Genomic DNA, 112351 nt, shown 5'->3' with positions numbered 1-112351 from the left:
GGACGTCGGCGACCGGCGCGTACCGGTCCGCGTACTCCGCCGCCTGTTCCCGCGCGGCGGTCAGCCGCGAGTGGTTGTCATAGGCGATCCCGCCGAACACGGCGGTGCCCGCCAGCCCGACGACCGCCGCCGCGACCGCGGCGATCGCCCAGCGCGGGGCGCGACGCCGGTCCTTGACGCGCTCCCCCGCGCCGAACCGCGTCATCGGCGGCTGCTGCCTGGTCGCCATCGCCTCGGCGAGCACCCGGCGTTTGAGTTCGGGCGGCGGGTCCTCGGCCAGCGCGGCGCCGAGCCGGGTCGCGGTCATCTGCAGTTCGAGGACCTCCTGCGCGCACGACGCGCATTCGGCGAGGTGCCGCTGGAACTGGGCACGCTCCACATCGGACAGCGCGTCGACGGCGTAGGCGCCGGTGAGCGTGTGCATCTCGGGCATGGTCATGCCGTCACCCCCATACAGTCCCGGAGCCTGATCAGGCCGTCCCGGAGCCGGGTCTTGATGGTCCCGTGCGGGGTCTGCAGCACCTCGGAGACCTCGCGATAGGTGTAGCCCTGGTAGTAGGCGAGCAGCACGGATTCCCGTTGCAGCTCGGTGAGCGTGGTCAGGCAGCGGCGCACCTGCGAACGTTCCCAGCGGGCCGCGACGGCCTCGGCCACCTCGTCGAACGGCCGCGCGCGGGCGGCCTCGAAGGTCGCCTTGACCTCGCGATCCGAGCTGGCGCGCGCCGAGCGGACGCGGTCGACGGCGCGGCGGTGCGCGAGCGTCATGGCCCAGTTCAGCGCGCTCCCCCGCTCCGGGGAGTAGCGCGTGGCCGTGCGCCACAGCTCCACCATGACCTCCTGGGTGACCTCTTCGGACTGCGCGGCGTCACGGAGGATCCGGCGCACGAGGCCGAGGACCGGGCCGGCGAGCCGGTCGTACAGGGCGTCGAAGGCGCGCTCGTCGCCCTTCGCGACCCGGACGAGCAGATCCTCGGCCGTCGGCGCGGCCGGTTCGCCGTCGCCGGGAACGGGCGCCATCCGGCGCGGGCGTGCCGATTCATCCATCAAGCGTGCCTCCGGCCGTCCGCGGCGTCCGCTGGGTGATCGGCGCCTTCTTCAACCACAGTTTGACGCCATGCCGCCGGATCAGCGCGGAGACCCGATACGGCATGAGCGGGCGGGTGATCAGCAGGTGCGCCAGCCACCCGGCGGTGGCCGGCCGCCGCACGCCGCGCAGTGACGCGGTCAGCGGCGTCCGCCCGTCATGACGGAGGGCGATCTCGACCGAGAGCAGCGACCCGGGCCTCGGCACCTCCATCCGGTACCCGCCGTCCATCGACTGGAACGGCGAGACGTAGAACTCCTTGTCCGCGAAGGCGTTCCCGTCGGCGTCGGGCCGCAGGAGGTACGCGTGCCTGCCGCCGTAGGTGTTGTGGACCTCGGCGACGACGCATTCGAGTTCCCCGCCGGGCCGGTGGCACCAGTACAGGGTGATCGGGTTGAAGTTGTGCCCGAGCATCCGCGCCCCGGCCAGCATCAGCACCCGGCCGCCGCGGAGGTCGACGTCGCGCGCGGCGAGCCAGCGGTCCAATTTGGACCTGATACTGGAGGTGTCCTCGGGCGCGAAGTGGTCTCGCGAATCGAAGCGGGCGAAGGGGCGCAGCCACCACGGCAGCTTCGGCGGCACGTCGAGGTCGACGAACCACAGGTAGATCCGGTGGGCGAACGAGATCGGCGGATCGGCGCGCCGGACATGCGCCACCGTGGAGTCGTAGAGCACGGCCATGACGGTCACCAGCGCACCCCGAAGTTCTCGGCCGCGCGCACGCCGGACGCGCAACCGTCCTCGTGGAACCCCCAGCCGTGGTACGCGCCGGCGAAGGCGACCGTGTCGTCGTTCAGCTCGCCCAGCCGGCGCTGGGCGGCCACGGATTCCGGGGTGTAGACGGGATGCTCGTAGGTCATCCTGGCCAGCACCGAACCGGCGTCGGGCGCGGTGCCCGGGTTGAGCGTGACGACGTAGCCGGTCGGTTCGTCGAGCCGCATCAGGCGGTTCATGTCGTAGGACACCTGGACCGCGCCGTGCCCGGCACCGCAGAACGGGGTGGCGTAGTTCCAGCCCGCCCGCGCCGAATCCGCCGTCGGGAGCACGCCGGTGTCGGTGTGCAGCCACGCCTCGTTGCTGGAGTACCGGAACGCGCCGAGGACCTCGCGCTCTGCCTCGGTCGGCGAGGAGAGCAGCTTCAGTGCCTGGTCCGCGTGCGTGGCCAGGACGACCTTGTCGAGCCGGTGCCGCGTGTCGGCGTCGTCGCGGACCTCGATGCCCCGGGCGGTGCGCTTCACCGAACGGACCGGCGTCGACAGGTGTACGGCCGTCAGCTGCTTGGCGGCCAGTTGGACGTACTCGCGCGAGCCACCGACGACGGTGCGCCACCTCGGTGACCCGCCGACCGACAGCATGCCGTGGTTGCGCAGGAACTCGAACAGGTACCGGGCGGGGTACCTCAGCGTGTCGGTGCGGTCGGCGGACCAGACGGTCGAGACGACCGGGAGCATGAAGTGGTCGACGAAGTACTTCGTGTACCCGCCGATCGCGAGGAACGCGCCGAGGGTGACGTCTCCGGCCTCGGGCGCGTCGAGGACGCGCTTCGCGTGCCGGTGGAAGCGTTTGACGTCGGCGAGCATCCGCAGATACCTGCCCCGTGCGACGTTGCGCGGCTGGGCGAACAGGCCTGTCAGTCCCTTGGCGCCGGCGTACTGGAGCCCGCAGCCGTCGCAGCGGATGCTCATCGACATCTCGGTGTCGCGGGTGGTGACGCCCAGTTCGGCGAAGAGGCGGAGCAGGTTCGGGTAGGTACGCTCGTTGTGCACGATGAACCCCGAGTCGACGCCGACGGTGCCGCCGTGCGCGCTCGGGACGTCGTGGGTGTGGGCGTGGCCGCCCAGCCTGTCGTCGGCTTCGAACAGCAGAACCTCGTAGCGGCGTTGCAGCAGGTACGCGGCCGTGAGACCGGCCACGCCGCTGCCGATGACGCCGATGCGTCGACCTTTGGTGTGCACATGAGGCATTCGGAGCCGGGGCGGGCGAGGATTGGATCTCGTGAACCGGCGCGGCATCCGACCCATCCCTTTCCGGTCCGGGAGCGAATGACGACTATGCCGAACAGTCCCGCGTCCCGCCTAGCCCCGTTCGCCGAGCGGCTCCTCGGCGGCTCCCTCCCGGTCGGCCTGCGTACCTGGGATGGCGTACGCGCCGGTCCGCCGGATGCCCCGACCGTGGTCCTCCGCAACCGGCGTGCGCTGCGCCGTCTCCTCTACTCCCCCGGCGAATTGGGTCTGGCCAGGGCGTACGTCTCAGGTGATCTCGACGTCGAAGGCGACCTCGCCGACGGATTCCGCCGGATCTGGGCGTTGACCCGATCGGGTGCCGTGCGTGGCGCGAAGCTCGGCCCCCGCGAATGGGCCGAGGCGCTGCGGCTCGCGGTGGGCCTCGGCGTCGTCGGGCCGCCGCCCAAACCGCCCGCCGAGGAGGCCCGGCTGTCCGGGAAGCTGCACACCCTGCGCCGGGACAAGTCGGCGATCGCGCACCACTACGACCTCGGCAACGCCTTCTACCAGCTGTTGCTCGACGAATCGATGGCCTACTCGACCGGGTACTGGACCTCCGACGAGGACGGGTACGGCGTCGAGCAGGCCCAGTGGGACAAACTCGAGCTGATCTGCCGGAAGCTCGGCCTGCGGCCCGGGATGCGGCTGCTCGACGTCGGCTGCGGCTGGGGCTCGCTCCTGGTGCACGCCGCGAAGCACCACGGCGTCCAGGCCGTCGGGATCACGCTGTCGGCGGAGCAACGGCAGCACGTCCGCGCCCGCCTCGCCCAGCACGATCTGGAGGAACGGGTCGAGGTCCGGCGGCAGGACTATCGCGAGCTCGCCGACGAGCCCTTCGACGTGGTCGCGTCCATCGAGATGGGTGAGCACGTCGGCGAGGAGAACTACCCCGAGTACACGCGGACGCTGTACCGGATGCTCAAGCCCACCGGACGGCTGGTCCTGCAGCAGATGTCCCGCGGCGCGGTGGCCCCCGGCGGCGGCGCGTTCATCGAGCGCTACATCGCCCCCGACATGACGATGCGGCCGCTGAGCCGCACGCTCGGGCACCTGGAGACCGCCGGCTTCGAGATCCGCGACGTCCACGCGCTGCGCGAGCACTACGTGCGGACGGTCCGGGCCTGGGAGAAGACGCTCGAAAGCAACTGGGACGACGTCGTCGCGCTGATCGGTGAATCCGGCGCACGGGTCTGGCGGCTGTACCTGGTCGGCGGGGCGCTCGCGTTCGAAGAGAACCGGATGGGCGTGGACCAGATCCTCGCCGTCCGTACCTCCCACGAGGGGCTGAGCGCGCTGCCCGCCACCCGGGAGTGGTCCTGATGCCGCTCGGCGGGACCCTCGCGATCACGGCGGGCGCGACGCTGCTGGCCTTCGTCGTCACCTTCGGCATCGCGCGATGGCGGAAGCGATACGACACCGTCGACACGCTGTGGGGGCCGGGCTTCGCGCTCGTCGCGCTGGTCGCGGCTCCGCTCGGGGACGGTTCGGTCGCGCTGAGGGTGGTCGCCGCGCTGCTGACCGCGGTGTGGGGCGTGCGCCTCGGCGTCCACCTCCACCTGCGCAACCACAAGCTGCCCGAGGACCCGCGCTACGTGCGGATGGCGGAGAACGCCGGGGAGAACCCGGCGCTCAAGCTGTTCATCCGCGTGTACCTGGTCCAGGCCGTGGTGCTCTGGTTCGTCTCGCTGCCGGTCCAGTTCGCGATGTACGGCGACGCCTTCGGGGTGACCGCGTGGCTCGGTGTCGCGGTGTGGCTGGTCGGCTTCGGGTTCGAGGCGATCGGCGACGAGCAGCTGCGGCGCTTCAAGGCCGACCCGGACAACAAGGGGAAGGTGCTCGACAGCGGGCTGTGGCGCTACACCCGGCATCCGAACTACTTCGGCGACGCGTGCGTGTGGTGGGGCCTGTATCTGCTCGCGTGTTCGAGCTGGGTGGGGGCGGCGACGATCCTGTCGCCGATCGCGATGACGTACACGTTGGCCAAGGGGACCGGAAAACCTTTGCTGGAGAGGGGCTTGCGGCGTTCCCGGCCGGGATACGCGGCGTACGTCGAGCGGACCAGCGGATTCTTCCCGCTGCCCCCGCGCCGCGTCACTCCCCGGTGAGACCGTCGGTCAGCTCGCGCAGCAGGTCGAGGTGGCCGGCGTGCCTGCCGGTCTCCTCGATCATGTGCGCGACCACGAACCGGACGTTGACCTTGCGATCGCCGCGGAAGGGGACCTCGTCGTCGAGCCCCATCGCGGCGACGATCTTGCGGCTCCGCTCGCACTCGGCCTCGTAGGCGGCGATCAGCTGCTCGATCGGGGTCTGCATGGCGACCCGGAACTCGGCGTCCGGGTCGGCCTCCAGCGCCTCCTTCCAGACGTCCTCCTGACCGTTGAGCACCACGTTGAACCAGTACTGCTCGACGAGGGTCAGATGCCCGAGCAGACCGGCGACGGTGGTCAGTTCGCTGGGGACGAGAGGCCGCCGGGCCTGCTCGTCGGTGAGGCCGGAACACTTCCACACGACCGTGGCGCGGAGGAAGTCGAGGAAGCCGTTCAGCTGCGTGCGCTCGTCGCCGGTGAGGGGCGGTTCGGGGCGCTTCGGTTCGTCGGTCATGGTGGTGCAGTCTGCCGGTTTCCCCGGATGATCCGCTAACGAGTTACCCGGCGACGCACTGTCCACCATCTGTCGCAGAGCCGTGGTCCATGTCCGAACGCGATCCCATCGTTCGAGTGAAACCGGCGGTAGTTAGCGCCGAGGAAACATGACGACCACCCGCCCGTCATGTCAGGCTGGTGCAGTTGTGCCCATCGCCGCCGGAGTACCGAGAAAGGTCACTGATGTCAGGCCTGCAGCTGAGCGCACTCGATGTCGCTTTCCTTTGCCTGGAAAGCGAAACGACGCCCATGCACATGGGGGCGGTGGTCACCTTCCGCCCGCACGGGCAGGTGCACGCGCGCGAGCTGACCACGCTGCTCGCCGAACGGGCGGCCAGGCTCCCCAAGCTTCGTCAGCGCCCCCGCACCGCGCTGTTCCCGCCCGGCGCCGCGATCTGGGCCGAGGACCCGGATTTCGTTGCCAGTGAACATATTTCACATCATCACCTGAGCTCCCTGTACGAACCGGACCCGCTCTCCGCCTACGCCTCGCGCTGGATGGGACGGCCGCTCGACACCGGAAAACCCTTGTGGGACTTGCATCTCGTCACCGGCCTGCCGGACGGGGAGTTCGCGTTGCTGCTGAAACTGCACCACGCCCTCACCGACGGGGCGGGTGCCTACGCGGTCGCCGTCGGCCTGCTCGACGAACTCCCCCGCGCGCCGCGGCGTCCGCACAGCGGCACCGGTCCGCCCGCGCCTCGCTCCCCTGTGGACGCTGTCAAGGAGGCCGTCGGCTCGACGCTGGCCCAGGCCGGCATCGCCTCTTCGGTCGTCCGCGCGACCCGTTCGCCGCTGTCGCCGATCAGCGCGCCGCCGTCGACCGAACGACGGCTCGGTCTCGTCCGGCTGGACACCGCCGAGATCCGGCGGATCCGCCGGGCCCACGGCGGGACCGCCAACGACGTCGTGCTGGCGATCCTCAGCGGCGCGCTGCGCGACTGGATGATCAACCGCGGCCAGCGTGCCGACGACCGGACGCTGCGGGCGCTCATCCCGGTCAGCGTGCGCGGGCGTTCCGCCGAGCAGCTCGGCGGGAACAAGCTGTCCGGCTATCTCTGCGAGCTGCCGGTCGGCCTCGACGACCCGGTGGAGCGGCTGCTGGCCGTCCAGCGGGAAATGAGCCGGAACAAGGCGGCGGGCCCGGCCCGGGGCCCTGGCGCGTTCCCGCTGCTCGCCGACCGGATGCCGCCGATGCTGCACCGGCTCGGCTCGAAGGCGGCCGGGCTGGCCGCGCCGCTGCTGTTCGACCTCGTGATCACCACGGTGCCGGTGCCGCCCAACCGGCTCACCCTGGACGGGACGAAGGTCTCCGGTGTGTACCCGTTCGTGCCGCTGGCGCCGCGGCAGGCGATCGGGATCGCGGTGGCGACCTATCGCGACTCGGTCCACATCGGACTTCAGGCGAACGGGGCGGCGGTCTCGGACGTGGGTTCGCTGCGGGACGGCGTGCTCAAGTCGGCTGCGCGCCTGCTGGACACTGCTCACTGAAGCGCGTGAAGGCCCCCTTCCCTCGGCTCAGCCGAGGGAAGGGGGCCTTCACGCGCTTGTCGTGGGACCGGTCAGCCGCGCAGCATCTCCGCGACCAGGAACGCCAGCTCCAGCGACTGCTGCGTGTTCAGACGCGGGTCGCAAGCGGTCTCGTACCGGCCCGAAAGGTCCAGATCCGAGATCTCCTGCGCGCCGCCGAGGCATTCGGTGACGTCCTCGCCGGTCAGCTCGACGTGGATGCCGCCCGGGTAAGTGCCGAGCTTGCGGTGCACCTCGAAGAAGCCCTGCACCTCGTCGACGATCCGGTCGAAGTGCCGGGTCTTGTAGCCCGTCGAAGACTCGTGGGTGTTGCCGTGCATCGGGTCGCACTGCCAGATGACCTTGTGCCCGGACGCCTCGACCTTCTCGACGATCGCGGGCAGCACCTCGCGGACCTTGCCGTTGCCCATCCGGGCGATCAGCGTCAGGCGGCCGGGCTCGTTGCGCGGGTCGAGGCGGCGGACGTACTCGACGGCCTGCTCGGGCGTGGTCGTCGGGCCGATCTTGAGGCCGATCGGGTTGGCCAGCAGTTCGGCGAAGGCGATGTGCGCGCCGTCGAGCTGCCTGGTCCGCTCGCCCACCCAGAGGAAATGCGACGACAGGTTGTACAGCTTGGGGTTCGCCGCGTCCGCGCGGTCCATCCGCAGCATGGAGCGCTCGTAGTCCAGCAGCAGCGCTTCGTGGCTGGCGAAGATCTCGGTGGACTGGAGCGAGGTGTCGGTGACGCCGCACGCCGACATGAACCGCAGTCCGCGGTCGATCTCCGAGGCCAGCGCCTCGTAGCGCTCGCTGGCGGGCGAGGACTTCACGAAGTCCTTGTTCCAGTCGTGCACCTGGTGCAGGTCCGCCATGCCGGCGCCGGTGAGCGCGCGGACGAGGTTCATCGCGGCGCCCGCGTTCGCGTAGGCGCGGATCATCCGGCCGGGGTCGGGCACGCGGAGCTCGGGCTTGGCGACGAGCGAGTTGATGATGTCGCCGCGGTACACCGGCAGGCCGAGCGCGTCGGTGGAGGCCGAACGCGGCTTCGCGTACTGGCCGGCGATCCGGCCGACCTTCACCACCGGCAGGCTCGCGCCGTAGGTGAGGACGACGGCCATCTGCAGCAGGGTGCGCAGGTTGGCGCGGATATGCGGCTCGGTGTTCGACTCGAACGTCTCCGCGCAGTCACCGCCCTGGAGCAGGAACGCCTCGCCGCGGGCGACCATGGCGAGCCGGTCGGAGAGGCGGTCGATCTCGGCGGGGACGGTGATCGGCGGCACGCTCTCCAGCACGCCGCGCACGCGCTTCGTCAGCTCGGCGTCCGGCCACTCGGGCTGCTGCGCCGCGGGCCGGGAAAGCGCGTCGTCGAGCCGGTCACGCAGCTCGGGAGGCAGAGGAGGCAGTTCGGGGAGCGTGTCGACGGGAACGTCCACTGTCCAGTTCACCGGACCAGGATATGCCGCGCCGAAAGCCGCCCGCCCACCGGGACGAAAGTCCCAAAACGTGGACGGGCGGCGGGCTGATCAGGCGGCCTGTGCCTTGTTGTAGAGGTTCTGCGCGTCCGTGCCGAAGTACGGGCCGAACATGTAACCGGGCAGGAAGGTGTAGCCGAAGCTGTTCACCGAGGCCTGGACGCCCGCGCCGGTCGCCTCGCTGAAGTTGAGGAACCACGGGCCGCCGCTCGAACCGCCGGTCATGTCGCAGCTCATCCCGTGGTCCTTGGTGAGCAGGAAGTCGGTGAACGTGCTCCCGCTGCAGTAGATCAGCTTCGAGCCGTCGTACGGCGCCGCCGCCGGGTACCCGAACGTGTACATCGACTGGTTGCGCGCCTGGTTGAACGCGATCCCCTGCGCGCCGACGACGTCGGTCAGCTTCTGCCCGTTGAGCGGGCCGACCACGGCCGCGCCGATGTCGTAGTTCATATCCTCGCTCGCTTCCCACTGCGGAGTGGTCAGCGTGCTCTTCGCGGCCCAGGTGCCGTAGGGCGTGTTGCCGTTGTTGTAGCCGGGCGCGAAGGTCCAGTTCGTGTGCCAGGCGCCCTGGTACTTCACGCAGTGCCCGGCGGTGATCACGACGCTGCCGTTCGCGCTGGTGACCGCGTCACCGGAGCACGACGCGTTCCGCCCGCCCATGGTGAAGAACACCCGGCCCGCGGTCTGGACGACCTTGCCTGCCCCGGTCCATGCGCCCCCACCGTTGGGGATGCTCTGGATGATCGTGCTCTTGCCCTTCGCGACGTCCTTCGGGGTGAAGGCGGGCGCCTGGACCAGCTGTTCGATCGGCACCGCCGACCGCATCCGCTCGGGCGTCCAGTAGGCCGCCACCGCCTGCGCGCCGGTCGCTGCCTGATGCTGGACCGGTCCGGCGTGCGCGGGACTCGCGACGGCGGTCAGCCCCGTCACCGCCAGCCCGACGAGCGCCGCCAGGATCCCCGTCCGGGAAGCCGTCCTCTTCATGGCGTACCACCTTTCGCCACCGGTGAATTGCCGTATGACTTGCACGACATTTCGAAAGTATTTGTCCTGCTACCGGGCGTACAAGCGGCCGTTCGGCCGCATCCGGGGTGGCGTATGGGCCGTTCGGTCTAGCGGCAGTGCGCGTCGGCCACCGGGAGGGCGCCGTCCCGCAAGTACCGGAGCACGAAGTCGTCGCCGCAGGCGTTCCCCATGGTGAAGACGCCGTGCCCGCCCGCGTCCACGGTGACGAACTTCGCCCGCGCGCCCAGCGCCGACCGCATCTCGCGGGCGCCGACGAGCGGCGTCGCCGGATCGCGCAGGTTCTGCACCAGCAGGATGTTCGACGGTCCGCGGTCGTGGATCCGCACCGGCGGCTCGCGGCGTTCGGCAGGCCAGAACGCGCAAGGCGTGATGTTGGCGGCGGCGGGGCCGAACATCGGATGCGTCACGCGGGCTCGTTCGACCGCCTTTTGGTAGTAGCGCACGCTTTCCGGCCAGTCGGAGTCGTTGCAGAGCACCTGGAGCTGGAGCGCGGCGTGGTTGTCGGTGTCTAGCGGACCGCCCTGTGCCTTCGCGGACGGAGCGGTCCACTGCTCGGCGAGACGTGGGAAGTTCGCGTCGTCGTACAGCGCTCCCCAGGTGTCGCTTCGGATGCCCGGGCGCTTTTCGGCCAGCTCGAAGAACTTCGCCGTCACCTCGGCCTGCGTCCGCCCGAGGTGGTAGACGTCGTCCCGCGCCGCCGCCCAGGCCGTGAAGTCGCCGAAACGATCGTCGAAGCCGTCGGCGAAACGCTGATGTGCCTGTACGTCCACTCCGCCGGGGCCGACGAGGCTGTCCAGCACGATCCGATCCGTGCGCGCGGGGAACATCGACGCGTAGGCGGCGCCGAGGTAGCTCCCGTACGAGACGCCGTAGTACGAGATCTTCCGCTCCCTTAACGCCTCGCGGATCCGGTCCATATCGCGCGCGGTGTTGGCGGTGGTCATCTGCGGCAGTAGTTCCGCCGTCTTCGACTCGGCGCACTGCTTCGCCACCACACGCGACTTTGCCGCCTTCTCGGCGACGTCGCGCGGGCCCTCCGCGTACGGGCCGACGAGGATGAACTTCTGCTCCTCGGTGAGGTCGCAGGTCACCGGCGTGCTGTAGGTGGTTCCGCGCGGATCGAATCCGATGATGTCGTAACTGTCGAGCAGCCCGGACTGTCCCTGTCGCTCCGCGAGCTGCGCGGGCATGGCCAGGCCGGGGCTGCCGGGGCCGCCAGGATTCATCAGCAGCACGCCGCGCCGTTTCGGCGACTTACTCGCCTTACGGGAGACGGTGAGTTCGATGGTCCGCCCGCCGGGATCGGCGTAGTCCAGCGGCACCTTGAGCTTCGCGCATTCGAGACCGGCCGTCGGTGAGGGTGTCACGCCGTAGTCCGGGCACGGCGACGTCCAGCGCAGCGCCGGAGCCGCTTCGGCGGTGGCCGGGATGGCCATGGTCAGTGGCAGGAAAGCCAGTAACGCCAACGTTTTTCTCATGCGGAGAGCTTGACGTGGCCGACGGCCCTACCGCGTCGGCCCGGAGCCTGACCCGGGACCTCCACCTTCGGTGGGAGCGGGACGTGACGTTGGTCTTAGTCCTCGTGAGCGGTTCGTTCGCGTGACCAGACGGACGACTCGCGGCAGGCCCCGGCCGCCAGTCGTGTCGTCCCTCTGATCACGCGAAACCGCACTACCGGAAGTCCGTGCGGGCCTCCACCGGCCCGCCCATGTCGCGAAAGCCACTTTCGGGACATCAGGTGTCCCGAAAGTGGCTTTCGCGACGCTCTGCCGGTCGCGTCGCCCCCGGAGTGTCAGACCACCGCGAGCGGCAGCGCCGTCGGATGCACCGGTGCGGGCAGGTCCGAAGCACCGGTCAGGTAGGCGTCCACCGCGCTCGCCACCGAGCGCCCCTCGGCGATCGCCCACACCACCAGAGAGGCACCGCGGTGCGCGTCGCCGCAGACGAACACGCCGGGTGAGGACGTCTGCCAGTCCGCGCCGCACGAGAGCGTGCCGCGTTTGGTCAGCGAAAGGCCGAGACCGTCCAGCAGCGGCATGTGCTCGACACCCTCGAACCCGATCGCGAGCAGCACGAGGTCGGCGGGCAGTTCCTCGACCTCGTCGTTGACCGGGGTCACCATGCGCTTGCCGGTCTCCGGGTCCTTGACCACGCGGACCTGCCGGAGTTCGACGGCACGCACGTTGCCTTCGTCGTCACCGATGAACCGGGTGACCGCGACGGCGAACTTGCGCTCGCCCGCCTCTTCGTGCGCGGGGTAGGTGCGCAGAATGTACGGCCAGGTCGGCCACGGCGACCGCTCGTCGTCCCTTGTGGACGGTGGCGTCGGGTACTGGTCCAGCTGGGTCACCGAAAGCGCGCCCTGGCGGGTCGCGGTGCCGTACGAGTCGGCCCCGGTGTCACCGCCGCCGATGATGACCACGTGCTTGCCCGCCGCGTCCACCGCCGACGGGCCGTCGCCCTCGACGTACTTGTTGGCCGGGACCAGGTGCTCCATCGCCAGGTGGATCCCGGCCAGCTCGCGACCAGGTGTCGTCGTGTCGTCGCGGCCGCGCAGCGCGCCCACGGCGAGGACCACCGCGTCGTAACCGGCCCGCAGTTCCTCGACGGTCAGGTCGACGCCGACCTCGCAGCCGGTGACGAACTTCGTGCCCTCCTTGCGGAGCTGCGCGAGCCGCCGGTCGAGGACCTTCTTCTCCATCTTGAACTCGGGGATGCCGTACCGCAGCAGGCCGCCGAGCCGGTCGTCCCGTTCGTAGACGGTCACTTCGTGGCCGGCGCGGGTCAGCTGCTGCGCGGCCGCGAGCCCGGCGGGGCCGGAGCCGACGACCGCGACCCGCTGCCCCGACGACACGGCCGAAATCTGCGGCTGCACGTAGCCCGCTTCCCACGACTGGTCCGCGATGGTCTGCTCGACCCGCTTGATCGCCACCGGGCCACCGGACAGCGGCGAGACCGACAGGACGCAGCCCGCCTCGCACGGCGCGGGGCACAGCTTCCCGGTGAACTCGGGGAAGTTGTTGGTGGCGTGGAGCCGGTCGCTCGCCGCGGCCCAGTCGCCGCGGCGCACGAGGTCGTTCCACTCCGGGATCAGGTTGCCCAGCGGACAGCCGGAACCACTGGAATGGCAGAACGGGATGCCGCAGTCCATGCACCGCGAAGCCTGCTTGCGCACCTGTTCGTTGCGCTCGGCCGGCTCCACGTCGGCGTACACCTCGCCCCAGGTGGCGAGACGCTCTTCTTTGGACTTCTTCTTCGGCTCTTCGCGTTCGTACTTCAGGAAACCCGTCGGATCAGCCACGAGCGGCCTCCATGATCGCTTCGTCGACGTCGCGGCCCGCGGCACGCGCCGCCTTCGCCGCGTCAAGGACACGCTGGTAGTCGCGGGGCATCACCTTGGTGAACGCCGCCGAGCGACGCGGCCAGTCGCCGAGCAGCGACGCGGCCACGGCCGAACGTGTGAGGTCGTAGTGCTTCTGCACGGTCTTCTTGAGCCAGGCGAGATCCTCCGAGGACGGGGTCAGCAAGTTGACCATCTCCTCGTTGACCTTGCCGCGGTCCAGGTCGAGCACATAGGCCTCGCCGCCGGACATCCCCGCCGCGAGGTTGCGCCCGGTCGGGCCGAGCACCACGGCCTGCCCGCCGGTCATGTACTCGAAGGCGTGGTCGCCGACGCCCTCGGCGACGACCACGGCGCCGGAGTTGCGCACGCAGAACCGTTCGCCGACTTGGCCGCGCAGGAACATCTCGCCGCCGGTGGCGCCGTAAGCGAGCGTGTTCCCGGCGATGGTCTGGCCTTCCGCCGCGAACTTCGCGTCCGGATGCGGGCGCACGATGATCCGCCCGCCCGACAGGCCCTTACCGACGTAGTCGTTCGCGTCGCCGACCATGTCGAGCGTGATGCCGCGCGGCAGGAACGCGCCGAGCGACTGCCCGGCGGAACCGGTCAGCAGCACGTGGATCGTGTCCTCGGGCAGGCCCTCGCCGCCATAGCGGCGGGTGATCTCGGAGCCGAGCAGCGTGCCGACTGTCCGGTTCACGTTCCGCACCGGCAGCTCCAGCCGCACCGGGTGCGCGTCCTCCAGCGCCGCCTCGGCGAGCTGGATCAGCGTCCGGTCGAGCGCGTGCTCCAGGCCGTGGTCCTGCGTGCGCGTGCGCCGCTTCGCCCCGCCGTACGGGGTCTCCGTCGGCATCTCGAAGATCGGCGCGAGGTCGAGACCGGAGGCCTTCCAGTGCTCGACCGCCTCGTCGGTGTTCAGCATCTCGGCGTGCCCGATGGCCTCGTCGAGGGTGCGGAAACCGAGCGCCGCCAACGTTTCCCGGACCTCTTCGGCGACGAACCGGAAGTAGTTCACGACGTGGTCGGCCTGGCCGGTGTACCGCTTGCGCAGATCCGGGCTCTGGGTCGCGACACCGACCGGGCAGGTGTCGAGGTGACAGACGCGCATCATGACGCAGCCCTCGACGATCAGCGGCGCGGTCGCGAAGCCGTACTCCTCCGCGCCGAGCAGCGCGGCGATGACGACGTCCTTGCCGGTCTTCATCGCGCCGTCGACCTGCACGGTGATCCGGTCGCGCAAACCGTTGAGCAGCAACGTCTGCTGCGTCTCGGCGAGGCCGATCTCCCACGGGGTGCCCGCGTGCTTGAGCGAGTTCATCGGGGAGGCGCCGGTGCCGCCGTCGTGGCCGGAGATCAGCACGACGTCGGCGTGCGCCTTGGACACGCCCGCCGCGACCGTGCCGACGCCGAGCGAGGACACCAGCTTCACGTGGATGCGGGCGTTCTCGTTGGCGTTCTTGAGGTCGTGGATCAGCTGGGCCAGATCCTCGATCGAGTAGATGTCGTGGTGCGGCGGCGGCGAGATCAGCCCGACGCCCGGCGTCGAGTGCCGCGTGCGCGCGATCCACGGGTACACCTTGTTCGGCGGCAGCTGCCCGCCTTCGCCCGGCTTCGCGCCCTGCGCCATCTTGATCTGGATGTCGTCGGCGTTGACCAGGTACTCGCTCGTGACGCCGAACCGGCCGCTCGCGACCTGCTTAATCGCGCTGCGGCGCGCCGGGTCGTAGAGCCGCTCGGGGTCTTCCCCGCCCTCACCGGTGTTCGACCGGCCGCCGATGCGGTTCATCGCGATGGCGAGCGTTTCGTGCGCCTCGGCCGAAATCGAGCCGTAGGACATCGCGCCGGTGTTGAAGCGTTTGAAGATCGCCTCGACGGGCTCGACCTCGTCCAGCGGGACGGGCTCGCGCGCGCCCTCGCGGAAGGAGAACAGCCCGCGCAGCGCGCCACCCTGCCGGTACAGGCGGTGCACCTCGTCGGAGTACTTCTTGTACACCTCTTCCCGGCCGGTCTTCGTCGCGTGCTGCAACAGGAAGACGGTCTCCGGGGTGAACAGGTGCAGTTCGCCCTCGCGGCGGTACGCGTACTCACCGCCGGTCTCGAGTCCACGGTGGACCCGATCGGTCGGGTTGTCCGGGTACGCCCGGCGGTGGCGCGTGGCGACCTCTTCGGCGAGCACGCTCAGCCCGACGCCGCCGAGCTTCGACGACGTCCCGGTGAAGTACTCGTCGAGCAGATCCTGGCTCAACCCGAAGGATTCGAAGACCTGCGCCGCGGTGTACGCGCCGACGGTCGAGATGCCCATCTTCGACATGATCTTCAGGACGCCCTTCACGAGCGCCTTGACGTAGTTGCGGATCGCGGTGGCGGGCTCGATCCCGGTGATGCCGCCGGTCGAGATCATGTCTTCGATGGTCTCGAAGGCCAGGTACGGGTTCACCGCCGCGGCGCCGTAGCCGAGCAGCAGCGCGATGTGGTGGACCTCGCGGGCGTCGCCGGTCTCGACGACGAGCGCGACCCGCAGCCTTTCCTTGGTGCGCACCAGATGGTGGTGCACCGCGGAGACGAGCAGCAGAGACGGGATCGGCGCCATCCGGTGGTCGGAGTCGCGATCGGACAGGACCAGCGTGCGCGCGCCCGCCTCGATCGCTTCGGAGGCCTCGCGCCGGACCCGCTCGATCGCGGACGCCAGCGCGTCGGCACCACCGTCCACTTCGTACAGTCCGGAAAGGACACTGCACGCGAAGCCGGGAAGGTCGCCGTCGTCGTTGATGTGGATCAGCTTGGCGAGTTCGTCGTTGTCGATCACCGGATACGGCAGCTGCACGTGACGGCAGGAGGCCGGGCCGGGGGCGAGCAGGTTCCGCTCGGGCCCCATGATCCGGCTCATCGAGGTGACGAGCTCTTCGCGGATCGCGTCCAGCGGCGGGTTGGTGACCTGCGCGAAGTTCTGCTTGAAGTAGTCGTAGAGCAGCCGGGAACGCTGCGACAGCACCGCGGGCGGGGTGTCGGAACCCATCGAGCCGATCGGCTCGGCGGCCTTGAGCGCCATCGGCGCGAGGAGGATCTTCAGCTCTTCTTCGGTGTAGCCGAAGGAAAGCTGGCGCCGCAGCACGGAATCGTGGCTCTGCACGATGTGATCGCGGTCCGGGAGGTCGGCGATCTGCAGGAGACCGGCGTGCAGCCAGCCCTCGTACGGGAGTTCCTTGGCCAGCTCCGACTTGACCTCTTCGTCGTCGACGATCCGGCCCGCTTCGGTGTCCACCAGGAACATGCGGCCGGGTTTGAGGCGGCCCTTGGCCACGACGTCCGCGGGGGCGACGTCGAGCACGCCCGCCTCACTGGCCAGGACGACACGGTCGTCCGCCGTCCGCCACCAGCGGGCGGGGCGCAGGCCGTTGCGGTCGAGGACGGCGCCGACGAGGGTGCCGTCGGTGAAGGTGACGCAGGCCGGGCCGTCCCACGGCTCCATGAGGCTGGCGTGGAACTGGTAGAACGCACGGCGCTGGGCGTTCATCCCGGTGTGGTTCTCCCACGCTTCGGGGATCATCATCAGCACCGCGTGCGGCAGCGACCGGCCGCCGAGGTGCAGCAGCTCCAGCACCTCGTCGAAGGAGGCGGAGTCCGACGCGTCGGCCGAGCAGATCGGGTACAGGCGGGTCAGGTCGCCGGGGATGAGATCCGATTCGAGCAGCGCCTCACGGGCGCGCATGCGGTTGCGGTTGCCCCGGATGGTGTTGATCTCTCCGTTGTGCGCGACGAACCGGAACGGGTGCGCCAGCGGCCACGACGGGAAGGTGTTGGTGGAGAACCGGGAGTGCACGAGCGCGATGGCGCTGGCGAGCCGGGTGTCGGTCAGGTCGGCGAAGAAGAGCGGGAGCTGCTCGGGGGTCAGCATTCCCTTGTAGACGATGGTGCGCGAGGACAGCGACGGGAAATAGGTGCCGCAGCCGGCGGTCACGCTCTCGTTCTCGACGCGCTTGCGGAGGCAGAAGGCCAGGCGGTCCAGTTCGAGCCCGGAGGGACATCGCCCGTCGGCCTCGGCGCCCGCGACGAACAGCATCGCGAAATGCGGCATCACCGAACGTGCCGTCGGGCCGATGTCGGCGCGATCGGCGTCGACCGGGACCTCACGCCAGCCGAGGACGTCGAGGCCCTCTTCGCCGGCGATCCGCTCGATCAGGGCGATGGCCTTGTTCCGCTCCTCGATGTCCGAGGGCAGGAAACCGATCCCGGTCGCGTAGGTCTGGTGACCGTCGGCGTCCGCCTGGGGCAGCGTGAAGTCCACTTCGGCCCGCAGCAGCTCGTCCGGGAGCTGCAGCAGAATGCCCGCGCCGTCACCGCTGGTCGGCTCGGCGCCGGCGGCACCGCGGTGGTCGAGGTTCGTCAGCGCGGACAGGCCGTCGGTGACGATTCCGTGCGAACGGCGCCCGCGGACGTCGGCCACCATGGCCACACCGCAGGAGTCCTGTTCGGATTCGGGATCGTAGAGACCCTGTTTGCCTGGAATGGCGGAGAAGATCATGAAGGGACCTCCTTCGTCGTCTGTGCTCAGCGGCCGGGCGGGGCCGGCCGGGGGAATGCGCACGGGACGACGATGGCCCGTTCGTTAGCGCGACTTTAACACCTGTGAAACACGTCGGCATCAGTTCGGCGGACGCGAAAGCCCGCGGATGGGTAACGATCTGGACGCCCGGAACGACACAGTTCCTGATGAGGTCACAGTAGTTCGTTCCGCTAAGTATATGTCCCGTTCCGGGATGTCACGAGACGCGGTGAGGCGACCCTAGTCACTCCCGGCCCCTCGCGCGAGCCCGGGACACCGGAAATAGAACGTGTTACAGTTTCGCGTATGATCCTGGACCGTTTCCGGCTCACCGACCAGGTCGCCGTGGTCACCGGCGCCGGACGCGGGATCGGCGCGGCGACGGCCGTGGCGCTCGCCGAGGCCGGTGCCGACGTGGTGATCTCGTCCCGCACCGAAACCCAGCTCGACGAAGTGGCGGCCCTGGTCGCCGCCACCGGCCGACGAGCGCACGTGGTGCCCGCCGACCTGAGCGACCCGGCCGCCGCGGGCGAGCTGGCGCGGGTCGCGACGGCGGAGTTCGGACGGCTGGACCTGGTGGTCAACAACGTCGGCGGCACCTATCCCCGGCCGCTGCTGGAAACCACCGCCGATTTCCTCGAAGAAGCCTTTCGTTTCAACGTCTCCACCGCGCACGCGCTGACCGTCGCGGCGGCCCCGTCGTTGCTGGCGACGGGCGGATCGGTCGTCAACATCTCGTCGGTCATGGGCCGCGTGACCGGCCGGGGCTTCGCCGCGTACGGGACGGCGAAGGCCGCGCTGGCGCATTACACCCGGCTCGCGGCGGCCGATCTCGCGCCGAAGGTGCGGGTGAACGCGATCTCGGTCGGCTCGGTGGCGACCTCCGCGCTCGAAGTGGTGGTGGGCAACGACGAACTGCGCGGCCGGATGGAGGCCGCCACTCCCCTGCGCCGGATCGGCGAGGCCGAGGACATCGCGGCCACCGTCGTGTTCCTGGCGTCGGGCGCCGGCCGGTACGTCACCGGCAAGATCATCGAAGTCGACGGTGGCTTGCAGGCTCCGAACCTGGAACTTGGTCTGCCCGATCTGTAGGAGGCGAACGCAGTGCGCGTGGTCCAGTGGAGTACCGGGAACGTCGGCCGCCACGCGCTGGCCGGGATCGACGCCCGCCCCGATCTCGAACTCGCCGGGGTCTGGGTTTCGAGCGAGGCCAAGGCGGGTGTGGACGCCGGGGAACTGGCCGGGCTCGGGCGGCCGTTAGGCGTCGCCGCGACGACCGACGCGGACGCGCTCATCGCGCTGAAGCCGGATTGCGTGCTCTACACGGCGATGGCCGACGACCGGCTGCCCGAGGCGGTCGAAGACCTGAAACGCTTCCTGCGCGCGGGGATCAACGTGGTCTCCAGCAGCCCCGTGTTCCTCCAGTACCCCGAAGGTGTCGTCCCGCCAGAGATGATCGAGCCGATCCGGGAGGCCGCCCGCGAAGGCGGCGCTTCGCTGTGGGTCAACGGTGTCGACCCCGGTTTCGCCAACGACTGGCTGCCGCTGGTGCTCACCGGTGTGTGCGAACGGATCGACGAGGTGCGCTGCCTGGAGATCCTCGACTATTCGACGTACGACAACGGCAAGGTCCTGTTCGACATCATGGGCTTCGGCCGGGAGATGGACGATCTGCCGCTGTTGCTGCAGCCCGGCGTGCTGTCGCTGGCCTGGGGCAGCGTCGTGCGGCAGCTCGCGGCCGGGCTGGACGTCGAACTCGACGCCGTCGAGGAGGTCTACGAACGGCTGCCGGCCCCCGAGACGTTCGAGATCGCTTCGGGAACGATCAAAGAGGGCACGGCGGCGGCGCTGCGGTTCGAGGTGCGCGGCATGCGCGGCGGGCGGGCGGTGTGCGTGCTGGAGCACATCACGCGCCTGCGCGGCGACCTCGGGCCGGACTGGCCGCAGCCGACCGGGCAGGGCTGCTACCGCGTCCAGGTGACCGGGGAACCTCGGTATGAACTGGACCTGCGCCTGGTCGGCACCGACGGCGACCACAACACGGCCGGCCTGAAGGCGACCGCGATGCGGCTGGTGAACGCGATCCCGGCGGTGGTGGCGGCTCCGCCCGGGCTGCTGACCGCGCTGGACCTGCCTTTGGTGACTGGCCGGGGCCTGGTCTCGCCCTGACCGCGCCTTCCCGTGACGGCATGGACGACACGCGTGATCAGACGGACGACACGGGCCGCGGCCAGGTCCTCTCGCGTGCCGTCCACCTGATCACGCGTGTCGTCCGTCTGGACACATGTGTCGTCCGTCTGGACACGCGACTCACCGCGGCGGGTCCCGGATGCCGGAAGTACGTGAAGGCCCCCTTCATTGCGTCTAGCGCAATGAAGGGGGCCTTCACGTACTGAAGAGCGTTACTTCTCCGCCTCGGGCTTCGGGTCCTCGGTCGCCTTGTCCGCGGCCGAGTCCCGGACGGTGTCCGGAGCCGCCGCCACGTCCGCGTGCGTCTCATCGGCGGGCTCGGCGGAGTCGCCGGAGTCCTCCCGCGGCACGTCCTTGCTCCACAAGGTTTCCGGCGCTTCCCGCGGCCCACGCTTGGCGGCGAGGACGAAATACACGATCGCCGCGACGAACAGCAGGATCGAGGTCCACACGTTGACCCGCAGGCCGAGGATGTGGTTCGCGGTGTCGGTCCGCATCATCTCGATCCAGAACCGGCCCGCGGTGTACCCGGCGACGTACAGCGCGAACACGCGGCCGTGGCCGAGGCGGAACTTCTTGTCCGCCCAGATGATCAGCAGCGCGACACCGAGGTTCCAGAGCAGCTCGTAGAGGAACGTCGGGTGCACCGGGCTGTCCGGCAGCGGGACGTGCCCGAGCGCGACGCCGTTCAGGAAGTCGTCCGGGTTGGTCGGGTTGTAGCGCTGGTAGATCTCCAGGCCCCACGGCAGGTCGGTGTGCGCGCCGTAGAGCTCCTGGTTGAAGTAGTTGCCGATCCGCCCGATCGCCTGCGCGATCACGATCCCCGGCGCGAGCGCGTCGGCCATCGCGGGCAGCGGGATCCCCCGGCGGCGGCAGGCGATCAGCGCGCCGACGGCGCCGAGCGCGATGGCACCCCAGATCCCGAGGCCGCCGTCCCAGATCTTCAGCGCGTTGAGCGGGTTCTTGCCCTCGCCGAAGTACAGCTGGTTGTCGGTGATGACGTGGTACAACCGACCGCCGACCAGGCCGAACGGCACCGCGAAGACGGCGACGTCGATGACCGTGCCCTTCGTGCCGCCGCGGTTCACCCAGCGCCGCTCGCCCAGCCAGATCGCCACGATGATGCCGGCGATGATGCAGAGCGCGTAGGCCCGGATCGGGACCGGCCCGATATGCCAGACGCCCTGGTCGGGACTGGGGATGGTCGCGAGGAACGCTGCCGAGGCGGTATTCACGTCGGCCACCGTAGCGCTTCGCCGGCTTCTTGGGGGCGTCAGCCCTCGACGGCGGCCAAATAGCCCGCGATCAGCGCCGACGCGACGTGCCCGATGGCCGCGTCGGGCGGCAGGAACACTTCGTCGTGCAGGCTGGGCGCGCCCGCCGTGTCGCCGAGGCCGACGAACATCATCAGCCCGCGGGTCATCCCGCAGTAGTGCGCGAAGTCGTCGGCGCCGAACGACCGGAAGTCGGTGTCCACGCCCGCCCCCGACCGGACGAGCCGCCGGTGCGCGCGCTGGGTGAGCCCGGCGTCGTTGTGCAGCACCGGCTCGCACGGGCTGATCTCCAGTTCCGCCCGGCAGCCGTGCGCCTTCGCGGTGCCGTGGACGACCTCGGCGAGCCCCTCCAGGGCGAGGTCGCGGTCGTCGGCGCGCATCAGCCGCAGCGAGCCCGACAGGCGGGCCTCGTTCGGGACGACGTTCGCCGTCGTCCCGGCTTCGATCCGCCCGACCGAGCAGACCGCACCGAACACCGGGTCGACCCGGCGGCTCGCGAGCTGCTGCAGGCTCACCACGATCTGGCTGAGCGCGAGGATCGGGTCCCGAAGCAGATGCGGGTAGCCGGCGTGCCCGCCCTGGCCGCGGACGACGACGTCGAATTCGTCGGTGGAGGCGTTGACCGGTCCCGGCACCGCCGACACCACGCCCGCCGCGAGCCTGGGCTGGACGTGCGCGCCGATGACCGACTCGACGCCGTACTCGGTGAGCACGCCCGACTCGACGATGTCCAGTGCGCCGGAGGGCGACGTCTCCTCACGCGGCTGCAGGAGTGCGAGCAGCGGCCGGGGCACGCCGACCACGGCGGCCGCGCGGCAGGTGGCGACGAGCGCGGCCATGTGCACGTCGTGCCCGCACGCGTGCATCAGCGACGTCTCCGAGGCCCACGGGATCCCGGTGCGTTCGGCGACCGGCAGCGCGTCCAGTTCGGTGCGAAGCGCCACGGCCGGTCCCGCCGCGGTGCCCGGCAGCAGCACGGCACGCCCGGTCTTGGCGACCGGGACCCCTTCGTCGATGCCCAGCGCCTCGACGAGGACCCGCGCGGTGTCCTCCTCGTCCCCCGACGCGCGCGGATCGGCGTGCACCCGGTGCCGCAGTTCGATCGCGGACGGCAGCTCCGCCTCGACGGCGGCCTCCCACCGGTCCTGCAGTTCGTCCAGTTCCGTCATGTCCCCTCCAGCCCGTACACCCGTTCGGCGTTGCGGTGTCCCACCAGCGCCGCTATCCGATGCGCGTCCACTTCGGACAGTACGTCCGCAGTGAGTCCCGCGTACAGGAAGTCGGACAGTCCTTGCCGGAACAGCGCGGTGCCGAGGTGGTACAGCTCGGCGAGCCCGAACGCGTCCGTGGAGAACAGCAGCTTCCCGAAGGGCACGATCTCCATTGTCTCCGCGATGATCGCCGGCGCACGATGACCGGCGTTGTGCGTCGCGAGTCCCACGTCGACGAACACGTGCTCGAACACCTGCGCCAGATACGCGGCGTTCCGGTGGAAGGGATAGTTGTGCAGCAGCATGATCGGCACCCCGTGTGACCGGGTGGCCCGCAGCAGCCCGGTGAGCAGCAGCGGATCGCAGCGATGCAGATCGACATCGGAGTCGCCGAAACCGACGTGGAACTGGATCGGCAGGGCCAGGTCGATCCCGGTCCAGATCAGGAACCGGTGCAGCACCTCGTCCGCGAGCCGGACCGGTTCGCCCGCCTCGATCCGCGCGAGCCAGCGGCCCGCCGCTTCGGTGACCTCGCTGTCCGTCGGCCGCTCTCCCGCAAGGTCGAGGCCGACCCGGTAGGCGGCGATGGACTTGAACCCGACCGCGGTCGTCGCGCGTCTCGCCAGCTCCGCCACGAACGCCGTCGCGAATCCGGCCGCGGTGGTGGATCCGATCACCGCTTCGGCGACCTGTTCGAGCCGGACGATATCCCGCGCGCGGGCGCCGGAGAGGGCCGCGAACTGCTCGGTCGTGGTCAGCGTGTCCGGCAGGAAGCCGCCGTCGAGCAGGAATTCGGTCGTGCCGGTGGCGCGCAGGAACCGCGCGTTGACCTCGGTGGCGCCCAGCTCGGCGCGGCGGGCCAGATAGACCTCGGCCGGGACGTGCGGCGGCAGGTCGAGCACCGGGGCGCAGCGGGCGCGGACCGCGAGCCCGATCAGCGAGTCGAACAGGGTCGTGCCCAGCGACGAGACGGTGTCGGCCTCGGTGAGCAGCTGTTCGAACTCGATCCGGCCCAGATCACCGGTGACGACGCCGTGGCAGTGGTGATCCACCAGCCTCGTCCGGGCGACGAACGGCAGGATCGGGGTTGCCGGCATGGGCGCGTCCCTTCTCGTGATCGACGAGTGCGGCCTCACCCTATGACCGGATCCGGGCGTGGCAAGGGCCTCCGATCGAGGCCAGGATGAGGAACCATGGTGAACCGGGAAGCACTGACCGCCCGCGCGACCGCTCTCACCGGGGAGCTCCGGGCCCGTGGTGTCGAGCTCGTCGCGCTGACCTTCGTGGACAACGCCGGGATCGCGCGGGTCAAGGCGGTGCCGCTGCGGAAGCTGCCGTCCGCGGCCGCGTGGGGTGTCGGCGCTTCGAAATCCTTCGACTTCTTCGGCTCGGACGACGTCATCACCGGCGGTGAGCATTCCCTGGGCCCGGTCGGTGACCTCCGGCTCCATCCGGACCTCGACGCGCTGACCGTGCTCGCCGGGCAACCCGGCTGGGCCTGGGCACCGGTGACGAAACTCGACCAGGAGGGCGAGCCGCATCCACAGGATCCGCGTGCCCTGCTGGCGGCCGCGGTGGACCGGCTCGCCGCCCGGGGACTGCGGGCACGGATGAGCTTCGAAATCGAATGGGTGATCACCGATGCCGGCGCCCCGGAGGATCCGACCTCGGCCACCGCGGGCCCGGCGTACGGCTACGCGAGGCTTTCCGAGCACGCGGACTATCTCCGCGCCCTGGTGTCCACTTTGGACCAACAAGGGCTCGGAGTCGAGCAGATCCATCCCGAGTACGCCGACGGTCAGTTCGAGCTGTCGGTCGCCGCGGCCGACCCGGTGCGCGCGGCCGACGTCGCCGTCCTGACGAAGGAGACGATCCGCGCGCTCAGCCACCGGCACGGGCTGAAGGCGTCCTTCACCCCGAAGTTCGCGCCCGCCGGCGTCGGCAACGGTGGGCATGTGCACCTGAGCGTCTGGGACGGCAGCCGGAACCTTTTCTCCGGTGGGGAAAGGGTTTTCGGGCTGACGCCTGCCGCCGAGTCGTTCAGCGCGGGCATCCTGCGGCGGCTGCCCGCGCTGCTCGCGATCGGGGCTCCGTCGGTCGTCAGCTATCTGCGGCTGGAGCCGCACCACTGGGCGGGCGTGTACGGCGCGTGGGGACTGGAGAACCGGGAGACGCCGCTGCGGCTGGTGCGCGGCGTCGCCGGGAACCGGGACTCGGCGGCGAACCTCGAGGTCAAATGCTTCGACCTGACCGCGAATCCGTATCTGCTGGCGGCCGCCCTGCTGTTCGCCGGGATGGCCGGAACGGACGAGGGAGCGACCCTTCCGGTGCCGCTCGACGTCGATCCCGGGACCTTGACCGAGGAGGAACGCGCCGCCCGCGGGATCGAGCGGCTGCCCCAGCGGCTGGAGGAGGCCGTCGCCGCGTTCGAGGCGGACAAGGGCCTGGCGGCCGCGTTCGGCGCTCCGCTGGCGACGACGATCGTGGACGTGCGGCGGGCGGAGATCGAGCGGTTCGCGCACGCGACCCCGGAGGAGATCACCGCGGCGCAGCGGTGGCGGCACTGAGCCTGTAGCGCGTGAAGGCCCCCTTCCCTCGGCTGAGCCGAGGCAAGGGGGCCTTCACGCGCGATCAAATCAAGCGGGGGCGACGGTCTTCCGCACACCGGCGGCCAGTTCGGCCGAAAGCTCGCGCACGGCGTCCAGTCCGCTCGCGGCGGCCGTCACCAGCGCGGAACCAACGATGACGCCGTCCGCGAATCCGGCGACCTGCGCCGCCTGCTCGCCGGAACGGACGCCGAGACCGACGCCGATCGGCAGGTCCGTATGCGCGCGGGTCCGCGCGACCAGGTCCTCGGCGTGCACGCCGACCTGGTCACGGGCGCCGGTCACGCCCATCACCGCGGTGGCGTACACGAAGCCCGAGGCGGCCTCGACGGTCTTCGCGATCCGCTCCTCCGAGGAGGACGGCGCGACCAGGAAGATCCGGTCCAGACCATGCTGCTCGGAGGCGGCCATCCACTCGTCGGCCTCGTCCGGGATCAGGTCCGGCGTGATCATGCCGAGCCCGCCCGCGGCGGCGAGATCCCGCGCGAAGCGGTCGACGCCGTAGCGGTGCACCGGGTTCCAGTACGTCATCACGACGGCCTTGCCGCCACGCGACGACACCGACTCGACGACCTCGAACAGGTGCTTGAGCTTGAAACCGCCGGAAAGCGCGCTCACCGACGCGGCCTGGATGGTCGGGCCGTCCATGACCGGGTCCGAGTAGGGCACGCCCACCTCGACCAGGTCGGCGCCGCCGTCGACCACCGCGGCCAGCAGGTCCTTCGACCCGTCGACCGTCGGGAAGCCCGCCGGGAGGTACCCGATCAGCGCTCCGCGACCCTCTTCGCGCGTCTTGGCGAAGAGTTCGGACAACCCGCTCATGCGTTCTCCACCAGGCCGAAGTACTTCGCGGCCGTGTCCATGTCCTTGTCGCCACGACCGGACAGGTTCACGATGATCAGCCCCTCGGGGCCGAGTTCGCGGCCCAGCACCAGCGCGCCCGCCAGCGCGTGCGCCGACTCGATCGCCGGGATGATGCCCTCGGTGCGCGAAAGCAGCTTGAACGCGTCCATCGCCTCGGCGTCGGTCACCGGCCGGTACTCGGCGCGGCCGCTGTCCTTGAGCCACGAGTGCTCCGGGCCGACGCCCGGGTAGTCGAGACCCGCGGAGATCGAGTGCGACTCGACGGTCTGGCCGTCTTCGTCCTGCAGCAGGTACGTCATCGCGCCGTGCAGGTTGCCCGGCGTGCCCTTGGTCAGCGTGGCGCCGTGGCGGTTGCCCTCGATGCCCTCACCGCCAGGCTCGAGACCGACGAGCCGGACCTCCGGGTCGTCGATGAAGCCGTGGAAGATGCCGATCGCGTTCGACCCGCCGCCGACGCAGGCCGCGACGGCGTCCGGCAGGCGTCCGGCCTGCTCCAGGATCTGGACGCGGGCCTCCTCGCCGATGATCTTGTGGAAGTTCCGCACCATCATCGGGAACGGGTACGGGCCCGCCGCCGTGCCGAACAGGTAGTGCGTCGTGTCGGCGTTGGTGACCCAGTCGCGCAGTGCCTCGTTGATGGCGTCCTTGAGCGTGCGCGAACCGGTCTTCACCGGAACGACCTCGGCGCCGAGCAGCTTCATGCGGGCGACGTTCAGCGCCTGCCGCTCGGTGTCGACCTCGCCCATGTAGACGATGCATTCCAGGTCCAGCAGCGCGCAGGCGGTGGCGGTGGCCACGCCGTGCTGACCGGCACCGGTCTCGGCGATGACCCGCTTCTTGCCCATCCGCTTGGTGAGCAACGCCTGGCCCAGCACGTTGTTGATCTTGTGCGAACCGGTGTGGTTCAGATCCTCGCGCTTGAGGAAGATCCGGGCGCCGCCGGCGTGCTCACCGAAGCGCTTGGCCTCGGTGAGCAGCGACGGACGGCCGGCGTAGTCGCGCAGGAGACGCCGGAACTCGTTGACGAAGTCCGGGTCGTTCCGCGCCTTGTCGTACTCGGCAGCGACCTCGTCGACGACGCCGATCAGTGCCTCGGGCATGAACCGTCCGCCGTACGGGCCGTAGTAGCCCCGGTCGTCCGGATCGTGCTTGCCGTGGGGTTCTTCGTGATACTCCGTGGTCATCGAGAAGGCCTCGGGCAGGCGGGGTGCGATCCGGCGGTGACGAGCTTGACCAGCGCGCCCTTCGGGTCACCCGAAGCGACGAGCCCTTCGCCCACGAGGACGGCGTCGGCGCCGTGACCCGCGTAGGACATCAGGTCGCCGGGGCCGCGCACACCGGACTCGGCGATCTTGAAGACGTCCATCGGCAGGCCGGGGGCCAGCCGCGAGAAGACGTCCCGGTCGACCTCGAGGGTGTGCAGGTTGCGGGCGTTGACGCCGACCACCTTCGCGCCGGCTTCGAGGGCCCTGTCGGCCTCTTCGGCGTTGTGGATCTCGACCAGCGCGGTCATCCCGAGGGATTCGACCCGGTCCAGCAACGCGATCAGGGCGTTCTGCTCCAGGGCCGCCACGATCAGCAGGACCATGTCCGCGCCGTGCAGCCGCGCCTCGTGGACCTGGTACGGGCTGACGATGAAGTCCTTGCGCAGCACCGGGATGTCGACCGCCGCACGGACCGCGTCGAGGTCGGCGAGGGAACCGCCGAACCGGCGCTGCTCGGTCAGCACGCTGATCACCCTGGCGCCGCCGTCGGCGTAGTCCTTCGCCAGCGCGGCCGGGTCCGGGATCTCGGCGAGATCGCCCTTGGACGGGCTGCGCCGCTTCACCTCGGCGATGACGCCGATACCGGACTCGCGCAGGGCCGCGAGCACGTCACGTGGGGGCGCGACCTGGGTCGCGCGCTTCTTCAGTTCGTCGAACGGCAGAACCGCCTCGCGCTCGGCGAGATCGGCACGGACGCCGGCGACGATGTCTTCGAGCACGCTCACCGGAGTCCCTCACCGGCCGTCGTACTCACTGATTCCTTCGCAAGGTCGCTCACAAAAACCTTCCCCTTCCCGCCGAAACGATGCTAACCCCCGCACGGATACGGCCTGGTTCCGGGTATGTCCGTTACTCCGAATGCCAACCGTGTCATCTTTCGCGGCGTAGATCTCGGAAACGCGCGTTTTCCGCGGCCATCACCGGGTCGCGGTGGGATCTTCACCTTCGGACAGCGCCTCCCACAGCTCGGTCTCCGGATCCTTGGCGGCCTTCTTCTTCGCCCCCGGCGCCGAGTACTTCGCGCCGAGGCGAGGCATCCGGCCCGCGCCCTTGATGGCTGCCAACCCGCCCGCCGTCACGAGAATTCCCCCGAGGATCGCGAGACCGCGGGCTCCCAGCATTTGAGCCACGGGCAAACCGTCGGCGAAGCCGCTGAACGAGCCGCCCGCCACGCCGATCCACACGGCGGCGACACCGGCCACGGCGAGTACCACGCCGAGCACCCGGCGTGGCCAGCCGCCGGTGGCGATCAGCCCCGCCGTGCCGGCGAGCGCCAGCAACGCGAGCGGAATCAGCGCGACCGCACGTTGTGAACCGGTTTCCGTGTACAGCACCGTGCCGCGCACGCCGCCGTCGCGGAACTCCGCGAACCAGACGAGCTGCGAAGAACCCCACAGCGCGACCGCGCCCAGCAGGAGGCCCACCACGGCGATCCACAGTGGACGCTTGGCCTTCTTCGCCGGGGCGTCAGACACGAGTGCTGTCACCCGCCGGGTCGAGCTCGTCCGCGGCGATCATCGTCTGCGCCGCCGCGACGGCGGAGAGCACGGTGCGGGCCTTGTTGAGCGACTCGTTGTCCTCGTAGTCGGCCACCGAATCCGCGACGACTCCCCCGCCGGCCTGGACGTACGCGGTGCCGTCCTTCATCAGCGCGGTGCGGATCGCGATCGCGGTGTCGGCGTCCCCGGCGAAGTCGAGATAGCCGACGACACCGCCGTAGAGCGCCCTGCGGGTCGGCTCCAGTTCCTCGATCAGCTGCATCGCGCGGACCTTCGGCGCGCCGGAGAGCGTCCCAGCCGGGAAACAGGCGGTGACGGCGTCGAAAGCCGTCTTGTCGTCGAGGAGTTCGCCGGTGACCGTGGAGACGATGTGCATGACGTGGCTGTAGCGCTCGACGTCGAAGAAGTCGACGACGCGCACGGTGCCGGGTTTGCAGACCTTGCCGAGGTCGTTGCGGCCGAGGTCGACGAGCATCAGGTGCTCGGCGCGTTCCTTCTCGTCCGCCAGCAGGTCCTTGGCCAGCTGCGCGTCCTCCTCCGGGTCGGCGCCGCGCCAGCGGGTGCCCGCGATCGGATGCGTGGTCGCGCGGCCGTCCCGCACGGTGACCAGCGACTCCGGGCTGGACCCGACGATGTCGAAACCGTCCAGGCGCAGCAGGTACATGTACGGGCTCGGATTGGACGTGCGCAGCACGCGGTAGACGTCCAGCGCGTCGGCCTGCGTCTCGATCTCGAAGCGTTGCGACGGCACGATTTGGAACGCTTCGCCCGCCTTGATCGCCTCGACCGCCTTCTCGACGGCCGCGTGGAAGTCCGGCTTGGAGCGGCGGCGGGTGAATTCGGGCGCCGGCCGGTCGAAGACGGCGGCCGTGGCCGGGGCCGCGACGTGCAGCTGCTTGGTCATCGCGTTCAAGCGCGCGACGGCGTCGTCGTACGCGGCGTCGACACGCTCGGCCGAGTCGTCCCAGTTGACCGCGTTGGCGATCAGCGTGACGGTGCCCTCGTGGTGGTCGAAGGCGGCCAGGTCGGTCGCCAGGAGCATGGTGAGCTCAGGGATGTCGAGGTCGCGCTCGGCGAGTTCGGGGAGCCGTTCGAGCCAGCGGACGGCGTCGTAGCCGATGTAGCCGACCATGCCGCCGGTGAGCGGCGGCATTCCGGGCAGCTGCTCGGTGTGGAGCGTGGCGACGGTCTCGCGCAGCACGGTGAGCGGGTCGCCCTCGGTCGGCAGGCCGACCGGAGGGGTGCCGGTCCAGACCGCCTCGCCGTCACGCACGGTCAGCGCGGCGGGGCTGTCGACGCCGATGAACGACCATCGGCTCCACGACGCGCCGTTCTCCGCCGATTCGAAGAGGAACGTCCCCGGCCGGTCGGCGGCGAGCTTGCGGTAGACCCCGATGGGGGTCTCGCCGTCGGCGAGCACGCGGCGGACAACGGGAATGACGCGACGGCCCTCGGCGAGCGCGCGGAACTCGTCGCGCGAAGGGCTGACCGAGCCGAGCCCCGACGGGCTGGCGTTAGCGGCGCTGACCATGCCGCTCATTGTGCTGCAACGCCCGGGCGGGCGGGGACGCGGGGATGAATTCAAAGAATGTTGAATTTCGTGCCGGGTCCGTTCATGATGACGCCATGGCTGTTGACGACACTACCGCGCGGCGCCGGGGACGGCGGCCCGGCGGACAGGACACCCGCACCGCGCTGATCGAAGCGGCGCGCGCGGTGTTCGGTGAGAGCGGCTTCGACGGCGCGACCGTCCGCACGATCGCGACGCGCGCCGGGGTCGACGCGGCGATGGTCAATCACTGGTTCGGCAGCAAGGAGGGGCTGTTCGCCCAAGCGATCCTGAAGCTCCCCTTCGACCCGCACGAACTGCTCGCGGAACTTCAGGACGGGCCCGACGAGGAGTTCGGCCAGCGGATCGTGCGCACCTTCCTCACCCGATGGGACGGCGCGGGCGGTGACGTGTTCCAGGCACTCGTCCGCAGCGTCGCCGGGCACGAACAGGCCGCGGCCGTACTGCGCGGGTTCTTCCAGAACTTCTTCACGAAGGTCATCGGCGGGCTGGGCTCGGACCGCGTCGAACTGCGGACCACGCTCTGCGCCTCCCAGCTCGTCGGGATGGGGCTGGTGCGGTACGTCGCGAAGTTCGAACCCATGGCGTCGAGCGAGATCGAGCCGCTGGTGACCGCGATCGCGCCGACCGTGCAGCGCTACCTGACCGGGAACATCGACTGAGCGGCTCCGGCGTGTGCGCCCTCAGATCACGCGAGTTCGCTCTCTGATCACGCAAGTTACGCCTTCAATCACGTGAGTTACGCCTTCAATCACGTGAGTTCGCCGTCTGGACACGCGAATCGCGCCCAAGACCTCCTTGCCCACCCTGACGGTGGTGAAGGAGGCCTTCACCACCCACCGACCGGATGGTGACGCCGCGCGTGAGGAGAAACGCAACTCGCGTGATCAGAGGCGGAACTCGCGTGATCAGAGGCGGAACTCGCGTGATCAGAGGCGGAACTCGCGTGATTGGAAGCGTAACTCGCGGGCCGGGTGACCTCCGGGCCTGATCATGTGCCGTCCGATCAGGCCGTGTCCGGCTCGATCTCCTTGACGGGAACCGTGTAGAGCGTGTCCTTCGAGAACCGTCCGCGCGGGAAGATCACGATCATGTCCGTTCCCTCGCCGCCGATGAAGACAGGGACTTTCTCGAGTCCCTTGAAACGTGGAGCGATCCGCAGCGACCTGCGGGTCTGAAGCAGCTTGTAATCGCGCTCGAGATAGACGTCGATCCTGGGGTACAACCAGCCGGGCCGCACGGTCGCCGTGGCCTCGCGCAAACCGGTCTTCGAAGCGGAGCGACGGCGGCTCTTCCAGAGCCAGGCGGCGTACAGACACGCCGGAATACCGTAGAAGGCCGCCAAAGACAGCGGGGACAGCACTTCGAACCGAGGATCTTCCGAAACTATCCGGCACACGACGAAGTAGGCCATCCAGAACACCGCCAAAGCGGTCGCCCGTTGTTCGAGAATCGACAGTCTCTCGATCAAGGGGGTGGCCACCTCTTCGTGGACCGTCGGCGCCACAAGGCTTTCGGTCACGTCATCGTCCGGAGTGGAGCGAGGCCTCCCGGCGACCCGCGGGCGTCGTCTCGGACCGTCACGCTCGGCTGATCTTCGCTTCCCACGCCCCAGTTTCATGCGCTGAGGTTAATCGAGAGAAGTGCCTTTTCCGGCCGACGAGTCGCATCTCGCTCCGGGGCAACCGCGAGCGCTCAGCGAGCGTGCAAGTCAGCAGGCGCGTCAGCCCGCGAGCAGCACCGCGATCAGCGCCAGCGTGCCGGGGACCACCTGCACGAAGAAGATCTTCTTGCTCGCCGTCGCCGTCCCGTAGAGCCCGGCCACGATCACGCAGGCGAGGCCGAAGATCTTGAACTGCCAGGCGGTGCTGCCGGTCGCGATCAGGCCCCAGATCAACGCGGCGGCGAGGAAACCGTTGTACAGCCCCTGATTCGCCGCGAGCGCGGAGCTCTCCTTCGCGAATTCCTCGGTGGTGCCGAAGGAGGCGCGGGCGCGCGGTGTGGTCCACAGGAACATCTCGAGCACGACGATGTACAGGTGGATCAGGGCGACGATGCCGACCAGGACGTTGGCGACGACATTCACGGATTCTCGCTCTCGTCGGCCAGCAACAGCCGTTCGTCGGTGTCGAAGCAGGTGTGCGTGCCGGTGTGACAGGCCGGGCCGGTCTGGTCGACGCGCAGGAGGACGGTATCGCCGTCGCAGTCGATCCGCACCTCGCGCACGTGCTGGACATGGCCGGAGGTCTCGCCCTTGACCCACAGTTCCTTGCGGCTGCGCGAATAGTAGGTGCCGCGCCGCGTGGTGAGGGTGCGCTCGAGCGCCTCGTCGTTCATCCACGCCATCATCAGCACGTCCGATGTGGAGTGTTCGACGACGACGGCGGCGATCAGCCCGTCCGCGTTGCGCTTCAAGCGATCCGAGAGGGCGGGGTCAAGCGTCATTCGTGGCTCCGAGAAGGTGCCGTTTCACCGGCATCGAGTTGAGCAGGACCGCCGTGTAGATGTACCCGGCGAACAGCAGCCCGGAGACGATCTTCACCCAGAAGAGTTCCGCCGCCAGCAGGGAAAGCGCGTGCAGCAATCCGAAGAGGAAGCTGACGACGAAACCGGCGAACCGCGCCGAAGACATCTTCAGCACCAGCCCCGCCACGACCAGGCCGCCGAGGACCAGCGACGTCCCCGGCAGCAGGAACGTCCTCGCGGTGGAGTACGGCGCGAACATGAGGATCACGGCCATCGCGATGTAGACGAGGGGAAGGCCGAGCAGCAGCGCGCAGACGACCTTGACCTCGGTGGAGGCCTTCCATTTGGCCAGGATCACCGGACCACGACTCCCCCGGCGCGCAGCGCGTTCTTGACCTCGCCGATCTTCAACTGCCCGAAGTGGAACACGCTGGCCGCGAGCACCGCGTCCGCCCCCGCCTCGACGGCGGGCAGGAAGTGCTCCAGCGCGCCGGCGCCACCGCTGGCGATCACCGGGACCCGGACCGCCGCCCGCACCTGGGTCAGGAGTTCGAGGTCGAAGCCGTTCTTGGTGCCGTCGGCGTCCATCGAGTTGAGCAGGATCTCGCCGACGCCGAGTTCCTCCCCGCGCGCGGCCCACTCGACGGCGTCGATCCCGGTGCCACGGCGCCCGCCGTGCGTGGTCACCTCGAAACCGGACGGAGTCGGCTCGGTCCCCTCAGGGACCCGGCGCGCGTCCACCGACAGCACGACGCACTGCGCGCCGAACCGGCGGGACGCCTCGCGCAGGAACTCCGGCCGCGCGATGGCGGCGGTGTTGATGCTCACCTTGTCCGCGCCCGTGCGCAGCAACCGGTTGACGTCGTCGTTCGTCCGCACGCCGCCGCCGACGGTGAGCGGGATGAAGACCTGCTCCGCGGTCCGGCGGACGACGTCGAAGGTGGTCTCACGGTCCCCGGAGGACGCCGTGACGTCGAGGAACGTGAGCTCGTCCGCGCCCTCGGCGTCGTACAGGCGGGCGAGCTCGACGGGGTCGCCGGCGTCGCGCAGGTCGGCGAAGTTGACGCCCTTCACCACACGGCCCGCGTCGACGTCGAGACACGGGATGACCCTGACTGCGACTGACATGGGGACAAGCGTAGTCAAGAGCCGTTCTAAGCTCGCGGGATGGCACAGGCGGGGCGGCGGCCGGGGCAGACCGAGACGCGGGAGGAGATCCTCGAAGCGGCGAGGCGCAGATTCGCCGAACAGGGGTACGACGGGGCGACCGTCCGCGCCATCGCGGCCGACGCCGGGGTCAACGCGGCGCTGCTGCACCATTTCTTCGGCACCAAGCAACGGCTCTTCGCCGCGTCGATGAACCTGCCGGTGGACCCGGGCGAGCTGGTCCCCCGGATCCTCGAAGGCCCCGAAGCGGAGATCGGCGAGCGCCTCGTCCGCGCGTTCCTCGGTCTCTGGCAGGCGCCGGACGGCCGCGCGCCGTTCCTGGCGATGATCCGGTCCGCGACCACCAACGAGCAGGTCGCGACCATGATGCGGCAGTTCCTGGAGCGGGCGGTGCTGGCGCGGGTCGCCGAAGCGCGCGGCGTGCCGAAGGTGCGGGTGGCCGGGATCGCCGCGCAGATGATCGGGTTCGCGCTGCTGCGCTACGTCATCGGGCTCCCGCCGCTGGTCAACGCCTCGGAGGAGGAGATCGTCGGGATGCTGGCCCCGGTCGCGCAGTACTACCTGACCCCCGGGACCGAAAAAGTTCGGCTCCCGATGCATCAGGACGGTGGTCTCGCGCGTCACTGGAGCGAGACCACCGGCTGAGGGGACACACGTGCCTGCGACCTTCGACGAGTTCGTCGCGGATCGCCTGGACGGCCTCCTGCGCTACGCGACCGTCCTGACCGACGACCCGTACCTGGCGCAGGACATCGTCCAGGAGGTGCTGCTGCGTGCCCAGGAACGCTGGCCGAAGATCGACCATCCGCCGACGTACGTCCGCCGGATGGTGACCAACGAGTACCTCTCGTGGCGGAGGCGCCTGGCGGTCCGCCGGGTGACGCCGTCGTCACCGGAAGCGCTCGACCTGATGAGCCCGCCGGTCTCCGATCACGCCATCGAGTACGGCGAACGCGACGCGATGCTGGACCGGCTCGCGAAGCTCCCGCGCAAACAACGCGCCGCGATCGTGCTCCGCTACTACGAGAACTACTCCGACGAGGAGATCGGCGCGGTACTCCGCTGCGCGACGTCGACCGTGCGCAGCCAGATCTCGCGCGCGCTCGCGACGCTGCGGGAAACCGAACCGTCCCCGTCCGTGCCCACGGGAGCCCGCAAATGACCCGACTGAGCGAAGAACACACCGAGGACCTGATCCGCGAGAGCCTCGAACACCTGGCGACGCGGGCGCCCGACGGTGCCGAGATCCGCGACGCGCTGAACCAACGGTCGCGAAGCCGCCCGAAGATGGCCTTGGCCCTGGTCGCGGCGGCGGTCGCGATCATCGCGCTCGGCGTGCCGCTGGGCCTGCGGGCCTACACCACGGTCACGCCGGCTTCCCCGCGCGACGCGGACTGGTCGGTGCTGCCGTACAAACCGGGCTGGCTGCCCGACGGCTTCACGGAGATGAGCCGCTCCGCGAAGCCCTATCCCGCGCCTCAGACCAGGATGTGGAACGGCGGCGAGGCGGGCCAGGTCCAGCTGACCACCACTCCGCTGGACGAACGGCGCGGGCCGTGGACCATCGCGCCCGCCCCGAACCAGATCATCGTGCACGGCCGGGTCGGCATGGTCTCGGAGGTCTACGGCGACGCGACGATGCTGACGTGGTCACCCGACGACGCGTACGTGCTGAACCTGACCCTGTACGGCGTGCGGGACGCGCGCGGCGTGGGTCAGCGGATCGCGGACGAGATGGTCAGGGACGGCCGCGCCCGGGTGTCGGGCGAACTGCGCTTCGGCCGGTTGCCCGCCGATCTGGCGCTGTCCGCGGTGAACCTGCCCATGGCGGTCGGCGGCGGCCGGACCGAGCTCGAAGCCACCCGTGCCGGGCAGCCCACCGCTCCGGCGGTCGTCACGGCGAGGCTCGGCGGCGAACGGCCGGACGACGGCGACGCCGCGCCCGTGCCGCTCAAGATCCGGGGCCTCGACGGTTTCGCCCTCCCCGCGCGGAACGGGCGGCTCGAGCGGCTGGACGAAACGGTCGCCGTCCAGGTCGAAGGCGGACGCTGGCTCACCGTGTCGGGAAAGCGGGACCGGGCGACGCTGCTCGACATCGCCGAGGGCCTGCAGATCGTCCCCGGCGACTACAGCTGGTTCGGGAAACCGCCGGAATAGTGGCGGGCGGGCGGCGGTTGTCGACGGCATGACGGACACCTACCGCTCCATCGCGTTCACCGAGTACGGCGACTCCGGGGTCCTGCGCGTCCTCGAACGCGAGCTTCCCGTGCCGGGTCCCGGCCAGGTGAGGGTCGCCGTCCGGGCCGCGGGGGTGAACCCGATCGACTGGAAGATCCGCTCCGGCCTGATGGCGGAGGTGTATCCCGCGAGGTTCCCCGCCGTCCCCGGCGGTGACATTTCGGGCGTGATCGACGCGGTGGGCGAGGGGGTTTCCGAGTTCGCCGCCGGTGACGAGGTCTTGGGGTCCGGTATCGGTGGGTACGCGGAGTACGTCCTCGCGGATCCCGCGAAGTTGGTCCGCAAGCCCGAGGCACTGTCCTGGGAGCTGGCCGCGGCGCTGCCGGCGGTCGTCAACACCGCCTATCGCGCACTCAACCTCCTGGATCTGCAGAAGGGCGAGACGCTGCTCATCGACGGTGCGGCGGGTGGAGTCGGCACCATCGCCGTCCAGCTCGCCGTCGCCCGCGGGCTCACCGTCGTGGGCACCGCGAGCGAAGCGAACCACGACTACCTTCGCTCACTGGGTGCCGTCCCGGTGCAGTACGGCGAAGGGCTCGCCGAGCGCGTACGCGGCGTCGCTCCCCAGGGCATCGACGCCTCCTTCGACGCCTCCGGACGCGGCTCGCTCGCCACCCTCGTCGAGCTGACCGGCGGCCCGAAGCGGGTCATCACCATCGCCGCGCCGGACGCGGCCGACCACGGCGTCCGCTTCACGTCGGGCTCCCCCGCCGAGCAGGTCCCCGGCTCGCTGGCCGAAGGTGCCGCGCTCGCCGCCGAAGGCAAGCTCGACCTGCCGATCGCCCGGGTGTACCCGCTCGACGAGGCGGCCGCGGCCCAGGACGAGAGCGAAGCGGGCCACGTCCGGGGCAAGCTCGTCCTGGTCCCGTGAACCTTCCCGCGACGGCGAGCTGGCTGCATCGGGACGCGAGGACCGGCGTCGAGGTCGCGTACTTCGAGCAACACGAAGGCGGCTGGCGGATCAGCGGGGCCACGACGGCGGTCGAGGACGGCGAATCCTGGTTCGTCGAGTACGCGATCACCGTCGACGCCACCTGGCATACGAGGTCGGCGGAGCTCTCCGGCCGGTCGGCGAACGGGGCCCGGCGCACGGTCCTCGAATCCGGCGGCGACGGCCGCTGGCGAGTGGACGGAGTCGCGGATCCGCGGCTCGACGGCTGTTTCGACGTGGATCTCGAATCGTCGTCGATGACGAACACGCTACCGGTGCACCGGCTCGGCCTGGCGCCGGGCGCCGCCGCCGAAGCGCCCGCCGTGTACGTCCGGGCGGGCGACCTCGCCGTGGAGCGGCTCGAGCAGCGCTACGAGCGGATCGGTGACCGCGATTTCGCCTACGCGGCACCGGTCTTCGACTTCTCCTGCGTACTGCGTTACGACCGGCACCTGCTGGTCCGCGACTACCCGGGCATCGCCGTCCGGCTGTCCTGAAACCCGCACCCCTTGACTCACGCTTCTCAACGGGCGCAGAATTAAACACATGGCTAATTCAGCGATCTCCGTGACGGGACTGAGGGTCGTCCGCGGCGGTCGCGAGGTCGTCAAGGACATCGCGTTCCGGACGCCGCGCGGCCTCATCACCGGTCTGCTCGGGCCGAGCGGCTGCGGCAAGACGACGCTGATGCGCTCGATCGTCGGCGTGCAGATCGTCGCCGCGGGCGAGGTCACCGTGCTCGGCCATCCCGCGGGCAGCCCGCCGCTGCGTCGGCTGATCGGCTACGCCACCCAGAACCCGGCCATCTACGCCGACCTCACCATCACGGAAGCCTTGCGCTACTTCGCGTCCGTCCTTCGCGCGCCGATGTCCGATGTGGACAGAGTGATCGCCGAAGTCGGGCTCACCGACCACGCGGGCAAACTGGTCGGCTCCCTGTCGGGCGGCCAGCACAACCGCGCCAACCTCGCCGTCGCACTGCTCGGGAAGCCCGAACTGCTCGTCCTCGACGAACCGACGGTCGGCCTCGATCCCGTGCTCCGCGACGAACTCTGGGCGCTGTTCCGCGGCCTCGCCGACGGCGGCGCGACGCTGCTCGTGTCCAGTCACGTCATGGACGAGGCCGCGCGCTGCGACCGGCTGCTGCTCATGCGCGAAGGCCGGATCCTCGCCGACGACACCCCGGCCGGGCTGCGCGAACGCACCGGGACGACCGATCTGGAGCAGGCGTTCCTGCGGCTCGTCCGCGAGACGGAGATGACCTCGTGAACCCCACGCTGACGCTCGCCACCGCCCGCCGCATCCTTCTTCAGTTGCGGCACGATCCGCGCACCGTCGCGATGCTGATCGTCGTCCCGTCGCTGCTGATGGTGCTGCTGCGCTTCGTCTTCAACTCCGAAGCGGTGTTCAGCCGGGTCGCCCCGGCACTGCTCGGCGTCTTCCCGTTCCTGATCATGTTCCTGATCACCTCGATCACCACGCTGCGCGAGCGCACCACGGCGACCCTGGAACGGCTGATGACCCTGCCGATCGGCCGGATGGACCTGCTCTTCGGTTACGCGATCGCGTTCGGTTCGATCGCGATCGTGCAGGTCGGCGTCGCCGCCGGGGTCTCGCTCGCCTGGCTCGGCCTCGACATCGCGGGGTCGATCGGGATGCTGCTGCTCATCGCCGTCCTCGACGCCCTCCTCGGGATGGCGCTCGGCCTGTTCGTGAGCGCGTTCGCGCGGACGGAGTTCCAGGCGGTGCAGTTCATGCCGCTGTTCGTGCTGCCGCAGATCCTGCTGTGCGGGCTGTTCGTCCCGCGCGGCGAAATGGGCTGGCTCCTGAACTGGCTTTCGAACGTGATGCCGCTTTCATACGCGGTCGAAGCGCTCACACGGGTGACCACGTCGGGCACCGTGGACGCGACCCTCATCCGGAACCTGCTCATCGTCGGGGCCTGCGCCCTGGCCGCGCTGGTGCTCGGCGCGGCGACACTGCGTCGCCGGACGCCCTAGACTTTCCACATGGGATCGGAGTTCGAGCGGATCGCCGCCGAGAAGTACGTCGTCCTGACCACCTTCCGCAAGAACGGCACCCCGGTGCCGACGCCGGTCTGGGCGGCGGGCGACGGCGGCGAGCTGGTGCTCTGGTCCGAGCGGAAGGCCGGCAAGGTCAAGCGCATCCGCAACAGCGGCCGCGTCGAGGTCCAGGCCTGCGACTTCCGCGGCGCCAAGACCCATGGTGACGTCGTCGCGGGCGAGGCGCGGCTGCTGGATCTCGACGAGACCGAACGGGTGCGCAAGGTGATCGCGCGGAAGTACGGGATCACCGGGCGGGTCACGATGTTCTTCAGCAGGCTGCGTGGGCCGAAGGACCGGACGGTGGGGATCGCCGTCAAGCTGGCGGAGTGACCCGGGGGGCAGATGCTCATGTCGCGAAAGCCACTTTCGGGACATCAGACGTCGCGAAAGTGGCTTTCGCGACGTGCCACCGGCTGCCGAACCGCCTGCCCCCACTGACGCTGCGAAAGTGGCTTTCGCGGCACCCCTCGGCCGGCACCGGCTCACTCAGGCCGCCTGCAGCGCCCGCAGCCCGGCCGCCAGCGCCGCCGAGTCGTGGTCCGGCCCGCATCCCTCGACCAGGATCAAATCGCCGGGGATGTGGTCGGCCCGCAGCGGCAGGATCTCCTGGTACGCGGGCGAGTCGTACCACTCCCGCGCGGCGTCCAGGCTCGGGAACTCGATGAGCACGAGCGCCCCCGGCCACTCCCCCTCGACGACGTGGACCCCGGCTCCGTGCACGAGGAACCTGCCGCCGAAGGGGTCGAGCGTGGCCTGGATCCGTTCCATGTACTCGAAGACCTCTTCGGCCAGCACGGCGGCGGGGCGAAGGTGGGCGAGTCCGTAGGCGGTCATGGTGTCCTCCAGGTTTCGTTGTCCTGGAAGGAATCCTGACCGAGCCGGCGCGTGGCGTCGATTACCCGGGAGGTAAAGCTCAGAACTCCGCGACGGCCGCGAGCGCCTCGGGCAGGGTGAACGCGCCGGCGTAGAGCGCCTTGCCGACGATGGAGCCTTCGACACCGTCGCGGGCCAGCGCGGCCAGCGCGCGGAGATCGTCCACACTGGACACACCGCCGGAGGCGATGACCGGCGCGTCGGTGCGGGCGGCGACCTCGCGGAGCAGGTCGATGTTCGGCCCCTGGAGGGTGCCGTCCTTGCTCACGTCGGTGACGACGTAGCGCTGCGCGCCGTCGCGGTCGAGCCGGTCGAGGACCTCCCAGAGGTCACCGCCGTCCTGCGTCCAGCCGCGGGCGGACAGCCGGTGCCCGGCCTCGGTGATCCGCACGTCCAGCCCGATGGCGACGCGGTCGCCGTAGGAGGAGACGACCTTCGCGGTCCACTCCGGGTCCTCCAGCGCCGCGGTGCCGAGGTTGACGCGGCGGGCGCCCGTGGCCAGCGCGGCCTCCAGCGAGGCGTCGTCGCGGATGCCACCGGACAGCTCCACCTGGACGTCGAGCTTGGCCACGACGTCCGCGAGCAGCTCGCGGTTGGAACCCTTGCCGAACGCGGCGTCGAGGTCCACCAGATGGATCCACTCCGCCCCGTCGCGCTGCCAGGCGAGCGCCGCCTCCAGCGGGCTGCCATAGGAGGTCTCGGTGCCGGCCTCGCCCTGGACGAGTCGCACGGCCTGGCCATCGGCCACATCAACGGCGGGAAGGAGCGTGAAAGTCACGCGCCCACTCTAAGACAGGGTGTTCAGCCAGTTGCGCAGCAGGTGCGCCCCGGCGTCCCCGGACTTCTCGGGGTGGAACTGGGTCGCCCAGAGCGGCCCGTTCTCGACGGCGGCGACGAAGTCCTGGCCGTGGTTGGCCCAGGTCACCTTGGGCTGCTGCCCGGCGAGGCCGGAGTCCAGTTCCCAGGTCCGCGCGGCGTAGGAGTGCACGAAGTAGAACCGCGTGTCCGCGTCGAGCCCGGCGAACAGCTGTGAATCCTCCGGGGCGCGGACGGTGTTCCAGCCCATGTGGGGCAGGACGTCGGCCTCCAGCCGGTCGACCGTGCCCGGCCACTCCCCGGCGCCCTCGGCCTCCACGCCGTGCTCGACCCCGCGTTCGAACAGGATCTGCATGCCGACGCAGATGCCCAGCACGGGACGGCCGCCGGCGAGACGCTTGCCGATGATCTTCTCCCCCGACACCGACCGCAGCCCCTCCATGCAGGCGGAGAAGGCGCCGACACCGGGGACGACCAGGCCGTCGGCCTCGAGCGCGGCATGCGGGTCGGCGGTGACCTCGACGTCGGCGCCGGCGCGCTGGACGGCGCGTTCGGCGGAGCGGAGGTTGCCGGACCCGTAGTCCAGGATCACCACGCGAGGAGTAGCCACGCTCTCCAGGCTAGCGGACCGGATTTTCCCCGGATTCCCCGTTTCGACCTTCACTCTTCTGGGTAATAGCGACTCCGAGTGAAAGGCCGGCGCAGGACCGCCTGCACTTTTGGAGGAACGATGCAGGACGCCGACGAACTGACCCGCCTGCTCAGCGCCTGGCGGGACGACATCGAGAGCGTGCCTTTCCCTACCTTCGCGGAGCTGCTGATCCCGGCGCAGAAGCGGCGCTCCGCCCCCGCCCGGACGGCCACGGCATCGGTTCAGGTGACGAAGACCACCGGATGGCGGAATCGCTGACACTCGACTCCGGTCGCGTGTGTGGTTTTCTTCATGGGAAGACGACCCACCGAGCCGACCAGGAGTGACCGCATGAGCAGCAGCCCGGATCCGCGCGACTTCCTCGATCTCGACGCCGAGCTCACCGCCGAGGACCGGGCCATGCGGGACGCCGTGCGCTCCTACGCCCAGGACCAGCTCCTGCCGAACGTGGCCGAGTGGTACGAGACGGGCGCGCTGCCCGCCACCGAGCTCGCCAAGGGATTCGGGCAGCTCGGGCTGCTCGGCATGCACCTGGAGGGTTACGGCTGCGCCGGGACCAGCGCCGTCGCCTACGGCATCGCCTGCCGGGAACTGGAGGCCGTCGACTCCGGGTTGCGCAGCTTCGTCTCGGTGCAGGGTTCGCTGGCGATGTACGCGATCCACAAATGGGGCACCGAGGAGCAGAAGCAGGAGTGGCTGCCCCGGATGGCCGCCGGTGAGGCGCTCGGCTGCTTCGGCCTGACCGAGCCCGACGCCGGCAGCGACCCCGGCAGCATGCGGACCCGCGCGGTGCGCGACGGCTCGGACTGGGTGCTGAGCGGTACGAAGATGTGGATCACCAACGGGACCGTCGCCGACGTCGCGGTCGTCTGGGCGCAGACCGACGAAGGTGTGCGCGGTTTCGTAGTCCCCACGAACACGCCGGGTTTCACCGCGAACGAGGTCAAGCACAAGCTGTCGCTGCGAGCCTCGCTGACCGCGGAACTCGTGCTCGACGGCGTCCGCCTGCCGGATTCGGCGGTATTCCCCGAGGTCAGGGGCCTGCGCGGACCGCTGTCCTGCCTGAACGAGGCGCGCTACGGGATCCTGTTCGGCGTCGTCGGCGCCGCTCGCTCCTGCTACGAATCCGCGCTGGAGTACACGCTGAGCCGGGAACAGTTCGGCAAACCGCTGGCCGGGTTCCAGCTCACCCAGCGCAAACTCGCCGATCTCGTCGTCGAGGTCAACCGCGCCGGGCTGGTCGCGCTGCGGATCGGACGGCTCAAGGACGCCGGAACGCTGCACCACAACCACGTCAGCTTCGGCAAGCTCGCCAACGTCCGCTCCGCGCTGGAGGTCGCGAGGACCGCGCGCGCCATGCTCGGCGCCAACGGGATCTCGCTGGAGTACCCGGTGATGCGGCATATGTCGAACCTGGAAACCGTGCTGACCTACGAAGGCACCGAAGAGATGCACGCGCTCTCGCTCGGGCAGTCGGTCACCGGGCTCGCCGCCTTCCGCTGAGTTTTCCGGAACGCCGATCGAGGGACGACGCCTGCCGTCGTATATCTGCTTGCGTGTATATATAGGCTCGTATATGTTGGCTGTCATGACCGCTACCGTGCAGCAGCGGCTGGCGGCGATCTCGGAGCCGAACCGGTTCCGGATCGTCGAGCTGCTCAAAGAGGGACCGCAGCCGGTCGGCGCCATCGTCGACGCGCTCGGCCTCGGTCAGCCGCAGGTGTCCCGGCACCTGAGGCTGCTCGCGGAGGCAGGCGTGGTCGAGGCGACCAAGCGGGCACAGCAGCGGATCTACCGGTTGCACCCCGAAACGATGCAGCTGATCAGCGACTGGGTGCGAGGTTTCGCGACGCTGTGGGCCGGACGGATGGATCGTCTCGGCTCACTTCTCGACGACGACCGCCCGTTCGAACCGAACCCGTGAGGAGGCCGGCCGTGCCCGACGGCATCGAGATCGACAGGGCGAACAACACCGTCCACATCAGCCGCACCTACGCCGCGGGCGTCGACCGTGCGTGGTGGGCGTGGACCGACGCCGAGGCGATCCGGCGATGGTGGGGCCCGCACGGCTGGGCGGCCACCGTCTACGAGATGGACGTGCGACCCGGCGGCCGCTGGCGGTTCCAGATCGCGCCGGAGGACGGCTCGGCGGCCGCGGTACGCAGCGTCGCCACTTACACCGTGGTCGAGCCGTGTGCCGAACTGGCCTACGAGGACGCGTTCGCCAACGAGGCGTGGCGGCCCGACGGCACCGGCACCTTCCCCACCAAGGTCACCTTCGCCGCCGCGGGCATCGGCTGCACCGTCGAGGTCAGCGCGGCCTTCTCCGACGGCGCGGCGCTGCGGCGCGCTGTCGAACAGCACATGGCGGACGGCTACGCCGAGGCGCTCGAACGCCTCGGCGGCGTACTGGACACCCCGAACGACTTCACCTGAGGAGAACCGACCATGGACACCATCACCTCGGCCGACGGCACCACGATCGCCTACGAGAAGACCGGCTCCGGTCCCGCGATCATCGTGGTCAGCAACGTCGCGGAGGACCACACCTCCGTCGAAGGCCTGGTCACGGCGCTGGCCAAGGACTTCACCGTGCTCACCTTCGATCGCCGTGGCCGTGGCGCCAGCGGCGACCCGCAGCCCTACGATCCGGCGCGCGAGATCGAGGACATCTCGGCGCTGATCGACGTCCTCGGCGGCTCCGCGGCCTTGACCGCCGGATCCGGCGGATGCGGGATCGTCCTGGACGCGGCCAGCGCGCTGGGCGAGAAGGTCAGCGGCCTCTACCTGTACGAGCCCCCCTTCATCGTCGACGGCTCCCGGCCGCCGGTTCCCGCCGATTCCGTCGAGCACATGGAAGCGCTCGTCGCGGCGGGCAAGCGCAGCGAGGCGGGCGAGTACTTCATGCGCGAGGTGGTCGGCGTCCCCGCCGAATACCTCCCGATGATCACGCAGGACCCGTCCTGGGAGAAGACGACGGCGTACGCCCACACCTACGCCTACGACGGCCGGATCTGGCGCGGTCTCCAGGACGGCACGCCGTTGCCCACCGACCGCTGGAGCATCGACGCGCCGATCGCCGTCGCCGTCGGCGGCAACGGCGAGGCGTTCATGCGCACCGGCGCCGAGGCACTGGCCGCGATCCTGCCGAACGTCACCGTGCTGACCCTGGAAGACCACGACCACAGCGCTTTCTGGATGGCCCCGGAACCCGTCGCCGGGCAGATCCGCGACTTCCTGCTCGGCTGAGCGCCGGAAACTGTCGGTGCGGACCTCTAGGGTCCGCGCATGACCGATTCCCCCGAGTTCCAGTCCGTCGTCGAGCTGCGCCGGTACACGCTGCACACCGGCCGCCGGGACGAGCTGATCGAGCTCTTCGAGCGCGAGTTCGTGGAGAGCCAGGAAGCCTGCGGCATGCGCTTGTTCGGCCTCTTCCGCGAGCCGGCCGAGCCGGACAGGTTCGTGTGGCTGCGCGGTTTCCGGGACATGGAGTCCAGGCGGGCCGCACTCGAATCGTTCTACTACGGGCCCGTGTGGCGAGCGCACGGGCCCGCGGCGAACGAGACGATGATCGACGCCTCCGACGTCCTCCTGCTGCGCCCGTCCGGGCCGGGGTTCCCCGCTCCCGGCGGCGCCGGGGATTCCCGGGTGCTGGTGACGGTGTGCCATCCGATCGGTCCCGTCAAGGAGTTCTCCGAGCACTTCGCGGAGAACGTGGCGCCCGCCCTGCGGGAATCCGGCGTGGAGACGTTTGGCCACTTCGAAACCGAGCCCGCGGAGAACACCTTCCCCCGGCTGCCCGTGCGGGAGGACGAGCGGGTGTTCGTCTGGTTCGCGAAGGCCGCGGACGAACACCGCGAACTCCTCGCCCGGACAGGCGCCGAACTCGCGAGCCGCCTCGAACGTCCTTGGGAACAGCGGGAACTGACGCCGACCGCGCGGTCAGCGCTGCGCTGAAAGGAGGTCGGCGAGTCCGTCCGGGTACAGGATCGCCTTGCCGCTGGCCACGTCGGCCATCGGCAGCCAGTGCACGCGCGCGCCTTCGTCGAGCACCACGCCGACCTCGTCGCGCTCGTAGAACGCCTTGTCCGTCAGGTCCGCGGTGAACAGGAACACGATCTCGTGCCCCGGCCTGCCTTCGTAGGTGTACACGTTCTCCAGTACGGCGATCTGCTCGACCGAGGTCAGTTCCGCCGCGAGTTCCTCCTGGAATTCGCGGTGCAGCGCCTCGGCGGCGGTCTCCCCGAACTCGATCCCGCCGCCGAGCGGGCGGTGGTAGGTCACCCCTTTGGTGTGATCACGGCCTTCGAACACGAGAAGGTCTTCACCACGCCGGATGACCCCGAGCGCGAGCGGGCGGATCTTCGTCATCCTGGTGACGCTAGCGGAGGAATTCCTTGACGGACAAGGCGATCGAGCCGGCGTCGAGGCCGTGTGCGAGGTCGTGGTCGGCCATTTCGCCGTAGATCCGTACTTCCGCGTCGCGCCGGACGCCGAGGGAGAGCAGCCGGAGCGGCGTTTCGGACAACGCGCCCGTCACCGCGTGCGCCGACGTCCCCGCGAGGTACGGCTCGATCAGCACGACGTCGGTGGTCCCGGCGGCGTCGACGGCCGCGCGCAGCCCGGCGGCGTCGAACGGCCGGACGGTCGAGGTGTAGAGCACGGTCACGTCGAGGTCGGCGGTCGCCTCCAGCGTCCGGTCGAGCATCGGCCCGACGGCCACCACGACCCCTCGCCCACCTTCGCGCAGCGTCTGCAGGCCCGCGCCCAGATGCGCTTTCGCGTTCTCCTGCGCGGAAAGCCGGAGGTAGACGCGCCCGTCGCCCGGGATGGACTCGAGCAGCAGCCGTCGTGCCTCTTCGGGATGCCCCGGCACGTGCACGGTCCAGCCCGGCAGCGTGTCGATGAGGGCGACGTCGCCGGGCGCCTGGTGGGTCCGCCCGGCGGTCGGCATGTCGTAGGACGCGCCCGAGGACACCAGCACGGCCCCGACATCCTGGTGCCCGAGGTCGAGTTTGACCTGCTCGAAAGCCCGCTCCACGAGGAAAGACGAGAAGGTGTGGACGATCGGGCGCATCCCGGCCAGCGCGAGGCCGCCCGCGGTGCTCATCATCAGTTGTTCGCGGATGCCGACGTTGAGCACCCGGTCGGGATGTTTCCGCGCGGCGAAGGCGAGTTGTGCCGCGGAGATGTCGGCGAGCACGACGGCGACGTTCGGGTCGGTGTCGAGCGCGTCGGCGGCGGCTTCGAGGAACGTTTCACGCATGTTCACGGGTTCAGCCCTTTCGCTCGACGGTCGCGACCACGGCGAGCGGCCGGTCCGGATGCGGTGTGGTGAAGGCTTCGTGGAGCGCGTCGTGATCGCGGCCGTCGACGGTGCGGGTCGTCCAGCCTTCGACCTCGAACCGGCGCGCGATCCCGCCGGGCCAGCCGTGGGTGGCCGAGGAGTTGTCGATGACGACCGCGGTCAGCTGCGGCATGCCGATCCGGCCGGCGACCGCGATGGCCTCCTGGTTGGAGCCTTCGTCGAGCTCCGCGTCGCCGATGAGGGTGACGACCTTGGCCTCACGGAATCCCTTGGCGCGCAGGCCGAACACGGTACCGATGGCCAGCGGGAGACCGTGCCCGAGCGAACCGCTGGAGATCTCGGCCACGGGCAGCCTCGCCCGGTCGGGATGGTGACCGAGCCGGGACTCGGCCGAGGTCCAGTCGGCGAGTTCCTCCTCGTGGATGAAGCCCTTCTTCGCCAGCACCGCGTAGTAGGCCATCGGGCCGTGGCCCTTCGACAGCAGAAAGCGGTCGCGGCCCGGGGCACGGACGTTCTCCGGGGTGATGTCGAGCACACGGTCGTAGAGCACCCACAGGACGTCCACTGTGGACTCCGCGGCGGCCTGATGCTTCTCGTCGCCGGTCATCAACGAGATCAGCCTCGGCAGATCCTCGTAGCCGGTCTTGGTGTCGGTGGTCATGAACCGAGGTTGCAACCTCGACTTAGGTCGAAGTCAAGGCTAGCCTGGCGACGTGACGAGACTGGCTGAACACCTGAGCATCGGGCAGGTCGCCGACCGCAGCGGCGTGCCCCACACGGCTTTGCGTTTCTACGAGGACAAGGGGCTGATCAGTTCCGAGCGTTCGGCGGGCAATCAGCGCCGGTACTCGCGTTCGGTACTGCGCCGGATCGCCTTCATCCGCGCCGCGCAGCGGGTCGGGCTCAGCCTGGACGACATCAGCTCGGCACTGGAGACCCTGCCCAAGGACCACGCCCCCACCAAGGCCGACTGGGCCCGGCTGTCGCGGGGCTGGCAGGACGAGCTCGACGCGCGGATCGACGCGTTGCAGCGCCTGCGCGACAGGCTGACCGGATGTGTCGGCTGCGGTTGCCTCTCCCTGCGCAGTTGCGGGCTCTACAACGCCGACGACCAGATGTCCCGCTTCGGCCCCGGCGCCGGGAAACTGCGCCCGGCGTCCGAGGGTGGCATCTGAATTCCGTTGCCACGCGGGTGCCGGACGTGCGTCACTGTGACTCGAAATGGACAAGAAACACCTCATCCGGGTCTCGAAACGACTCTCCCGGCATCTGCGCCACGCACCCGGCGACATCGGCGTCACCCTCACCCCTGACGGCTGGGTCGACGTCGACACACTCCTGGCGGCCTTGCGCCGCAACGGTTTGCCGCTCACCCGCGCCGAACTCGACGAAGTGGTCGAGGGCAACGACAAGCGGCGCTTCGCCTTCGACGATTCCGGCCTGCGGATCCGCGCCAGCCAGGGCCACAGCGTCGACGTCGACCTCGCCCTGCCCGCCGCGATCCCGCCGGACGTGCTCTACCACGGCACGGTCTCCCGGTTCCTCGACGCGATCCTGCACGAAGGGCTCCGGCCGATGAAGCGGCACGCCGTCCACCTTTCGGCGACCGTGGACACCGCGCGGACGGTCGGGGCGCGGCGCGGCGTCCCGGTGCTGCTCGCCGTGGACGCCAGGGAGATGACCGCCGCCGGGCACGAATTCCAGGTGAGCGCGAACGGCGTCTGGCTCACCGCCGCCGTTCCGCCGGAATTCCTGCGCCGTCTCCCCTAGGCCGTGTCCGGTAAGTCTGTTCGATGGGCTTCGTGATCCAGGTGGTTCCTGACGGTGCGGGCGGGTCGGCCTCGTACCGGGTCGTACTCGCGGCCTAGACCAGGCCGTTGGCCCGCAGGAGCCCCAGCGTGCCCACGGTGAACATCCCGTTCCACTCCAGCGCGGCGGCCGGCGAATAGCTCGTGTAGTCGACGCGCCAGCCGCCGTCGTCGTGCTGCCCGCCCGCCACCCTGCGCAGATCCGCTTCGATGACCTCGGGCCGGAAGAGCTTCCGTGCCGGGCCGCCGGGTTCCGGCGCGAAGTCGAGCGGGCGCATGGCCTCGCCTTCGATCCCGCCGCCGACGGCGACCACGCCGTCGTCCGGGACGAACCGGCCGAGCTTCTCGACCAGACGCGTGTCGCCCAGGGCGTCCACCAGCTTCATCGCGAAGGCGAGCACGAGCGCGTGCGGTGCCTCGTCGAGCTTCTCGATCTCCTCCAGGCAGTAGCCCGTGGCCTTCGCCAGCCAGGGATGCGCGGCGACCGCGGGGTCGTGCGCCGCGACGCGGTGCGCGGTCACCGCGACGATCGCGGTGATCTGCAGCGAGGAGACCGTCGGATCCGCGCTCGCCCAGAACGGCGCGCTGCCGACGGGATCCGGCATCGGCAGCGCGAACGGGATTCCGCCGTCGGGCAGGGAGATCGAGGCGAGCCAGTCGCAGAGTTCGGCCGCACGCGGACTTGTCGACTTGCCGACGTCGGCGAAGACCTCGAAGGCGTGCAGCGCACCGGCGGGCTGGCTTGTCGCCGAGCGGCAGTCGGGTTCGAGCCCGTGGCCGTAGCCCCCGTCGGGATTGCGGTACGCCTCCAGCGCGGCGAGCGCCGCCGCCGGATCACCGTCGCGGAAGAGGACGTCGAAGCGCCGCCTGTCGAGCAGCCGGGCCTGGGTGGCCATGAACGTGGCCGCCGCGTTCAGATCGATGTTCATGCCGACAGGGTCGCGCGGATCGCGGCACCTGTCTTGAACACATCGGTCACGAACGGCGGCGCGGGCGGTTGTAGAGCTTGCGGCCGACGACCAGGAGCGTTTCACGCAGCGTCTCGTCGTCGAGCGAAGCGACCTCGGGCGAGCCGCCGGCGAGGGCGATACCGGCGAGGAGCACCTGCGCGGTGACCATCCCCAGCGCGTCCGGCTCCGGGCCGGCGAGGATCTCCAGCAGCCGGTTCTTGAAGCTTTCCGAGCGGTGGACGGATTTTTCGATCGCGCGGGCGATACCGGGGTCGCTGGAGAACAGGGCGACCAGCGCGCGGTGCCGCACCACGAGATCGACGAAACCGTCGAGCAGGTGGTCGATCTGCGCGCCACGGGTGCGCTGGGCGCGGGCGTCGTCGACGATGCCTTCGAGCTCACGCAGCACGGGTTCGGCGACGGATTCGGTGATCTCCGCCTTCGTCTTGAAGTGGTAGTAGACGGCGGCCTTGGTGACGCCGAGGGCGTCCGCGATCATCTGCAGCGAGGTGCCTTCCACGCCATGTTCGGTGAACAGCCGCAACGCCGTGCCCAATAGTCGCGTGCGGGTGTCCTCCACGTGGACGACGTCCATGTTCCCTCCTCGTTCAGCCGTCGGAGATTACGTCAAGCGTGGCCGCCCGGCCAAACGAGTACTAGCCGTGCGGCTAGTCACACACTTGCCGATCGGCTTGTAGGCCCCTAGCCGATCGGCTAGCTTGAAATGAACCTGAACGAGTGAACGGGAGACTTTCGTGGCCAGCTTCCTGTACCGCCTGGGCCGGTTCTCGTTCCGGCGCCGGGTCCTGGTGACGGCGGTGTGGGCCGCCGTCCTGGTGGCCCTCGGCGCGGGCGCGCTGACCCTGTCCGGCCAGCTTTCGAACTCGGTGACCATCCCCGGTACCGAATCGCAGAAGGCGATCGACCAGCTCGCCGACCGCTTCCCGGAAGCCGCCGCGGGTGGCGCGACCGCCCGCGTCGTCATCTCGACGCCCGGAGACATCACCGACGAGGCCGGACGAGCGGCGATCACGGGTCTCGTCACCGGGCTCAAGGACGCGCCGAAGGTCGCAGGCGTGGCCGACCCGCTGCAGATGCACGCCATCTCCCCCGACAAGCACGTCGCGCTGGCGCAGGTCAGCTACCGCGTTCCGGGCTTCGAGCTCACCGACGCCGACCGCGACGGCCTGATGGCCGCCGCGGATTCCGCCAGGGCCGCCGGGTACACCGTGGAATTCGGCGGTGACGCCGTCCAGGCGATGCCCGCCACGAACGCCACCGAAGGCCTCGGTGTCGCCGTCGCCGCGGTCGTCCTGATCATCACCTTCGGCTCGCTGCTCGCGGCCGGGATCCCGCTGCTGACCGCGCTCATCGGCGTCGGCATCGGCATGGCGGGGATCACCACGGCGTCCGGTTTCCTCGAACTGAACACAAACACGCCGGTGCTCGCGCTGATGATCGGCCTCGCCGTCGGCATCGACTACGCGCTCTTCATCGTTTCCCGCTACCGGCACGAACTCACGATCGGGCGGGATCCGGAGGAAGCCGCCGGACGCGCCACCGGCACGGCGGGCTCCGCGGTGGTGTTCGCCGGGCTGACCGTGATCATCGCGCTGGCCGGCCTGACCGTCGTCGGCATCCCGTTCCTCGGCGAGATGGGCATCGCCGCGGCGATCACCGTCGCCATCGCGGTCGTCATCGCGCTCACCCTGCTGCCCGCCGTGCTCGGGTTCGCGGGCGGCAAACTGGCGGGCGGCAAGATCCGCCTGCGCCGCAAGGAAAACGCGACGACACACGGCGAGCGCTGGGCACGTTTCGTGGCCCGCCGCCGGATCCCGGTGCTGATCGCCGCGATCGCCGGTCTCGCGATCGTCGCCATCCCGGCCGCGAGCATGCAGCTCGGCCTGCCGAACGACAGCACCGCCGCGCCGGACACCACCCAGCGCAAGGCCTACGACACCGTCGCGCGCAGCTTCGGCGAAGGCGCGAACGGACCGCTGGTGATCGTCGTCGACCTGAGCGGCAGCGCCGACCGCCAAGCCGCGCTCCAGCAGGCGGCCGCGGGCATCGGCGGCCTCCCCGAACGCCCGATCGTCACGCCGCCGAAGACCAACCGGGCCGGTGACCTGGCGCTGCTGACCGTCATCCCGAAGAGCGGCCCGAGCAGCACCGCGACCGAAGACCTGGTCAGCGACATCCGCGGCCTGAACGCGGGCCTCGGCACGGCCACCGGCGCGTCGCTGGCGGTGACCGGCCAGACCGCGGCCAACATCGACGTCTCGGAGAAACTCGCCGACGCGATGCTGCCCTATCTCGCGCTGATCGTCGGGCTGGCGTTCCTGCTGCTGATGCTGGTGTTCCGGTCGATCGTGGTCCCGCTGAAGGCGACGCTGGGCTTCCTCGGCTCCGTGGTCGCGACGTTCGGCGCCGTGGTGGCGGTGTTCCAGTGGGGCTGGCTCACCGACCTGCTCGGCGTGAAGACGACCGGACCGATCATGAGCATGCTGCCGATCCTGCTGATCGGCGTGCTGTTCGGGCTCGCGATGGACTACCAGGTGTTCCTGGTGACGCGGATGCGGGAGGAGTACGTCCACGGCGCCGACCCGCAGCAGGCGATGGTCACCGGTTTCCGGCACGGCTCCCGCGTCGTGGTCGCCGCCGCGCTGATCATGATCAGCGTGTTCGCCGGGTTCGTCCTCGCGGAATCGGCACTGATCCAGTCGATCGGGTTCGCGCTGGCCTTCGGGGTGCTGGTGGACGCCTTCGTGATCCGGATGACCCTCGTGCCGGCGCTGATGTCGCTGCTCGGCCGCGGCGCCTGGTGGCTGCCGAAGTGGCTGGACCGCGTGCTGCCCGATGTCGACGTCGAAGGCGAGAAGCTCGCGAAGCAGCTCGACGCGCCGGACGAGCGAGAGCTGGTCGACGCCTCGAAGTAGGTTCTGGAGACGAAGGCGGCCTGGGCCCGGTGCGCCCATGTCGCGAAAGCCACTTTCGAGACATCAAACGTCGCGAAAGTGGCTTTCGCGACGCGCCGCTTGGACCCCCTCGCCTGAGTACGTGAAGGCCCCCTTCATTGCGTCTAGCGCAGTGAAGGGGGCCTTCACGTACTCAGGCGAGCGCCGCGCGAGCCTCTCCCAGCGCGAAGCCGAGCAGGTTCAGGCCGCGCCAGCGTTCCGCGTTCTCGGCGTCCGGGTGGTCGGCGGCGAGGCCGATCCCCCAGATCGCGTCCAGCGGACTGGCCTCGACCAGCACCCGATTCCTGGTACCGAGCAGGAAATCGCGCAGTTCCGGATGCTGTCCGAACTTCGCGATCGTCCCCTCTAGGACGATGGCGGAGCGCGCGTCTTCCCACCGGCTCTGCTCGAATCCCCGCACTTCGCGGCCCAGCTCCTTGGCCTGACGCGGATGCCGGGCGGCGAGGATCCGCGCCGCGCTCTCGGCGTCGTCGAACAGGACGGCTTTGCGCCACATCATGTAGTGCTCCGCCGTCGGGAAGGATTCGCCGCCGGCGGTGAACCGGGCGGGCCACCACTGGCTGAAGCATTCCGGACCGATCGTGCCGTCACGCCGCGGCTGATGACCCCAGAAGAACAGGAATTCGACGCGGCTCCCCGATCGCTGGAGCCGGACGACTTCGGCGACCGAGCGCGGGCTTCCGGACATGCTGGACAGCATGCCCACCGCCGTCACGGCGCGCAGCCGATTTACCGGGCGGCGGTCAGGCCAGCCAGGCGATGGCCCCGCCGATCGCCAGCACCGCACCGATCCCCAGCACGACGGCCATGAACTTGACGCTCTTCCAGGTCGCGTAGACGCCGCCGATCAGGAAGCCGCCGAGCGCGAACAGCAGCACAGCGATGGTCGTGTTACTCACGACCGCCACCCTGCCACACGCCCACGGCCGGGACCGCGCCGGGCCCGGGCCTTGCCCTCGCGACCGGACCCGGCTAACGTACAACCACATGGTTGTACTTCGGGAGGAAAGCGAGGAATCGCTCAACCGGCTTTTTCGCGCCTTGGCCGATGGCACGCGCCGCGACATCCTGGCGCGGGCCATCACGGAAACGCCGTCGGTCTCCGATCTCGCCGCGCATTACGAGATGAGCTTCGCCGCCGTGCAGAAACACGTCGCCGTGCTCCAGCGCGCGGGGCTGGTCCGGAAACGTGCCAACGGCCGCGAACAGCTGGTCTCGACCGACCGCGAGCGGCTCCAGCGCGCCACCGAGCTGCTCGACTCCTACGAAGTCCTTTGGCGCCAGCGTGTGGCGCAGCTCGACGATGTCCTGCGAGAAGGGGAATGACGATGCCGATCACCTCTGTCACCAAGGAGCCCGAAAAGCTCAGTCTCACCGTCGTGGCGGACTTTCCCGTTCCGCGAAAGCGGCTTTGGGCGGCTTGGGAGGATCCAAGGCAACTGGAGCGCTTCTGGGGACCACCGTTCGCGCCCGCCACGTTCACCCATCACGATTTCCGGGCGGGCGGCCGCGCCGAGTACTACCTGTCCGGGCCCAACGGGGAGAGGTGGCCCAACTCCTGGAAGTTCACCGAGGTGAACCCCATCGACTCGTTCGAGGCGGAAGACGGCGACGACAACGACGCAAACATGCCCACCTCGATGACCTTCACCTTCGAGGCGACGCCCACGGGGTCACGGATGATCCACGTGACGCGGTTTTCCAGTGTCGAAGCCATGGAGAAGACGATCCCCGGGATGGAAGAGGGATTCCGGGCCGCGATGCCCCAACTCGACGCACTGCTGGAGGCGTGATGAGAAGACTCAAGATCATCGAGCACATCTCGCTCGACGGCGTGATCCAGCATTCCGAAGACGAGAACGGCTTCCCGTACAGCGGCTGGAACATGCCGTACCGGACCCCCGCCGGCCGGGAAGCCCTCCTGGCCGCGCACACCGAAAACTTCGACCTGCTGCTCGGCCGCCGCACCTACGACCTCTGGTCGGAGTACTGGCCGGACGCGCCGAGCGACCCGTTCGCGGACCGGCTCAAGGCGGCGACGAAGTTCGTCGTCACCCACCGGCCGGAAAGCCTGAAATGGGGCCCGTTCGAGGGAATCGGCCCGGACCTCGTCGAAGGCGTTCGCCGCGTCAAGGCGCAGGACGGCCCGGACCTCGTCCTCTCGGGAAGCTCCACGCTGACGTCCGCGCTGCTCGAAAACGGGCTCGCGGACGAAGTCGTGCTGGCCGTCTACCCACTCCTTTTAGGCACGGGCAAGCGTTTCTTCGCCGAAGGGACGCCTGCCTGCTCCTTGAAGTTCGCCGGCACCACGAGCACCCCGTCCGGTGTGCTCCTCAACACCTACCGCGTTTAGTCCTCTGGATGCGGTCCTCGCGGGTGCGACTACCGCATCCAGAGGACGAAATGCGCGGGTTAGAGGACGCCCTTCGTCGACGGGATGCCGCCCGCCCGCGGGTCCGGCTCGGTGGCGGCGCGCAGCGCACGCGCGACGGCCTTGTACTCGGCCTCCGCGATGTGGTGCGGGTCGCGGCCGTGCAGCACCCGTACGTGCAGCGCGATCTGCGCGTGGAACGACAGCGAGTCGAACACGTGCCGCGTCAGCACGAACGGGTAGTTCCCGCCGATGGTGAAGCTGTTGAACTGCTCCGGCTCGCCGAGGTGCACGCAGTACGGGCGCCCGGAGACGTCGATCGCGGCGTGCGCGAGGGTCTCGTCCATCGGGATCCACGCGTCGCCGAACCGGCGGATGCCGCTCTTGTCGCCGAGCGCCTGCCGCAGCGCCTGGCCGAGCACGATCGCGGTGTCCTCGACGGTGTGGTGCGCGTCGATGTGCACGTCACCGGTCGCCTGCACCTTGAGGTCGAGCGAGCCGTGCACGCCGAACGCGGTGAGCATGTGGTCGTAGAACGGGACACCGGTGTCGATCTCCACCTGCCCCGTGCCGTCCAGGTCGAGCTGGACCGAAATGGACGATTCCCTGGTGGTGCGATCCACCTTGCCGACGCGACTCATCGCGGCACCTCCTTGCTGGCCTCGAGAAAGGCGTCGTTCTCTTCCGGCGTCCCGATGGTCACCCGCAGGTGTCCTTCGATGCCGACGTCCCTGATCAGCACGCCGTTGTCCAAATAGGACTTCCAGGTCGCGGGCGCGTCCGCGAACCGTCCGAAGAGGACGAAGTTCGCGTCACTCGGGACCGGCGTGAATCCCAAGCCCAGCAACGATTCCACCACGCGGTCGCGTTCGGCCGCGAGTTTGGCGACCGAGGCGAGGGTGGCGTCCGCGTGCCGCAGCGCGGCGCGCGCGGCGGCCTGCGTGAGCTTCGAGAGGTGATACGGCAGCCGCACCAGCTGCAACGCGTCGACGATCGCGGGCGCGGCCGCGAGATACCCGAGGCGCCCGCCCGCGAAGGCGAACGCCTTGCTCATCGTGCGCGACACGATCAGCTTCGCCGGGTACTCCTCGAGAAGCTCGACGGCGCTCGGCTGCGACGAGAACTCCGCGTACGCCTCGTCGACCACCACGATGCCCGGCGCCGCTTCGAGCAGCCCGCGCAGCTCACCGAACGGGATCGACCCGCCGGTCGGGTTGTTCGGGCTGGTCACGAACACGATGTCCGGACGGCGTTCGCGCACCAGCGCGGCCGCCTTCTCGGTGTCGAGCGTGAAATCGTCGCGGCGCGGCACCGGCAGCCAGTCGGTGCGGGTGCCCGCCGAGATGATCGGGTGCATCGAGTACGACGGCTCGAAACCCAGCGCCGAGCGGCCGGGACCGCCGAAGGCCTGCAGGATCTGCTGCAGGATCTCGTTGGACCCGTTGGCGGCCCAGACGTTCGACTCCGACACGAGCACGCCGGTGGACACCGCGAGGTAGTCCGCGAGGTCCTGGCGCAGCGCGACGGCGTCGCGATCCGGATAGCGGTGCAGCGAAGCGGCTTCGGCGCGGACGGCCTCGGCGACGTCGGCAACCAGCGCGTCCGGCGGCGGGTACGGGTTTTCGTTGGTGTTGAGCCGGATCGGCACGTCCAGCTGCGGCGCACCGTACGGGGTCTTGCCCCGTAGGTCGTCCCGCAGCGGGAGCGCGCCGAGCGTGATCTCCTCGCCGATGCTCATGCGCGCTCCCCTTCGAACCGCGCCGTGATGGCCTCGCCGTGCGCGGGCAGGTCTTCGGCGTTCGCCAGCGCGACGACGCGGCCGGCGATCTCGCGCAGCGCGTCCTGGCTGTAGTCGACGACGTGCACGCCCTTGAGGAAGCTCTGCACCGAAAGCCCCGACGAGTGCCGCGCGAACCCGCCGGTGGGCAGGACGTGGTTCGACCCCGCGCAGTAGTCGCCGAGCGAGACCGGCGCGTACGCACCGACGAAGATCGCGCCGGCGTTGCGCACGCGGGCCGCCACCGCCGGCGCGTCCGCGGTCTGGATCTCCAGGTGTTCCGCGGCGTACGCGTCCACGACGCGGATCCCTTCGTCCACAGTGGACACCAGGATGATGCCGGACTGCTTGCCGCCCAAGGCTTCCGTCACCCGCTCGGAGTGCTTGGTCGCGGCGACGCGACCGGTCAGCTCCTTGTCGACGGCGTCCGCGAGCTCCTCGGACGTGGTGACCAGCACGCTCGCGGCGAGCGGGTCGTGCTCGGCCTGGCTGATCAGGTCGGCGGCGACGTGCACCGGGTCGGCGGTCTCGTCGGCCAGGATCGCGATCTCGGTCGGGCCGGCCTCGGAGTCGATACCGATGATGCCGCGCAGCAGCCGCTTGGCCGCGGTGAGGTAGATGTTGCCGGGCCCGGTGACGACGTCGACCGGCTCCAGCGTCGCGCCGTCGGTGTCGGTGCCGCCGTACGCGAGCAGTGCGACGGCCTGCGCCCCGCCGACGGCCCAGACCTCGTCGACGCCGAGCAGTTCGGCGGCGGCCAGGATCGTCGGGTGCGGGAGCCCGCCGAACGCGGCCTGCGGCGGCGAGCACAGCACGAGCGTGCCGACGCCGGCGATCTGCGCCGGGACGACGTTCATCACCACGGTCGAGGGGTAGACCGCGAGCCCGCCCGGCGCGTACAGCCCGACGCGCTCTACCGGGATCCAGCGCTCGGTGACGGTGCCGCCGTCGACGACCTCGGTCGTGACGTCCTGACGGCGCTGGTCGCCGTGGACCTTGCGGGCGCGGGCGATCGACTCCTCCAGCGCCTCGCGGACGGCCGGATCGAGGTCCGCGAGCGCGCTGGTGAGCTCCGCGGCGGCCACGCGGACGCCGCCGGGGCGGACCTTGTCGAACTTCTCGGTGTACTCGAGAACCGCCTCGACACCGCGATCGCGGACCGCCTCGACCACCGGCCGTACGTGATGCAGCGCCGCGTCCACGTCGTACTCGGCACGTGGGAGCGTGCGCCTGAGCTCGGCAACGGACGGGACCTGTCCACGCAGGTCGGTACGGTTCAGCATGGGTCAAGGGTACGAGGTGGCCGGATCGCCCCGAGCAGGCACACTGGGGTGGTGACCAGCGATCCCACGATGAGGGAGGCCTCCGTGCCGCGAATCGGGTTGTGCCAGCTCACGGCCGCCGAGGATCCCGAGACGAACCTGAAGCTGATTCGCGAGGGCGTGACGGCCGCGGCGGGCGAAGGCGCCCGGATCGTCGTGTTCCCGGAGGCGGCGATGGCGCGCTTCGGGATCCCGCTCGGGCCCGTCGCGCAACCCTTGGACGGACCGTGGGCGTCCACTGTGGCCGGGCTCGCCGAAGAGCACGGCGTCGTGGTCGTCGCGGGCATGTTCACGCCGTCACCCGACGGGCGCGTGAGCAACACCCTGCTCGTCACCGGCGCGGGGCATCACCTCGGCTACGACAAGATCCATCTGTACGACGCCTTCGGGTTCGCCGAGTCCGACACGGTCGCGCCCGGCGCCGCGCCCGCCACCTTCGAGGTCGACGGGACCACGTTCGGCGTCGCGACCTGCTACGACATCCGCTTCCCCGAGCTGTTCCGGAAGCTGGCCGACGACGGCGCCGACATCGTCCTCGTGCCGACGTCCTGGGGCGCGGGCGAGGGCAAACGCGAGCAGTGGGAGGTGCTGGTGCGCGCCCGCGCGCTCGACTCCGGCTGCTGGGTGCTGGGCTGCGGGCAGGCCGATCCGGCCACGACCTCGACCCCGGTGAACCCGAAGGCTCCCACCGGGATCGGCTACTCCACGGTCTCCGACGGTTTCGGCCGCGTCCACACCCAGCTGGGCGCCGGGCCGGAGCTGGTGGTCGTCGACGTGGATCCCGCGGTCAGCGGGAAGGCGCGGGCGGCGACGGGGGTGCTGGCGAACCGTCGCCTCTAGCGTCTACAGACCGCTCGAAGAAGGATTCGAGCACCACGATCGTCTGCGTCCCGGTGACGCCTTCGATGGCGTACAGCCTGCGCAGTGACGCCTGCAGCTCCTCGGTGGTCGGCGTGCGCACCTTCACCAGGAGCGAGGCCGGGCCCGCGATGATGTGCGCCTCGACGACCTCCGGCAGCGCCTCCAGCGCGGCCTTGGTCGGCGCGTCGCCCATCCACGAGCCCGCTTCGACCAGCACGTACGCCATCACTCCCCGGCCGACGGCCGCCGGATCGACGTCCACGGTCGTGCGCCGGATGACGCCCTGTTCGCGCAATTTGCGGACCCGCTCGTGCGCGGCGCCCGCGGACAGGCCGACCGCCTTGCCGAGCGCGGCGTACGCCTGAGTCGCGTCCTGCTGCAACGCGGTGAGCAGCATGCGATCCACGTCATCCATGGGTTGACCATATCAAGTTCAGCGGTTCATGATGATCGCAATATGTCATTCAGAGCACTGGGGTTTCCATGGACATGGTCAAGGCGCATTTCGAAGTCCTCGACGAACGGTTCGCCCGCGTCAACGGGGACGAGTGGATGCAGCGGATCCACACCGGCTGCCGGTGGACCGAGGGGCCCGCCTACTTCCCGGCAGGCCGGTACCTGGTGTTCAGCGACATCCCGAACGACCGGGTCCTGCGCTGGGACGAGACCACCGGTGCGGTCGGCGTGTTCCGCGAGCCCGCCGGATTCCACAACGGGCACACCGTCGACCGCCAGGGCAGGCTCGTCAGCTGCGAACAGGGCGGCCGCCGGGTGACGCGCACCGAACACGACGGCACGACCACCGTCCTCGCGGACACCTATCAGGGCAAGAGGTTCAACAGCCCCAACGACGTCGTCGAGTCCTCCGACGGCGCGATCTGGTTCACCGACCCGAGTTACGGCATCGACAGCGACTACGAGGGCCACCAGGCGGAAAGCGAGATCGGCGCCTGCCACGTCTACCGGGTCGATCCGGACGGTTCCGTACGGATCGTCGCGGACGATTTCTCGCGCCCGAACGGGCTGGCGTTCTCGCTCGACGAGTCGCTGCTCTACATCGCGGACACGCGGCAGAAACCCAGCCACATCAGGGTTTTCTCGGTGGACGGGTCCGTGTTGTCGGGTGGCGAGGTGTTCGCGACCTGCGACGCCGGCGGTTTCGACGGCGTGCGCGTGGACGCCGCGGGCCGGGTCTGGGCCGCCGCGCACGACGGCCTGCACTGCTTCGCGCCCGACGGCACGCGGATCGGGAAACTGCGCGTGCCGGAGGTCTGCTCGAACCTGACGTTCGGCGGGCCGCGGCGGAACGATCTGTTCATCACCGCGTCCAGTTCGGTGTACACGCTGCGGGTGAACTTCTCGGGGCCCCGTTTCTGACGGCCGAAGCCGGCAGTGTGGCCGCGGAGGTGTCGCGAAAGCCACTTTCGAGACATCAGACGTCGCGAAAGTGGCTTTCGCGACACACGCTTCGGCCTAGGGAACACCTCGGCCGCACGAAGGCCGGCTTCCCTTCCCGCAGGGAAGTGAAACGCCCCTTCACCACCTGAAGGTGGGCAAGAAGACCTCGCGGCCTTGCCAGTCGAAGACTTACCGCAGCAGGCCCTCGCGGATCGCGACGCGCACGAAGCCGGCTCGCCGCCGCTCCCCGGTCTTGTCCCGGATCCGGTCGAGATAGGACCGCACGGTCCGCACGCTGATGTTCAGGATCTCCGCCACGTCGACGTCGCGTTCGCCCGCCGCGACCAGCCGCAGGACCTGCTTCTCCCGTTCGGACAGAACGATCTTGGGCCCGGCGTGGCGGTCTTCGCTGTCCTGGATGATCATCCCGGCCAGCGTCGGCGACACGTACGCATTGTCCTCGGCGATGGTGCGGATGGCGCGCAGGAGTTCGTCGCCGTCGACGTCCTTGGAGAGAAAGCCTTTCGCCCCGGCCTGCATGGCGCCCAGTACCTCGGGCTGCTCGGCGTGCGCGGACACCACGAGCACCTTGTGCCCCATCTGCCCCACTTCGAGTACGGCGGCGGCGTCCTGGACACCTCTCAGCTTGAGGTCGAGGACGACGACGCTGCCGGGCGGCTGTTCCTGGACGGCGAACCGCGCGACGGAGTCGGCGACGGCGCCCAGCGCGATGTCGGGTGCTTCGGTGAGGACACGCGCGACGGCGTCCCGGTACAGCGGATGATCTTCGATCACCCCGACGTTGATCGGCGTGGTGCGTTTCGGCTGCTGCTCGTCTGCGTTCACCGGCGTCCTTCGAATCCGCCCGCGTCGGCGCGGGGCGCGACCGGCCGAGCCGGGCCGGGCACCTCCGGCGGAGACGCGAGACCGAGCTGGATGGCCTTGCGGACCAGACCGGCCCGCCTTCTCTCTCCGAGTTTGTCACGGATCCGGTCCAGATAACCGCGGACCGTCCGAACTCCGATGCCGAGGATGCGGGCGATGTCGACGTCGCGTTCGCCCGCCGCGACCAGCCGCAGGACCTGCTTCTCCCGCGCGGAGAGCGCGACGTCCGGAGCCGGCGCGGGACGGTCGGCGTTGTCCTTGATGATCATCCCGGCCACCACCGCGGAAACGTAGGCGCGGCCCCGCGCGACCGTCCTGATCGCGGTCAGCAGCTCGTCGACGTCGACGTCCTTGGACAGGAATCCCTTGGCACCGGCGGCGATCGCGCCGAGCACCTGCTCGGGTTCGGCCTGCGCGGACACCACGAGCACGTGATGGCCCAGTTCGGCCACCTGGAGCACGGCGGCCGCCCCGGCGATCCCCGGCAGGCCGAGGTCGAGCAGCACCACGCTGCCGGGCGGCTGCGGATGGACGTGGAACCGGGCGACCGAATCGACCACGGCGCCCAGCTCGATCCCTTCGGCCTCGGTGAGGACCCGGACCACGGCGTGCCGGTACAGCGGATGGTCTTCGATCACCGCGACGTCGACCCGGTCGGTCTCCGGCCTGTCTTCGGTCACCTGCACGTTCCCGATCACCCCGTCCCACCCACCGCCGCGGACACCGCGCGGCCTGCCTGCGCCGGGTCCAGCGCGGGACCGCGCGGAACCAGTGCCAGCAATCCATTCGGAACCGGTTGCCGTTCGGCTTGGCCGTACCCGAGCGAAGCGAGTGCCTCGGTGCTCGCCACCGGGTACTTCAGGCCCGTGTCGGTGACGACGTAGACCGTGCCGGAACCGGATTCCGCCACCACCGCGCCTCCCGACGGGGGCACGAAGACGGCGTCGGCGACGAGCGCGTCCGTGCGCGCCGTCACCGGGATCGCCTTCGCACCTTGCGGCAACGGGACCTGTGCGGAGATAACGATTCGAGAACCGTGTGCGCATAACGTCACGGACTGTCCGGTAACGGGCGCTTTTCGCGGGATCCGGTCCGGATACTCGGCGGGATCGGCGCCGCCCGTCCTCGCCGAGGCGACCTTCGGCACCGCGGCGACGTCGGCCGCGCGCACCGCGACGGGCGCCGGGACACCGTTGTAGGCGTCCGCGTTCTCCGGCGTGTTGATCAGCAGGCTCGCCTCGGTCTGGCCGATCGGCTGGAGCCCTTCGGCGCGGACGAGGTAGTAGGACGTCGCGTCGTTGGGCGACGCCATCGCGTCGACGACGCCGAGCACCGAACCGACCTTCGTCGCGGTGCCGCCGACCTTCGGGCCGGGACGTCCGGCGTCCTCGACCGCGCGGTAGGCCAGATCGCGTCCGGCGGCGACGGTACCGATCCACCGGGAGGACACCGCGATCACCGGATAGGTGTCGAACTGCAGCGCCGTGGCGGCTTCCGGGGTGAGCTTGTAGCGGCGCCCCGCCGTCACGAGGTAGCGCTCCCCGTCGGGGACACGGACCACGACGGCCTGGTCCCTCGGCAGGTCGACCCCGGCCGCGGGCGCGCCGAGGAGCACCGTCGTCTCCGGTTCGGCCGACGCGGGCGCGTCCTGAGTCGTCCGCGAGCAGCTCGTCCACGGCGTTTTCACGAGCGCGGCCGCCGCGGGCAGTGAGTCGGGGGCGCCGGGAATGCCGATCTGCGAACCACGCGGCGCCTTCGCGAGCTTGTCCGAAGGGACGGTCACAGTGGCCTCGCCGTTGCCGCCCGCCATCAACCGCGCGGAGGCGTAGTTGAGCACGGGGTGCAACGCGCCGTCCTGACCGAGGATGTAGCGCGCGCCGGTGCCCTCTTCGACGATCACCTTGCCGCCCGCCAGCCAGTCCTTGCCGCCGGACGGGTTCAGCAGGCCGATCACGCCGAACACCGCGGTGACCAGCAACGCGACGCCGAGGCCGCACAGGGTCCCGATCACGAGCCTGCGGCTCGGGGCGACCGGGTGGTTGGCGTCAGCCGAGACCAGTGCCGAAACCAGTCTCCTGCGGAGGAATTGGTAGGCCTGGATCTGGTCCCGCTGCGTCCACACGCTCCCGTCCCCCGCCGCTCTTGCCCACCCGTTCGAGGGTGCTCACGTTAGGTTCCGGCCAGGTTCGCGGTGAGGGTATTTTTTACGCCCCTCCCCCGCGCGGGGCGGGGCTACCGTCGTGCGCGTGCACGGAGGAGGGGAATTCCTTGTCGGTTGAAGCCCCGGCCCGCCCGGTCCCGGAACAGGCGCCCGCGCGCGGGATCGCGGGGGCGGCGCCGCTGCCCTGGCTGCTGCCGATCCGCCCACTGCAGGCGGCGCTCTGGGAGATCGCCGGGATCGCGATCCTGCTGGCCCTGACCGTCGACGGGATCCCCCAGGCCGTGTGGATCAGTATCGTCGCCGTCGCCGGCGTCCTCGTGCTGACGACTTCGGTCCGCTTCGCCGGACGCCACGCCGCGGGCTGGGCGCTCACCTGGGCCAGGTATCGACTGAAGCGCCGCGACAAGAACGAAGTCCCCGATCCACTGCACCGGCTCGCCGGTCCCGTCCGGGTGCGCCAGCACGTCGATCGCGCGGGCAACCGGTTCGGCGTCGCCGAGGTCAGCGACGGGTGGAGCGCCATCGTGCGGCTCACCCCCGGCACCGTGGCACCGTCGCCGGACAAGCTCGTCGGCATCCTGCGCGAGGCGTACACGAGCACCGGGATCCCTTTGTCCAGCGCGCAACTGCTGACCTGGACCGTCCCCAATGGACAGTCCTTGCTGCGGGTCCGCTGGCTCACCGTCCGGTACCGGCCCGAGGACGCGCCCATCGCCGCGCTCGCCAGAGGCGGCGGAGAGCTCGGCGCGCTGCGGAGCACCGCCTGCGCGGCGCTACGCCTGATGGGCACGCTCGCCGAAGCGGGGTTCGAGAGCACCGTGCTCGAAGCGGGCGAGGTGACGGAGAACCTGCGCGTCGCGCTCGGCAGCGGCCAGGACACGCCGGTGGACGGCTGGCGTTCCTGGGCTTGGGGCGGGGCGTCGCAGGTCTGCTACCGGCCCCGGTCGGAGCGGGATCTCGGGCGGACGCTGGATTTTCACGTGCCCGGCTCGGCGTTCACCGCGACTTCGTACACGCTGTACCGGTCGCCTGGCGGACGCGAGAAGTCCGAGGTGACGATCCGGGTGGGCGGACGGCCGGGAGCGGAACCGGTGCGGCCGGCCGGGATCGCGGTCGCCCCGCTGCACGGACGGCACGCGGCGGCGGTCCGGCGGACCCTGCCGCTGGCGCTGGAGAACTGAGGGGACGCCATGGACGTCGCGAAAGCCACTTTCGGGACACCAGACGTCGCGAAAGTGGCTTTCGCGACATCACCGCCGCCTCGGGCTCGCTCTATTCGACGCCGTGTGAACCGAAAGGGCGCGCGACGCGTTTCGTCCTCTGAATGTGGGCAGTCGCGCAACGTTGAAGGTTGCGAAAGCCACTTTCGCAACCTTCAACGTTGCGAAAGTGGCTTTCGCAACGTCAGCGGAGCCTTACCCGTCAACTGAATGCGGCCGGAGAGATCAGCCCCGCACGGCCTCGTAGACGCCCGCGATCATGCCGACGAACGGGATCAGCGAGAGCAGCACCAGGAACTCGACGATATCGAGAGTCCTTGCCCAGTAAGGAGAACGACGTCCCTTCGCGACACGCGTCGCGTAGGTGAGACAGACGCCCGCCGCGACGACGACGGCGCATCCCGCGGCGAAGACGAACGAACGCGGACCGCTCGCGGCGAGCCAGAATCCGGCCGCCGCCAGGGCCGCCGCGCCGAAACCGATGAGCACCACCCGCTGCGAACGGCCGGCGAAGGCACGCGAACGCAACATCAGCGCCAGACCCAGCAACGCGCTCAAGCCCGCTTCCCAAGCCCCGCCGGACGAAGACAGGACCACCGACGCCGAAACCACGACGAGCCCGAGCGCGACGAGCAGCCCGGTCAGCAACGCCTGCGCGTACGTCGTACCGCCGACCATGTCCTCGCCGAGCGAAGGGTTCTCGTCGGCACGGAACGCGTCCATGTCGTCGGGCACCCGCGGCAGCGGCAGCCTGCCGAGCCGCAGCGCCATCATCGGCGCGACCGCGGCCAGCGCCGTCGCCACCACCGCGACCACAGCAGCCGCCGAAACCGGGCGGACGTCGGCCAGCAGGACGATGGCGGTGGTGATCGCGCCGAGCCCGGCCGACACCGTCACCGCGACGAACCACGGCAGCCGGTCCGCCACCGAAACGGCCGCGATCACGCCATAGACGGTCACCACCGCGAGCCCGGCGGCCAGCGGCCCGGCCGACAGCGAGAACAGCGGATGCGGCGGCAGGATCGACATCCCCGCCAGCAGCGCCGCGCCGACCCCGGCGAGCGCGCCGGCGGCACCGGCCTCCGCGTCGCCGTACGCGCGGCTCAGCGCGCCACCGCCCAGCACCAGCACCAGCGCGAGCAGCCCGGTCCCGATCGGCGCCAGCACACTGCCGGACGCCGCGGCCTGCACCAGCAGCCCACCGGCGAGCAGCAGCACCACGGACGCGACGATGCCGGCCTTGCGCGCCACCGACGGCCCCCACCGCCCGGTGCCCGACTCGGCGACGCTGGCGATCGAGTCGACGACGTCGTCGAACAGCAGCGGACCCCGCGGGCGTTCCCGCGGGGTCAGATGGAGGACTTCGCCGTCGCGCACCTGCGCCGCGGCGACCGTGAGCCCGAGCGCGAGCGGAGCGCCGCCGAGCCGCGACAGCACCCAGCCGGGATGCTCGGCCGACGCCTGCCCCGAAGCGCCCGCGAGCCGCACGAGCTGCGGGACGAGTTCGGCGAACGTGCTCTGCTGCGGCAGCGCCACGTCGACGCGCGCCCTCGGTGTCACCACCGTGACGCGCCGGGTGGAACCCGCGATCGCGGCCGTCATGCTTCGATCGACTTGGCGGACTCGATGACCGGGGCGAATTTGGCGCTGCTGGCCTCGGCCAGTTTCTGCAGCCCGTTGTTGACCGCCTCCAGCACGATCTCCGAGAGGTTGCGCGCGTCGTACTGCCGCACCGCGCGCGGGTCGATGTCGATCGAGGTGAACCGGCCGTCACCGCGCAGCACGACGGTGACCTCGTTCTGCCGCGAGTGCGCCTTGACCTCCATCGCCTCGACCGAACGCTGGATGCGCTGCACCTCTTCGGTCTGCTTGCGGACCTGGTCCAGCAACTCGTCCATGTCCGGCATGGCGTAGGGGTCGGTGGTCACGAGTCTTCTCCTTCATCTGCGGGGAAATCCCGCCGGACGTGGACACTGCCCACGAACCGCCGGAAGTCGTCGCCGAGGCCACGGGCCGCCTCGGGCGTTGCGGTACAGGCGATTTCGAGGATCAGCCGCTCGGCCGGGGTCGCCCCCGGCACGGTCAGCAGCACCTGCGTCTGCACGAGATCCTGTCCTTCGCCGGTGCGGACGCGCAGCACCTGCGTCACTCCCGGCGCGATCCCGGTGCCGATCACCTTGCGCCGCACCACTTCGAGCGCGGCCATGGTCCGGCCGAGGCGCTCGACGGCCTCGTCGGCGATGTCGGTGATCTCCGCCTGGTCGGGCCGTTGGCCGATGCTCAGGGTGATGTTCGGGGTGAACTCCGCGTGCGTCCCGGAGCGCACCGCCACGAAGACCGCGCCCTCGGCGCCGACGGACGCCGGCTCGACCGGCACCCAGCCCTCGGGGATGTCGAACCCGAGCGGGAGGGAGACCCGGTCCTGCGTCATCGCTTCGCTCATCCCCGTCACCACGTGCCCACGTAGGTGATCGCGTCGTCCCACGCCTCGCCGACGGCGTCCGCCGCCTGGCCCGCCGCGCCGCTGACCGCGTCGACGGCCGCGCCGCCGTACTCGCCGACGGTGTCCGCGATCTTCGGCAGATCGATGTCGATCTTCGCGCCGATCCCGGCGCCGAGGCCGAGCGCGACACCGGCCTTGAAGTTGACCTTGATATGCCCGGCGTCGTAGACGGCCTGGCCGTCGAGCTGCGCGCCGAGTCCATATTGGAGGGTTCCGCTCGCACCGACGCCCACCCCGGCCACGTCCGCCGCGAGTTCGCCTTCGATCTTGCCGCCGACGAAGGCGTTCGCGTGCACACCGACCCCGTGCGCGCCCGCCTGCAGCGAACCGTTCACCTCACCGCCGACGAACGCGGTTCCCTTGGCGCTGCCCGAAGCGACGCCCCACTCGCCCTTGCGTTCGAGCTCTTCCTTGAAGGCGGCCAATTCCGCATGCCCGGAAGCCTTCACGTCCCAGCCCTGCGAGGAGATCTTGGCGTCCCACCCGGGGGTGAAGCCGTCCTGTTCCTGCTTCCACTTGGCATAGGTGATCTCGGTGTTGCCCCAGGCCTTTTCGCCAAGGCTCTCCGGCTTCGGCCTGCCGAACGGGGTGTCACCGGCACGCGGGGCGCGCGTGCCTTCGAGACCATCCCAGGTGAGCTTCTTCCAACCGGAGTTGCCGAACCAGGAAGGATGCGAGCGCGGGCGCTTGCGTCCGTCGAGCGCTTCGCCGTTGAGCCAGTACAACGGGCCGCGGCCCCATTTGCCGAGCTCGTGCTCGATCCGGCCGGTGCCCTCCGGCGGGAACAGCCGCGCGAGTTCTTCGCTCAGCTCGTCGGCGATCTCCTGCGCCGCCTGCGCGGCGCGTTCGCCGAGCTGCCGGGCGGCGGAGATGAACGCGTCGACCGCGTTCGCGTTCGCCGTCCGCGCTTGGCTGACGAGCTGCGCGGCGTACTGGTCGAACTGGGCGAGGATCGAGTCCACACAGGACTTCGCGCCCTGCAGGGCCTGCGCGCCCGCCCGCAGCCGGTTCGACTGGTCGCTCAGTTTCGCGCCGAGCTCGCCGAGTTCCTGACTCAGTTTCGCGGCGGAGATGGAGAACGCCGTGTAGGCGTCGCCCTCCCAAGACGCGTTGAGCGCCTTCGCCGCCTTGCCGATCTCGTCCGCCCGGCCCGAAACCGTCGACGCCCGGTCGCCGCACCGCTGGCCGGCCGCGGTCAGCGCCGAAGGATCACCGGTGACCCGCCGCTGGTACTCGACCACGAGCCGCCGGTAGTTCGACAGGATCGAACTGACGACGCCCGAAGCGTCGACCACACCGCTCCCCCACACGGCTACCTGCCCTTCGCCGGTGAGTCAGCACCCGCATCGATATCGATGTGCTGCTCGAAGTGCTTTCCGCCGTAGTTCATGTCGATGTCGATATCGATGTCCTGACCGCCCGGCGCCTGCACGGTGGACTTGCCGGTGCTCAGGTCGGTGGTGATGGTGACCGTGTTGCCGTTGCCCACGCCCGCTCCGGGGTATGAGCCACCGGAACCCGCGCCGCCACCGGAGGGTCTGTCCACCGGGATCCACGCGTCGGCACCGCCGGGCCAGTTGCCCTGGGAACCGTTGCCGCCCAAGGCCGGCGGCCGGTACTGGGTGAACGGCGGCGTCTCGCCCGGCGTGGAACCACCGCCACCGGAACCGCCGATGGCGGCCTGCCCCGAACCGCTGGCGACCGAACCCGGCGCCTGCGGGTTGGTGACCGGGGTACCCGAGACCGCCGAGTTGCCCGCCGCGCCGTTGTCCCCGGCGTCGTTGTGCCCGAACAGTTTCTGGACCTCGCCGATGATGGTGGCGATCTGGGTGATCTGGTTGGCGAGGTCGACCACGCCGAGCGCCTTCAGCAGCGCGCCGATCGCGGTGATGAACGCGCGCAGCGAAGCACTGGTGGCGGTGGAAAGCGCGACCGCGGCACCGTAGGTCCACGGATTCGACATCAGTCCCGCGACCGTCGGGTTCACCGCCGAGACCACCGCCTTGTACGCGGTCTGCGCGGTCTTGATCAGCGTCCCGGCGATGCCGAGCAGCTCGGCGCCCTTCTGCACGACCTGGATGATCTTGGTCAGCGAGTTCAGGGAATCGGTGATCTTCTTCAACGCGGAGTCCGACGCGGCGCCGGACCAGATCTTGCCCAGCTGCTCGGCCGCCTTCGTCACCTCGTTGTACATGGTGAGGAACTCGTTGGCCTTCTTGAGCACTTCGAGGACGTGCTTCGCGATCTGCTCCGGCTGGCCGGTGAGGATCTGCGGCAGGATCGTGATCGGCCCGCCCGAGGACGCCGTGGCGTCCATCGCGCTGGAATTGGGGTAGGTCAGCATGGTCGCTCCTCAGGCCGGAAGTCAGACGGAAGCCGGGCGGTAGACGCTGACCTTCGCCAGGCCGTTGATGTCCGCGTCGACGATTCCGTGGTTGTAGAGCAGCCCGCCCTCTCCGGCGATGGCGATGATCGGCTCGCGGTCGGAGAACAGGAGCGGTTCGACCACGACGACGTCGCCGCTGTGCACCCCGCCCGGCACGTCGCCGAAGTTGCGCGCCGTACCGGCGTAGACCTCGATGACCCCGACCCGCGCCTGGTTGTCGGCGTCACCGGCCAGCCAGTCGTTGAAGTCCGAGACGCCGTGGAACCGCGTGTCGGTGATCGGGTGGTCGCCGAGCTGTCCCAGCCGCGCGTCCCCCAGGTAGCGCAGCACGTTGCCGACCGACGACGGCTCGCCCTGCCCGCCGGCGCTGTCGTTGATGGCCAGGGTCGCCAGTTCGGAGGCGTGCGAGTTGCCCCAGATCGACGACGACGTGGAACCCGCGCCGCCACCGGGACGGCCGCCGTATCCGCCCGCGACCGCCTCGTCGGCGGCCTGGTAGGCGTCGGCGCTGCTCTTGATGAAGCCGTTGATCTGCTGCAGCAGCTGCAGGAGCGTCCGGACCGCGACCACCTGCTGGCTCTGCATGGCGGTGTTGGCCGCCGCCACCGCGCTGCCGAACGTGGCGAACGACATCGGCTGGAGGACGGTGCGTTCGAGGTCGGCGACGACGTTGATGCCCTGCATGATGATGCCGCCCAGGTTCCCGACCGCCGAGCGCATGGCCTCGGGCTCCGCCCGGTACTCGCCCGTGCCGACCATGGCTCTCCTTACTCTCTTCCCCCACGTCTGCGTTGACCAGCAGCGTAAGTTCGCCACCAGACGCGAGCGGACGGCAAAAGTACCCACCGCAGGGGCGGCACGAGTGGCCAGAATGATCGGCAGGATTACCCACAAGCGGCCAGAAAGACCCTGATGAGCGCCACTCGCGACCGCCTGCCGGCCCTGGGCGAGCAGCCCGGTGAAATCGTCCTGCAGTCCCCGCCGATGCTGCCGAAGGGCTCCTCCGGCGGAGCCATGCAGCTGCTGATGTTCATGCCGATGATGCTGGGCATGGGCGCCATGTCGTTCGTCTACATCGGACGCGACGGCGGCGTGATGACGTACATCTTCGGCGCGTTGTTCCTCACCGCGATGGTGGGCATGGTGGTGATGTCGCTCGGCCGCGGCGGCGCGCAGAAGAAGGCGCAGATCAACGAGGAACGCCGGGACTACCAGCGGTATCTGACCGGGTTGCGCGGCCAGGTCCGGGACATCGCGGACAACCAGCGCGCGGCGATGGCGGCGCTGCAGCCCGACCCGGCGGATCTGTGGGCCTACGTCGAGACGGGCAGGCTGTGGGATCGGCGGCGGTCCGACGCGCAGTTCGGGCAGGTGCGGATCGGGACGGGGCCGCAGCGGCTGGCGACTCCGTTGAAGGCGCCGCAGACCGTCCCGCTGGAAGACCTCGACCCGGTGTGCTCGACGAACCTCAAGCACTTCATCCGCACGTATTCGACGGTCGACGGGCTCCCGGTCGCGGTCTCGCTGCGGTCGTTCGCGCAGGTCAGCCTTTCCGGCCGCCGCCCGGACACGCTCGGGACCGCGCGGGCGCTGCTGACCCAGCTCGCCACCTTCCACGCGCCCGGCGACCTGCGGATCGCGTTGTGCGTCAAGGACGACCGGCTGCACGACTGGGAATGGGCGAAGTGGCTGCCGCACGTCGCCTCCACCGCCGCCGACGCCGCCGGTCCGCGGCGGCTGGTCGACTCCGGCGCCGGGAAGCTCGCCGAACTCCTCGGCCCCGACCTCGGCGACCGGCCCGCGTTCACCCGGCGGCCGGACGCGCGGCTGGACCTGCCGCATATCGTCGTGATCGTGGACGGCGGGCACACCCACGGCGACACGCGGCTCGTCGCCGAAGAGGGCAAGCTCGGTGTCACCGTGATCGAGATCGGCATGGAGCAGCCGCGGTCGGTCTCCTCGGAACGGCTGCTGAGCCTGCACATGAGCCCCGAGCAGCTCGGGATGGTCGTCGGCGACGGGACGGAGCAACGGCTCGGCTTCCTCGGCAAGCCGGACACCTTGGACCGCGGGGCCGCCGAAGCGCTGTCCCGGATGCTGACGCCGCTGTTCCAGGGCGCGGCGGTGGTCAGCGAGGCGCCGATGTCGGCGACGTTCGGGCTGGCCGGGCTGCTGGGAATCGGCGATCCGCGCGACACCGACACCGAGGTCACCTGGGCACCACGATCCGCGCGGGACCGGCTGCGCATCCCGCTGGGCGTGAACCCCGAGGGCAGGCCGGTCGAACTCGACCTGAAGGAATCGGCCGAAGGCGGGATGGGGCCGCACGGGCTGGTCATCGGCGCGACCGGATCCGGCAAGAGCGAGTTGTTGCGGACGCTGGTCACCGCGCTCGCCGTCACCCATTCGTCGGAGAAGCTGAACCTCGCGCTGATCGACTTCAAGGGTGGTGCGACGTTCGCCGGGATGACCGGGCTGCCGCACACCTGCGCCGTCATCACCAACCTGTCCGACGATCTCGCGCTCGTCGACCGCATGGCGGACGCGCTGAACGGCGAACTGCTGCGGCGTCAGGAACTCCTGCACGCGGCCGGGAACTACGCGTCCGTGCGGGATTACGAAAAGGCCAGGGAATCGGGCGCCAACCTGCGGCCGTTGCCGTCGCTGCTGGTGATCATCGACGAATTCAGCGAGCTGCTGTCCTCGCGGCCGGAGTTCATCGACCTGTTCGTCGCGATCGGACGGCTGGGCCGGAGTCTCGGGATCCACCTGCTTCTGGCCTCGCAGCGGCTGGAGGAAGGACGGCTGCGCGGGCTGGATTCGCATCTGTCGTACCGGATCGGCCTGCGGACGTTCTCCGCGTCGGAGAGCCGCGCGGTGCTCGGTGTCGCCGACGCCTACCAGCTGCCGCCCGTGCCCGGTTCGGCGTATCTCAAGTCCGACAACGACACCCTCATCCGGCTCAAGGCCGCGTACGTCTCGGGGGAACTGCCGCCGCGCAGCAAGATCGTGCGCAAGGACGGCCAGAGTCTCGGGCTGATGCCGTTCACGCTGGCGCCGGTGGAGATCCCGGTGACCGTCGAAGCGGAGGAGCCGGTCGAGAAGGGCACCGGCGAGACGATCATCGGCGCGATGATCTCGCGGATCGAGGGCAAAGGCCCGGAGGCGCACCAGATCTGGCTTCCGCCGCTCGCCGAACCGCCCACCCTGGACCAGCTGCTGCCGCCGCTCGGCGAAGACCCCGTGCGCGGCCTGTGCCCGCTGGGCTGGGGCGGCAACGGCAAGCTGATGATCCCGGTCGCCCTGGTGGACAAGCCGTTCGAACAGCGGCGCGACATGCTGTGGGCCGATTTCTCGGGTGCCGCCGGGCACGCACTGATCGTCGGGGCGCCGCAGAGCGGCAAGAGCACACTGATGCGTGACATCGCCGCGATGCTCGCGCTCACCCATACGCCGGAAGAGGTCCAGCTGTTCGTGCTGGACATGGGCGGTGGTGCGTTGGCGCCGATCGCCGGGCTGCCCCACGTGTCCGGCTACGCGACCCGGCGCGACGCCCAGCGCTGCCGCCGTGTGGTGGCCGAACTGACGACGTTGCTCGAACAGCGCGAGGAGTTCTTCTCCGCCAACGGGATCGAGTCGATCACGACGTTCCGCCAGCGGCGTTCGGAGTTCCGGGAGAGCACGGAGGGCCGCGAGTTCGGCGACGTCTTCCTGTTCGTGGACAACTGGACCACGATCCGTCAGGAATACGAGCAGCTGGAGGAACAGATCACCAGCCTTGCCTCGCGCGGGCTCGGTTTCGGCATCCACGTCGTCGTCTCGATCAACCAGTGGATGGGTATGCGGGCGACGCTGCGCGACGCCATCGGCACCAAGTTCGAACTGCGGCTCGGTGAACCGGCGGACTCGCTGATCGACCGCAAGATCGCGCAGAACGTCCCCGCGGACCGGCCGGGCCGGGGGCTGACCGCGGACAAGCTCCACTTCCTCGCGGCGCTCCCGCGGATCGACTCGGACCAGCGCCCGGACACCATCGGCGCCGGTGGGCTGGACCTGAACCGCCGGATTTCGGCGGCCTGGAAGGGTTCGGCGGCGCCGCAGGTCCGGCTGCTGCCTCCCGAGGTCCCGCTGGACTCGCTGGAAGCCGGGCCGCGCAAGCAGATCACGCTCGGTATCGCGGAATCGAACCTGCGGCCGGTGTACCTCGACTTCGCCACCGAACCGCATTTCCTGGCCTTCGGCGACGTGGAGTCGGGCAAGAGCTCGCTCCTGCGCGCGATCGCGCAGGGCATCGTGTCGAAGTATTCGGCGGAAGAGGCCGCGATCGTCGTCGCCGATTACCGGCGAGGGATGCTGGGCGCGGTGCCGGATTCGCATCTGCTCGGCTACGCGGGTTCCGAAACCGTGCTGACCGGGCTGATCGACCAATGCCAGCAGGCCATGCGGAACCGGCTGCCCGGCGCGGACGTCACTCCGGATCAGCTGCGGAACCGGTCTTGGTGGCGGGGGCCGGAACTGTTCGTCCTCGTCGACGACTACGAAATGGTCGCCACCGTGGGCCGCAATCCGTTGCAGCCATTGCTGGAATTCCTGCCGCAGGCGCGGGACATCGGACTCCACCTCGTCATCGCGCGCGGCAGCGGCGGCGCCGGGCGATCCCTGTTCGAGCCCGTGCTGCAACGGATCCGGGAGCTGGGTTCCCCCGGCCTCGTGATGTCCGGGTCGCGGGACGAAGGGGCGCTGCTCGGGGAGGTGAAGCCCGGGCCTCAGCCCGCCGGGCGCGGTGTGCTGGTGTCGCGGCGGCATGGGACGGGGCTGGTGCAGGTGGCTTGGACGAAGCCCGTGGAGGACTAATCTCGGGGCATGGCACTGGATCTGCCCGCTGTCCACGCCGCCGCGGCGGCGCAGGCCGAGCGCGTCACGCCGGGGATCGGCGACATGAGCGCGTATCTGGCGAGCCAGGTGAAGGAACGTTCGCACCGTGAGGTGCTGGGGCCGCTGCTGCCGGCGTCCGGAGCCAGCGGGGTGATCCTTCACCGCGGCGAGCGCATCGCCGCGTGGGGTGACCCCGAGACGCCGGAAATGGCCTTCAGCGTCACCAAGAGCGTCGTGTCGATCGTCGCCGGGGTCGCGTTCGACCGGGGCCTGCTCCCCGACCCGAACCGGCCGGTGGCGGACACTGTCGACCTGCCGGAACTGGCCGGGACCTCGGTCACCTGGCATCACCTGTTGCAGCAGACCAGCGAATGGGACGGGTACCTCTGGGGCAAACCGTCGTGGCAGGACGGCCCTCGCCGCGGCGGTACGCCGGGGTCGGCCTGGGAGTACAACGACGTTCGCGTCAACCTGCTTTGCCTTGCCCTCACCCACCTCTTCGGCCGTTCCTTGCCTTCAGTGCTGGACGAACACGTCCTCGGCCCGCTCGGCGCGTCCGATACGTGGTCCTGGCACGGCTACCGGAACTCGCTGACCACCATCGGCGACGAGACCGTCCCGGTGGTCAGCGGTGGCGCCCATTGGGGAGGCGGGCTGTGGATCTCCGCCGCCGATCTCGCGCTGCTCTTTCCCCGCAACGGATTGCTCAGCGAAAGCTGGATCGAGCGCAGTTGGACGCCCTGTCCGCTGAAGCCGGACTACGGCTATCTCTGGTGGCTCAACCCGTTCCCGTCCACGCCGTCGACCGGTCGGGCCGCGCGTGGTAACGCCGATCAGCACTTGTTGTGGGTCGACCCCAGTCGGGATCTCGTCATCGTTTCGCGGTGGGGGCGAGGGGTCGAGGAACTCGTGCGGGAGGTTTCGGAGGCTGTTCCTATGGTGGGGTGAGTTCTGCTTCTGTTGTGGTTAAGGAAACCAACGCTGGCGCGCCCTAGAAACTCGCACATTTGCCTAAAGATCTCCTGCAAGAGCGCACCAGTTACCCGGCAACCCTCTGCGGCACGACATCCCAGGTGGCGAAATAATCGTTTTACCCCAAGCTTTTTGAACCCGCGCTCACGTTGGCAACGCAGGACGAACTCTATGCCAACGCTCCCGAGGATTCAGTAGCAGCCGAACGCACGTTCGAGTATGATCTTGGTTATGACCACTTCTTTTGCTTTTAATCCGAAAGCTGCTCGTCTTCTGGATGCCGCTTTTGACGAGGAGGTTGTGTTGCGTCGGGCGCAGGGGCGGCAGGTGCGTTCGATAGCGGGGTTCGCCGGGGTGGGTGGTTCGCGAAGATCGGTGACCGAGGAGGTCGCGTTAGCCTTCTCGGTCTCCCGCAATCAGGCGTTCTTGTTGGTCGAAACCTCGTGTGCGTTGGTGGCACGGTTGCCGAACACGCTGGCGGCGTTGGAGCGGGGTGAGATCGATCTGTTCAAGGCGTCGAAGGTGTCCCAGCTGACCCGGGAGGTGTCCGATGAGGTCGCCGCACAGGTGGACGCCTGGATGGCTACCCGTCTGGCCGGGCGTGACCCTGCGGCGATCCGGAAGTCGGTGGATCACGCGGTGCAGAAGTTCGACCCGGACGGTTACCGGGACCGCGCCGAGAAGAAGCGTGCGTTGCGGCATGTGGCGTTGGAGCACGAGGACGAGACCATGTCGAAACTGTCGGGCTGGCTGCCGGCCGAGGTGGCGAGTTCGATCTACGCGTCACTGAGCCAGGCGGCGAAGAAACGCCGCCAGACCGATCAGTCCCGCACCCTTGACCAGCATCGGGCGGATATTTTCGCCGAGCGGCTGCTAGCTGAGGACGGGCACGGGACACCGCGGGCGCATGTCCATGTCTATGTCGACTTGCTGACCCTGACCGGCGCCCGGGAAGACCCCGCGACGCTGGCGGGCTACGGCCCCGTTCCCGGCTGGCTCGCCCGCGAGATCGCCGCCGACCCGGACTCCACCTGGTCCCGGCTGATCACCGACCCGCTTACCGGACAACTCCTGGAAGCCAGTCCCGGTACTTACCGGTCGCCGGCCTCACTGGCCCGGCTGATCAAAGCCCGCGATCGGGAATGCACCCACCCCGGCTGCCACCGGCCGGCGGAGTTCTCCGAGATCGACCACATCACCACCTGGGCCCGCCACGGCAACACCGACCACCACAACTGCCACGCCGCCTGCAAAATCCACAACCACCTCAAAGAAGAACCCGGCTGGACCACCCAACCCACCGGCAACGGCGGCATGACCATCACCACCCCCACCGGCCACACCTACACCGCCACCCCCGAACCACTCCACGACCCACGACCCCAACCCGAGGACGACACCCCACCCTTCTAAAGCGGGTCGGCAGCTTCGACGAAGGCTCCCAGGAGGCGCCTTCGTGGCTCGGTCATGCCCTGATGGGTCTGTCCACTTTGGAGCTTACTCAGGGGCGCCGAGCAAGGTCGGCCACCAAGTTACGAAGGGTGGTCGAGGCGGCGTGCCGCATGGGGTCGAGCCTCACAATTCGGGCTCCTTCGGCCGGGGAACGGCGACTCCCTCCGACGTTCGAGACGGACCCCGGATAGCTTCGGGTCGCGGCGGCGGGATCCCCAGCGCTCACCGTTGGCCTACCTGCCCCCACCAGCGCCCCACCGAAATCACCCGACCCGAGCCGCGATCTCCCGCGCACAAGCCAAAGCTTCATTCACCCCGGTGTCCACCTCAAGGTCGTAAACCACGCCTCGATGCACGATCTCGGCCTGCGCCTCCGCCATCCCCGTGACCCGATCCCCTCGCGCGATCTCCCGCCCGGCGGCGACGACGCCGTCACACCGGACCCCGACCCACAACAACTCGAGTCCGGCCAACGCGTCACGCCACCGCCGCTGCGACGCGGCCCCACCGAGGAACGCGTCGTCGATGATGACCCGGGCCCCCGCACGCACCATCGCCGCGACACCGGCCATCCACGCGTTCTCGAGCCGCTGGAAACCGGATCCGACACTCACCCCGCCGTCCGCCGCGAAGTCGATCCCCCCGTCCACAGTGGACGGCATGGCGTCGATCAAGGTGTCCACGCCGAGAGTGAGCCAGGGATCCGGCAACACCGCTTGCAGGCACCTGGCGATCCCCGACTTACCCGAACTGGAGCCGCCGTTGAGCACGATCACTGTCGTCACGCGAACACTCTAGACGTCGGCAGGCGAACCAGAGCCTGGGAATCCGGATACAACGGACGTCCACGGCAAAAAGGCAGCATCCACCCGATTCCGGAATTCACCCAGGACGGATAACCGACTTCGGTAGGTTACAAAAATCCTTACCGCGGCCTAACTTGGTGAAACCGAAACGGAATCCCCGACGCAGGCCGAAGGGCGAATTCATGCGTATGTCCAAAATCGTCGCAACGGTGGCCGGTGCCGCCGCCGCGCTGACCCTTGCCGCCACTCCCGCCGCGAACGCGGGCCAGGACATCATCGGCGGAGGCACCGTGAGTTCCGCGCCGTGGGGCGCCCAGATCTACTGGGACGACGCCACCGCGTTCGGCGGTTTCAACTGCTCCGGCACGATCATCGCTCCGCAGTGGGTCCTCACCGCGAAACACTGCCTCAACAAGCCCGGCATGCACGTCAAGGTCGGCAACGTCAACCTGAACCAGGGCACCGAGGCCGACGTCGACCAGCAGAAGGCCGCCCCGAGCGGCGACATCGCGCTGCTGCACCTCACGACCGCGGTCAGCACCACGTACATGAAGCTCGGCACCGCGAACCCGGCCAACGGCACCACGAACCAGATCTACGGCTGGGGCCGTACGCAGGGCAACAACCCGCCGTCGAGCGTCCTGAAGACGGCCGACGTCCGCATCACCGGCACCAGCAGCGACGCGTACGGCGGCCAGGCCATCGCCAGCGTCGGCGTCAACGGTTCGGCCTGGCACGGCGACTCGGGCGGCCCGCAGCTTTCGAACGGCGTCCAGGTCGGGGTCTGCTCGACCGGCAGCAACTCCGGCACGAACCCGCAGGGCACCCAGAACTACGCCAGCGTCGCGGCGAGCCGCGACTGGATCCGCACCACCGCGGGAGTCTGACCCGACGAGAAAAGGGCCGTCCGAAAGGAACGGCCCTTTTCGCCTGCCTGAAAACCCCGGAAACTCAGGCGCACTTCGCCTTCGGGTCGATCATCGACACCGAGCCGACCTTGTCCCCGTTCACGGTGAACTCAGAGACCCAGCCCGGTTTGCCGTCGACAGGAACCTGGAACCGGCCGTTGTCGCCGACCTTCATCCCCTTGGCGTCGTAAGCCGCCTTGAGTTCCACCAGCGATGAACCGATACCGATCCCTTCGGCCGTCTTCGCGTCCGAAGGAGCGGCGAGTTCACGTAGCCCGTCCTTGCCGAACGAAGCGCCTCCGGCGGCCACGAAGGCTTTGTCCCGTTCCTCCCGCTTGCCCGCCAGGTCCGCGGACGCCTGAGCGGCGTCAGCGAACAGCTGAGCGTCCTTCGCGGACTTCTCCGCCGATTCGGCGCTTTCCTCCGCGGACGCGCCCGGCTTCGCCTCCGGATCGGCTTCGAGCTCGTCGGCCTTCTTGTTCAGTTCCTTGGCCTTGGTCTCGACATCCGCTTCCGCCTTCATCCGCGCCGGGTCGGGCGCCGGACCGCCGGCATAGGAGAAATCGGTACAACCATCCAAAGTGGACGTCGGCGCGGTCGCGAGCTTCCCGCCCGCCAGCGCGGCGTCCTTTGCCATGCCCAAGGTCAGCCCGCGATATCCCGCCGGACCGAACACCTCGGGCGCCGCCGGAGCGGCCGCGTCGGGAGAAGATCCCGACGAACAGGCCACCCCGCCGATCACTACCACCGTGGCGACGAGCACGACGCCCGTCAACCGTCTACGAGTCACGGTTCCCCCTTCATCGCCCCGAAAGCTATCGGATCGCGATGAAGGTGCCGAACGGATTTCGCGAAGATCACGTCAATTGATGCATCCGCCGCGTAGTCCTAAGCGAAAGTGCCGAACCGGCGGCCACGACGGCGAGAATCCCCGCACCCGCGGCCAGCGTCCAGAAATCCGGGTGCACGATGGACTGGCCTCGCTGGGCCTGCCAAGTGAGCAACACGAGCGCCCCCGCGAAACCCACCGACGCGGTCCGCACCAGATTCCGCCGTACGAATTCCGATTCGAGCACCGGATACCGCCGGGCGAGCTTGAGCAGCCCGAAGGCGACCAGTGGCAGCACCTGGATCGCGTGGATGCCGAAGAAATGCGGGATCCGCATGTCCCCGCCCACGGTGCTCCAGCCCAGCACCGGCAGCCCCGGGCCGCCGTCGGGGACACCGACCGCGTGGGCGCCGAGGACCGACGGCCGTTCGCCGGCGCGGAACTGGGCCATCTGCTGTTCGTTCGGCCCGAACATCAGCAGCGCGACGCCGATTCCGGCGACCGACAGCGCGGCACCCGCGCGTAACGCGGAGTTCATCGCCCGGTCGGGAAGACGTTGGAACAACAGGAGAAGCGCGATGGCCGCCGTCGCTCCCCAGCCGGTGAAGGCGCCGTTCGCGACCATGTTGTTGATCCACTGATCGGCGGGCGTCTCCCGGTTGAAGTGGAGTGTCCGGCCGCGGATGGCGATCTGCCAGAACAGCAACGCCATGTCCAGGCCGAGCCCGGCGGCGAACACCGTCCCGAGCCACCAGCCGAGCCGCTTGCCCCGGGTCAGCTGCCCGATCAGCCACGCCAGCGTCACCGCGTAGAGCCCGACGGAAATCGTGAACTTGAGCGGTTTGAGCCAAATGGGCGCGTTGACGAGGCTGCGGTCGTCGAAAACGAGACCGCCGAGCGCGATGACCCCGAGCACCGCCATCGCCGCCGCCAAGATCATCAACGGCCTATGCGGCGCCACCCTGGATCCCTTGTCCACCATGGGATCGAGCGTGCCGGGAAGCTCCGATCCGGACACTGGAGCGCTCCCCCTGATCGAGGGTGGGGAAAGCCCTACCACCGACCTGTGGGTAATAGTGCCGTCAGCGCGACCGGCAGTTGTGCCGTTTGACCGCACTCCCCTCTTTTCTAGCGTGTCCTTCACAAGAGCAGACAGGGCGTCCCCTGGTGCTCACCGGGATTTCCAGCGAGATGAGAGGAGGTGGCCCATCAATGACCGGTACGGGATATCAGGCAGACGCAGCTGCGATGGCGCGCGCCGTCCAGGGGTTCGAGGAGACCGCGTCGAACGCCAAGACCACGATGGCCAGCTTGGAGAGCGAGCTGACCCAGACCCTGCACAACTACAAGGGTGACCAGGCGGTCGCGTTCTGGGATCTGCAGCGCCGTCTGCAGGAGAAGATGACCATCGCCGTGAACGAGCTCAACACGATGTCGCGCCTCGTGCACGAGAGCAACCGGAACTACAACTCGGGTGACGAGCAGGTCCGGGAAAGCCTCACCGGGGTCAGCGGAGTCGTCGACCAGACCGTGATCCACCGGCTGAACCCCTGATCCGCGAGAGGACCACCAATCATGGCTGACGTCGTCGAAATCAACTTCGCCGCGCTGCAGCACAGCTCGGCCTCGCTGGCCGCCAAGGCCAAGGCGCTCACGTCCCAGCTCGAACAGCTGCACACCAACCTGCAGCCGATCACCCAGACCTGGTACGCCTCCGGCAGCTCCGCTGGTGAGGCCGCCCGTGCGTCTGAAACCCGCCTGCGCCAGGCCACCGCGGACATCGTGGCGATCATCGCGCAGTTCGGTGGCAAGGTCGGCGACGCCCACGATCTCCAGCACAGCCTGGAGAACCGCAACCAGGGCCTGTTCGCCGGCTGATCATCCCCATCCGTCGGCCGGCCGGTGCTTTCACCCCCCTCGGCACCGGCCGGCCGGCTTTGCGCGTAGTCGTCCCCCTTGTCGGCGTGGCCGTTCACGAGAGAGCCGGGATCAATGCAAGACCAGTCGTACTACGTCCATCTGGAATCACTGAAGGACTTCGTGCGGGAACTGGAGACCCAGATCCACGCGATGTCCAAGCCGAACGACTTCCTGCTGACCCTGACCGAGCAGCCGCTGCTGTTCGGCGAGTTCGGTGAGGCGGGTTCACTCACCAAGGCGCACCAGGCGGCCGTCGCCGAGATGCAGGGCCTGCTGGACCAGGTCAAGGGCGCGATCACCTTCGCGCAGGACGTCACGACGACCGTCGCCGACGGCTACGCGGCGGCAGACGACTCGGTGGCGGGCGACATCAACCACGCGAGCCAGCAGACCGGGCTGCTCGATCCGTTGCTCAACGTCCTCGGGGGCGTGCTGGGCGGCAACAGCGGCTCGAACGGCGGGGGGAACAAGGGATGACCGAGACCGCGCACACGAACTTCGCCGCGTACTCGCACCAGCAGCTCTACGCGATGCTGCAGGCGGGCGACCCCAACACGGCGCGCCACGCGGCCCACAAATGGCAGTCCACCGGCCTCGGGCTCTTCGAACAGGCCGAGAACCTGACCGGCGAGCTGAAGGAGTTCTCCGGCAACTGGACCGGTGGCGCCGCCGACAAGTACCACACGATGATCAGCGACCTCGTCGGCGGAATCCGCAAGGTCGCCCAGACCGCGCAGGCGATGAACAACCTCCTCGAGGATGCCGCGGACGCGCTGGTTAAGGCCAAGAAGGAGATGCCGCCGCCGGTCGCGGTGCCCGACGTCTCCCCCGCGGATCTCGCGCTGGCCGTCAACCCGCCGCTGCTGCCGCCGGATTCGTCGCAGGCGACGATCATCAACGCCGCGCAGCAGCGGCAGCAGGCCATCGCGAACGTCGAAGCGCAGCAGCAGGCCGCGGGCGCGGCCAGCGCGGCGCACAGCAAGGCGATCGTGGTGATGACCCAGCTCGCGGGCGAGTACTCCACCGCGGAGGAGTCCATTCCGGCCTCGCCGAACGCCGTCGCCCCGCCGCCGGTCACCGGTGGCGGCACCGCCCCGGGTGGCTCGGTCGGCAACGACATCGGCGGCACCCCCGGCGTCGGCCTGGTGCCGGGCGACAACACGCATCCGCTGCCTTCGGACGGCTCCACACCGCCCACCACCGGGCAGCCTGGCCAGGTGCCCAAGTCGAACCCGCTGTTCGGCGACATGTTCACCGCCGGTCTCGCCGCGGCCTCGGCCGCCGCGTTCGGCCGGTTCGGCTCGATCATGCCGCGGGTGCCCGCGTGGGCGAACGGCAAGAACCCCAAGGACGAGAAGAAGGACGGCGAGGTCGTCGGCGGCGGTGCCGGCGGGGCGGGCGCGACCGCGGGCGGCACCGGCGGCGGCATCCCGATCGGCGGTGGCGGAGCGCCGTCGCTCGACGGCGGCGCGATCGGCGCCGGCGGGGGCGGCGGATTCTCCGGTCCCGGCGAGGCCCCGGCGGCGTTCTCCGGGCTGGCGGGCGACGGCGGCTCGGGCAGCGCGATGAGCGGCCTGGCGGGCGGAGCGGCCGGCGCCGCGGGCGCGGCGGCGGCCAAGGGCGCGATGCCGATGATGCCCATGATGCCGATGGGCATGGGCGCGGGCGGCGACATGGGCTCCGGGCGGCGTATCCCGCCGTGGCTCGTGGAGACCGAGAACGTCTGGGGCCAGTCGTCCCCGGTCGCTCCCGCCGTGCTCGGCGAAGAACCCGAACAGTACTGATCGTTTTCCACCAGGAGAGGCGGCTCGGTGATGGCATCCAGTGCGGGCGGTTACCGAGTCGCCCCCGCCAGGCTCGAAGCGGCGGCGGCCGAACTCGAACAGCGCGCGGGCGTGCTCAAGACCGCGCAGACCGCGCTGGCGGGTGAGAACGTCCCCGCCACCGCGTTCGGCCAGGTTTCGGCTTCCGGCGCGGCTTCGGCCACGTACACCAAGACGATCAAGGACGTCGCGGGCAAACTCGACGGCCAGATCACCAAGGCGACGGTGATCCACCAGGGCCTGACGGCCGCGGGCGGCGGCTACCGGCGCGCCGACGTCCAGATCGCCGCCACGTACCGGTCACTCATGCCGGAGAACCCGTTGCCCAAGGCCGGGAATCCGGCCGGCGTCGGCGGCGCGGCCGACACCGGCTCGTGGGCCACCGCGATCGCCGAGAACCGCACGAAGGTCACCGACGCGCTGACCACCGAACGCGAGCGGCTCGCGAACCTCCTGGCGCAGGGCGGAAAAGCCGACGACATCGCGAGCGCGCGCACCAGGATCGCGCTGTACGAGGACATCCTCGCCAACGACCGGCAGATCCTGCGGTTCGACCCGTCCGGTAACGGGCGCATCGTCGAGCTGGTCGGCCGCATCGAGCCGGGCACCCGCAACGTCGGCTTGTTCGTCCCCGGCGTCAACACCTCGTTCGACAACTTCCAGAGTTACGCCGACCTCGGCAAGAGCCTGGTCGCCGCGGACGCCACCGGACGCACCGCGATGGTGGTCTGGGCCGACGGGGTCTTCCCGCAGAACGTCGTCACCGAAGGGCCCGCCGCGCACTACGCGCAGACGATGGCGCCCGACCTCAAGGCGTTCGGCGACGAACTGCGCGGCCAGATCGACAGCCACGCCGGACCGGGTGTCGTGGTCACCGCCGTCGGGCACAGCTACGGCGGCGCGACCGTGGGACTCGCCGAGCAGCTCGGCCTGCGGGCCGACCAGGTGCTGCACGTCGAGTCCGCGGGCATGGGGCACGGCATCTGGAGCCCGGACGACCTCCCGGCCAGCCAGGCTGGCGTACAGCGGTACTCCATGACGGCCCCCTTCGACCCGATCGTGGTGGCGCAGGGCAACGCGGGGCTCGTCGAATGGCTCGGCGCCGGGCACGGAGCGGACCCCGACCGCTTCCCCGGCGTCGTCGAACTGGAAACCGGCCGCGACGCGAACGGCGATCTGCAGTGGGGCCTCGAGTCCCACAGCGGGGTGCTCAAGCCGGGTTCCGATTCGTGGAACAACATCTACGGTGTGATCACCGGCGGCGCGGTCACCCACGAGGGCTTCACCAGTGGCTCGCTGCGCGAGATGGTCATCGAAGGCGTCGGACGAGGCTTGTGAGGGGTTCACCATGATCACCAGGAACACCGAGCTCGACCCGCTGGCCGAGGACCTGACCGCGGTCATCGACGGTGTCGCGGGCACCTTCGGCTCCAGCGCCGAACGCACCGTGGAAGGCGAGCTGGACTGCGACCCGACGCAGCCGGGCCGGTTGCTCTGCTGGCAGTACGGCCTCCGGGTGGACGACGCGACCGACGCGATCCGCAAACTCGTCGACGTCGTCCTGCCGCTGCTGGAAAGCCAGGGCTGGCGAACGCGCGACCGCAGCAACCCGCGTGAGCTGATCGCCCAGTTCAGCCGCGACGGCGCCGACTTCAACGTGCATGTCTCCCGCGCCGGCGACGGCGTGGCCATCGTGGGCTCGACGGCCTGCGTAGCCGTCCCCTAAACCCCAGGGGGTCGCGAAAGACCTCGTGAGCGGCGGCGGTGTCCCCCAGTACACCGCTGCCGCTCACGAGGCGCGGAACCGCGAAGGCTTCCAGCCCCGGCGCTTGCCCCGCCGGACCGCGGCCACCACCACGCCCGCCGCGATGGCCGCGGCCACCCCGGAGATGGCGAGCACACCGGAAACCTTGTCCGCGTTGGCCCGCGCGGGCGCGGCGGCGGGGACGACGAAGGTGTCCGGGCCGGCACTCGGCGGCCCTCCCGGGCCGGGCGTGCCGGCCGGGATCGAGGCGGAAACGGCGGCGTAGGCGTCGATCGCGCCCCAGCCCCGCCGGGGATCGTGCCCACCGTTCGGCCCGCGATGCGCGGTCAGCGTCAGCCGGGTGACGACCTGCTCCGGCGACAGCTCCGGGTGATACGCGCGCACGAGCGCCGCGACTCCCGCGACGTGCGCGGCGGCCAGGCTCGGGTCACTCACCGGCCACCGGTGCGCCACGGTCCCGCCCGCGCCGGCGGACGTGCTGACCAGTTCGGCGCCGGGCGCGGAGATCCCCACGTAGGGACCGGATTCCGTCTGCACCGCCGCACCGGTCTGGTTGGTCGATCCCACCGCGAGCACACCCGGTGTCGCGGTCGGGTAGGAGGTCTGGCCCTGTTGCGTCCCCGCGGCGGGAGAGACGATCAGCGCGCCCTTCTCCTTGGCACGCGACACGGCACCGGTCAGCGCGGGACTGTCGGAGGCGGCCGGGACGGCGATCAGGATGATCCCGGCGCCGCGGTTCAGCGCGGTTTCGATGGCGCCCGCGAGCTGCCCGGGATCGCCGCCGCCGTTCACCTGGGTGTAGCGGATCGGCAGGATCTTGGCGCCGGGCGCGATCCCGGTGAACGTCGTGGACGGATCCGGTTGCGCGCCGACGATCCCGGCCGCGATGGTGCCCCGGCCGTCGCAGTCGTCGGCCTGGGTGCCCTGGCCGCCGAGGAGCTGGCCGGGCGCGAACTGGCCGTTGCCGCCGTCGACCCCGGTGCCGATCACCGCGACCAGCTGGCCGGTGCCGCGGGACAGCGGCCAGATCCGCACGGGATCGATCAGCCGCTGTCCCCACGGGACGGCCGCGGTGTAGGTCCCCGTCGGGTTCGCGCACTGCTCGGCGACCGCCGTCGACGGGGCGGGGGTGCCGAGCAGTGCCACGAAACCGACGCATCCCGCGACGGCACTTTTACCGGCAAAGCCCACCATTCCTCCAGAATTCCCTTGTCATACAAGGGAATTCTAGTGCCGCACCTCAGCGCAGGTCCATCCCGAGGTCGAGCGCGGGCGAGGAATGCGTGAGCGCTCCGACGGCAAGGAAGTCCACACCGGACTCCGCGTACGCCCGCGCGACGTCGAGCCGCAGACCGCCCGAGGATTCCAGGCGGGTCTTCGGTGAGACCTCGTCGCGCCGGTCGACGGCCTTCGCGCATTCGTCGGGCGTGAAGTTGTCCAGCAGCACCTCGTCGGCACCCGCCGCGAGCGCCTCGTCCAGCTGGGCCAGGTCGTCGACCTCGACCTCACAGTGCAGTTCGGGCGCGTGTTCGCGCGCGGCCGCGAGCGCGGCGGTCACCGAACCGGCGGCGACCACGTGGTTGTCCTTGATCAGCACCGCGTCGCCGAGCCCGAGCCGGTGGTTCACCCCGCCACCCGCGCGCACGGCGTACTTCTCCAGCAACCGAAGCCCGGGCAGCGTCTTGCGGGAATCCCTGATCCGGCAACCGGTTCCCTCCACGGCGCGCACCCAGGCGGCGGTCGCGGTGGCGATACCGGACAGGTGGCACAGCAGGTTCAGCGCGGTGCGTTCGGCGGTGAGCAGGCCGCGCACCGGCCCCCGCACGACCAGCGCGGGCTCCCCGGCGGTCAGCCGGTCGCCGTCGTCACGGGCGGCCAGGATCTCCAGGCCCGAGCCGAGCACGACGTCGAACACCGCCAGGGCCACCGGGATCCCGGCGACCACACCGGCCGTCCTCGGCGTGAGTTCGGCCAGCGCGCGAGCGGATTCGGGCACGGTGGCGTTCGTCGTCGCGTCGGGCCCGTACCGCAGATCCTCGGCCAGCGCCGTCGTGACGACACGGTGCGCATCGGCGGCGTCGAGGCCGTGATCGGCCAGCGCCTTGACGACCCAGGGGGAGAATTCGCTCATGCCACACCCTCCAAAGCGATCGGATCGGCCAGTACCGGCTGCCCCGACGGGCTGAGCCGGATGAGCTGACCGCGTTGCCAGACGTCGTCGTCGCGTTCGGGGAAATCGGTGCGCACGTGACAGCCGCGGGACTCCGTCCGGCGCGCCGCCGCCGCGACCAGTGCTTCCGCCACCAAGGTGAGCGCCGCGTCCTCGACGACCCGGGGAGTCCACAAAGGACTCTCGGTGACCGAAAGATCCAGCACCGAACCCACGACCGAAAGACCTTCCGCGTCCCGGCCGATGGCGGCGTACCGGCTCATCGCGCGCTGCAAGGCGTCGCGATCGGCCACCGCGACCTTCGCCGGAGGCATGAGCACACCGCGGCGCGGGTCGGCGAGCAATCCGGCGGCGAGATCGATGGCGACCGCTTCCGCCACCCGCTGCCCGACGACCAGGCCTTCGAGCAAACTGTTGGAGGCCAAGCGATTCGCGCCGTGCAGCCCGGTCCTGGCGACCTCGCCCGCCGCGTAGAGACCGCGGACGCCGGAGCGTCCGTCCACAGTGGTCACCACGCCACCGCAGGCGAAATGCGCCGCGGGCGTGACCGGGATCGGTTCCTTCGCCGGGTCCAGCCCGATCGCCGCGCACGCCGCGTGCACGGTCGGGAACCGCTTGGCGAACCCGGAAATCCCTGTCGCGTCGAGGAAAACGTGGTCGTCGACCCCGCCGGGCGCCTGCACCATCCGGCGGGTGATCGCCGCCGAGACGACGTCCCGTGGCGCGAGATCGCCGAGCGGGTGGACTCCCCGCATCACCGAAGCGCCCGTCGCGTCGTGCAACGTCGCGCCCTCGCCGCGCACCGCCTCGGTGACCAGCGGGAGACGGCCGCGCGCGCCGGGCGTGAACAGGACCGTCGGATGGAACTGGACGAACTCGACGTCCGCGACCTGCGCCCCCGCGCGCAACGCCAGCGCCAGCCCGTCGCCGGTGGCGATCTCCGGATTCGACGTCGCCTGGTAGAGCTGCCCCAGCCCGCCGCTGGCCAGCAGCACCGCGGGCGCCCGGACGACCCCGGGCACCCCGTTGCGGTCCAGGACCGTCACGCCCACGACCTCGCCCGCGGGCGTGCGGATCGCGTCGACGGCGATGTGGTGCTCCAGCACCGGGATCCGCCGGTCCCCGGCCGTCGCGACCAGCGTCCGCTCGACCTCCGCGCCGGTCGCGTCGCCACCGGCGTGGATGACGCGGAACGCGCTGTGCCCGCCCTCCCGCGTCCGGGCCAGTTCGGGCCGCCCTTCGGCCGCCGGGTCGAAGCGCGCACCTTCCGCGCGCAAGCGGGCCACCGCGGCCGGGCCACCGGCGATGATCGACCGGACGGCGTCTTCGTCGCAGAGCCCGGCACCGGCGGTGAGGGTGTCCTCGGCGTGCTTGCCGACCGAATCCCCTCGCTCGTGCTCACCCTCCAGGACGACCGCGATACCGCCCTGCGCCCAGCGGGTGTTGCCGTCGGAGACCGTCGCCTTGGTGACCACCAGGACGTGCAGCCCGAGTTCCCGCGCCCGCAGGGCCGCGGTGAGCCCCGCGACGCCGCTGCCGATCACCACGAGATCGGCGGCGGCCTCCCAGAGCGGGTGGGTTTTCGCCTGGAGAGCGGTAACCTGGTCGGTCATTCTCCGCCGCCAGGCTGCCCGATCTCGATCATGCGCTGCACGGAAGCGCGGGCACGGGCGGCGGTCCCGGCGTCGACGTGGACCTCGTCGGCACCCTCACGCAGCGACCGCAGGAGGGCGGCCGGCGTGATCATCTTCATGTACCGGCAGGACGCCCGGTCGTTCACCGCGCGGAAGTCGATCTCCGGCGCAGCCTTGCGCAGCTGGTGGATCATCCCGATCTCGGTGGCCACGAGCACCGACTTCGCCTTGGTGTCGCGGGCGGCGTGGACCATGTCGCCGGTCGAGAGGATCTTGACCCGCTCGGGGGCGACGGCACCCTCGCCCGCCAGGTACAGCGCCGAGGTCGCGCAGCCGCATTCCGGGTGGATGAACAGGTCGGCGTCCGGGTTCTCCGAGGCCCGCTCGGCCAGCTCGGCGCCGTTGATCCCGGCGTGCACGTGGCACTCCCCGGCCCAGATGTGCATGTTCTCCCGGCCGGTCACGCGTTTGACGTGCGCGCCGAGGAACTGGTCCGGCAGGAAGAGAACCTCCTGGTCAGCGGGGATGGAGGCGACCACGTCGACGGCGTTCGACGAGGTGCAGCAGATGTCGGTCTCCGCCTTGACCTCGGCCGTGGTGTTCACGTACGAGACGACGACCGCGCCGGGGTGCTCGGCCTTCCAGGCGCGCAGCTGGTCGCCGGTGATGGAGTCCGCGAGCGAGCAGCCTGCCCGCGCGTCCGGGATCAGGACGGTCTTTTCGGGCGCCAGGATCTTCGCCGTCTCGGCCATGAAGTGCACGCCGCAGAAGACGATGGTGGACGCGTCGCTGCTCGCCGCGATCCGGCTCAGCGCGAGGGAGTCGCCGGTGAAGTCGGCGATGTCCTGGATCTCGGGGACCTGGTAGTTGTGCGCGAGCAGGACGGCGTCGCGCTTGCGAGCGAGGCTCCGCACCTCCTCCGCCCAAGCGGCGTCGGCGACAACTCCGCCGTACGGGGTCAGGTCGTTCTGCAGGGTGCTCGTCATCGTTCTGGCCCTCCTGGACCGATCTCCGGTTTTCGCCTTACAATCGAAAACCGTGCGAAGTCATCTTAACACCCAGACCCCCCTCGCCCACGAGGTTTTGGGAGCGGTCCTGCAAGTGCGCTCCGACACACTCCGGGTCCTGCTGTGGCGGCGCGCCCTCGATCCGCATCTCGGCCGCTGGTCCCTTCCCGGGGGCAGGCTTCGCCCGGATGAAGACGTCGAGGCGTCCATCCGGCGGCAACTCGCGGAGAAGGTCGACGTACGCCAGTTGAAGCATGTGGAGCAACTGGCGGTCTTCAGCGCGCCGGACCGGGTGCCGGGGCCCCGCGTCGTCGCGACGGCGTTCCTCGGCCTCGTACCGTCCGATGTGGACCCCGAAGTCCCCGAAGACACCGAATGGCACGACGTTTCCGAGCTGCCGCGCACGGCGTTCGACCACGAGTCCATCGTGCTGCGCGCGCGGGACCGGCTGCGCTCGAAGCTCTGCTACACGAATCTCGGCTTCGCGCTCGCCCCGGAAGAGTTCACCGTATCGGCGTTGCGGGGCCTGTACTCGGCTGCGCTGGGTTACCGGGTGTCCGCGACGAACCTGCAGCGGGTGCTGTCCCGGCGCGGGCTGCTGGTCCCCACCGGGCACACCGCCCCGCCCGGGCGCAGCGGCGGACGTCCGGCGGCGCTCTTCTCCTTCGCGGGCAAGGGGATGCAGATCACCGACCCGTTCGCGGTCTTCCGCCCGCCCGCCGGGAAGTGACCGTCCTGCGAAGTCCTCCCGGTCCCCGTACCTTGAACGGGTGACCGAGCCGAGCGAGGAGTCCACCGGGAAGGCGATCTTGCCGCTGTTCCCGCTACAGACCGTGCTTCTGCCCGGAACACACCTTCCGTTGCACATCTTCGAGCCGCGGTACCGGCAGCTGATGGCCGACCTCGTCGGCGAGGTCGTGCCGGACCGCGAGTTCGGCGTCGTCGCGCTGCGGTCGGCGATGGTCAGGGAGGTCAGCGGACCGGAGCACGTCCACGAGGTCGGCTGCAGCACGGTGCTGCGCGAGGCGAAACGGCTGCCGGACGGCAGGTTCGACGTCGTCACCACCGCGCGGCGCCGGTTCCGGCTGCTCGAGATCGACCGCGTTTCCGCGCCGTACCTGATCGGCGCGGTCGAATGGGTGCCCGACGACCGGGTCGCCTCGGTACCCGGCGACACCGTGAACAGGCTCGCCGACGTCGCGAAGGCCGCGCACCGGCGCTACTGCGAATCCGCCTGGCACGCCGACGACTGGACCACCCCGCCCGAGGACGGCGACATCGCGGCGCTCGCGTACCGGCTCACCGCGGACTGCCTGCTCCCGCTGGAGGACCGGCAGCGCCTGCTGGAGGAGACGAACCCGCTGCGGCGGCTGCGGATCGCGTGCCGGCTGCTGACGCGGGAGGCCGGGTTCCTCAGCACGCTCGGCGCGGTCCCGATGCCGCCGGGGGAACTCGGCGAGTTCACCCGCCCCTCGAACCTGAACTGAGGCGGCAGTGGGTCGTGAGCGGCGATCCGGGTCAGACGTCTTGGGTACCTACTGGATTCGGCTGCGGCTGACAGCGGCCGCGCGTGAAGGCCCCCTTCCCTCGGCTCAGCCGAGGAAACTCGACCTTCACACCTTCCCCAGTACATGAAGGCCCCCTTCCTTGCGCCTAGGTACAGGAAGGGGGCCTTCATGTACTCGCCGGGTCCCTGTCGGGCGCTGGGGTTGGTACCGCCCTGGCGACCCTGTCGCGAAAGCCACTTTCGAGACATCTGGTGTCCCGAAAGTGGCTTTCGCGACACACCGCCGGAACCCCCGGGCCGGAGCCCGGGATCAACAGCAGCCGGAAGCCAGTAGGCACCTAAGACATACCCCAAGCGTCATAGCACTCGCGAAACGCTACTTACCGGACTCCGGCGCCGAACCCTCGTCCGAACCGTTGCCCCCGCCGAACTTGCTCCACACCTTGCCCGCCGCCCCGGACACCGCTTCGCCGACGTCGCTGAACACCTTCGTCAGCGGGTCCGTCGAGCCGTTCCAGGAGTCCTTGTACGACTTCGCGGCCGACTTGAGGTCCTCGGTCCAGTTGGACGACGGCGCGTCCTCGTCGCGGCGCGGGTACTCGCCCGCCAGGATCCCCCGGTACTCCTCGGACGCGGCCCACTTCTGCAACTGCGCGGCGCGCACGACGGCCAGCGGATGCGACATCGTCTCGACGTAGCGCAGCTTCAGGTAGCTGTCGCGGATGTCCTCGACCGACTCGTACTCCGACGCCTGCTGCAGGAAGGCCGGGATGTCGATCTTCGCCGGGTCGATCCCGCCCGCGACCAGGATCTGCGAGCGCAGCGCCGCCGTCGGGTCCTGCGAGCACAGCAGCCCGGCGCGGTCGCAGGACAGTTCGGCCTTGCGGTACCACTCGCGCAACGCGGCGATGACCACGCGGATGCCGATCGCGCTCACCGGCGTCCACGACATCGACATCTGCAGGCCGATCAGCCGGATCATGATCGTGCGGTACACCGCGTGCCCGGACAGCACGTGGCCCATCTCGTGCCCGATCACGAACCGCAGTGACGCGAGGTCCATCGCTTCGACGGCCGCGGTGTTGAGCACGATGAACGGCTCGTCCATGCCGATCGTCTGCGCGTTGACCTCGGGGCTGCGGGCGACGAACAGGTTCGGCACGCGGTCGAGGTCGAGCGTTTCGGCGCATTCGTTGCGCAGTTTGTCCAGTTCCGGATACTGCTTCGGGCCGACCCTGATCGCGGACGCGAGCGCCATCAGCCGCTCGCCGCGTTCGGCATAGAAGCCCGAAACCGCCTTCACGACCTGCGCGAACCCGGGAACGGCGCGCAGCGTGGCCAGTGCGCCGCGGTCCACGGGGTGTTCGTAGGCGCGCGGGCTGATACCCGGGAAACGGACGGCGTTGTGCCGGGAAACCTCGATGTCGTCGGTCAAGAGAAAGCCCCCTAGAGATGTGTCCCGGCCCACCCTAGAGGAAATCCGTCAGCCGAGGCGGCGGCCCAGGTCTTCCCGTCCGTTCCACGCGGTGAGCAACGTGTACGCCAGCGTGGTCATCAGCGGCGCGGCGAGCATGATCCACGGGGATTCGATCTGCGGCGCCTTCGCGATGACGTCGCCGACGGCGGGCGCCGCGCCGATCTCGTAGCGGCCGTTGGCGAACGCGACGCCCATCGTCGTCCCCAGCCAGCCCGCGAGGGTCGCGCCGCCGGTGGCGGCGATCAGCACGACCGGACCGCGGCGCTCCCGCAGCAGCCAGGTCACGATGCCGATCAGCAGCCCGGCGCCGAGCGCGAGGAAACCGTAGACGGCCAGATCGTCGAAGCGGTGCCAGCTCTCCAGCTCCAGCGGGGCGAGGGCGCCGCGGTCGTTGATCACGCGCATCCGCTGTGGCGGCGCGAGCCGCGACCAAAGCCAGGCCAGCGGGAAGCCGAGCAGCCCCGCCGTGGACAGGACGCTGATCGCCGGCAGCAGATCGGCCTTGACGACGACCTTGGGGTGCGGGCGGCGCGGCCTCGGCAGCACGGGCACCGACCAGGGGGCGGGCACACTGGAAGACAGGTGCGCCGGTTTACCCGTCGTCTCGCCCAACCCCGGACTCCTCCCTCGTGCTGCTTGTGCAGAGCGTAACCAATGACGCCCCCAGCGCACGCGCCTCCACCGCGTTTCGTCCTCCGAATGCGGTCGTTGCGCGTGCAACTACCGCGTCCAGAGGACGAATTGCGGGAAGTCAGCCGGCGAGTTCACCGTGACGGCTGCACCGGGCCGTCCAGCCGACCGGGGTGATCTGGACGACCATCCGCCGCGCGCAGTACGTGCAGAAGCGCGGCGGTTCGAGCGCCGTTCTCGGGTTGTGGCAAGCGGGATGTTCCGCGCCACCGTCGGACGGCTGTCCACAGTGGACGCAGAACGCGGGTTCGTCAGAGGACGTCACTGATCGCCTTCACCGGCATCTTCAGCTCTTCGAGCATCGCCAGGTCCGCGGTGGCCGGGCGGCCGAGGTTGGTCAGGTAGTTGCCGACGATGATCGCGTTGATGCCGCCGAGCATGCCCTGTTTGGTGCCGAGGTCACCGAAGGTCAGCTCACGGCCGCCGGAGAAGCGCAGCAGCGGACGGGGCATCGCCAGCCGGAACGCGGCCACGGTCCGCAGCGCGTCCTTGCCCTCGACGACCTCGTATCCCTCGTACGGCGTACCCGGCTGCGGGATGAGGAAGTTCATCGTGCACTCGTCGGGGTTCAGCTCGGCCAGCTGCGCGGCGAACTCGGCGCGCTGCTCGATGCTCTCCCCCATGCCGATGATGCCGCCGCAGCAGACCTCCATGCCCGCCTCGCGGATCATGCGCAGGGTCTCCCAGCGCTCTTCCCACGTGTGCGTGGTGACGACGTTCGCGAAATGCGAGCGCGCGGTCTCCAGGTTGTGGTTGTAGCGGTGCACGCCCATCTCGACGAGCTCGTCGACCTGCTCCTGGGTGAGCATGCCGAGCGAGCAGGCGATCTGGATGTCGTTGCCGTCCTCGCGGATGGCCTTGATCCCCTCGCGGACCTGCGAGAGCAGCCGCTTGTCGGGGCCGCGGACGGCGGCGACGATGCAGAACTCGGTCGCGCCGGTCTCGGCGGTCTGGCGGGCGGCCTTGACCAGGCCGGGGATGTCCAGCCACGCCGAACGCACCGGCGTCGGGAAGCGGCCGGACTGCGAGCAGAAGTGGCAGTCCTCGGGGCAGCCGCCGGTCTTGAGGCTGATGATGCCCTCGACCTCGACCTCGGGGCCGCACCAGCGCATCCGGACCTCGTGGGCCAGCGCCAGCAGGTCGGTCAGGTGGTCGTCGTCGAGCCGCAGGACCTCGAGGATCTGCTCTTCGCTCAGCCCGACACCACGCTCGAGGACCTGGTCACGCGCCACGGCGAGGATGTCGACGGTCTCCGGGGCAGTGGTCACGAGGCGGCTCCTGTTCGGGGTGGGGCGGTGAAGCGAAGGCACATCATCGTGCACGACCGGGCGTCCCGGCCACAGCGACGCAGGTCACTTCTGGGCCGACGCGCGGCCGACGAAGCATTCCGGGTCGAACTCCCCGCCGAACCACGGCGAGAGACCCGCCCTTGCCCGGTCGGCGAATTCTTCGGGAGTGGCCGTGCCCAGCCCGGCGGGCAGCACGCCCAGCAGCGGGGCCCCCGCGGCGACCGGCAGGTCGGCCAGATTCGACACCGCCGCCAGATCCGGCTCGTCGGGCCACGAGCCGATGATCACCCCGGCCACGGTGAGCCCGCGTTTGGTGGCGACCTCGGCGGTCAGGGCGGTCGCGTTGAGCGTGCCCAGCCCGGCCTCCGCGACGATGATGACCAGCGCGCCCAGCGACCACGCGACGTCGGCGAGGGTGGCCCCGGCGGCGTCGAACCGGACCAGCAGGCCGCCCGCGCCCTCGATGAGCGTGAGGTCGTGTTCGCCATTGAGATCGCTCGCCGCGGCGGCGATCTCGCTCGGGGTCAACGTCGGGAGCCCCGAAAGCCTGGCGGCCGCCTCCGGCGACAGCGGATCCGGGTATCTCCGCAGCTCACGGGTGGTGACCGGACCGGCGAGCCGGAGCACGTCGGCGAGGTCGCCCGGCGCGTCCGGGCCCACTCCGGTCTGCGCCGGTTTCAGCACGGCGACACGCTGGCCCTGACCGGCGGCCAGAGCGGCGATGGCGGCGGTGGAGATCGTCTTGCCGACACCCGTACCGGTGCCGGTCATGACCAGCATGCTCACGTGCGTTGAACTTAGTGGGTCGGAGTGAAGGATGGCTGAACGGGCCGGTCAGCTCCCCTGTTCGGGCACGGAGGCGACGACGCCGACCGGGGTGAACGCCGGGCTCTCGTCGTCGGACAGGTAGACCTGCGCCGCGCCGACGTCGAAGTACATCCCGGTCAGGTGCAGTTCGCCGCGCGCCTCCGCCTCGGCGATCAGCGGGTAGTGGCGCAGGTGCTCCAGCTGCTGCAGGACGTTCTGCAGGGCCAGCCGGTCGACCTCGGTGTCCGGACGTTCGCCGTCGAGGGTCACCGCCGCCTTGCGGTTCGCGCTCGGTTCGGCGTGCCGCAGCCAGGAGGCCAGCATCGGCGCGCCGTCCGGGGCGCCGGTGGCCAGCGCCTGCATCGCGCCGCAGCCGGAATGCCCGCAGACCACGATCTCGCGCACCTTCAGCACACCGACGGCGAACTCGACGGTGGCGCCCATCGACGGATCGGCCCGGCGGGCGGGCACCAGGTTCCCGATGTTGCGGACGGTGAACAGGTCGCCGGGACCGCTGGTGGTGATCATGTTCGGCACGATCCGCGCGTCACCGCAGGTGATGAACAGGGTGTGCGGCGACTGGCCGCCCGCCAGTTTGCTGAGCGCGGGCTGCATGAGCGCGGCCGTGCGCCGCTGGAACTCGGTCGCCCCGCGCAGGGTCGGCCCGCCGCGCTGACCGGGCACCTCGACGTCCTTGGCCTGCCAGTCGGACCACGGCGCGAGGAACCGCGGCACCGACCGCATCGCGGCCGTCCTGGTCAGCGTGGGGTCGCCGGATTTGCCGTTGGCGAACCACGGATGCCCGACCTCGTCGACGATCACCTGCCCGCCGGCGCGTTCGTGCGCCTGCTGCCAGTTCGAGAGGCTCTCGAAGGCGGCGTGGTCGAGGTAGTCGACGACCAGCTCCAGAGTCACCTTCGCGCCGTCGGGCACGGTCGCGAGGACCCGGCTGAGCCTCGGCACCGAAAGGAACGTCAGGACACCTTCGACGACGACGCGCCATTCGTCACCGGCGCGTTCGGCGTGGATACCGGACCACACCGTGCGCCGGAGCATCAGCAGCACCGAAAGCGCGATCCCGAGCAGGACTCCGGTGAGCAGGTCGAAGACGACGACGCCGGCGAGCGTCACCAGGTACAGCCCCAGGTCGCCGTGTTTGAGGACCTGCTTCATGTGGCCGGGGTTGACCAGTTTCGCGCCGACGTGGACGAGCAGGCCCGCCAGCGCGGCGAGCGGGATGTTCTGGATCAGCCCGGCGAACGCGGCGACGAACACCAGGATCCAGACGCCGTGCAGGATCGCGGACACGCGGGTGCGGGCGCCGGCGGCGACGTTGGTGGAGCTGCGGACGATCACGCCGGTGACCGGGAGGCCGCCCAGCGCACCCGAGGTCATGTTCGCGGCGCCCTGCCCGATCAGCTCGCGGTCGAGGTTCGACCGCGGGCCGGTGTGCATCTTGTCGACGGCGACGGCCGAGAGCAGGCTTTCCACGCTGGCGATCAGCGCGATGGTGATGACCGCGACGGCGAACGCGCCCCAGCCCGCGTCCGGGAATTCCGGCGCGAAGCGGATGTTGAGCAGGTCACCCGGAAGGTCGACGCGGGGCAGCGTCATCCCGGCGGCGACGGACAGCACGGTCACCAGCGCGATCGCGGCGAGCGGACCGGGCACCTTGCGGACGGACGCGGGAAGCCGTGGCCACAGCAGCAGGATGCCGATGGTGAGCACGCCGATCAGCGCGGCGGTGTCGTGGTGGCCGACGATCTGCGCGGGCAGTTCGGCGATGTTCTTGAGCGCCGAGCTCTGGGCCGTTCCGCCCAGTACGACGTGGAGCTGGCCGAGGACGATCGTGACCCCGATACCGGCGAGCATGCCGTGGACGATGGCGGGCGAGATCGCGAGCGCCGCGCGGGCGATGCGGCTCAGGCCCAGCAGGATCTGCAGCGCCCCCGCGACGACGGTGATCGCGCAGGTCGTCGCCCAGCCGAAGGTCGCGATGGTCTCGGCCATGATCACCGTCAACCCGGCGGCCGGGCCGCTGACCTGGAGGGCGGAGCCGCCGAGGGCTCCGGCGACCACACCTCCCACCACGGCGGCGATCAACCCCGCGACGATCGGCGCCCCTGACGCGAGAGCGATCCCGAGTGACAGCGGGACGGCGACGAGGAACACCACCAACGAGGCGGGCAGGTCGTGCCGGAGCACGGCGAGAGGTTTTTTGATGATCACCATCATGATCACCAGGAAACTGGTGAATTGTCCGATATGCACCACCCTATCGAGTGAATATCACCCCACTGGCGGGTGGCATGGCCCACTTTCGGCCCGTTCTGTTGCCTGGAGATGTCCCGCGCGTTGCGAAAAGCCTTGCGGGCTCCCGAATCCTGGGATGTATCGGTCGGCCGCCCGGTCAACTCGGCCGGCTGCGCGCGCGGGCCGGTCCCTGCCCGGCGAGGCGTTGCGAAAGCCACTTTCGCAACGTTGAAGGTTGCGAAAGTGGCTTTCGCAACCTGTCCCGGCTGGCAGGACCGGCCGCTCCGCCCGTGGCACCGGGCCGTGTCGCGAAAGCCACTTTCGGGACATCTGACGTCTCGAAAGTGGCTTTCGCGACCTGCTCGCGCGGCGTCGGCAAGCGCTCAGGACTTCACCGGGGTCGCCGCCGACGTGAACGACCGCAACGCTTCGTCGAGCAGGTACACGTTCGCCTTCCCGACGTCGAAGTACATCCCCGTCAGCCGGAGTTCGCCCCGCGCCAGCGCGGCCTCCACCACCGGGTACGAGCGCAGGTTTTCCAGTTGCTGCACCACGTTGTGCAAAGCGAGCAGATCAGCCTCGTGGCCGGGCCGGGCACCGTCGAGCAGCACCGGCCCTTCGCTTTCCCTGCGCCGCAACGTCGCCTCGCCGTGCCGCAGCCAGCCACCGAGGTGCACGAGACCGGGGGGCGCGTCACCGAGCAACGCCTTCATCGCCCCGCAGCCGGAATGCCCGCACACCACCACTTCCCGCACCCGCAGTAGCCCGACGGCGTACTCGATCGCCGCCCCCACCGAGAAATCCGCCTCGGCACCGGCATGCGGGACGAGGTTTCCGATGTTCCGCACGGTGAACAGGTCCCCCGGCCCGCTGGTGGTGATCAGGTTCGGCACGATCCGCGCGTCGCCACAGGTGACGAACAACGTGTGCGGCCGTTGCCCGTTCGCTAGCCCGTCCCACGTGCTCCGCAGCAGCGGCGCCGTCCGCCGCTGGAACTCCGAAGCACCACGGCACAACGGAACGCTGCCGCCACGCTGGCCCGGCAGTTCGAGGTGTTCGGCCTGCCATTGCGACCACGGCGCGAGCCATCGCGGCACCACGCGCGAGGCGACGCCGCGGCGCACGGTCGGGACGCCCGCCTTGCCGCGGCCGAACCACGGATGCCCGATCTCGTCGACGATCACGGTCCCCCCGGCGCGTTCGTACGCGCGCTGCCAGCCGCGCAGGCAGTCGAAAGCGGCGTGGTCGAGATAGTCGACGAACAGTTCGAGCGTCACCTCCGAACGTCCGGGTACTTCGGCGAGAACGGTCGTGAGCCTTGGCACGGAAAGGAAAGTGAGCGCGCCTTCGATGACGACGCGGCTACGAGGGCCGTCCCGTTCGACGTGGATGCCGGAGAACAGCATCCGGCGCAGCATCAGCGCGAGCGCCACCACGATCCCCGCGGCGACGCCGGTGAGCAGGTCGACCGCGACCGCGCCGAGCAGGGTCGCGAGGTAGACCGGCAGGTCGCCGTGGCGGCGGACCTCGCGGAGATTGGTGAGGTTGACCAGTTTCGCGCCGACGTAGACGAGGAGGCCGGCGAGCGCGGCCAGCGGGATCAGCCGCAGCGCGCCCGCCAGGAACAGGCAGCAGCCGAGGATCCAGACGCTGTGCAGGATCGCCGACATCCGGGTGCGGGCGCCCGCTTCGAAGTTGGTCATGGTGCGCACGACGACGCCGGTGACCGGGAATCCGCCGAGCGAACCGGAAGCGGCGTTCGCCAGGCCCTGCCCGATCAGTTCGCGGTCGAGGTCGGTGCGCCGCCCCTCGCGGAGTTTGTCGATCGCGACGGCGGAAAGCAGGCTCTCCAGGCTGGCGATGAGCGCGATGGAGAGGACGGCGGCGATGATCGCGGCCCAGGAACCGGACGGCGCCTCGGGGACGAAACCCAGCCCTGGCAAGCCGTTCGGGAGGTCGACGCGCGGCAGGTCCATCCCGGCCGCGACGGAGAGGCCGGTCGCCAGCGCGACGGCGGCGAGCGGGCCGGGGACGCGGCGCACCGAACGCGGCATCCGCGTCCAGGCCAGCAGAACACCGACGGTGACGACACCGATCAGCGCGGCCTGGTCGTGGTGCCCGACGATCCGGCCAGGCAGCGCGAGGACATTCTCGATCGCGGAACTCCGCGGCGTGCCACCGAGCACGACGTGCAGCTGGCCGAGGACCAGGATCAGGCCGATCCCGGCGAGCAGGCCGTGCACGATGGCGGGCGAGATCACCAGGCTCGCCCGCGCGACGCGGCACACGCCGAAGAGGATCTGGACCACGCCCGCCGCGGCGGTGATCGCGCAGGTGGCCGCCCAGCCGAAGGTGGCGATGGTCTCCGCGATGACGATCGTCAACGCCGCGGAGGGACCGCTGACTTGAAGGGCGGAGGCGCCGAAGAGGCTCGCGACGATCCCGCCGACGACGGCGGAGACGAGTCCGGCGAGCAAGGGGGCCCCGGCGGCGTGTGCGACGCCGAGCGAAAGCGGGACGGCCACGAGGAAGACGACGACCGAAGCCGGGAGGTCGTGGCGGAGGTTCTTCAGGAGGGTCGATGCGGGATTGCGGCGGCCCGGAGGCCCGGTGTCGTGCTCGTCACCAACGAAGTCGATCATGGGGGCAGGAAACCCGATCGGCGCGCAAAAGTCCGCTACGCAAAGGTTTCTCAGGTTTGCTTGTGCACCAGGGAACTAGGACGAACCACGCTTTGACGACAAAGCGCCCGAGTTGGACCTCGATCGGACTCGCCCGTTCGCTTGACCAAGATCAACTCGCGACCACGCTCTGTACCCAGCGTGGCCTCTCCCGATTGCTGTGGCCGCTGTCACACTCTTTGGGCTGAATTTCGCCGTATTTACGCTTTTTGGGCGGCCGAGACCATTGCGGAGGTGATGGCGGCGAGGTCGTCCGCCTGGGAGATGTAGGGCGGCATCGTGTAGATCAGGTTCCGGAACGGGCGCAGCCAGACCCCGTTCGCGGTGAGGATTTCGGTCGCCACCGCCATGTCCACGGGGTGGTCCAGTTCCACCACCCCGATGGCGCCGAGCACTCGCACGTCGGCGACCGCGGGCAGCTCGCGAGCCGGTTCGAGCCCGGCTTTCAGCGCCGCCTCGATCCGCGGGACGTCGGACTTCCAGCCGCCTTCGGCCAGGATCCCCAGCGAGGCGTTGGCGACGGCCGAGGACAGCGGGTTCGCCATGAACGTCGGTCCGTGCGCCAGCACCGGCAGCTCGCCGCGCGAGATCCCGTCGGCGATCTCCGGCGTGCACAGCGCCGCCGCCATCGTGAGATAACCACCGGTCAGCGCCTTGCCGAGACACAGGACGTCCGGGGTGACGCCGGCGTGTTCGGCGGCGAACATCGTGCCGGTGCGGCCGAAACCGGTGGCGATCTCGTCGAAGATGAGCAGGACGCCGTTGGCCTCGGTGATCTCGCGCAGCGCGCGCAGGTACGCGGGCGGGTGGAACCGCATCCCGCCGGCGCCCTGTACGACCGGCTCGACGATGACCGCGGCCAGCTCGCCCGCGTGCCGCTCGATCTCGATCGCGAGCAGTTCGAGGTACGCCGGATCCGGCTCGTCGGCGAAACCACCGGGCGGTTTGGGCAGGAACAGCTGGTCCGGCAGGATCCCGCGCCACAGCGAGTGCATCCCGCCCTCGGGATCGCAGACGCTCATCGGCGTGAACGTGTCGCCGTGGTAGCCGCCGCGCCAGGTCATCAGGCGCCGTTTTTCCTTGCGCCCCACCGACTGCCAGTACTGCAGGCACATCTTGACGGCGACCTCGACCGACACCGACCCGGAATCGCACAGGAAGACGTGCCGCAGCCCGTCCGGAGCGAGGTCGACCAGCGTCTTCGCCAGCCGGATGGCCGGTTCGTGGGTGAGCCCGCCGAACATCACGTGACTCATCCGGCCCGCCTGCTCGGCCAGCGCCGCGTCCAGCACCGGGTTCCGGTAGCCGTGGATCGCCGCCCACCAGGACGACATGCCGTCGACCAGTTCACGGCCGTCGTCGAGGGTGAGGCGGACCCCGCTCGCCTCACGCACGAGCAGGGAATCGATCGTGCTCGGCATCGGCCCGTACGGGTGCCAGACGTGTTCCGCGTCGAGCGCGAGGAGTTCGGCGGCGTCCATCCGGCGACCCTACGACACCCTCTCCTCAGCGCAGGCGCACAGGGAGGGTTTCCAGGCCGTGGACGAGGGTGCTTTCCCGCCACCGCAAGGTTTCCGGCTCGGCGTCGAGGCTCAGCGCCGGGAACCTCTCCAGCAGTCCGCGCAACGCGATCTCCGCCTCCAGCCGGGCCAGCGGGGCGCCGACGCAGTAGTGGATGCCGTGCCCGAACGCGAGATGCCCGGTCGCCGACCGTGTGACGTCCAGCCGATGCGGGTCCTCGAACCGCCCGGCGTCGCGGTTCGCGCCGAGCAGGGAGACGAGCACGAACTCGCCAGCCGGGATCTCGACGTCACCGACCGGGACGGGTTCCTTGGTGAACCGGATGGTCGCCAGGTGGATCGCGCCGTCGTAGCGCAGGAACTCCTCGATCGCGCCGGGCAGCAGGGCGGGGTCGGCACGGAGCGCGGCCAGCTGTTCCGGCTCCCGGAGCAGCGCCAAGACGCTGTTCGCGATCAGGTTGACCGTCGTCTCGAACCCCGCCACCAGCAGCAGGAACGCCATGGCCAGCAGTTCCTCGGCGGAGAGCGAATCACCTTCGTCGCTGGCGTGGATCAGGCCCGAAAGCAGGTCTTCGGCGGGTTCGGCGCGCTTCTCCTCGATGAGGTCGACGAGGTACGCGTGCATCTTCGCCGCCGCGGCCTGGAGTTCCTCCGGCGTCGACCAGGCGACCATCGTGTTCGACCAGGTCGCGAACGCCGGCTGGTCACCCGCGTGGACGCCGAGCAGTTCGCAGATCACCCGGATCGGCAACGGGACGGCGAAGGCGGGCAACAGGTCCACGCGCTCGGTGTCGCCGATGCCGTCCAGCAGTTCCGTGGTGATCTGCTCGATCCTCGGCCGCAGCCGGGAAACCGTGCGCGAGGTGAAGGCCTGGTTGACCAGTTTGCGCAGCCGGGTGTGGTCCGGCGGGTCCGAGTTGAGCATGTGCGCGCCGAGCGCGCGTACGGCGTTGTCGGCCGCCGACTCGAAGCCGTCGCGTTCGAAGAGCCGCCGGATGGCCGCCGGATCCTTGCCGACGCGGGAATCCGCGAGGACCGCGCGGGCCTCGGCGTATCCGGTGACGATCCAGACGTTCAGACCGCGCGGCAGCCGGACCTTGCGGGCAGGGCCCTCTTCGCGCAGCAGTGCCGAAACCCGGTGTGGATCGTGGACGAGATCCCAGTCCAGCTTCTTCGGTTCCCCCATCGGTACGCCTCCCCCGGCGCGCCGGTCAGCGTTCGGCCAGCGCGGCCACCACTCGCTCGGTCACCTCGGTCCAGTATGCCCGCTGTTCCTCACGCTCGTCGGCGCCCGCGAGCCACTCCTGGTGGAAGCGGAACGTGGTCTTCTGCTCGGTTCCGCTCACCGTGATCTGCAGGGTCGAATCGTGATCCCAATCCTTCGGCCGCCAGGTCAGGCGGAGCTTGTCGCCCTCGGAGCGGCCGCGGATCTCGCCGGTCGTCCCGTTCGCCGTCTCGTACGCCGCGCCCAGCTCGGTGCCGAGCTCGGCGCCGGGGCCGAGCCAGATCCCGACACCCTCGCGTCCGACCAGGAAGTCCCACACCTGGGTGCTGGTGTACGGCACCGTCTGGGAAACGCCTACCTGCCAACCACTTCCGGCTGTTTTGGCCGTTGCTTTCACCACCGGGCCATCATCCCATCGGGTGTACCGTGCGACAGTCACCGGTCCGGGTGGAGGATCTCTGTCTGTGCGCTACCGTCCGATTTCTCCCGCTCTGCTGGTCTCCGAACTGACCCAGCGCATCACGGCGATCACGGGCCGCCGCCGGATCGCGGTCGCCATCGACGGCGCGTCCGGTGCGACCAACACCACAGAACTCGCGGACGCCCTGGTCGATCCCCTGCGGGTCGCCGGTCACGCGGTGGTGCGGGTCTCGGCGAACGACTTCCTCAGGCCGGCCTCGCTGCGCTTCGAACGCGGCAAGGAAGACCCGGATTCGCGCTACACCGACTGGCTCGACCTCGGCGCCCTGCGCCGGGAGGTGCTGGACCCGATAGCCGAGGACGGCAGCGGGCTGGTCCTCCCGTCGCTGTGGGATCCGGTCCGCGATCGCGCCACGCGGGCCGAACGGGTCAGCCTGCCCGAAGGCGGCGTCGTCCTGCTGGACGGTGAATTCCTCTTCGGTGCGGGGCTCGCGTTCGACCTGAGCGTGCACCTGTGGCTCTCGCCGGCCGCGCTCAAGCGGCGAGTGCCCGAGGAATGGGCGCTGCCCGCCTACGAACGCTACGAACAGGAGGTCGACCCGTCGGCGCTGTCCGACGTGGTCATCCGCGTCGACGATCCGAAGCATCCGGCGCGCTACGAACCCTGACCCCTCAGCGCACCGCCGCGACGGGGTCACCGTCGAGCAGCCCGGAAAGCCTGCCCGCCATGGTGTCCCAGCGCCAGTTCTCGCCGACCCAGTCCCGGCCGGCGGCCCCCATCCGCCGCGCCCGCACCGGATCCGCCAGCAACGCGGCCAGCGTCTCCCGCAGCTGCTGCTCGTCACGGCCGTCGACGACGTGCCCGGTGACCTCGTCCAGCACCGTTTCCGGCGCGCCACCGGAATTCCCGGCGACGACCGGCAGCCCGGTCGCCGAAGCCTCCAGGTACACGATGCCGAGGCCTTCGACGTCGAGCCCCTTCCCGCGCGTCCGCGCGGGCATCGCGAAGACGTCACCCGCGTTGTAGTGCGCGGGCAGCTCCTTCCACGGCACCGATCCGGTGATGACGACGCTGTCTTCGACGCCCATCGCCTCGACGAGCCCGGTGAGCGTCTTGCGGTACGGGCCGCCGCCGACGAGCAGCAGCGCCACGTCCGGGATCCGCTTGCGGAGCTCGGGCAGGATCTTGATCAGCATGTCCTGGCCCTTACGCGGGACCAGCCGCGAAACGCAGACGATCGTCGGACGGTCGCCGAGCCCGTGGCGCTCGCGGATCTCCTTGCCCGCGGCCGGATCCGGGTGATAGAGCGCGGTGTCCACGCCGCACGGGAGCATCTCCAGCCCCGCCATCGGGCCGAAAGCGGCCGAGAACCGGGAGCGCGTGTACTTGCTGACGTAGGTGATCACGTCGACGGTGTCGCCGATGCGCCGCAACGCCTGCCGGGAGCCCGGCAGCATCGACCAGCCGACCTCGTGGCCGTGCGTGGACGCCAGGACCCGGCGGGCGCCCGCGGACCGCAGCGGATGACCCAGCAGCGCCAGCGGCGCCGCGGCGCCGAACCAGACGGCCTCGCAGTCGCGGGCACGCATGATCTCCTTGGCCCGTTTGAGCACGTCCGGGGTCGGCAGCATCAGCGACGTCGGATGGCGCACCACCTCGAACGGGGCGGCGGCGTCGAACTCGCCGTGCGAGCCGGTGCTCGATTCCCAGGACGGCGCGTAGACGACCAGGTCGTCCGCGGGGAGGCGGGTGGCCAGCGAGTTCAGGTAGTTCTGGATACCGCCTGGCCGGGGCGGGAAGTCGTTGGTCACCAGCAGGGTCCTCAGCACCCTTGCAGGCTACTTGGCCCTCCGCATGCGAAAGGGGCGGCACCGCCTGCGCGGTACCGCCCCGTTCCGGTCGTTCGTCAGGCCGTCGGGCGACGGGCGCCGACGTAGTTGTTCTGCAGCGGCGACACCTTGACGACGTCACCGGTGGTCGGCGCGTGCACCATCATGCCGTTGCCGACGTACATGCCGACGTGCGAGACCGGCGAGTTGTAGAACACCAGGTCGCCCGGCTGAAGCTGCGAACGCTGCACAGCGGCGCCGAAGGTCGACTGCTGACGGCTCGACCGCGGCAGGGTGAGCCCGGCCTGCTTGTACGCCCAGAGCATCAGACCCGAGCAGTCGAACGACGACGGCCCTGTGTCGCCCCAGCCGTACGGGCTGCCGAGCTTGCTCTTCGCGGCCGCCAGTGCGGTCGCCGCGGCGGGACCCGGAGCGGGCACGTTGGGGAACGCGCCGCCCTTGTCCTTCTGAGCGTTGCGATCCGAGGCGCTGAGGTTGTTGCTCGCGCGCTGGATCTCCGCGAGCTGGTCGTTCAGCGTCTTCTGCCGCGCCTCGATGTCCGTGGTCAGCTTGGCGGCCGTGTCACGGGCGGCGGTGGCCGCGTTCTGCGCGTCCGCCGCCTGCTTGGCGGCGGCCGCGGCCTGGGCGACGGCACCGCTCAGGTTGTTCAGAGCCGTGTTCTTGTTCGCGGCGAGGACCTCGAGCGCCGAGGAGCGCTCCAGGAAGTCCTGGGTCGAAGCGCCCGACAGCAGCGACGACAGCTTGTTCAGCTGCACACCGCTGGTGAAGGAGGCACCGGCGAACCGGTTCACCTCGGCCTGGAACGTCTTCTCGTCACCGGCCGCCTTGACGCCGAGTTCCTTCGCGGCGGCGGCGTCGGCGGTCGCCTTGTCGAGCTCGCTCTGCTTCGCGGCGAGGTCGTCCTTCGCCTTGAGGAGGTCTTCGTTCGCCTTCTCGGCCTGTGCCGCGAGGTCGCGGTACTTGGCGAGCGCGTCCGAGCCGGACGGGGGCTGTTGGAGGGCGGGGCCTGGGGCGGCAGTGGCCGGGGCCTGGACGACGGTCACCGCGGTGATCACCGCGGCCGCGGCCAAAGCTCCTGACACCACGCGCTTCACTGGATGCGACTGCACGGTCGCGCGTGTCTCCTTTGCTGTCGGCCACCGACTCGGAACCCGGGACGAAGAGGTCGGGGGCCCTCTTCCGCGAAGCCGCGACGCCGGCCGTGAGGCCCGCGCGGTTCCCCGCGTTCCCGCCTTGCGCCTGGCCGAGAGCTATCGCAACAGGTTTGGCGCACGGCTGGTTCTGATGCAACTCCCCGACAAAGCTGCCTCGGTGGCGATCCCGTGTCGTCGTCTGGCGACGACTTCCGGCCACGAGATCTCGGACAGGTTACGAAACCACGGGCACGACGTCCACCATGGCAGGCGCAAAAACTCTGCGTGATGCGCCGAAACACCTTCGGACCAGCATGAGCGGAAACATGTGACGGGCGTTACATCCTGGGACCTGTCGCGACTACCTACCGTTCACCCGATCGGATCGACCACTCGCCGAATGCCCCGGTAGTGGCGTGTCTCAGGCGGTTTTCCGGCGCTCCTGCTCCACGATCGCGACCATCCGAAGGCGCGGGATCATCCCCGCTTCCGCGAGCGCGTCGACCGCTTTTCGTTCGTCGGCGTCCCATTCGACCGACGGCGGGGCGCCGAGAAGGACGCTGACGACACAGTCATGACATGCGTCACCGCGGACCGCGCACCGGTCGCAATCGATGACGAGCGTCTCTATGTCGGCTATGTCGGCGATGGCCTTGTCGTGCATCTCGAACTCCTCACTTTCAGTGGTGAGGTGCACATTAAGAGCGACCACCGACAGTTTCGGCCTCGTGAGCCCACCGGGACGGCACGTGCGTCCAGCCGTAACTCACGTGATCAGAGGCGTAACTCGCGTGTTTGGACCAGGTACGCCTTCAATCACGCGAGTTACGTCTCCAGTCACGCGAGTTACGGCTTCGATCACGCGTGTCGCCAGATCTAGACCCGGCTCAGCCGTGAAACCAGCACCGCCGACGGCACCGGGTGCGCGCCCTTGCGCCGCACCGAATCCGCCACCGCCCGGTCCGTGCTCGCGACCACCATCGGCCGCCCTGGCGGCTCCGCCGCGACCAGGGACCGGATGACGTCGTCCGCGAGGACGCCGCGTTCGGAGAACAGCACCCGCACCCCGCGCGGCACCGCCGCGGGCACGGAGAGCACTCCGGCGCCGTCGAACACCACGGTGACCTCGGCCGAAGTCCGCGCGGCGAGCGCGGAAAGCTGGTGGATCAGCCGGTCGCGCTGGTCGGAAAGCGCCAGCTCCGGATATCCGGTCTTCGTGACGTTGTAGCCGTCGACGATCAGGTGCACGTTGGGCAGCGCGAGATGCCGGTCGAGCCCGGTGACGTCCTGGATCTTGCCGCCCGCCCCGATCCCCGACGTCGCGCCGCGGACCATGTCCGCGGGCCGCTGCCCCCGCGCGCTCACCGAAAGTTCCCGGCGCAGCCCGCCGACGGCGCCTTCGATCGTGTCCAGCAACAGCCCGAGCCTGACCTCGTCGGCCTGACGCGCCTCGCGCGCGGACTGACGGGCGATCTCAGCGTCCGTGACGGCCTTCTCGGCCCGCGCCCGCTCTGCCGCGACACGCTGCCGCTCTCGGTCCAGCTGGGCCTTCAGCGCCTTGATCTCCTCAGCCCTCTCGGCGCCGCCGCTCTCCAGCTGAGCGTGCGCCTCGGCGACGGCGTCCTTCGCCTGGCGCAACTGGACACCTTGTTCCCGCAAGCGTTTCAACAGCTTCTCGACCTCGGCGTCGCGTTCTCCCCGCGCGCCACTGGCGATCTCCTTGGCCTCACGCAACTCTTCGCGCAGCTGGGCCAGCTCGGCCTCCAGCCGCTGGTTGCGAGCCAGCGCGGCGTCGCGTTCGGCGCGCAACGCCGTCTCCTCGGCGTTCTTCGCCACCAGCCGGACCCGTCCGGCCGCGCCCGCCTCGCCGAGGAGCACGGCGGCGGCCGCGGCGGCGACGGAATCGGGGGCGTTCGGGTCGAGGGCGTCCTTGCGGTGATCGCGCAGCCATTCGGTGACCGCGACGCGGAACTGCGAAGACTCCCCCAACGCGGCCAGCAACGCCGTCCCGCCGAGTTTCGCGCGTTTCGCCGGGGCGAACTTCGCGACCGGGCGCAGCTGCCTCGGCACGTCGGCGGACGGCAGTTTGCCCACGGCGGCGGCCGCCAGCTCGGCGATCCGCTCCCGTACGGTCTCCGGCAAGGACGTCCAGCCTTCGGCGGGCACCTCTTCGGAGGTCTCCTGCGCGCCCGCGGACGCCACGACACCCGAGGGACCGCCGGTGGCGTCCTCGGGCGTTTCGGGCACTGCGGGCTGCGGTTGCATCGCTCCAGCGTAGGCCCCATCCCCTCGGGGCGCGCTGGATGGGACGCCCCAGGATTGTCGGTGCCCGCCCCTACTGTGCCCGACCATGGACACCGGACGGCGGCCCGGCGCGGCGCAACTCGCCTTCGACGAGCTGGGAACTCCTTTGCGGGACATCACTTTCGTCGTATTCGACCTGGAGACCACGGGGACGAAACCCGGTCCGGACGGGATCACCGAGATCGGCGCGGTCAAGATCCGCGCCGGCGAGGTCGTCGGCGAATTCGCCACCTTCGTCAATCCTGGGATGCCGATCCCGCCGCAGATCGTCGAGCTCACCGGTATCACCGGCGCGATGGTCTACGACGCTCCCCGCATCGAGCGCGTGCTCCCCGCGTTCCTCGAGTTCATCTCCGGCGCCGTGCTCGTCGCGCACAACGCCGCCTTCGACACCGGCTTCATGCGGGCGGCCTGCGAAGGCCACGGCTACCACTGGCCGAAGACGGCCGTCGTCTGCACGGTGCGGCTCGCCCGCCGGGTCATCTCCCGCGACGAGACGCCCAGCTACCGCCTTTCCGCGCTGGCCGCGTTGTTCGGCGCGCGCACCACGCCGAACCACCGCGCGCTCGCGGACGCGCGCGCCACCGTCGACGTCCTGCACGCCCTGCTGGAACGAGTGGGCAACCTCGGCGTCCACACCCTCGAGGAGCTGCTGGACTATCTGCCCGAGGTGACCGCCGCCCAGCGCCGCAAACGTTCGCTGGCCGAGCATCTGCCGTCGAGGCCCGGCGTCTACCTGTTCCGCGGCCCGAGCGACGAGGTCCTCTACGTCGGGACGTCGTCCGATCTGCGGCGCCGGGTGCGGCAGTACTTCACCGGTTCGGAAAGCCGGGGCCGGATCAGGGAGATGGTCGCGCTGGCCGAACGGGTCGACGCGGTCGAATGCGCGCACGCGCTGGAGGCCGCCGTCCGGGAGCTGCGGCTGATCGCCGCCCACCGCCCGATGTACAACCGCCGTTCCAAGAACCCACGGCACGCCTGGTGGGTCGCGCTGACCGAGGAGGCGTTCCCCCGCCTGTCGGTGGTCCGCATGCCGCGAGACGGGATGCTGGGGCCCTTTCGCACCCAGACCGACGCCCGGACCGCCGCGGACACCCTCGCCGGCGCCTCGGGCCTGCGGACGTGCACCCAGCGCATCTCGGCGACGGCGCCGAACGGGACGCCCTGTGTCCTCGCCGAGCTCGGGCGCTGCGGGGCTCCGTGCGCCGGGAAGCAGACGGTCGAGGCGTACCGGCCGAGCGTGCTGGCGGTGTCCGGGCTCATCGCCGGGACGGACGGCCGTCCGCTGCGGGCCGCCGCCGATCAGCTGGCGCGGTTGTCCGCGGCGGAGCACTACGAACAGGCCGCTCAGCATCGCGATCAGCTGGCCGGCCTGATCCGCGCGGTCGGCCGGGCGCATCGGCAGTCGGCGCTGGCGGGTATCCCGGAGCTGATCGCCGCCGGGCCGGACGGCAACGGCGGCTGGGAACTGGCGGTGATCCGGCACGGCAGGCTCGCGTCGGCGGGGGTCGCCCGGCGCGGCGTGCCGCCGATGCCCGTCGTCGAGATGCTCGTGGCGTCCGCGGAGACGGTGATCCCGGGGCCCGGCCCGCTCTTCGGCGCGATCCCGGAGGAGATCGGCATCCTGCTGCGCTGGCTGACCCGCCCTGGCGTCCGGCTCGTGCGCACGACGCATCCCTGGGCGGAGCCCGCCGCCGCGGGCGGCTGGCAGGAATGGCTCGACCTGGCGGCGAGCGCGACGGCGCTGGAACGAGTGGCGGGCTAGGATTCCGGCACCGGATTCACCGACGTAGGAGGACCCTTTGATCACGGCGATCGTGCTGATCCAGGTCGAAGCCGATGCCATCCCCGAGGCGGCACAGGCGATCGCGGACATCGACGGTGTCCGCGAGGTCTATTCCTGTGCGGGCGATGTCGATCTGATCGCCTCGGTCCGCGTCGCGGCCCACGAGGACCTCGCGGATCTGATCCCGGCGAAGATCGGCAAGGTCCCCGGCGTGCTGAGCACGGTCACGCATATCGCGTTCCGCTCCTACTCGAAGGCCGACAGCGAGTCCGCGTTCGACATCGGCGTCGAAGGCGCCTGAGCTTCTTCCCTTGTAGCGCGTGAAGGCCCCCTTCCCTCGGCTGAGCCGAGGGAAGGGGGCCTTCACGCGCGTCTCCCGGGCTAGTGCCCGGAGGTGATCTCCTTGCGCTCCTCGGAGGGCTCGCCACCGATGTCGTCGACCTTGCCGTTGCCGTGCCCGTTGGACCGGGCGCGCTCCAGCGCGATCGTCTCCTCGACCGGGTCCGGGGACCAGGTCGAACCGGCGACGGCGTGCCCGGCCGAGCCGAGCTTGTTCATCTTCTTCGGCACCGACGCGCCCTGGTATTCGAGCGGGATCGCGTGGCCGTGGTCGTCCACCGGGCCGAGCGGCTGGTGGATCTCGATGAACTCACCGTGCGGCAGGCGCTTGATGATGCCGGTTTCGACGCCGTGCTCCAGCACCTCGCGGTCGGCCCGCTGGAGGCCGAGGCAGATCCGGTAGGTGATGTAGTACGCGATCGGCGGCGCCAGCAGGACACCGATCCGGCCCGCCCACGTCGTCGCGTTCAGCGAGATGTCGAAGGCGAACGCGATGATGTCGTTGAAGCCCGAGAGCATGATGACCGCGAAGAACGTCAGGGCCATGATGCCCAGCGAGGTCCGGACCGGGACGTCGCGCGGACGCTGCAGCAGGTTGTGGTGCGCGGTGTCCTTGGACAGCTTTCGCTCGATCCAGGGATACATCAGCAGCAACCCGATCAGCAGCGGCATCCCGATCGCGCCGGGGAAGAACACCGCCGGGACCGTGTAGTTCCCGAGGTAGAGCTCCCATGCGGGCCAGATCCGCAGCATGCCGTCGGCCCAGGCCATGTACCAGTCCGGCTGCGAACCCGCCGAGACCTGCGCCGCGTTGTACGGGCCGATGTTCCAGATCGGGTTGATCTGGAAGAGGCCCGACATCAGCGCGATGACACCGGTGACCAGCGCGAAGAACGCACCGCCCTTGAGCGCGAAGACCGGCATGATGCGGACGCCGACGACGTTGGTCTCCTTGCGGCGCACGCCCGGGAACTGCGTGTGCTTCTGGTACCAGACGAGCGCGAGGTGCGCTGCCACCAGGCCGAGCATGATGCCCGGCAGCAGCAGGATGTGGATCGTGTACAGGCGCGGGATGATCTCGTTGCCGGGGAACTCCCCGCCGAACAGCGCCCAGTGGATCCAGGTGCCCATGACCGGCACCGAGAGCACGATGCCCGACAGGGTCGCGCGGATACCGGTACCGGAGAGCAGGTCGTCCGGGAGCGAGTAGCCGAAGAAGCCCTCGAACATGCCCAGGACCAGCAGCAGCGCGCCGATGACCCAGTTCGCCTCACGCGGGCGACGGAACGCGCCGGTGAAGAAGATCCGGAACATGTGCACCATCATCGATGCCACGAAGATCAGCGCGGCCCAGTGGTGCAGCTGGCGGACGAACAGACCGCCGCGGACGTCGAACGAGATGTCCAGCGTGGTCGCGAAGGCCCGCGACATCTCGACGCCCTGCAGACCGGTGTAGCTGCCGTTGTAGACGACCTCCTCCATGGAGGGGTCGAAGAACAGCGTGAGATAGACACCCGACAGCAACAGGATGATGAAGCTGTAGAGCGCGATCTCGCCGAGCAGGAACGACCAGTGCGTCGGGAACACCTTGTTGAGCTGGTGCCGCATGCCCTTGGCCAGGTGATACCGGTCGTCGGCCCACTTCGCACCAGCGCCCGCGGCCTTCTCGACCGGGT

113 protein-coding genes (2 of these 113 cut by a window edge) are annotated in these 112351 nt (G+C 69.9%); 45 read left to right on the top strand and 68 right to left on the bottom strand.

The window, feature by feature from the left end; translation table 11 throughout:
• The 4 genes in view from NQK81_RS38665 to NQK81_RS38650 are tightly spaced (at most 5 nt apart) and all read right to left on the bottom strand, a layout consistent with a single transcriptional unit that may run on beyond the window.
• Window positions 1–439: the 5' portion of an anti-sigma factor gene (locus tag NQK81_RS38665; RefSeq protein ID WP_257485409.1), read on the bottom strand. The gene continues 332 nt to the left of window position 1, outside the view; 439 of the gene's 771 nt are visible here — the first part of the coding sequence; its start codon is at window positions 437–439; its stop codon lies off the left edge, out of view.
• Window positions 436–1044, bottom strand: coding sequence for an ECF RNA polymerase sigma factor SigK (sigK, locus tag NQK81_RS38660; RefSeq protein WP_257485408.1), 609 nt, complete (start codon window positions 1042–1044; stop codon window positions 436–438). Before sigK ends, NQK81_RS38665 begins: the two co-directional genes overlap by 4 nt.
• Window positions 1037–1765 carry a DUF1365 domain-containing protein gene (locus tag NQK81_RS38655; protein WP_257489930.1) on the bottom strand — a complete coding sequence of 243 codons (729 nt, stop codon included), beginning with the start codon at window positions 1763–1765 and terminating at the stop codon, window positions 1037–1039. The genes sigK and NQK81_RS38655 overlap by 8 nt, the downstream gene beginning before the upstream one ends.
• Window positions 1766–1770: 5 nt before the next feature.
• Window positions 1771–3048 (bottom strand): NAD(P)/FAD-dependent oxidoreductase, encoded by a 1278-nt coding sequence (locus NQK81_RS38650; RefSeq protein ID WP_257485407.1) that lies wholly within the window; start codon window positions 3046–3048, stop codon window positions 1771–1773.
• Between the two features lie 87 nt (window positions 3049–3135).
• On the opposite strand from NQK81_RS38650, the gene NQK81_RS38645 reads away from it, so the two are divergent.
• Window positions 3136–4407: an SAM-dependent methyltransferase gene (locus NQK81_RS38645; RefSeq protein ID WP_257485406.1), complete on the top strand. Its 1272-nt coding sequence runs from the start codon at window positions 3136–3138 to the stop codon at window positions 4405–4407.
• Entirely contained in the window at window positions 4407–5192 is a 786-nt protein-coding gene (locus NQK81_RS38640) for a DUF1295 domain-containing protein (protein WP_257485405.1), read from the top strand. Before NQK81_RS38645 ends, NQK81_RS38640 begins: the two co-directional genes overlap by 1 nt.
• On the opposite strand, the gene NQK81_RS38635 is transcribed toward NQK81_RS38640, so the two are convergent.
• The gene (locus NQK81_RS38635; RefSeq protein ID WP_126733692.1) at window positions 5179–5688 is read right to left on the bottom strand and encodes a DinB family protein; all 510 of its coding nucleotides are present in this window, start codon (window positions 5686–5688) and stop codon (window positions 5179–5181) included. The two genes, NQK81_RS38640 and NQK81_RS38635, sit on opposite strands and share 14 nt — an antisense overlap.
• Before the next feature lie 290 nt (window positions 5689–5978).
• Between NQK81_RS38635 and NQK81_RS38630 the strand changes: the two genes are divergently transcribed.
• A complete protein-coding gene (locus NQK81_RS38630) occupies window positions 5979–7220 on the top strand; it encodes a wax ester/triacylglycerol synthase family O-acyltransferase (RefSeq protein WP_371878927.1) in 1242 nt (413 codons plus the stop codon).
• Between the two features lie 71 nt (window positions 7221–7291).
• Here the strand turns inward: NQK81_RS38630 and NQK81_RS38625 are convergent, their stop codons facing one another.
• The 5 genes from NQK81_RS38625 to gltB form a co-directional block, all read right to left on the bottom strand.
• Window positions 7292–8683, bottom strand: a complete 1392-nt coding sequence (locus NQK81_RS38625; protein ID WP_034319228.1) for a class II 3-deoxy-7-phosphoheptulonate synthase — start codon at window positions 8681–8683, stop codon at window positions 7292–7294.
• Between the two features lie 78 nt (window positions 8684–8761).
• Window positions 8762–9694, bottom strand: a complete 933-nt coding sequence (locus tag NQK81_RS38620) for a trypsin-like serine peptidase (protein WP_126733693.1) — start codon at window positions 9692–9694, stop codon at window positions 8762–8764.
• Window positions 9695–9822: 128 nt separating this feature from the next.
• Complete coding sequence (locus NQK81_RS38615; RefSeq protein WP_257485403.1) at window positions 9823–11214, bottom strand: alpha/beta hydrolase; 1392 nt, start codon at window positions 11212–11214, stop codon at window positions 9823–9825.
• A 314-nt stretch (window positions 11215–11528) separates the two neighbouring features.
• Window positions 11529–13037, bottom strand: a complete 1509-nt coding sequence (locus NQK81_RS38610) for a glutamate synthase subunit beta (protein ID WP_257485402.1) — start codon at window positions 13035–13037, stop codon at window positions 11529–11531.
• On the bottom strand, window positions 13030–17598 hold the full coding sequence (gene gltB, locus NQK81_RS38605) for a glutamate synthase large subunit (RefSeq protein ID WP_257485401.1): 4569 nt from the start codon (window positions 17596–17598) through the stop codon (window positions 13030–13032). Before gltB ends, NQK81_RS38610 begins: the two co-directional genes overlap by 8 nt.
• 327 nt (window positions 17599–17925) lie before the next feature.
• On the opposite strand from gltB, the gene NQK81_RS38600 reads away from it, so the two are divergent.
• Both NQK81_RS38600 and NQK81_RS38595 read left to right on the top strand, forming a co-directional pair.
• Complete coding sequence (locus tag NQK81_RS38600; RefSeq protein ID WP_257485400.1) at window positions 17926–18711, top strand: SDR family oxidoreductase; 786 nt, start codon at window positions 17926–17928, stop codon at window positions 18709–18711.
• A 12-nt stretch (window positions 18712–18723) separates the two neighbouring features.
• Window positions 18724–19788: an NAD(P)H-dependent amine dehydrogenase family protein gene (locus tag NQK81_RS38595; RefSeq protein ID WP_257485399.1), complete on the top strand. Its 1065-nt coding sequence runs from the start codon at window positions 18724–18726 to the stop codon at window positions 19786–19788.
• Between the two features lie 233 nt (window positions 19789–20021).
• On the opposite strand, the gene lgt is transcribed toward NQK81_RS38595, so the two are convergent.
• The 3 genes from lgt to NQK81_RS38580 are packed head-to-tail and all read right to left on the bottom strand — an operon-like array spanning window position 20022 to window position 23391.
• On the bottom strand, window positions 20022–21053 hold the full coding sequence (gene lgt, locus NQK81_RS38590; protein WP_257485398.1) for a prolipoprotein diacylglyceryl transferase: 1032 nt from the start codon (window positions 21051–21053) through the stop codon (window positions 20022–20024).
• Between the two features lie 29 nt (window positions 21054–21082).
• Entirely contained in the window at window positions 21083–22252 is a 1170-nt protein-coding gene (locus tag NQK81_RS38585; RefSeq protein WP_126733700.1) for a M20 metallopeptidase family protein, read from the bottom strand.
• Window positions 22249–23391: an amidohydrolase family protein gene (locus NQK81_RS38580; protein ID WP_257485397.1), complete on the bottom strand. Its 1143-nt coding sequence runs from the start codon at window positions 23389–23391 to the stop codon at window positions 22249–22251. Before NQK81_RS38580 ends, NQK81_RS38585 begins: the two co-directional genes overlap by 4 nt.
• Window positions 23392–23487: 96 nt before the next feature.
• Between NQK81_RS38580 and NQK81_RS38575 the strand changes: the two genes are divergently transcribed.
• On the top strand, window positions 23488–24861 hold the full coding sequence (locus NQK81_RS38575; RefSeq protein ID WP_257485396.1) for a glutamine synthetase family protein: 1374 nt from the start codon (window positions 23488–23490) through the stop codon (window positions 24859–24861).
• 69 nt (window positions 24862–24930) lie between these two features.
• Here NQK81_RS38575 and trpA read toward each other — a convergent pair whose 3' ends face one another.
• The 5 genes from trpA to NQK81_RS38550 form a co-directional block, all read right to left on the bottom strand.
• On the bottom strand, window positions 24931–25722 hold the full coding sequence (gene trpA / locus NQK81_RS38570; protein ID WP_257485395.1) for a tryptophan synthase subunit alpha: 792 nt from the start codon (window positions 25720–25722) through the stop codon (window positions 24931–24933).
• The gene (trpB, locus tag NQK81_RS38565) at window positions 25719–26948 is read right to left on the bottom strand and encodes a tryptophan synthase subunit beta (protein WP_126733704.1); all 1230 of its coding nucleotides are present in this window, start codon (window positions 26946–26948) and stop codon (window positions 25719–25721) included. The genes trpA and trpB overlap by 4 nt, the downstream gene beginning before the upstream one ends.
• On the bottom strand, window positions 26945–27754 hold the full coding sequence (gene trpC, locus NQK81_RS38560; protein WP_257485394.1) for an indole-3-glycerol phosphate synthase TrpC: 810 nt from the start codon (window positions 27752–27754) through the stop codon (window positions 26945–26947). The genes trpB and trpC overlap by 4 nt, the downstream gene beginning before the upstream one ends.
• A gap of 192 nt (window positions 27755–27946) precedes the next feature.
• Complete coding sequence (locus NQK81_RS38555) at window positions 27947–28504, bottom strand: Trp biosynthesis-associated membrane protein (protein WP_257485393.1); 558 nt, start codon at window positions 28502–28504, stop codon at window positions 27947–27949.
• Window positions 28497–30059: an anthranilate synthase component I gene (locus NQK81_RS38550; protein WP_257485392.1), complete on the bottom strand. Its 1563-nt coding sequence runs from the start codon at window positions 30057–30059 to the stop codon at window positions 28497–28499. The genes NQK81_RS38555 and NQK81_RS38550 overlap by 8 nt, the downstream gene beginning before the upstream one ends.
• Window positions 30060–30154: 95 nt before the next feature.
• Here NQK81_RS38550 and NQK81_RS38545 point away from each other — a divergent pair, with 95 nt between their 5' ends.
• A complete protein-coding gene (locus NQK81_RS38545; RefSeq protein WP_257485391.1) occupies window positions 30155–30760 on the top strand; it encodes a TetR/AcrR family transcriptional regulator in 606 nt (201 codons plus the stop codon).
• Window positions 30761–31104: 344 nt separating this feature from the next.
• Here the strand turns inward: NQK81_RS38545 and NQK81_RS38540 are convergent, their stop codons facing one another.
• From NQK81_RS38540 to hisF, 5 genes are all read right to left on the bottom strand, one after another.
• On the bottom strand, window positions 31105–31620 hold the full coding sequence (locus NQK81_RS38540) for a hypothetical protein (RefSeq protein WP_257485390.1): 516 nt from the start codon (window positions 31618–31620) through the stop codon (window positions 31105–31107).
• A gap of 201 nt (window positions 31621–31821) precedes the next feature.
• On the bottom strand, window positions 31822–32184 hold the full coding sequence (locus tag NQK81_RS38535) for a DUF1304 domain-containing protein (RefSeq protein ID WP_126733710.1): 363 nt from the start codon (window positions 32182–32184) through the stop codon (window positions 31822–31824).
• Window positions 32181–32543: a phosphoribosyl-AMP cyclohydrolase gene (hisI, locus tag NQK81_RS38530; protein ID WP_126733711.1), complete on the bottom strand. Its 363-nt coding sequence runs from the start codon at window positions 32541–32543 to the stop codon at window positions 32181–32183. Before hisI ends, NQK81_RS38535 begins: the two co-directional genes overlap by 4 nt.
• Window positions 32533–32922, bottom strand: coding sequence for a hypothetical protein (locus NQK81_RS38525; RefSeq protein ID WP_126733712.1), 390 nt, complete (start codon window positions 32920–32922; stop codon window positions 32533–32535). Before NQK81_RS38525 ends, hisI begins: the two co-directional genes overlap by 11 nt.
• Window positions 32919–33692, bottom strand: coding sequence for an imidazole glycerol phosphate synthase subunit HisF (hisF, locus tag NQK81_RS38520; protein ID WP_257485389.1), 774 nt, complete (start codon window positions 33690–33692; stop codon window positions 32919–32921). The genes NQK81_RS38525 and hisF overlap by 4 nt, the downstream gene beginning before the upstream one ends.
• A 39-nt stretch (window positions 33693–33731) precedes the next feature.
• Here hisF and NQK81_RS38515 point away from each other — a divergent pair, with 39 nt between their 5' ends.
• The 8 genes from NQK81_RS38515 to NQK81_RS38480 are packed head-to-tail and all read left to right on the top strand — an operon-like array spanning window position 33732 to window position 39296.
• The gene (locus tag NQK81_RS38515) at window positions 33732–34376 is read left to right on the top strand and encodes a TetR/AcrR family transcriptional regulator (RefSeq protein ID WP_257485388.1); all 645 of its coding nucleotides are present in this window, start codon (window positions 33732–33734) and stop codon (window positions 34374–34376) included.
• A 10-nt stretch (window positions 34377–34386) separates the two neighbouring features.
• Window positions 34387–34893 (top strand): SigE family RNA polymerase sigma factor, encoded by a 507-nt coding sequence (locus NQK81_RS38510; RefSeq protein WP_126733713.1) that lies wholly within the window; start codon window positions 34387–34389, stop codon window positions 34891–34893.
• Window positions 34890–35888: a hypothetical protein gene (locus tag NQK81_RS38505; protein WP_257485387.1), complete on the top strand. Its 999-nt coding sequence runs from the start codon at window positions 34890–34892 to the stop codon at window positions 35886–35888. The genes NQK81_RS38510 and NQK81_RS38505 overlap by 4 nt, the downstream gene beginning before the upstream one ends.
• A 28-nt stretch (window positions 35889–35916) precedes the next feature.
• On the top strand, window positions 35917–36840 hold the full coding sequence (locus NQK81_RS38500) for an NADP-dependent oxidoreductase (RefSeq protein WP_257485386.1): 924 nt from the start codon (window positions 35917–35919) through the stop codon (window positions 36838–36840).
• Complete coding sequence (locus NQK81_RS38495; RefSeq protein WP_257485385.1) at window positions 36837–37397, top strand: putative glycolipid-binding domain-containing protein; 561 nt, start codon at window positions 36837–36839, stop codon at window positions 37395–37397. The genes NQK81_RS38500 and NQK81_RS38495 overlap by 4 nt, the downstream gene beginning before the upstream one ends.
• A gap of 49 nt (window positions 37398–37446) precedes the next feature.
• Complete coding sequence (locus NQK81_RS38490) at window positions 37447–38169, top strand: ABC transporter ATP-binding protein (protein WP_257485384.1); 723 nt, start codon at window positions 37447–37449, stop codon at window positions 38167–38169.
• Window positions 38166–38900, top strand: a complete 735-nt coding sequence (locus NQK81_RS38485) for an ABC transporter permease (RefSeq protein ID WP_257485383.1) — start codon at window positions 38166–38168, stop codon at window positions 38898–38900. Before NQK81_RS38490 ends, NQK81_RS38485 begins: the two co-directional genes overlap by 4 nt.
• Window positions 38901–38909: 9 nt before the next feature.
• Window positions 38910–39296: a PPOX class F420-dependent oxidoreductase gene (locus NQK81_RS38480; protein ID WP_126733719.1), complete on the top strand. Its 387-nt coding sequence runs from the start codon at window positions 38910–38912 to the stop codon at window positions 39294–39296.
• A gap of 156 nt (window positions 39297–39452) precedes the next feature.
• On the opposite strand, the gene NQK81_RS38475 is transcribed toward NQK81_RS38480, so the two are convergent.
• The 3 genes from NQK81_RS38475 to hisH all read right to left on the bottom strand — a co-directional run bounded on the left by NQK81_RS38475 (window position 39453) and on the right by hisH (window position 41250).
• Window positions 39453–39800, bottom strand: coding sequence for a DUF1330 domain-containing protein (locus NQK81_RS38475; protein WP_257485382.1), 348 nt, complete (start codon window positions 39798–39800; stop codon window positions 39453–39455).
• Window positions 39801–39879: 79 nt separating this feature from the next.
• A complete protein-coding gene (gene priA / locus NQK81_RS38470; protein ID WP_007029948.1) occupies window positions 39880–40617 on the bottom strand; it encodes a bifunctional 1-(5-phosphoribosyl)-5-((5-phosphoribosylamino)methylideneamino)imidazole-4-carboxamide isomerase/phosphoribosylanthranilate isomerase PriA in 738 nt (245 codons plus the stop codon).
• A gap of 9 nt (window positions 40618–40626) precedes the next feature.
• On the bottom strand, window positions 40627–41250 hold the full coding sequence (gene hisH, locus NQK81_RS38465) for an imidazole glycerol phosphate synthase subunit HisH (protein WP_126733829.1): 624 nt from the start codon (window positions 41248–41250) through the stop codon (window positions 40627–40629).
• A gap of 135 nt (window positions 41251–41385) precedes the next feature.
• Here hisH and NQK81_RS38460 point away from each other — a divergent pair, with 135 nt between their 5' ends.
• The 6 genes from NQK81_RS38460 (at window position 41386) to NQK81_RS38435 (ending at window position 45264) form a co-directional block, all read left to right on the top strand.
• Window positions 41386–41565 (top strand): hypothetical protein, encoded by a 180-nt coding sequence (locus NQK81_RS38460; RefSeq protein WP_126733721.1) that lies wholly within the window; start codon window positions 41386–41388, stop codon window positions 41563–41565.
• 72 nt (window positions 41566–41637) lie between these two features.
• On the top strand, window positions 41638–42810 hold the full coding sequence (locus tag NQK81_RS38455) for an acyl-CoA dehydrogenase family protein (protein ID WP_257485381.1): 1173 nt from the start codon (window positions 41638–41640) through the stop codon (window positions 42808–42810).
• Between the two features lie 85 nt (window positions 42811–42895).
• Entirely contained in the window at window positions 42896–43231 is a 336-nt protein-coding gene (locus NQK81_RS38450; RefSeq protein WP_257485380.1) for an ArsR/SmtB family transcription factor, read from the top strand.
• A gap of 11 nt (window positions 43232–43242) precedes the next feature.
• On the top strand, window positions 43243–43743 hold the full coding sequence (locus tag NQK81_RS38445; protein WP_257485379.1) for an SRPBCC family protein: 501 nt from the start codon (window positions 43243–43245) through the stop codon (window positions 43741–43743).
• Window positions 43744–43755: 12 nt separating this feature from the next.
• Window positions 43756–44556, top strand: coding sequence for an alpha/beta fold hydrolase (locus NQK81_RS38440; RefSeq protein ID WP_126733725.1), 801 nt, complete (start codon window positions 43756–43758; stop codon window positions 44554–44556).
• 39 nt (window positions 44557–44595) lie between these two features.
• On the top strand, window positions 44596–45264 hold the full coding sequence (locus NQK81_RS38435) for an NIPSNAP family protein (protein WP_257485378.1): 669 nt from the start codon (window positions 44596–44598) through the stop codon (window positions 45262–45264).
• Here the strand turns inward: NQK81_RS38435 and NQK81_RS38430 are convergent.
• Genes NQK81_RS38430 through NQK81_RS38420 form a run of 3 tightly spaced genes read right to left on the bottom strand, consistent with a single transcriptional unit; the run spans window position 45250 to window position 47276 of the window.
• On the bottom strand, window positions 45250–45678 hold the full coding sequence (locus NQK81_RS38430) for an NUDIX hydrolase (RefSeq protein WP_257485377.1): 429 nt from the start codon (window positions 45676–45678) through the stop codon (window positions 45250–45252). The two genes, NQK81_RS38435 and NQK81_RS38430, sit on opposite strands and share 15 nt — an antisense overlap.
• A 10-nt stretch (window positions 45679–45688) precedes the next feature.
• Window positions 45689–46579: a transketolase family protein gene (locus tag NQK81_RS38425; RefSeq protein WP_257485376.1), complete on the bottom strand. Its 891-nt coding sequence runs from the start codon at window positions 46577–46579 to the stop codon at window positions 45689–45691.
• 4 nt (window positions 46580–46583) lie between these two features.
• Complete coding sequence (locus tag NQK81_RS38420) at window positions 46584–47276, bottom strand: thiamine pyrophosphate-binding protein (RefSeq protein WP_126733729.1); 693 nt, start codon at window positions 47274–47276, stop codon at window positions 46584–46586.
• 52 nt (window positions 47277–47328) lie between these two features.
• Between NQK81_RS38420 and soxR the strand changes: the two genes are divergently transcribed.
• Both soxR and NQK81_RS38410 read left to right on the top strand, forming a co-directional pair.
• Window positions 47329–47790, top strand: coding sequence for a redox-sensitive transcriptional activator SoxR (soxR, locus tag NQK81_RS38415; protein ID WP_016335982.1), 462 nt, complete (start codon window positions 47329–47331; stop codon window positions 47788–47790).
• Window positions 47791–47836: 46 nt separating this feature from the next.
• A complete protein-coding gene (locus NQK81_RS38410) occupies window positions 47837–48385 on the top strand; it encodes an RNA 2'-phosphotransferase (protein ID WP_257485375.1) in 549 nt (182 codons plus the stop codon).
• A 94-nt stretch (window positions 48386–48479) separates the two neighbouring features.
• Here NQK81_RS38410 and NQK81_RS38405 read toward each other — a convergent pair whose 3' ends face one another.
• A complete protein-coding gene (locus tag NQK81_RS38405; RefSeq protein WP_257485374.1) occupies window positions 48480–49352 on the bottom strand; it encodes a prenyltransferase/squalene oxidase repeat-containing protein in 873 nt (290 codons plus the stop codon).
• 46 nt (window positions 49353–49398) lie between these two features.
• Window positions 49399–49968: a TetR/AcrR family transcriptional regulator gene (locus NQK81_RS38400; RefSeq protein WP_257485373.1), complete on the bottom strand. Its 570-nt coding sequence runs from the start codon at window positions 49966–49968 to the stop codon at window positions 49399–49401.
• 160 nt (window positions 49969–50128) lie between these two features.
• On the opposite strand from NQK81_RS38400, the gene NQK81_RS38395 reads away from it, so the two are divergent.
• A complete protein-coding gene (locus NQK81_RS38395) occupies window positions 50129–52309 on the top strand; it encodes an MMPL family transporter (RefSeq protein ID WP_257485372.1) in 2181 nt (726 codons plus the stop codon).
• Window positions 52310–52481: 172 nt separating this feature from the next.
• Here the strand turns inward: NQK81_RS38395 and ybiA are convergent, their stop codons facing one another.
• Together ybiA and NQK81_RS38385 are read right to left on the bottom strand one after the other, a co-directional pair.
• Window positions 52482–53036, bottom strand: a complete 555-nt coding sequence (gene ybiA, locus NQK81_RS38390; RefSeq protein ID WP_257485371.1) for a riboflavin biosynthesis intermediates N-glycosidase — start codon at window positions 53034–53036, stop codon at window positions 52482–52484.
• Window positions 53037–53091: 55 nt separating this feature from the next.
• Window positions 53092–53247: a CG2302 family histidine operon protein gene (locus tag NQK81_RS38385; RefSeq protein ID WP_167373564.1), complete on the bottom strand. Its 156-nt coding sequence runs from the start codon at window positions 53245–53247 to the stop codon at window positions 53092–53094.
• A gap of 88 nt (window positions 53248–53335) precedes the next feature.
• Between NQK81_RS38385 and NQK81_RS38380 the strand changes: the two genes are divergently transcribed.
• Genes NQK81_RS38380 through NQK81_RS38370 form a run of 3 tightly spaced genes read left to right on the top strand, consistent with a single transcriptional unit; the run spans window position 53336 to window position 54701 of the window.
• Window positions 53336–53674, top strand: coding sequence for an ArsR/SmtB family transcription factor (locus NQK81_RS38380; RefSeq protein ID WP_257485370.1), 339 nt, complete (start codon window positions 53336–53338; stop codon window positions 53672–53674).
• 2 nt (window positions 53675–53676) lie between these two features.
• Window positions 53677–54141 (top strand): SRPBCC family protein, encoded by a 465-nt coding sequence (locus NQK81_RS38375; protein ID WP_257485369.1) that lies wholly within the window; start codon window positions 53677–53679, stop codon window positions 54139–54141.
• A complete protein-coding gene (locus NQK81_RS38370) occupies window positions 54141–54701 on the top strand; it encodes a dihydrofolate reductase family protein (RefSeq protein WP_257485368.1) in 561 nt (186 codons plus the stop codon). Before NQK81_RS38375 ends, NQK81_RS38370 begins: the two co-directional genes overlap by 1 nt.
• Window positions 54702–54760: 59 nt before the next feature.
• On the opposite strand, the gene hisB is transcribed toward NQK81_RS38370, so the two are convergent.
• From hisB to hisD, 3 genes are read right to left on the bottom strand one after another with little or no spacing between them, the layout of a single operon-like run.
• Window positions 54761–55360: an imidazoleglycerol-phosphate dehydratase HisB gene (hisB, locus tag NQK81_RS38365; protein ID WP_005155296.1), complete on the bottom strand. Its 600-nt coding sequence runs from the start codon at window positions 55358–55360 to the stop codon at window positions 54761–54763.
• A complete protein-coding gene (locus NQK81_RS38360; protein WP_257485367.1) occupies window positions 55357–56457 on the bottom strand; it encodes a histidinol-phosphate transaminase in 1101 nt (366 codons plus the stop codon). Before NQK81_RS38360 ends, hisB begins: the two co-directional genes overlap by 4 nt.
• Window positions 56454–57779: a histidinol dehydrogenase gene (hisD, locus tag NQK81_RS38355; protein WP_257485366.1), complete on the bottom strand. Its 1326-nt coding sequence runs from the start codon at window positions 57777–57779 to the stop codon at window positions 56454–56456. The genes NQK81_RS38360 and hisD overlap by 4 nt, the downstream gene beginning before the upstream one ends.
• Window positions 57780–57863: 84 nt before the next feature.
• On the opposite strand from hisD, the gene NQK81_RS38350 reads away from it, so the two are divergent.
• Window positions 57864–58658 (top strand): carbon-nitrogen hydrolase family protein, encoded by a 795-nt coding sequence (locus NQK81_RS38350; RefSeq protein ID WP_257489929.1) that lies wholly within the window; start codon window positions 57864–57866, stop codon window positions 58656–58658.
• On the opposite strand, the gene NQK81_RS38345 is transcribed toward NQK81_RS38350, so the two are convergent.
• Complete coding sequence (locus NQK81_RS38345; protein WP_257485365.1) at window positions 58606–59094, bottom strand: Lrp/AsnC family transcriptional regulator; 489 nt, start codon at window positions 59092–59094, stop codon at window positions 58606–58608. The genes NQK81_RS38350 and NQK81_RS38345 overlap by 53 nt on opposite strands.
• Window positions 59095–59162: 68 nt before the next feature.
• Here NQK81_RS38345 and NQK81_RS38340 point away from each other — a divergent pair, with 68 nt between their 5' ends.
• Window positions 59163–60056 carry an SMP-30/gluconolactonase/LRE family protein gene (locus NQK81_RS38340; protein WP_257485364.1) on the top strand — a complete coding sequence of 298 codons (894 nt, stop codon included), beginning with the start codon at window positions 59163–59165 and terminating at the stop codon, window positions 60054–60056.
• Window positions 60057–60266: 210 nt separating this feature from the next.
• Here the strand turns inward: NQK81_RS38340 and NQK81_RS38335 are convergent, their stop codons facing one another.
• From NQK81_RS38335 to eccB, 3 genes are read right to left on the bottom strand one after another with little or no spacing between them, the layout of a single operon-like run.
• A complete protein-coding gene (locus NQK81_RS38335; protein ID WP_034319368.1) occupies window positions 60267–60923 on the bottom strand; it encodes a response regulator in 657 nt (218 codons plus the stop codon).
• Entirely contained in the window at window positions 60920–61660 is a 741-nt protein-coding gene (locus NQK81_RS38330; RefSeq protein ID WP_371878830.1) for a response regulator, read from the bottom strand. The genes NQK81_RS38335 and NQK81_RS38330 overlap by 4 nt, the downstream gene beginning before the upstream one ends.
• On the bottom strand, window positions 61657–63084 hold the full coding sequence (gene eccB / locus NQK81_RS38325) for a type VII secretion protein EccB (RefSeq protein WP_257485363.1): 1428 nt from the start codon (window positions 63082–63084) through the stop codon (window positions 61657–61659). Before eccB ends, NQK81_RS38330 begins: the two co-directional genes overlap by 4 nt.
• 146 nt (window positions 63085–63230) lie before the next feature.
• Between eccB and NQK81_RS38320 the strand changes: the two genes are divergently transcribed.
• The gene (locus tag NQK81_RS38320) at window positions 63231–64304 is read left to right on the top strand and encodes a type VII secretion protein EccE (protein ID WP_257485362.1); all 1074 of its coding nucleotides are present in this window, start codon (window positions 63231–63233) and stop codon (window positions 64302–64304) included.
• Window positions 64305–64568: 264 nt separating this feature from the next.
• Here NQK81_RS38320 and eccD read toward each other — a convergent pair whose 3' ends face one another.
• The 6 genes from eccD to NQK81_RS38290 are packed head-to-tail and all read right to left on the bottom strand — an operon-like array spanning window position 64569 to window position 69991.
• The gene (eccD, locus tag NQK81_RS38315; RefSeq protein WP_257485361.1) at window positions 64569–65945 is read right to left on the bottom strand and encodes a type VII secretion integral membrane protein EccD; all 1377 of its coding nucleotides are present in this window, start codon (window positions 65943–65945) and stop codon (window positions 64569–64571) included.
• On the bottom strand, window positions 65942–66271 hold the full coding sequence (locus tag NQK81_RS38310; RefSeq protein WP_016336001.1) for a YbaB/EbfC family nucleoid-associated protein: 330 nt from the start codon (window positions 66269–66271) through the stop codon (window positions 65942–65944). Before NQK81_RS38310 ends, eccD begins: the two co-directional genes overlap by 4 nt.
• Window positions 66268–66786: a hypothetical protein gene (locus tag NQK81_RS38305; RefSeq protein ID WP_257485360.1), complete on the bottom strand. Its 519-nt coding sequence runs from the start codon at window positions 66784–66786 to the stop codon at window positions 66268–66270. Before NQK81_RS38305 ends, NQK81_RS38310 begins: the two co-directional genes overlap by 4 nt.
• Window positions 66787–66791: 5 nt before the next feature.
• Window positions 66792–68141: a WXG100 family type VII secretion target gene (locus tag NQK81_RS38300; protein ID WP_257485359.1), complete on the bottom strand. Its 1350-nt coding sequence runs from the start codon at window positions 68139–68141 to the stop codon at window positions 66792–66794.
• A 17-nt stretch (window positions 68142–68158) separates the two neighbouring features.
• Window positions 68159–69190 (bottom strand): hypothetical protein, encoded by a 1032-nt coding sequence (locus NQK81_RS38295; protein WP_257485358.1) that lies wholly within the window; start codon window positions 69188–69190, stop codon window positions 68159–68161.
• A gap of 21 nt (window positions 69191–69211) precedes the next feature.
• A complete protein-coding gene (locus tag NQK81_RS38290) occupies window positions 69212–69991 on the bottom strand; it encodes a WXG100 family type VII secretion target (RefSeq protein ID WP_257485357.1) in 780 nt (259 codons plus the stop codon).
• Between the two features lie 153 nt (window positions 69992–70144).
• On the opposite strand from NQK81_RS38290, the gene eccCa reads away from it, so the two are divergent.
• The 3 genes from eccCa (at window position 70145) to NQK81_RS38275 (ending at window position 76492) form a co-directional block, all read left to right on the top strand.
• Complete coding sequence (gene eccCa, locus NQK81_RS38285; protein WP_257485356.1) at window positions 70145–74086, top strand: type VII secretion protein EccCa; 3942 nt, start codon at window positions 70145–70147, stop codon at window positions 74084–74086.
• A 9-nt stretch (window positions 74087–74095) separates the two neighbouring features.
• Complete coding sequence (locus tag NQK81_RS38280; protein WP_257485355.1) at window positions 74096–75055, top strand: serine hydrolase domain-containing protein; 960 nt, start codon at window positions 74096–74098, stop codon at window positions 75053–75055.
• Window positions 75056–75454: 399 nt separating this feature from the next.
• The gene (locus NQK81_RS38275; RefSeq protein ID WP_371878926.1) at window positions 75455–76492 is read left to right on the top strand and encodes an HNH endonuclease signature motif containing protein; all 1038 of its coding nucleotides are present in this window, start codon (window positions 75455–75457) and stop codon (window positions 76490–76492) included.
• A 302-nt stretch (window positions 76493–76794) separates the two neighbouring features.
• On the opposite strand, the gene cpt is transcribed toward NQK81_RS38275, so the two are convergent.
• Entirely contained in the window at window positions 76795–77316 is a 522-nt protein-coding gene (gene cpt, locus NQK81_RS38270) for a chloramphenicol phosphotransferase CPT (protein ID WP_257485353.1), read from the bottom strand.
• A gap of 209 nt (window positions 77317–77525) precedes the next feature.
• On the opposite strand from cpt, the gene NQK81_RS38265 reads away from it, so the two are divergent.
• On the top strand, window positions 77526–78224 hold the full coding sequence (locus tag NQK81_RS38265) for a S1 family peptidase (protein WP_257489927.1): 699 nt from the start codon (window positions 77526–77528) through the stop codon (window positions 78222–78224).
• 64 nt (window positions 78225–78288) lie between these two features.
• On the opposite strand, the gene NQK81_RS38260 is transcribed toward NQK81_RS38265, so the two are convergent.
• Together NQK81_RS38260 and NQK81_RS38255 are read right to left on the bottom strand one after the other, a co-directional pair.
• Window positions 78289–79035: a hypothetical protein gene (locus NQK81_RS38260; protein WP_257485352.1), complete on the bottom strand. Its 747-nt coding sequence runs from the start codon at window positions 79033–79035 to the stop codon at window positions 78289–78291.
• Window positions 79036–79102: 67 nt separating this feature from the next.
• The gene (locus tag NQK81_RS38255) at window positions 79103–80092 is read right to left on the bottom strand and encodes a hypothetical protein (protein ID WP_257485351.1); all 990 of its coding nucleotides are present in this window, start codon (window positions 80090–80092) and stop codon (window positions 79103–79105) included.
• A gap of 194 nt (window positions 80093–80286) precedes the next feature.
• Here NQK81_RS38255 and NQK81_RS38250 point away from each other — a divergent pair, with 194 nt between their 5' ends.
• From NQK81_RS38250 to NQK81_RS38225, 6 genes are all read left to right on the top strand, one after another.
• Window positions 80287–80628 carry a WXG100 family type VII secretion target gene (locus NQK81_RS38250; protein WP_076153289.1) on the top strand — a complete coding sequence of 114 codons (342 nt, stop codon included), beginning with the start codon at window positions 80287–80289 and terminating at the stop codon, window positions 80626–80628.
• A 21-nt stretch (window positions 80629–80649) separates the two neighbouring features.
• Complete coding sequence (locus NQK81_RS38245) at window positions 80650–80952, top strand: hypothetical protein (protein WP_005155348.1); 303 nt, start codon at window positions 80650–80652, stop codon at window positions 80950–80952.
• 114 nt (window positions 80953–81066) lie between these two features.
• Complete coding sequence (locus tag NQK81_RS38240; RefSeq protein WP_034319402.1) at window positions 81067–81471, top strand: hypothetical protein; 405 nt, start codon at window positions 81067–81069, stop codon at window positions 81469–81471.
• Window positions 81468–82778 carry a WXG100 family type VII secretion target gene (locus NQK81_RS38235; protein WP_257485350.1) on the top strand — a complete coding sequence of 437 codons (1311 nt, stop codon included), beginning with the start codon at window positions 81468–81470 and terminating at the stop codon, window positions 82776–82778. Before NQK81_RS38240 ends, NQK81_RS38235 begins: the two co-directional genes overlap by 4 nt.
• A gap of 30 nt (window positions 82779–82808) precedes the next feature.
• Window positions 82809–84155, top strand: a complete 1347-nt coding sequence (locus tag NQK81_RS38230; protein ID WP_257485349.1) for an alpha/beta hydrolase — start codon at window positions 82809–82811, stop codon at window positions 84153–84155.
• 10 nt (window positions 84156–84165) lie between these two features.
• Window positions 84166–84543 carry a hypothetical protein gene (locus tag NQK81_RS38225; RefSeq protein ID WP_126733753.1) on the top strand — a complete coding sequence of 126 codons (378 nt, stop codon included), beginning with the start codon at window positions 84166–84168 and terminating at the stop codon, window positions 84541–84543.
• A 63-nt stretch (window positions 84544–84606) separates the two neighbouring features.
• Here NQK81_RS38225 and NQK81_RS38220 read toward each other — a convergent pair whose 3' ends face one another.
• The 4 genes from NQK81_RS38220 to nadA are packed head-to-tail and all read right to left on the bottom strand — an operon-like array spanning window position 84607 to window position 89372.
• Window positions 84607–85776: a S8 family serine peptidase gene (locus NQK81_RS38220; protein ID WP_257485348.1), complete on the bottom strand. Its 1170-nt coding sequence runs from the start codon at window positions 85774–85776 to the stop codon at window positions 84607–84609.
• A 46-nt stretch (window positions 85777–85822) separates the two neighbouring features.
• A complete protein-coding gene (gene nadC, locus NQK81_RS38215; protein WP_257485347.1) occupies window positions 85823–86713 on the bottom strand; it encodes a carboxylating nicotinate-nucleotide diphosphorylase in 891 nt (296 codons plus the stop codon).
• On the bottom strand, window positions 86710–88365 hold the full coding sequence (locus NQK81_RS38210; protein ID WP_126733756.1) for an L-aspartate oxidase: 1656 nt from the start codon (window positions 88363–88365) through the stop codon (window positions 86710–86712). The genes nadC and NQK81_RS38210 overlap by 4 nt, the downstream gene beginning before the upstream one ends.
• Window positions 88362–89372 (bottom strand): quinolinate synthase NadA, encoded by a 1011-nt coding sequence (nadA, locus tag NQK81_RS38205; RefSeq protein WP_257485346.1) that lies wholly within the window; start codon window positions 89370–89372, stop codon window positions 88362–88364. The genes NQK81_RS38210 and nadA overlap by 4 nt, the downstream gene beginning before the upstream one ends.
• A gap of 115 nt (window positions 89373–89487) precedes the next feature.
• On the opposite strand from nadA, the gene NQK81_RS38200 reads away from it, so the two are divergent.
• Together NQK81_RS38200 and NQK81_RS38195 are read left to right on the top strand one after the other, a co-directional pair.
• Window positions 89488–90123 (top strand): NUDIX hydrolase, encoded by a 636-nt coding sequence (locus NQK81_RS38200; protein ID WP_034321308.1) that lies wholly within the window; start codon window positions 89488–89490, stop codon window positions 90121–90123.
• A 40-nt stretch (window positions 90124–90163) separates the two neighbouring features.
• Entirely contained in the window at window positions 90164–90880 is a 717-nt protein-coding gene (locus NQK81_RS38195) for an LON peptidase substrate-binding domain-containing protein (protein WP_126733757.1), read from the top strand.
• Between the two features lie 396 nt (window positions 90881–91276).
• On the opposite strand, the gene NQK81_RS38190 is transcribed toward NQK81_RS38195, so the two are convergent.
• The 10 genes from NQK81_RS38190 to NQK81_RS38145 form a co-directional block, all read right to left on the bottom strand.
• Window positions 91277–92335: a M48 family metallopeptidase gene (locus tag NQK81_RS38190; protein ID WP_126733758.1), complete on the bottom strand. Its 1059-nt coding sequence runs from the start codon at window positions 92333–92335 to the stop codon at window positions 91277–91279.
• A gap of 48 nt (window positions 92336–92383) precedes the next feature.
• Complete coding sequence (locus tag NQK81_RS38185) at window positions 92384–92989, bottom strand: DUF2567 domain-containing protein (RefSeq protein WP_257485345.1); 606 nt, start codon at window positions 92987–92989, stop codon at window positions 92384–92386.
• A gap of 139 nt (window positions 92990–93128) precedes the next feature.
• On the bottom strand, window positions 93129–93332 hold the full coding sequence (gene bsaP / locus NQK81_RS38180) for a biotin synthase auxiliary protein BsaP (protein WP_257485344.1): 204 nt from the start codon (window positions 93330–93332) through the stop codon (window positions 93129–93131).
• Window positions 93319–94335, bottom strand: a complete 1017-nt coding sequence (gene bioB / locus NQK81_RS38175; protein ID WP_034321321.1) for a biotin synthase BioB — start codon at window positions 94333–94335, stop codon at window positions 93319–93321. Before bioB ends, bsaP begins: the two co-directional genes overlap by 14 nt.
• Window positions 94336–94419: 84 nt before the next feature.
• Window positions 94420–95136, bottom strand: coding sequence for a dethiobiotin synthase (gene bioD, locus NQK81_RS38170; protein ID WP_257489926.1), 717 nt, complete (start codon window positions 95134–95136; stop codon window positions 94420–94422).
• A 54-nt stretch (window positions 95137–95190) separates the two neighbouring features.
• Window positions 95191–97398, bottom strand: a complete 2208-nt coding sequence (locus tag NQK81_RS38165) for a SulP family inorganic anion transporter (RefSeq protein ID WP_443092903.1) — start codon at window positions 97396–97398, stop codon at window positions 95191–95193.
• A 401-nt stretch (window positions 97399–97799) separates the two neighbouring features.
• A complete protein-coding gene (locus NQK81_RS38160) occupies window positions 97800–100058 on the bottom strand; it encodes a bifunctional SulP family inorganic anion transporter/carbonic anhydrase (protein WP_257485343.1) in 2259 nt (752 codons plus the stop codon).
• Between the two features lie 239 nt (window positions 100059–100297).
• Window positions 100298–101578 carry an adenosylmethionine--8-amino-7-oxononanoate transaminase gene (locus NQK81_RS38155; protein WP_257485342.1) on the bottom strand — a complete coding sequence of 427 codons (1281 nt, stop codon included), beginning with the start codon at window positions 101576–101578 and terminating at the stop codon, window positions 100298–100300.
• Window positions 101579–101603: 25 nt separating this feature from the next.
• Window positions 101604–102803, bottom strand: coding sequence for a cytochrome P450 family protein (locus NQK81_RS38150; RefSeq protein ID WP_257485341.1), 1200 nt, complete (start codon window positions 102801–102803; stop codon window positions 101604–101606).
• 25 nt (window positions 102804–102828) lie between these two features.
• The gene (locus NQK81_RS38145) at window positions 102829–103182 is read right to left on the bottom strand and encodes an SRPBCC domain-containing protein (RefSeq protein ID WP_257485340.1); all 354 of its coding nucleotides are present in this window, start codon (window positions 103180–103182) and stop codon (window positions 102829–102831) included.
• A 124-nt stretch (window positions 103183–103306) separates the two neighbouring features.
• Here NQK81_RS38145 and NQK81_RS38140 point away from each other — a divergent pair, with 124 nt between their 5' ends.
• On the top strand, window positions 103307–103930 hold the full coding sequence (locus NQK81_RS38140) for a nucleoside/nucleotide kinase family protein (RefSeq protein WP_257485339.1): 624 nt from the start codon (window positions 103307–103309) through the stop codon (window positions 103928–103930).
• A gap of 4 nt (window positions 103931–103934) precedes the next feature.
• On the opposite strand, the gene NQK81_RS38135 is transcribed toward NQK81_RS38140, so the two are convergent.
• The 4 genes from NQK81_RS38135 to NQK81_RS38120 form a co-directional block, all read right to left on the bottom strand.
• Window positions 103935–105092, bottom strand: coding sequence for a glycosyltransferase family 4 protein (locus NQK81_RS38135; protein ID WP_257485338.1), 1158 nt, complete (start codon window positions 105090–105092; stop codon window positions 103935–103937).
• Between the two features lie 77 nt (window positions 105093–105169).
• Window positions 105170–106222 (bottom strand): C40 family peptidase, encoded by a 1053-nt coding sequence (locus tag NQK81_RS38130; protein WP_185927155.1) that lies wholly within the window; start codon window positions 106220–106222, stop codon window positions 105170–105172.
• Window positions 106223–106667: 445 nt separating this feature from the next.
• Entirely contained in the window at window positions 106668–106910 is a 243-nt protein-coding gene (locus NQK81_RS38125; protein ID WP_257485337.1) for a hypothetical protein, read from the bottom strand.
• 212 nt (window positions 106911–107122) lie between these two features.
• On the bottom strand, window positions 107123–108511 hold the full coding sequence (locus NQK81_RS38120; RefSeq protein ID WP_257485336.1) for an NYN domain-containing protein: 1389 nt from the start codon (window positions 108509–108511) through the stop codon (window positions 107123–107125).
• 85 nt (window positions 108512–108596) lie between these two features.
• Between NQK81_RS38120 and NQK81_RS38115 the strand changes: the two genes are divergently transcribed.
• A complete protein-coding gene (locus NQK81_RS38115; protein ID WP_257485335.1) occupies window positions 108597–110315 on the top strand; it encodes a DEDD exonuclease domain-containing protein in 1719 nt (572 codons plus the stop codon).
• A gap of 37 nt (window positions 110316–110352) precedes the next feature.
• Complete coding sequence (locus NQK81_RS38110) at window positions 110353–110637, top strand: Lrp/AsnC family transcriptional regulator (protein WP_126733773.1); 285 nt, start codon at window positions 110353–110355, stop codon at window positions 110635–110637.
• Between the two features lie 80 nt (window positions 110638–110717).
• Here the strand turns inward: NQK81_RS38110 and qcrB are convergent, their stop codons facing one another.
• Window positions 110718–112351 carry the 3' portion of a cytochrome bc1 complex cytochrome b subunit gene (gene qcrB / locus NQK81_RS38105; protein WP_126733774.1) on the bottom strand. 34 nt of this gene lie beyond the right edge of the window, so 1634 of the gene's 1668 nt are visible here — the last part of the coding sequence; its start codon lies beyond the right edge, outside the window — the gene reads right to left on this strand; its stop codon occupies window positions 110718–110720.

Source organism: Amycolatopsis roodepoortensis (assembly GCF_024628825.1).
Lineage (GTDB): Bacteria > Actinomycetota > Actinomycetes > Mycobacteriales > Pseudonocardiaceae > Amycolatopsis > Amycolatopsis roodepoortensis.
Note: the sequence above shows the minus strand (reverse complement) of the source record. Positions and strands in the feature narration are given on the sequence as shown.

Coding starts and splice junctions, on each gene's coding strand:
- NQK81_RS38115 (WP_257485335.1), top strand. CDS start 108,597: ATGGACACCGGACGGCGGCCCGGCGCGGCGCAACTCGCCTTCGACGAG.
- NQK81_RS38120 (WP_257485336.1), bottom strand. CDS start 108,511: ATGCAACCGCAGCCCGCAGTGCCCGAAACGCCCGAGGACGCCACCGGC.
- NQK81_RS38575 (WP_257485396.1), top strand. CDS start 23,488: ATGGTGAACCGGGAAGCACTGACCGCCCGCGCGACCGCTCTCACCGGG.
- NQK81_RS38290 (WP_257485357.1), bottom strand. CDS start 69,991: ATGGTCGGCACGGGCGAGTACCGGGCGGAGCCCGAGGCCATGCGCTCG.
- ybiA (WP_257485371.1), bottom strand. CDS start 53,036: ATGTCCGGAAGCCCGCGCTCGGTCGCCGAAGTCGTCCGGCTCCAGCGA.
- NQK81_RS38410 (WP_257485375.1), top strand. CDS start 47,837: ATGGACAAGAAACACCTCATCCGGGTCTCGAAACGACTCTCCCGGCAT.
- NQK81_RS38125 (WP_257485337.1), bottom strand. CDS start 106,910: ATGCACGACAAGGCCATCGCCGACATAGCCGACATAGAGACGCTCGTC.
- NQK81_RS38305 (WP_257485360.1), bottom strand. CDS start 66,786: ATGAGCGAAGCGATGACGCAGGACCGGGTCTCCCTCCCGCTCGGGTTC.
- NQK81_RS38345 (WP_257485365.1), bottom strand. CDS start 59,094: ATGGATGACGTGGATCGCATGCTGCTCACCGCGTTGCAGCAGGACGCG.
- NQK81_RS38360 (WP_257485367.1), bottom strand. CDS start 56,457: ATGAGCATCGGCGAGGAGATCACGCTCGGCGCGCTCCCGCTGCGGGAC.
- bioD (WP_257489926.1), bottom strand. CDS start 95,136: ATGCTGGTCATGACCGGCACCGGTACGGGTGTCGGCAAGACGATCTCC.
- NQK81_RS38505 (WP_257485387.1), top strand. CDS start 34,890: ATGACCCGACTGAGCGAAGAACACACCGAGGACCTGATCCGCGAGAGC.
- NQK81_RS38550 (WP_257485392.1), bottom strand. CDS start 30,059: ATGGTCAGCGCCGCTAACGCCAGCCCGTCGGGGCTCGGCTCGGTCAGC.
- NQK81_RS38150 (WP_257485341.1), bottom strand. CDS start 102,803: ATGGGGGAACCGAAGAAGCTGGACTGGGATCTCGTCCACGATCCACAC.
- NQK81_RS38480 (WP_126733719.1), top strand. CDS start 38,910: ATGGGATCGGAGTTCGAGCGGATCGCCGCCGAGAAGTACGTCGTCCTG.
- NQK81_RS38600 (WP_257485400.1), top strand. CDS start 17,926: ATGATCCTGGACCGTTTCCGGCTCACCGACCAGGTCGCCGTGGTCACC.
- NQK81_RS38655 (WP_257489930.1), bottom strand. CDS start 1,765: ATGGCCGTGCTCTACGACTCCACGGTGGCGCATGTCCGGCGCGCCGAT.
- NQK81_RS38380 (WP_257485370.1), top strand. CDS start 53,336: ATGGTTGTACTTCGGGAGGAAAGCGAGGAATCGCTCAACCGGCTTTTT.
- NQK81_RS38420 (WP_126733729.1), bottom strand. CDS start 47,276: ATGACCACCGACACCAAGACCGGCTACGAGGATCTGCCGAGGCTGATC.
- NQK81_RS38585 (WP_126733700.1), bottom strand. CDS start 22,252: ATGACGGAACTGGACGAACTGCAGGACCGGTGGGAGGCCGCCGTCGAG.
- sigK (WP_257485408.1), bottom strand. CDS start 1,044: ATGGATGAATCGGCACGCCCGCGCCGGATGGCGCCCGTTCCCGGCGAC.
- NQK81_RS38225 (WP_126733753.1), top strand. CDS start 84,166: ATGATCACCAGGAACACCGAGCTCGACCCGCTGGCCGAGGACCTGACC.
- NQK81_RS38405 (WP_257485374.1), bottom strand. CDS start 49,352: ATGAACATCGATCTGAACGCGGCGGCCACGTTCATGGCCACCCAGGCC.
- NQK81_RS38640 (WP_257485405.1), top strand. CDS start 4,407: ATGCCGCTCGGCGGGACCCTCGCGATCACGGCGGGCGCGACGCTGCTG.
- hisI (WP_126733711.1), bottom strand. CDS start 32,543: ATGACGCTTGACCCCGCCCTCTCGGATCGCTTGAAGCGCAACGCGGAC.
- NQK81_RS38370 (WP_257485368.1), top strand. CDS start 54,141: ATGAGAAGACTCAAGATCATCGAGCACATCTCGCTCGACGGCGTGATC.
- eccD (WP_257485361.1), bottom strand. CDS start 65,945: ATGACGGCCGCGATCGCGGGTTCCACCCGGCGCGTCACGGTGGTGACA.
- NQK81_RS38400 (WP_257485373.1), bottom strand. CDS start 49,968: ATGGACGTCGTCCACGTGGAGGACACCCGCACGCGACTATTGGGCACG.
- NQK81_RS38440 (WP_126733725.1), top strand. CDS start 43,756: ATGGACACCATCACCTCGGCCGACGGCACCACGATCGCCTACGAGAAG.
- NQK81_RS38280 (WP_257485355.1), top strand. CDS start 74,096: ATGGCACTGGATCTGCCCGCTGTCCACGCCGCCGCGGCGGCGCAGGCC.
- NQK81_RS38340 (WP_257485364.1), top strand. CDS start 59,163: ATGGACATGGTCAAGGCGCATTTCGAAGTCCTCGACGAACGGTTCGCC.
- nadA (WP_257485346.1), bottom strand. CDS start 89,372: ATGACGAGCACCCTGCAGAACGACCTGACCCCGTACGGCGGAGTTGTC.
- NQK81_RS38230 (WP_257485349.1), top strand. CDS start 82,809: ATGGCATCCAGTGCGGGCGGTTACCGAGTCGCCCCCGCCAGGCTCGAA.
- hisF (WP_257485389.1), bottom strand. CDS start 33,692: ATGTCAGTCGCAGTCAGGGTCATCCCGTGTCTCGACGTCGACGCGGGC.
- NQK81_RS38240 (WP_034319402.1), top strand. CDS start 81,067: ATGCAAGACCAGTCGTACTACGTCCATCTGGAATCACTGAAGGACTTC.
- NQK81_RS38265 (WP_257489927.1), top strand. CDS start 77,526: ATGTCCAAAATCGTCGCAACGGTGGCCGGTGCCGCCGCCGCGCTGACC.
- NQK81_RS38250 (WP_076153289.1), top strand. CDS start 80,287: ATGACCGGTACGGGATATCAGGCAGACGCAGCTGCGATGGCGCGCGCC.
- NQK81_RS38430 (WP_257485377.1), bottom strand. CDS start 45,678: ATGACGAAGATCCGCCCGCTCGCGCTCGGGGTCATCCGGCGTGGTGAA.
- NQK81_RS38435 (WP_257485378.1), top strand. CDS start 44,596: ATGACCGATTCCCCCGAGTTCCAGTCCGTCGTCGAGCTGCGCCGGTAC.
- NQK81_RS38210 (WP_126733756.1), bottom strand. CDS start 88,365: ATGACCGACCAGGTTACCGCTCTCCAGGCGAAAACCCACCCGCTCTGG.
- NQK81_RS38645 (WP_257485406.1), top strand. CDS start 3,136: ATGCCGAACAGTCCCGCGTCCCGCCTAGCCCCGTTCGCCGAGCGGCTC.
- NQK81_RS38545 (WP_257485391.1), top strand. CDS start 30,155: ATGGCTGTTGACGACACTACCGCGCGGCGCCGGGGACGGCGGCCCGGC.
- NQK81_RS38155 (WP_257485342.1), bottom strand. CDS start 101,578: ATGGACGCCGCCGAACTCCTCGCGCTCGACGCGGAACACGTCTGGCAC.
- gltB (WP_257485401.1), bottom strand. CDS start 17,598: ATGATCTTCTCCGCCATTCCAGGCAAACAGGGTCTCTACGATCCCGAA.
- trpA (WP_257485395.1), bottom strand. CDS start 25,722: ATGAGCGGGTTGTCCGAACTCTTCGCCAAGACGCGCGAAGAGGGTCGC.
- NQK81_RS38635 (WP_126733692.1), bottom strand. CDS start 5,688: ATGACCGACGAACCGAAGCGCCCCGAACCGCCCCTCACCGGCGACGAG.
- eccCa (WP_257485356.1), top strand. CDS start 70,145: ATGAGCGCCACTCGCGACCGCCTGCCGGCCCTGGGCGAGCAGCCCGGT.
- NQK81_RS38580 (WP_257485397.1), bottom strand. CDS start 23,391: ATGCCGGCAACCCCGATCCTGCCGTTCGTCGCCCGGACGAGGCTGGTG.
- nadC (WP_257485347.1), bottom strand. CDS start 86,713: ATGAGCGAATTCTCCCCCTGGGTCGTCAAGGCGCTGGCCGATCACGGC.
- NQK81_RS38500 (WP_257485386.1), top strand. CDS start 35,917: ATGACGGACACCTACCGCTCCATCGCGTTCACCGAGTACGGCGACTCC.
- NQK81_RS38630 (WP_371878927.1), top strand. CDS start 5,979: ATGCACATGGGGGCGGTGGTCACCTTCCGCCCGCACGGGCAGGTGCAC.
- NQK81_RS38615 (WP_257485403.1), bottom strand. CDS start 11,214: ATGAGAAAAACGTTGGCGTTACTGGCTTTCCTGCCACTGACCATGGCC.
- NQK81_RS38245 (WP_005155348.1), top strand. CDS start 80,650: ATGGCTGACGTCGTCGAAATCAACTTCGCCGCGCTGCAGCACAGCTCG.
- NQK81_RS38160 (WP_257485343.1), bottom strand. CDS start 100,058: ATGATCGACTTCGTTGGTGACGAGCACGACACCGGGCCTCCGGGCCGC.
- NQK81_RS38450 (WP_257485380.1), top strand. CDS start 42,896: ATGACCGCTACCGTGCAGCAGCGGCTGGCGGCGATCTCGGAGCCGAAC.
- NQK81_RS38165 (WP_443092903.1), bottom strand. CDS start 97,398: ATGATGGTGATCATCAAAAAACCTCTCGCCGTGCTCCGGCACGACCTG.
- NQK81_RS38455 (WP_257485381.1), top strand. CDS start 41,638: ATGAGCAGCAGCCCGGATCCGCGCGACTTCCTCGATCTCGACGCCGAG.
- NQK81_RS38490 (WP_257485384.1), top strand. CDS start 37,447: ATGGCTAATTCAGCGATCTCCGTGACGGGACTGAGGGTCGTCCGCGGC.
- NQK81_RS38475 (WP_257485382.1), bottom strand. CDS start 39,800: ATGACCGCCTACGGACTCGCCCACCTTCGCCCCGCCGCCGTGCTGGCC.
- trpB (WP_126733704.1), bottom strand. CDS start 26,948: ATGACCACGGAGTATCACGAAGAACCCCACGGCAAGCACGATCCGGAC.
- NQK81_RS38650 (WP_257485407.1), bottom strand. CDS start 3,048: ATGCCTCATGTGCACACCAAAGGTCGACGCATCGGCGTCATCGGCAGC.
- NQK81_RS38460 (WP_126733721.1), top strand. CDS start 41,386: ATGCAGGACGCCGACGAACTGACCCGCCTGCTCAGCGCCTGGCGGGAC.
- NQK81_RS38515 (WP_257485388.1), top strand. CDS start 33,732: ATGGCACAGGCGGGGCGGCGGCCGGGGCAGACCGAGACGCGGGAGGAG.
- NQK81_RS38220 (WP_257485348.1), bottom strand. CDS start 85,776: ATGGTGGGCTTTGCCGGTAAAAGTGCCGTCGCGGGATGCGTCGGTTTC.
- NQK81_RS38235 (WP_257485350.1), top strand. CDS start 81,468: ATGACCGAGACCGCGCACACGAACTTCGCCGCGTACTCGCACCAGCAG.
- hisB (WP_005155296.1), bottom strand. CDS start 55,360: ATGAGTCGCGTCGGCAAGGTGGATCGCACCACCAGGGAATCGTCCATT.
- hisD (WP_257485366.1), bottom strand. CDS start 57,779: ATGCTGAACCGTACCGACCTGCGTGGACAGGTCCCGTCCGTTGCCGAG.
- NQK81_RS38375 (WP_257485369.1), top strand. CDS start 53,677: ATGCCGATCACCTCTGTCACCAAGGAGCCCGAAAAGCTCAGTCTCACC.
- NQK81_RS38620 (WP_126733693.1), bottom strand. CDS start 9,694: ATGAAGAGGACGGCTTCCCGGACGGGGATCCTGGCGGCGCTCGTCGGG.
- NQK81_RS38295 (WP_257485358.1), bottom strand. CDS start 69,190: ATGCTGACCTACCCCAATTCCAGCGCGATGGACGCCACGGCGTCCTCG.